This is a genomic window from Halalkalibacter urbisdiaboli, from assembly GCF_002156385.1.
Classification (GTDB): Bacteria; Bacillota; Bacilli; order Bacillales; family Bacillaceae_D; genus Halalkalibacter_A; species Halalkalibacter_A urbisdiaboli.
In genome coordinates this window covers 451,254-566,596 of record NZ_MVJM01000001.1, presented here as the reverse complement: position 1 = coordinate 566,596, position 115,343 = coordinate 451,254, and the positions used below count along the sequence as shown (strand labels likewise).

Genomic DNA, 115,343 nt, shown 5'->3' with positions numbered 1-115,343 from the left:
GGTAACCTACTCGACCTGTTTATAGGCCAGTTTGATACGTATACACCACTACAACTTGCTCAGTATATTTCAACTGTCGCAAATGATGGCTATCGGATGCAACCACGTCTTGTTAAAGAAATAAGGGAACCGACAATTAATAAAGAAAAGCCAGGGGCAGTTATTCAACGTTTTGAGCCGACCGTTCTTAACCGTATTGATATGAGTGATACGTATATTAACCGCGTGCAAGAGGGATTGCGTGGAGTAATGACAAATGGTACTGCAAGCGGTACCTTTGCAAATGCGCCTTATCAACCTGCTGGAAAAACGGGGACAGCTCAAGTGAAAGTAGCTGTTGGCGAAGGAGATAACCGTCGTTTGGTAGATGGAAACACACAAACACTTATAGGTTATGCTCCGTATAATAATCCGGAGGTATCCTTTGTTGTTGTTGTACCATATGCAAAACGAGATTCAGCATCTGGTGCAAATGGTTCTTTTTCAAGAAATGTTAGTAAGGCAATGCTTGATGCATATTTTGATTTAAAGGAACAACGAAACGGTCCAATAAGCGAAGACCAACCGATTCTTGAAGATATTACGGAATAAAAAAGCAGCGTGCTTCAATAGAGGCACGCTGTTTTTTTGCATGTAAAAATGTTTATGAGATGATGTCTGCAATTTCTTCAACAGACATATTACTGCGAATCTCGTATTCGCCTGTACGAATTATTTTATTTCGATTGGTGGATTGCATGTAGTTTAGAAAAGCTTGTTCATCCTCTATAATTTGACCTCGAACTAGTTGTTTTGCAACATCCCTACTAGTCATTCCAGATGTTATCCGAAGAACAGTTGTATAAACAGTAACGCTCTCTGGGCTAGCATGATTTGGACGTTCATCAACGGTCTCTTCTGTTGGAGGGTTGGCTATTGGAGCTTCGACAGATACGTAATATCCCTCTTTTTCTAATTCGACAATCATTTCATCAACGGTTAAGGGATCTTCAGAGACTTGTAGAGATGTATCTATAAAAGTGCCAGATACGTACAAATAACCGAAAAGGACAGTTGTTAGGAGGATGCCGCTAGCAAGCCCTCTTAAGACATATCGATTCATCAGATAGATCCCCTTCCACTTTCACCGTTTAAATAAGGTCTTAGTATTCGCTCAACTTCCATAGGTGTCAGTGTAGTTGCGTCTGAAATTTCCTCAATTGAGTATCCTTCTTCGTAAAATTGAATCACATCTTGGGAAAGTTTATTCTGTGGTGAATTCTGAGAAACTGGCTCAGGCCCGAGAAGTAGCTCTTCTTCTAAAATTCGGATTTTCTTTTTTAATTGATAAATTTCTTGCATAAGTGTAATTGAAAAATTCTCCATCTGCCGTTCGACTTCCTTGGATTTGTCCTTTTGAAAAAAAGACAAGATAAAAAGAAGAATAGAGACAGATAGAAGAATTATGAGAGTCCATTCTAGCATGTTAACCCTTCTCCTTCTATCGAACTAATGATTATTCTATTATACACGCCAGACGCCCCGAAACGAAATGGAAATCTATTTCAGTCATTCGACAGCATTTGAATTTAGCAATCGAGTCGTTTAAAAAATCTTCAATTCCTGATATTCCGACACAAATGTTTGACATCAACTGCTAGCGAAATAAGGCGAAAGATTTTTTTAGGTATCGTTTGCTCTGTTCTTGTGCGCTCCTGACAAATTGAGACAATTTCACCTTCTTGTTCCTTCATTTTTAGGAAGGTATGATAAAACTATCAAAAAAATGATTGATAGATAGACGCTATAAAAATAGAAAACTCTTGAAGAAAGAAATATGGGGAGGTACTTAATGATCGAACAAATAATTGCTCTGCGAGAAGAAGGTTTCTCCTTCCGAAAGATAGCTAAGGAGTTAAACACAACCGTCGGCAAAGTTCAATATCGGTATCAAAAATATCAAGAAGAACAGCATGTTGAACACGAAGAATTAACAGTTGTAACAGAGGAATGTGACAATGAATGTAGTCTTCCCCTCAGCTATGAACACGATGAATTAACATTGTTATCGAAAGGACCAACTAGTGTTTTTGCCTTTTGGGACACTAAAACGTCGACAAGAAATATGCTAGAGCATCATTGCCGGAAAGCATGGTCAGAATTACCAAAATGTTTACGTATTTATGATGTAACGTTGATTGAGTTTAATGGTCATAACGCGCATCGTTATCTGGATGTTAATATCCCAGAAATGACAAATAATTGGTATTTTCATGGACTTGAGGCAAACCGCACATATATTGTGGATTTTGGGATTTATACAAATGACCAAACCTTTTTAAGTATACTTCGCTCTAATCCGATAGATACGCCTAGGATGAGAAGTGAAGATGGAGGGAGTCGTATAGAGGCTGTATATCAATGGCGTGAAGGAAATCAACATGAGCCTCAGTGGCTAGAGCATTTCAGTACGTATTCATACTATGAATCAGTTAAGTAGGAGGGAAGCTATTTTGAAGGAAGGCTACTATTCATTAGTCCTACATGCACACTTACCTTTTGTGCGCCATGAGGAGGAAAACCGATTAGAAGAACGCTGGTTGTTTGAGGCTATAACAGAAACATATATTCCGCTCCTTTGGTCATTAGAATCGGCTTCTGTTAAAGGAGCCGTAACAATTTCGTTTTCTCCTCCATTGATGGAAATGTTGGCAGATAGGATTTTACAAGAGAGATATGTAGATTACTTGTTAAAAACGGAAGAGTTAATTGGTAAGGAAGAAACACTTGCTAAAGATGAGTCAATGAGTGAACTGGTTTCTTTTTACAAAGAGCGTTATCAGAAGATTAAAAAAACTTTTCTTGAATGGGATAAAAATATACTACAAGCTTTTCGGCACTTAGCAGAACAAGGTTTAGTAACGCTAATGACATCAGCTGCTACTCACGCATTTTTGCCTTATGTCAAAACGAAAGCAGCCATTCGTTCACAGGTTGTTGAAGGGATCCGAACATTTGAAAAACACTTCGGCTGGAGACCGCTCGGCTTTTGGTTACCTGAGTGTGCGATTGCACCTGGAATTGACCGTATTTTAATCGAGGAAGGGATTCGGTACACGTTTGTAGATGAACATTCTGTATTGCATGCAGAGCCAACACCATCTAAAAAAAGTGGGGCCCCTATTTACTCCCCACATGGACTTTTGCTATTTCCACGACATACTGATTTATCAAGTCATGTATGGAGTTCAACACTAGGTTATCCAGGTGATGTCGATTATCGTGAATTTTACCGAGATATCGCTTATGAGCGAGAATGGGATTATATTAAGCCTTACGTCCACCCAGAAGGGATTCGGATTGATACAGGTTTAAAGCATAAGCGTATTACGGGGAATGTAGAGGAGAAAGAGATCTATGTCCGTAATTGGGCGCTAAATAAGGTTCACGCTCATGCCACACATTTTATTGAATCTATTCATAAAGAAATTGAGAAACACGGAGAGCAATGCTTCCCTCCATACATAATGGTAACCCCTTTTGATGCTGAATTATTTGGACATTGGTGGTATGAAGGACCGGAATGGATTGAAGCAATTTTGTTAAAAGGAAAGGATTCGATTTCATTTATAAGTCCTGAAGAGTATCTGCGCCGTCATTATCAAGATTTTGATACTTGTCATGTCTCTTTTTCAACTTGGGGACGGGATGGATATGGTGACGTCTGGTTAAACGAGCGCAATGCATACATTTATAGTCATCTTCATCGGATGGAGCAAGATTTGGCTGTTGCCACAGCTGTTCATTGTGCACCTAGTCCAATTGAAAAACGAATGTTGAAACAAATGGTTCGCGAATGGATGCTAGCTGTGAGTAGTGATTGGGCCTTTATTTTAGATAACCAAAGTGCTGCACAGTATGCTGATGAACGATTTCGTTCTCATGTAACACGCTTTGATCATTTAAAGGAAAAACTTTTAGAAAAGAATTGCCACGAAGACGATATTGCTTATATGGAAAGGACGTACCCATTTTTAGAGGATGTAGACGAAACCTTGTTTATTTCTCCTCATGACCGATATGTCCAAGAAATGTATCATGCAGAGAAACCTCCTCAACGAAACATTCTAATGCTTAGTTGGGAGTATCCTCCAATGGTTGTCGGTGGGTTATCACGACATGTCTTCGATCTCTCTCGGACAATGGTGAGCAAAGGGGACGAGGTTCATGTTATTACTTCCTTTGTTGATGGATATCCAGAATATGAGGTGAATCAAGGGGTTCATGTTCACCGAATTCGTGGTCTCCAACCAGAAGCCGCTTCATTTTATGATTGGGTTGCAAGCTTGAATGTAGCCATGGCTAAGTATGTTGAAAAATTAGCAAGAAAGCATACATTTGATTTAATACATGCTCATGATTGGCTTGTAAGTGTCGCCGCAAAATCATTAAAGGCGTATTTAGAACTTCCGTTAATTGCGACGATTCATGCCACCGAACATGGCCGTAACGATGGGATCCATTCAAGTTTACAACATGAGATTCATCAAAAAGAATGGGAACTTATGTATGAGGCGAAACGTGTCATCGTTTGCAGTGATTATATGAAAGAAGAAGTCCAAACCCTTTTCGATTTACCAGAAGAGAAAATAACGATTATCGCTAATGGTGTCGATGAGGAACTAATTCGGCCGAAGCAAATAAACCAATTCGACTTACCGCTAAATAATAAATTCACAGTCTTTTCAGTTGGACGTATTGTGAAGGAAAAAGGGTATCAAACAGTCATTGAAGCAGCAGAAATTATTCGTGAGCGAGAAAGACAAATTCAATTTGTTATAGCTGGGAAGGGACCTATGCTCGAAGAATACCGCCTGCAAGTACAGGAACGCGGATTAGAAGAGTATATTCAGTTTCTCGGTTATATATCAGATGATGAACGAAATGAATGGTTTCAACGTTGTGACGCAACTGTATTTCCAAGTTTATATGAGCCGTTTGGAATTGTTGCTTTAGAAGGAATGGCTGCTGGTAAAGCAACAATCGTTTCAGATACCGGTGGATTACGAGGAATTATTGAGCACGGTGAAAATGGACTAAGAATGATTCCGGGAGATGCTCAGAGCCTCGCTTCACAGGTGCTTTACTTATACAATCATCCAATTTTAAGGGAAGGTCTTGCTACACAAGGCTTTCGTGATTTAAAGACCAAGTTTAATTGGAATACGATTGCTGAGCAAACACAACGCGTTATTGATAGATGTTTAGATAAAAAACTACTAGTAGTAAGTGAATAAGAAATGGAGGCTAATAGATGAAAGGTGTCATTATGGCTGGGGGAAAGGGTACACGCCTGCGCCCACTAACTTGTCAATTACCAAAACCAATGGTTCCGCTTGTTCAAAAACCTGTAATGGAGTACAGTATTGAATTATTAAAAAAGTATGGAATTACCGATATTGCTGTAACGGTTCAATACTTGCCTGATGCTATTCGAGATTATTTTGGAGATGGTCAAGAGTTTGGAGTAAATCTCCACTACTTTGAAGAAGAAACACCGCTAGGTACGGCTGGCAGTGTGAAACAAGCACAAGATTTTCTCGATGAACCATTTGTGGTCGTTAGTGGCGATGCATTAACTGATTTTGATTTATCAAAAGGAATTGCCTTTCACGAACAAAAGAACAGCGTAGTGACGATTTTCATGAAAAAGGTTCCGTGTCCGTTAGAGTTTGGAGTCATTATGACGAATGAACAGGACGAAATTGTTCGTTTTCTAGAAAAACCAAGCTGGAGCGAAGTATTTAGTGACACGGTTAATACAGGAATTTATATTATGGATCCATCCGTTTTTTCCTTTATCGATGAAAATAAGGTGACAGATTTTAGTAAAGATGTCTTCCCTAAATTATTAGAATCTCGTAGTGGTTTGTTTGGTTATGCGGCAGAGGGGTATTGGTCCGATATTGGTAATCTTTCGCAGTACCGCCAAGCACAAATCGATATTTTAAATAGAGATGTACAAGTAGCGATTGCTGGTGAGGAAATAGAGCCAGGAATATGGGTAGGTAAGGATGTTGTTATCGAAGACGGGGTCAAACTTGAAGCACCTTTATCAATTGGGAATCAAACCATTGTTCGTAAAGATGCGGTATTAGGAGCACATACTGTATTAGGAAATGATTCAACCGTTTCTAACCGGGCATCCACAAAAAGAACAATTATATGGGATGGTGTTTATGTAGGGGATGATAGTGAATTAAGAGGTTCGACAGTATGCCAAGGAGTAACGTTTGGGATGAAATCGGTTGTATATGAAGAGGCTGTCATTGGACATCATTGCATCATCGGTGAAGAAGCAAAAATTCAGCCAGGCATAAAGCTTTGGCCACATAAAACAATCAAATCTGAAACGACTATTCATCAATCTATTGTTTGGAATGATAGTAATAGTGCGCAACCTGTTTTACAAGGACATCAAGCAGTTGGAGTTGCAAATATCGAAATGACACCGGAGCAGGTTGCAAAGCTTGGTGCCGCCTTTGGCTCATTATTGAAACGAGAAGATACAGTTTATGTAGGTGGAGATAAACATCCATATACACAATTATTAAAAACAACATTAGTTCAAAGCTTACAAGCAACAGGGGTAAATATCATTGATGTTGGCGAAACAATGCTTCCGGTGTTGCGCTATGCATTGGAGAAACATCAAGTCCAAGGTGGAATTTTCGTAAGAATGTCAAACCGAAAACAACAACAGCAAGCAATAGTTGAGTTTTTTGAAGGAAATGGATTGCCGATTTCTTCAAATATTCAAAGAGAGTTAGAACAGAAAGTAGTATTTCAAAATTATCGTAGAGTTGCGTTCGATTATGTAGGAAGCTTTGAGAAAAACGAGACAGTTGAATTTATTTATAAAAATGAATTAATACGTTCGATTAATGAAAGTCGAATTCGTGCTCGTTCCTTTAAAATCTCTGTACTTGATGAAAGAAGCGAAGATCATCAGCTCCTTTTCTCGGTGTTATCCGATTTGAATTGTGAGGTAGAGAACGTTTACAGTCATATGGAGGTTGAACAATTTCGACAGCTTATACAATGTCAAGGAGCTGACTTTGGTGTCATTATTGGTGAAAGTGGAGAATTTATGTCACTAGTTTCAGAAGAAGGGGATATTGTTTCCGAAGAAGAACAGCTTGCGTTATTTGTTTCAATGCAGCTATGTAATGGAAATAAGCAACAAATTGCGATTCCGCTACACGGTGGGAATGCTTTAGAAGAAATAGCTGCTGGCTATGAAATCGAGTTGATTCGGACGAAGGGAACAGCGAGAGCAATGATGGAGGTAGAGCGGTCGGTACAATTATATTTATATGATACGGTATTTGCATTGACTCATTTACTTCATGATTTGTCGAAGGGTCAAGTGACGTTATCAGAACGGTTACATGTACTACCTACCGATGTAATGTATAAGGAGAGTGTTTCTTGTCATACAGAGCAAAAAGGAACGGTTATGCGTAAGTTGATGGAAAGTTTCATAGGCAAAGAAGTTGAATTGAATGATGGAATGAAAATTCGACATCAAGAAGGGAGTTGGACATTCATTGTACCCAATCAAGATGAACCAACATTTACAATCTATGCACAGGCTGGAGAAGAATTACTTGCAAAGGAACTCGCCGATGAATACATTGAAAAAATTAACCAATATAAGCAATTATGATCGTCATTTACCATCGTCACTCGGGATCCAGCTAAGTATTAGCTCTTCGAAAACAGGAAAAATTTTTTCGGAGATTGGTGTTTGGATGGATGGACATCTTTCATGGTTAACTGAAAAGGAATGGGACTTATTTCCGTCTTACTATGAAAAGGGTGACTTGACAATTAGTTTGGCCTATCATCTAAAGAGCAATCTTCACATCACCTTGTTAGACCAAGCTGATGAATCGGGTAAAGGAATTTTACGAAAAATTCTTATTAAAAATCAATCTAATTCTGAGCGCGAGGTTCGTATTGTTTTTTATCAGAAATCAGGAATGGAAAGCGGTTCAGAGAAAGTTACTTTTTATTCACCGATATCAAAAGCGTTAATTCATCATTTTGATGGTGAATATACAATGGTATCAGGCTCGTTTGGTTCAAAGAGCAAACAACAATTTGCTGCAGGTGATCCAAAGTCCACGTGGAATGAAGCAAAAGGAACGCTTCATTTATTACCAATAAGTCATCAATCAACTGAAAGTATGTTTACAGCTAGACTCCGTTTAGCCCCATGGGGGGAAAAGCATGGATGCATGTGGATGCTGCACGACCAATCAATTGAGCAATTACACAAGGAGCATGAGCGGTTACTTTATGACTTGGAAAGTTATTCATTATAGCTGTAAAGAAAAAACACTTGATTCGTCTCGAAAGATTTGCTATCATATTCAAGTATGAGAAAGCATAGTCTGGAGGGATAATGAATGCGTGTAAACGTCACACTTGCTTGCACTGAGACAGGTGATCGTAACTATATTACAACAAAAAATAAGCGTACAAATCCTGAGCGTATTGAACTTAAAAAATACAGCCCAAGATTAAAGCGCCACACTCTTCACCGTGAGACAAAATAAGCAGCTGGATTTTCCACTGCTTATTTTTTATTTAAAAATTTAAAAAGTATAATATATCAGAGTCACGTTACGCCGTTGATTAAAACTTATACATAAAGTTTTGAAAAGCTGGGAGAGAGGGGTTATGGACGAAAAGAAATCGTTACGAATGAAAACAATCGCTCGTTTAAATGCATTATCTAATGATGTTTACTTAACACAATCAGCTAATATTGCAGAACAACTTTTTAAGCAAGATTACTGGAAAGAAGCTCATGTAATTGGGATTACGCTATCGAGAAAAAAAGAGGTTTCAACCGAAGCAATAATAAAGAATGCATGGAATAGTAACAAGCGAGTAGCCGTACCTCGAGTAAATGTGGAAACTCATGAGATGGATTTTTATTTCATTACTAGCTATGATGAGGTAGAGGAAACTTTTTTTCAATTAAGAGAACCTAAAGTTGAAGAATGTCCGTTCGTTTCACCGGATCAAATTGACACTTTAATTGTTCCTGGACTTGCCTTTGACCTAAAAGGGTCTCGCTTAGGGTTCGGTGGAGGGTACTATGATCGTTATTTACCTAGCTTCAAAGGAACGACCGTTGCCCTTGCATTTGATTGTCAAATTGTCCCTAGTATTCCTACTGAAAAACACGATATTCCGATTGAGCATTTAATTACACCACAAGGAGCTCTTCGATGACAATCATGTCTTATATAGCTGTTATTCTATTTGCTCTATTAGCCTACCTATTTAAGAAGTTAACAAAGTCAGGATTGATAATGGCTAGTTTTGTTGGTGCTTCGACTCTATTCGGCTTTGGAATTCAAGGTCTTTTCCTTTTAGCTGTTTTTTTTATAAGCTCAACAATGTGGAGTTCCTTTCAAAAGGAAAAGAAGGGTAATGGGATTGTTGAGAAGGGACAACAGCGAGATGGGGGACAAGTGTTGGCAAACGGTGGAATTGCAGCTTGTATGGCCATCCTATACGGTTTATTTCCGTCACCATATTTAATTTTTGGGTTTGTTACGAGTTTGGCTGCTGCAAATGCAGATACTTGGGCGTCAGAAATAGGAACGTTAAGCAAGCAACGTCCCTTGCACATTATTACATGGAAACGAGTAGTTGCCGGTACTTCTGGTGCAGTAACCGCAATCGGTTCAGCAGCCGCATTTGCGGGCAGTTTTCTAATTGTCGTCTGTTCGATTTTCTTTTGGTGGAGCAACACCTCTCATAGCCATGTTCTTCTATTAGTATTAACGATTGCTGGCTTTGCGGGGAATTTGATTGATACAGTAGCAGGTGCTTCTATTCAAGTTGTTTATAGATGTAAAGAGTGCTCAGTCGAAACAGAACAATTAGAACATTGTCAGGAAAAAACGGAAAGAATTTCTGGAGTTTCTTGGATTAATAATGATGTTGTTAATTTAATTTGTACAGCCTCTGGTGCCTTAATTGGAATCGGGTTAGGCATTGTATTCGTCTAAGGGGGGATTACATGAGTTTCGAGCGGTATTCGCGCCAAATGCTTTTTAGTCCAATAGGAGAAGAGGGACAGGAAAAGCTTTCAAAGCGTAAGGTCTTAATTGTTGGAATTGGAGCATTAGGGACAGTGATAGCCAATCATTTAGTTCGTGCAGGTGTTGGCTATGTTAGGCTAATTGATCGGGATTATGTAGAAGCAAGTAACTTGCAGCGTCAAATGTTATTTGACGAGCAAGATGTAAAACAAAGCACACCAAAAGCAGTAGCAGCTGAACGTAAACTGCGGATGATTAATTCGGATATTACAATAGAGGGCATAGTTGGTGATGTGACTGTTGAGAATCTGGACCGGCTTCTTGAAGGTGTCGATCTAGTATTGGACGGAACTGATAATTTCAAGACTCGTTTTTTATTAAATGATGCTTGCTTTAAAAAAGGAATTCCCTTTGCATATGGAGGGGCTGTAAGTGCTAGAGGGATGTCTGCTCTTTTTATTCCAGGTAAAACCCCATGTTTGCGTTGTTTTATACAACATGGTGATGGACAGGGGCAAACCTGTGATACAATTGGGGTCATTAGCCCAGTTGTAGATATTGTTTCATCTTATCAAGTAATTGAAGTGCTGAAATATTTAGTTGGAGATATCGACTCGTTAAGAGGAACACTGCGAACGTTTGATGTATGGAATAATCATCAATTTGATATGAAGTTTAAACTACCGAAGAAAGACTGTCCGACATGTCAATTAAAAGAATATCCATCATTGCATTCTGAACAGGATGAGGTAACGACATTATGTGGACGGGAAACGGTTCAAATTAACCGAGGTCAGAAAAATGATTTAAAATTGTGGAGTGAACGGTTAAAGCGAGTAGCGCAGGTAAAGGAAACACCTTTTCTCTTAAGAGTGCAATTAGATGAAGGAGAGCGTCTCGTTATTTTTCCAGATGGACGTATCCTCGTTCAAGGAACAGAAGACTTAACAAGAGCAAGAAGTTTGTATAGCAAATATATTGGCGATTAACCTAATATGAGTAGAGCCATTGCAAAAGTGTTGATTTTGTAATGGTTTCTTTTTTTATAAGAAAGCAATCGCTTGCCTATTTATAGCTATAATTGCATAAATGATTGTATTATATATGAAAATTCATACTAGACTAGCGAAATAAATTACTTTATAATAAAACGAAGTGTAAGCGTTAACATGCGCTTGCATAATAAATAAATAGGAGGATAAGTATGAACAGATTTCTTTCTTTAATAACGGCGTTTGTTCTTATTTTTTTACCATTTATGCAAACGTTTGCATGCGTCGTGCAAGCTGAAGCAAATGAGCAAACATATGAAACTGTTGTTTTGCGTGGTAGTGGATCAGCTGCTCTTGATTGGGGAAGCAATGATAACCCATTAACCTATGATAATACGGAGAACAAATGGGTTAGTGAAGGTATTCCACTAACAGGTGGTCAAAAAGTAGAATATAAGTTTGTGATGGATGATAATTGGATGGAAGGGAGTAATTTAGTATTTACACCACCACAATCAGGTCATTATTTCTTCGTTTTTCATCCGGAAAACGAACGTACAGTAGATGTTCGATTAAATCTAGATGACTTTACAGGTAGTTTGACTTTGGAAGTCGAGCTCCCACCTGAAACTCCTGACTGGATTACACCGACAGTTGCTTCAAGCTTAAATCATTTCAACTATACGGTCACGCCAATGCAAAAAGGAGAAGGTGGAAAATGGCGTGTGGAACTAGCTGGCGATGTAGGAGAAGAAATTACATACCGCTATGCTTTAGGTGATAAAAAGTATGCAGAATTGATTCCTGAAAATCGAAAAGCCAGTTTTGAAGAGAATGGTAAACTGTACGAAGACGTTGTTTCGAAATGGGAGGCAATCCCAGTAGCAAAAAATGTGTCGCATGATTTTGACTTTAAACCTCATATTCCATCTAGTACTGATGATGTAACGATTACGACTACAGTCGAACACTATGGTCCGATAACAGATGGAGGAATTTATTTTACAGTAGATGGTTCCTCTCCTCATGGTAACCGGGGAGTAGCAACAAATGGTGAATTTGTACCGATGGAAGTCGTGTCTACAAATGAAGAAAATGGGCTGTTCACATCAATGTTAACAGGGGTGATTCCTAAGCAAACCAATCAAACTCCTGTGAAGTATAAAGTAGATGTCTGGGACACAAATGGTGAAAAATCTCAATTTGCGGATACAAATAGTCAAACAGCTGAAGAGGCAACAGAGTTTGCTTATTATGTTGATGAATTTACAACACCTATTTGGGCAAAGGATGCAACGATCTATCATATTTTTGTTGATAGATTTAAAGATGGGAATGAAAGTATTAACTACGATGTAGATGAAAGTCAACCTACTGAAGAACGTTTAAAAGGTTGGATGGGAGGAGATTTAGAAGGAGTTATTCAAGAGCTACCTTACTTGCAGGAATTAGGTGTAAATACGTTATGGATTTCACCTGTTTTCGAAGGGCCATACTCACATGGTTATCACCCAGCAGATTTTAAAGCAATAGACCGCAACTTTGGGACGGTTGAGATTATGAAAGAGCTTATTACTGAGGCTCATGCAATAGGTATGAAAGTTGTCTATGATTTTGTACCAAATCATACATCGAATCAACATCCATATTTTCAAGATGCCTATGAAAAAGGAACGGAAAGTCCTTATTATAATTGGTACACATTTACTAATTGGCCAAGTGATTATGAAACATTTTATGGAATTGGCGAGTTACCACAATTAAATAATGATAACAGAGGAACACGTGATTATATTTTGGAGGATGTTGTTCCTTTCTGGTTAGAAGAGCTTAACTTTGATGGGTTCCGTCTTGACTATGCCAAGGGACCTAGCTACAGCTATTGGGTTGATTTTCGTCACGCTGTAAAACAAGCAGATCCTGAGGCTTATATCTTTGGAGAAGTTTGGGATAGTAGAGAAAAAATTAATTCATATTCAGGTAAACTTGATGGAGCCGTTGATTTTGGCTTCCATGATACGTTTAAGGATGTGTTTGCTAAAAATAGCTCATTTACTAACTTACAGTCAATGATTGAAGCAAATCTTGAAACATATCACCCTGAATATATTATGACTTCATTTCTAGATAATCATGATGTATCACGTTTTTTACATGAAGCAGGCAATGACGTGAATAAATTAAAGCTAGCATCAGCTGCTCAGTTCACATTACCTGGGTCACCAGTCATTTACTACGGGACAGAGGTAGGTCTGTCGCAAAGTAAAGATCATACGCAATATACAGAATGGCAGGATCGTTGGTATCGTGAAATGATGCCGTGGGACGAGTCAGAGCAAAACCTTGATATACTTCAACACTACAAAGAGATTATAAAAATGCGAAGTGAGCACAGTGCTCTTCGTGATGGTGCGTATCGGGATATTCATGTAGAACGTGATGTGATGGCATATGAACGTTCAGATGATAACGGAACATATCTAGTTTTAATCAATAAGTCGGCAGAAGATAAACAATTTGGGTTAGCTGATTTATATGGACGCAGCTCGGCAAAAAGTGCAACGCTTACCAATGTTTTAAACAGTGAAGAATTAACCCCAAATGAACATGGGGAAATCGATATCACAATAGCAGCAAGCGACTTTTCTGTTTATCAATTAAAAGGTGAATTAGGTGAGCCAGTAGTAAATGAGCCTACTGAAATCCCTGATAATCATATACGTATCCATTATGAACGAACAGATAATAACTTTAAAAATCTTAGTTTGTGGATGTGGGATGATGTTGCGAATCCTCCAACGACTTGGCCTAGTGGGGTTCCGTTTATTGAGCAACAAGTTGATAGTTACGGGGCGTACCTTGATATCGAATTAACAGAGAATGCACAAAAAATTGGATTTCTCGTAGTAAATAGTCAGACTGGGGAAAAAGATGGTGGTGATAAAGTCTTTACGATTACTTCACCAGACATGAATGAAATTTGGATAAGACAAGGTTCGGATGATGTTTTTACGTATGAACCGGTTGACCTTCCAGAGAATACAGTTCGAATTCATTATGATAGAGCTGATCATAATTTTGCTAACCTTGGTGTATGGGTGTGGGGGGATGATGTTGTTTCTCCTTCAGATGATTGGCCAAGTGGTGCAATTCCATTTACTGATCAACAAATGGACCGTTACGGTGCTTATGTTGATATAAAGGTAAAGGAAGGGGCAAAAAATATTCATTTCCTTATCGTGAATAGAGAAACGGAGGCGAAAGATGGTGATAATAAAACATTTTCATTAGTGGACCGTTATAAACGACTTTGGATTAAAAATAACGACGATACGGTATACACTTCTCCTTACTGGGAAGTTCCGATTGCGTTAAGAAATGCAGAACTACTTTCTAATAGTAAAATGCTTTTAGACTTTACAATGACAGAAGGTCTAACGGAAGATGAACTGCTTGATGGTTTAAAGATTGAAAATAAGGACGCAACTATTGTTCAAGTTGATAGTGTGGAAATTACTGGATCGACGACAGTTGAAGTAATCGGAGCATTCGATACTGAAAAAACCCCATATAGTGTGACCTATTCTAATAAAACCGTTTCAGCAAAGGCTGGCTGGAGAATGTTAGATGAAATGTATCACTATGAGGAAAATGACCTTGGAGCGACCTATCACGAAAATGGGAATGTTACTCTTAAGCTTTGGGCCCCATTAGCTAGTGAAGTAGTTGTTAATTTCTTTGATAAAGATTTTGCTACTCAAGAGATCGGTTCATTAAGCTTAACAAAAGGTGAAAAAGGTGTATGGTCTTTACAGTTAACGGCAGCTGACTTAGGTGTTGCCGATCTTAATGGCTACTATTATCAATACGAGGTAACAAATAACGGCGTGACAAAACAAGTTCTCGATCCGTATGCAAAATCAATGGCTCCATTTATGGTAAGTTCATCCGGAGAAGTAGGAGCAGATGGTGACAAAGTAGGTAAAGCAGCAATTGTTGATTTAACTGGAACAAATCCAGAGGGCTTTGGTTTTGCTAATATTGAAGGGTATGAAAAGAGAGAAGATGCGATTATCTGGGAAGTTCATGTAAGAGATTTCACTTCTGATCCATCCATTGAAGGAGATTTAAACGGAAGATGGGGGACGTATACATCTTTTGTTGACAAGCTTGAATATATTAAGTCACTAGGTGTTACTCATGTTCAGTTGTTACCGGTGATGGCTTGGTACTACGGTGATGAAACAAACATGAATGAAAGAGAACTTGATTATTCAGCTGCAAATAATCAATATAACTGGGGCTATGATCCGCACAGTTATTTCACACCAGACGGTGCATACTCAGAAGATGCTGGGAATCCTGAATTAAGAATCGTTGAGTTAAAAGAGTTAATTCATGAGATTCACGAAGCTGGTATGGGGGTTATCCTTGATAATGTCTATACTCACATGGCATCTGCAAGTTTACTCGAAGATATTGTACCTGACTATTATTTCTGGAAAAATTCTAACGGACAATTTGTAGGGGGCTTTGGAAGTAACTTAGCAACAAATCATAAAATGGCTGAAAAGCTCATGATTGATTCTGTTAAGTATTGGTTTGAGGAATATAAAATCGACGGTATGAGATGGGATATGATGGGTGATGCAACGTATGAATCCGTTCAAAAGGCATACGATGCTGCGGCAGAAATTAACGAGAATGCTTTATTCATCGGAGAAGGCTGGAGGACTTTTGCGGGTGATCAAGCTGATCCTGAACTACAAGGTAAGGGTGCAGACCAAGATTGGATGGATAAAACAGATAGTGTAGGGGTATTCTCAGATGAGTTCCGAAATGAATTGAAATCTGGCTTTGGTTCGGAAGGTGAAGCTCGATTTATTACAGGTGGAGTTAGAGATATCGATGTGATTTTTAATAATATTAAGGCACAGCCAGGAAATACACCAGCTGATGATCCTGGGGATATGGTTCCATACATTGAGGCACATGACAATTTACCATTATACGATGTGATTGCACAATCAATTAAAAAGGACCCAGCAATTCAAGAGAATAACGAAGAAATTCATAAAAGAATTCGCATTGGAAATACAATGGTATTAACGTCCCAAGGTACTGCATTTATTCATGCTGGCCAAGAGTATGGTAGAACGAAGCAATGGAAGGCAGAAGGTGTCCCTCAACAAAAGTACCATGCTTTAGAGGACGAAAATGGAAAGACTTTTGGCTACTTTATTCATGATTCTTATGATTCATCAGATGCTATAAATATGTTTGATTGGGAAAAGGCAACGAATAAAGATGTCTATCCAATTAACAATACAACGAGAGAATATACTGAAGGGTTAATTAAGCTCAGAAGATCGACAGACGCATTTAGATTAGGAACTAAGGAGTTAATTGACGCTAATGTGACGTTGATTAATGCCCCTGAAATCCAAGAGCAAGATTTGGTTATTGGGTATAAAAATGTATCAAGTGATCATACAGGCTACTATGTATTTGTCAATGCAGACAATGAAGAAAGAGTTCTTTCCCTAGAGGAAGATTTGACAGATGGAAAAGTGCTGGTTGATAACGATGAGGCAGGGGTAACGGAGGTTTCGACTAAATCAGGCTTTGTTTTAACTAGAAATAGTATTACGATTGAGCCATTATCTACAGTTATAATTAAAGTAGATAAAGATAGTAATATTAAACCAAAACCGATTCCTTTACCAACACCAGAACCACCAGCGCCTTCACCTGTTGATGGACGTATCCTTGTTGATAATGATGTTGTAAACGTGGTCAAGGAAGGGGATAAAGTAAAAATAACTGTAAAAGCTGAAAAAATGATTGAGCGAATTAATCTGTCAAACGGTATTAAAATACTTACCTTTGAAGTAGAGGATGCTCAAAATAGGGAGGTAGACATTCCTTTACAGGTGGTAAAAACTTTAAAAGCAAAGAATCCAAATGGAATTTTAGAGGTTAGGAGTAACAATGGTGTTGCCTATCGCCTACCGGTACAGCAATTGGATGTTGATAAATTGGCACAGCAATTGGAGGAAAGTATTGATAACGTTCATATTTCGATTCAGGTGAATGAAGGAAAGGATCAGAATAAGGTTATCACAAATAATCAGTTACAATTAGTGTCGCCAATTGTTGAATTTACGGTTAACGCTTTAGTAGGTGATAAGAAACTTAATATTAATCAATTTTCACAATATGTTGAACGCGATATTGTCGGTGAAATAGAATTCAATCCTAAACGTTCGACTGCAGTAAAATTAAATAATGATGGAACATTTACACCAGTGCCGACAAAGTTTAATGAAAACAAAGCAACAATCAAGAGTGTGAAAAACAGTGAGTACGTAGTCGTTGAAAATGAAAAACACTTTGTAGATGTTCCGGAAGCACACTGGGCAAAAGCTCACTTTGATGAGTTAGGTTCTAAGTACATTTTCAAAGGGAATGAAGCTGGATTTGTACATCCACAGAAAGCAACGACAAGAATTCAGATGGTTGCTCTAATTACAAGGAGTTTAGGATTAGTACCATCAACGGAGACTGAGATAACATTTAAAGATGTCAAAGGCAATGAATGGTTTATTAATGAACTAAATGCTGCAGTGTCAGTGGGAATCGTCAAGGGTAAGGGGGATGGGCGTTTTGCACCGAATGAACCTGTTACACGTGAGCAGGCTGCAACGATGATTGCCCGGGCAATGAATTTTGTCACATATAATCACGAAATGCTCGAACAACAAAAGGAATTACAATTATTTAAAGATCATCACATTATTAGTGATTATGCGAAAAATAATGTAGAATTACTTCTGCAAGCAGGTATTATTAATGAAAATGATCAATTTAATCCTAAAAAGCCTACAACCCGTGCACAAATGGCTAAGATGGTTAACAAATATTTATCCTTTGTTTTAGATTGAAAAATTTAATGAAGTAGTAAAGGTTGCCCCATCGGTCATTGCTGACAGGTTGGGGCAGCTTTTTAGTTATGGATGGATAAAATGTCCTCTCAATTCACAAAATAAAAAGAAGGAGGGATTTAGTTGATTAATCGATTATTTTCTATGATATCACTTGCTGTATCATTTTATTTTGCTTATCGGTATCGTTACAGAGTAATCAATGCTATGCTTGGCCGCAAATGGCTACGTAAATTAGCTGTCGGTCTAGCCATGCAGATTCCGATGGTCCGCGATAAAATGATGGGTTCTGTTTTTCAATTTAATCGTTCCAATCAAATGTCATAGTAATGATTGAGCAACCTACTCATAGTGGTGTTGCTCTTTTTTTCTAATGCTAATCATTGTTCTAAAGCGCTAGTTGATTGATATAATAAAACGATAACGGAGGCATTTCTAATGAATTGGAAAGTCATTTGTTTTGATTTGGATAACACATTATATAGCCATGAGATGGCTTTTAAGAATGCAATTGAATATTGCTATAGTCATGAAGTGGTTCCTTACCTAAAAGAAAAAGGTATTGAAGAAGTCCCCTTTGAGATATGGTTTACCGCTTTTAAAAAGAATTGTGACCGTTTTTGGAATGTTTATGAGGAAGGAAACGTAGACGCAGTAACATACCGTAGATTAAGGTATGAAGAAACGATGCACAGTTTCTCATTACCAAGTGAGGATATTGAGGCCGATCGCTTTCACAAACGGTATGACCAAATTGTTGATACGTTTAGCGAACCTGATGAAGCGTTACTCCCATTACTGACCTGGCTAAAACAGCACAATATCAAAACTGGAGTCATTTCTAATGGGGCAGTTGAGACTCAAATGCGTAAAATGAAAAAACTAGGATTAACTGAAAACATTATAGATGGAGTTGTAATTTCAGCAGAGGTTGGATTCTCAAAACCAGATCCAAATATTTTTAAAATTATGGAACAGGAATTAGGGGAAAAAGCAGCAGAGTGTCTATTTATAGGTGATACGTGGGAGCAGGACGTTATTGGAGCGTGCAATGCTGGTTGGGATGTCGTTTATTTAAATTCGAGAAAGAAGTCACCAACAACGAATGACAAGCCTATTAAGATATGTGATAGCTTGGGTGAGGTTTTTGATTGGTTATTGGATCAAAGTTAGAAAGGATGAGTTCATGGACACATTACGACATGACCATTACTTTTGGCAGCTTGTTCATTATTTCGTATTTGAACGAGAATGTCGTGTTTTAGAGTTAAAGGGGAGAGAAGTTTGGTTAGAGGAAGAGAACACGAAACCTCGTAAAATTATTCGTTTAGTACGAGCGGATATTGATTGGGCAAACTGGTTAAAAAGAGATATTGTCGATTCTGTTAAAAAGTTCGAATTAATAAGAAGACATCTACGTGTAGGTTCAATCGAAGGTGAAAATATATATGTAACGCTATGGCCCCCAGTTGATTCTTGGGAGCATCTTCAAGATACGATGACTGTTGGTAAGCGTCAAAAGACAAGAGTGCATACAACGTTGCTTCTCCAAAATCAACATTCTAAGGAGGAAATGATTTCACAAAGGCTATCATCTTTACAAATACCACGATTTCTTAATGAGCTTCTCTTAGAAAAAGTAGAACTCGATATATTGGCAATTCAACATAGAATCAAACAAAGAGTGGAACAACAACATCAGTATGAGCGGTCCTTATTTCTGTATGGAAAGCCTTTTGCTACCTATGTACTTTTAGCTGCCATTGTTATGATGTACCTTCTCCTAGAGAGGAATGGAGGGAGTACTTCAATATTGACACTTATTGAATTCGGAGCAAAATATAACCCTCTTATCTTAGAGGGGGAGTGGTGGCGCTTTTTTTCATCTATGTTTTTACATATTGGCTTCCTTCATCTTTTTATGAATTCTCTTGCCCTTTTTTATTTAGGGGCTGCGGTAGAACGAATTTATGGTACTTGGCGATTTATAGTCATTTATTCGATTGCAGGACTGTTTGGCTCGATTGCAAGTTTTGCTTTTAATGAACAGGTCGCAGCCGGTGCCTCTGGGGCGATTTTTGGTTGTTTTGGCGCGCTATTATACTTTGGAACCGTTCATAAAAAATTGTTTTTCCGGACAATGGGAAAAAACCTTATTGTTATTTTAGTTTTAAACTTAATGATAGGATTTGCTATTCCGATGATTGATAACGGAGCTCATTTAGGAGGTTTAGTCGCTGGCTTTTTAGCATCTGCTTTTGTCCATTTGCCAAAACATCGTAAGAATTCTCGCCAATTTATTGCGTTCGCTTTAACGTGTTTAATTGGGGGATCATTATTTATCTTTGGTTTAACCAATGATAATAAAGCTGTATCAGAATTAATGGCTTTGAAAATCGGGCAAGAGTACTTACAGCAGGAAGAGATTAGGAAGGCGTACCCGTACTTAAAAAAGGTCGTTGATCATGGTACGGAATTACCTGAAGCGTATTTTTTGCTCGCTTATGCTGAGGCTAGTCTTGAAAATTATGAAGAAGCTAAGCAGCTTTTATTGAAAACGATTGAGCTTCGGCCAACCTTTCATGAAGCCTATTATAATCTTTCGCTCGTCTTCTTGGAATTTGGTGAAGAAGAGGAGGCATTAGCCTCCATATCCAAAGCAGTTGAGCTTAATCCTGATGAAGAATCATATAAAGAGGTAAAAGAGCGGATTGAAGCTCAATAGCTAATTGTTTGTAATAGCTGAATCGGTTCACCATCTGCTGTACGAAAGATAATAATAAAATGGTCTGGATTTTCTGGTATTAATATGAGCGGAGTCGTTGTTCCGATTGGGCTTACAATAGATCCGTCCTTTTTCTGAATACTCAGCACATAATTTTTATAGATCCCTTCCCAGAGGCCGCCGAGAAATTTCGCGGTCTCTTCTTGATTGAGCCCAGGTATAGGTTTATCTTTAAAACGGTCAAGCTGAGTAAGTGGGACTCGTAAATACTTATCTTCAGGAATATTATAATAAGCAAATAGGTCGTCCCAATCATGTTTTTGTTGCTGCTCTAAAATATGATCAAGAATTCGTTTACTTTCCTTATCTTCATCAGTTTCAGGAGTCCGGAACGCGCGTAGAGGGCTTAAGGGTGAGTCAATTACATATAATTCATCAAAACTTAACGTTTGTGCACTTTTAATTATATCATTTGGATAGTGCAATTCAGCATGATGAAAGGTTACAACCTTGTAATGACCACTGTCCTCACCTTCTACCAGTTTCTTTTGTTTAATAGTATCAGTATCTTCCTTCCAAAATGAAAGAGTATCCTTTAGGTTGCCATCCTCAAATAATAATGAAACATCCTGTCTTAAGTATGCTTTTTGATTTAACTTTGATTCGGTCCCCCATCTAAGAATGTATTCATCGTCGTCCTCCATTGATTGAAGTTCAATTAAGGAAAAGGCTACATCAAAGGATGCGTTTGGATCCAAAGGGAAAAAGGTTAACGCTTCCTTTAAAGGTTCTGATTTTAATGTGTTCGTTAATAATAAACCGACGGCAAATGATAAAGCTAAAAATGCAGTAATATAAATGTTTTTCCGCATCGAAGTCCCTCCATTGGACAAACGTTATGCCACATGTATATGTAATCGATTTATTAAATATGATGTTCATTTATGCATGGGATTCTTCCCTAAAGTAAATAATGACAGATAGGCGGGGGGTGAATATGAGTGAGTAAAGAGAAGATAAAACATAAAGTATCGAAAAGCTTTAATGAGAATGTGGCTTTTTTAAAGAAAGAATTAGGTGTTGATAAAAGCTTTGATTTAATATTTCTTGAATTAAAGCATGGCGGACGTAGAATGGGATTGTTTTTAGTTGATGGCTTTGGCAAGGATCAAGCTCTTACGCAAATTCAAAGGCAATTTGCCTCTTTAACGGACGAGGAGCTAGATCAAGAGCCTCTTGACACATTAATTAAATCAAAAATTCCATATGTAGAGATTGCAACTGAAAGGGATTTGGACGCTGTTGTTGATCAAGTTCTAGCGGGACCAACTGCATTAGTAGTTGAAGGCGTTGATTCGATCATTTTATTGGACACTCGTGAATATCCTGTGCGAGGTCCAGAAGAGCCTGATACAGAACAAGTTATTCGCGGTTCAAAAGATGGTTTTGTGGAAACTATCGTCATGAATGCAGCATTAATCCGTCGCAGAGTCCGTGATCGTACGACAAGAGTAGAGTTTGTTAATGTAGGAAGACGTTCTAAAACAGATTTGGCAATCACATATATTGAGGACATCGCCGATCCAGCTTATGTTAATCATATCCGTAAAGCGTTGGAGAGAATCGATACCGATGGTCTGCCAATGGCTGATAAAACAATTGAAGAATATGTTTTTGGTCATCATTATAATCCATATCCGATGGTAAGGTATACAGAACGACCTGATGTAGCGTCAAGTCATCTATTTGAGGGCCATATCATTATTATTGTTGATGGCTCACCAAGTGTTATAATTGCTCCAACAACATTTTGGCATCATCTTCAGCATGCAGAGGAATATCGCCAAAAGCCGATTGTTGGCGCAGCGCTACGATTTGTTAGGTTTGTTGCTGTGTTTGCCTCGCTATTTTTACTTCCGCTATGGTATTTATTAGCGACAAATGATACGTACGTACCAGAAGCATTATCTTATCTCGGTGAACGTGAAAAAGGGAGCGTCCCTTTAATTTCGCAATTTATCATTGCTGAAATTGGGATAGAGATGCTAAGAATGGCTGCGATCCATACACCAAATGCGCTAGCGACAGCACTCGGTCTCGTATCGGCGTTGTTAATTGGTGATGTAGCAATAAACGTTGGCCTATTTTCACCGGAGGTCGTCCTTTATCTTGCGATTGCAGCAGTCGGCTCTTTTGCTACACCAAGTTATGAAATGGGGCTAGCAAATCGATTGGTTCGTGTTATATTTCTATTGAGTACTGCTTTTTTCGGTTTGGTCGGCTTTATTATTAGTATTGCTGTTTGGTTAATTTTACTTGTTCGAATTAAAGTATTTGAAACACCATATATGTGGCCGTTTATACCATTTGATGCACGTGCCTTTCGCGATATTTTAATCCGTGCACCGATGCCACTAAAATCAAAACGTCCCTCATCAGTTCATCCTCAGGACCCTGACCGGTAGGTGGATTCGAGTTAGGATTTAGAAACATTAACTTGACGAGGCCCTTAAAAAGGTTTTACCTTTTTAGGGGCCTCTATGCGGTTTACGTAACCGCTCTCATCGTTGAGCGAGCAATCTGAAACAACTGCAACATTCTTGAGGTATTTAAAGCAAATTATTGTCCTTAATTACATGGTGTCCACATACGTTATAGAAAACAAGCATGACAAAGGGGTTGATGTTATGTGGTCGATCATGATTATTCTGTTGTTTGTGTTTACAGTTGGTATGACGGTTGGGGGCTTACTTGCTGCACCTCGTATTCCTCCTCGCCCGTTTCAAATCATGTTAGTCGGTATTTTTTTCATGTTTTTGGCTTATATTGGAATGATTTTAGGAATGTTTTTAAGTGGATGGTTTGGGTTCCGTTTTATTGAAATTATGCTTTCTATCCTAGCATTATTGCTAATTGTAGCAGCGATCTCAAGGTTCCACCCCACATTTGGTTTTTTTCATCGTGATGATAAAATTGTCCTTGCTATTCTTGGCTGCCTGTTTTTGCTTATGGGATTTGAATGGGGAATCTTAGATTGGCGTGCATTTTTCACGTTGTTTGCAGCAGCTATATTTTTTCTAGCTCTGTTTGTCGGAATGTACATTCAGCAACAAGTAAGGGCCACTTTATGGCGTTACCCTTATCATGCGTTTACACCTCTTATTTGGCTACTTTTCGTAACGATCCTAAAGCTGTTATAATAGAGGTGAGGTGAGTAGGTTGAACACATTTTATGAGGTTTTGCAGTTACTAAAAAAACACGGAACGATCATTTATACAGGTGACAGGCAGCTTGATTTAGAATTGATAGAGGAAGAGCTGCGGGAATTACACAGTTGGAAAATGATTGAAACAAATGTGTTCCAACAAGCGATACTCATTTTGCGAAAAGAACGGCAAGGACAAATGTAGAGGGTGTGGGTTATGGAAAACAAGTGGTTAGTAGGTGTTGATATTGGTGGAACGACAATTAAGATGGCTTTTGTTACGAATAACGGGGATATTGTTGACAAGTGGGAAATTCCGACGAATACCGAAAATGGTGGCATAAACATCACTTCGGACATCGCAAAGGCAATTAATGAAAAGCTTCAGAATCTAGGTGAATCAAGGCAAATGCTTGGTGCTATTGGACTTGGTGCACCCGCGTTTATTGAGATGGATACAGGCTTCGTGTATGAAGCTGTAAATATAGGCTGGAAGAACTTTGCATTAAAGGAAATTCTCGAAAAAGAAACAGGTCTTCCAGTAAAGCTTGATAATGATGCAAATATTGCCGCGCTAGGTGAAATGTGGCGAGGTGCTGGTGATGGAGCAAAGAATTTACTCTGCATCACTCTTGGAACTGGTGTTGGAGGCGGAATCATCGCAAATGGGCAAATTTTACATGGTATTAATGGAATGGCTGGAGAAGTTGGGCATATTACGTCCGTTCCAGAAGGTGGGGCTCCATGTAATTGCGGAAAGACTGGTTGCTTAGAAACGATCGCTTCGGCAACAGGGATGGTTCGTCTAGCTATGGAACAATTATCAAGTCATCCTCAAAGTGCATTATTTACAATCTATAAAGAGAACGGAAAGCTAACGACAAAAGATATCTTTGCCTCTTTAGAAAAAGGTGATACATATGCAAACGAAGTTGTTGAAACGACTGCTTATCATTTAGGTTTGGCTTTGGCTAATTTAGCTAATGCATTTAATCCTCATAAAATCGTCATTGGTGGAGGAGTATCTAAGGCAGGGAATTTAATTCTTGATCCATTAGAACGCCATTTCAAGAAGTTTGCTCTTAAAAGAGTGGCTGAAGGGGCAGAGTTTAAAATTGCTACGTTAGGGAATGATGCAGGAGTAATTGGGGGAGCCTGGATTGCTAAACAAATTCAGTAATATCTCACATGTCCTACTACGTAGTCATATACTATAGTAAGCCTTTTTCGTTCTTTACATGATAGTTTGTTTGAAAGGAAACCATAATAATGAAATGACAGAAAGAAGGGGAACTGCAAACATGGAAGACTATCGAATAGAACGTGATTTACTCGGTGAGAAACATGTTCCAAAAGATGCCTATTATGGTATTCAAACGATGCGAGCAAAAGAAAATTTTCCGATTACCGGATATCCGCCTCACCCAGAATTGATTCGTGCCTTTGGTTATGTGAAAAAGGCTGCAGCTATGGCGAATCGAGATGTGGGGGTTTTACAAACGAATATTGCTGATGCGATTATCGAGGCTGCAGAAGAAGTAATTGATGGAAAACTAAATGACCAATTTATTGTCGATGCGATTCAGGGTGGTGCCGGAACGTCTTTTAATATGAATGCAAACGAAGTTATTGCCAATCGTGCAATTGAATTTCTTGGCGGTGAAAAAGGAGAGTACATGAGAGTGAGTCCCAATACTCATGTTAATATGGCTCAATCAACAAATGATGCTTTTCCGACGGCTATTCATATTGCGAGTCTCCGATTAGCTAGCGGGTTAACGGATACATTAACTAAGCTAATCAAAGCTTTACAAGACAAAGAAAAGGAATTTGATAATGTCTTAAAAATGGGAAGAACACATTTACAGGATGCGGTTCCCATTAGACTTGGGCAGGAGTTCGGTGCATACCGTCGTGTCCTTTCGCGCGACTTAGAACGTATCAAGCGATCTGTTAATCATTTATACGAAATCAATATGGGGGCAACTGCAGTAGGGACTGGATTAAATGCGAAACCAGAGTATATTAAAAAAGTTGCTGAATACTTAGCTGATATAACAGGTTTTCCGTTCAAAACTGCAGATGACTTAGTTGATGCAACCCAAAATACGGATGCTTATACAGAAGTCTCAAGTGCATTAAAAATTATGGCAATTAATCTTTCGAAAATTGCTAATGATTTACGATTAATGAGTTCTGGACCACGAACAGGTTTGAATGAAATTAACTTACCAGCACGTCAGCCTGGTTCTTCCATCATGCCTGGAAAGGTAAACCCTGTTATGGCGGAGGTTATTAATCAAATCTCTTTCCAAGTTATCGGAAATGATCAAACGATTAGTTTAGCATCTGAAGCAGGACAACTTGAATTAAATGTTATGGAACCAGTTCTTGTCTTTAACTTACTTCAGTCGCTATCGATCCTTCAAAATGGTCTTGAAGTATTTAGAAAATACACGATTGAAGGAATTACGGCAAATATTGAGAGATGTAAAGAAATGGTTGAACATAGTGTTGGAATTATTACTGCTATTAATCCGCATGTCGGCTATGAGGTTGCGTCTAGAATTGCGAAAGAAGCTATTCAAACTGGACGGTCGGTTCGTGAAATTTGTTTAGAAAGAGGGATACTGTCTGAGGAAGAGTTGAATGAGATACTTGATCCGAAAGAGATGACAAACCCTGGAATAGCAGGTGCACGGTTTATTTACGGATAAGAATAGTAGGGTAGTTGCAAATTCAGCTATCCTCTAAGCAATGAGTAAAGCCACTTTATGATTACAACGAAGTAGGCTTTGCCATTGCTTTTTTCGTCTTAATTTTTTTAAAAAGTGAAACATTTTGTCATTGAATACGTTTAATAAGAAGACTGTTCTTTTGTTTAAAAAGAATTCAGTTTTCTAAAAGGATGTAATGACATTTTAGGGGATTAGATTGTAGAATTAACGGTTATTATTCATTTATTATAGTGAAGGGGGGGAGTGGGAATGATGAGGTTGATATACATTGCATTAATAATCGTACTTTGTACAGGCTGTATTCATGAAAAGAAGAATAGTCATCCTTCTCCGGGAAGTCAATTAGATGTCCATCCAAAGCGTGACGCCCCCCCTACTTTTCTTTCGGAGGCATCTATCGTTCCGCTTTCACCCGAACATTCCACTGCGCCAGAAATCAGTGAGTGGTTCAATGAACGGTCTGTCCTGTATTTATATGAGAAAGACGAGAAATCATCACTTTTTATCCATGATCTATTTACAGGAGAATCAACACTCTTTTTTAAAACGGACGGCTGGATTATTAATGTTACAGCTAATCATAATCATTCTATTTTTGCAATTCAAATTGTTACTAGTGAAAATAAAACGAAATTAATCTTCACTGACAAAGAAGGACAGACAATGATGAAAGTGGAGGGATTTGGTGAAGAGTACTCGGTGATTTGGAGTCCATTTGAAGAAGACAAATTAATTGTTGTTGCTTATTTACCTAATTGGGAATTAGAGGTTTTATATGTAGATATTGAAGAACGTAAATTACAACAGTTAGAAATAAGCGAGTCTTATGTACAATGGATATCGGAAAACACCGTTGCCTATTTAAAATGGGATCCATTAGAACCGAATTTTCAAGCGCCTTTATATACTTTTAATCTGAATACAGAGGAGGAGGAGCTCTGGAAAGAGGACACGATAGCATTTGTAGAATTATCAGATGAACGGTCCTTCGCTGTAAGTGTGGAAAGCGCTTATGATTTATATTCAGTCTATACGTTTTTTAACCTTAAAGATAGGACCGTGTTAAATATGCTTGAAATCCCAATTTTAAATACGTATTCAGATCAATGGTGGATTCCCTTTCATGCCTATGGAAAAAAGGACGATATCTTTTATTATTTACGACCAAAGTATAGTGGCGATTATTTTAGCTATGAGGATGGTTATGAATTGATGGCGTTTAAAATAGAGGCTAATGCTGAAAGTAAGCTCATTGAATTAGAGGAACATGTACCGCTCCTTCTTTCACCTGATGAAAAATATCTGTTGTTAGGGGCACGGTATGAACGAATTCTTGATCTCGAAACGAAAACAATTTTCTCCTTGTATAACAATTGAGGTTCTTGCAATTCTTCTCCGTTCTGTCATAATAATAGATAGTTCACTATAAGTAGTAGAAGGCTAGGGGTGTTTGCAAAAAGCAGACTGAGAAAAAGGTGGTTTTCCTTTTACCCTCGTACCTGATCTGGTTAAAACCAGCGTAGGGAAGTCGACTACCAATGACTTTATCATTGTAGCCGTATTCTGTTCGTTGGAATGCGGTTTTTATATTTTAAAAAGAGAAAGGGTTTTCGGCATGCGTGAATTTAATCTGTATACTATCACTGGTGAGGAATTTCACCCTGGTCGTGATTTAGTTGATGTAATAGAAGAAGCGATACTCGGTGGATCTGATATTATTCAATTACGTGATAAAAAGGGAACAAAGCTTGAAGTATTAAAAAAAGCAAAAGCATTACGTGAATTAACAAAAAAATATAATGTAACCTTTATTGTGAATGATCATATTGATGTTGCATTAGCTGTTGATGCAGATGGGGTACATGTTGGTCAAGATGATTTACCACTCGAAGATGTACGAAAGATTGTTGGACCAAACAAAATTATTGGGATATCTACACATAAAATAGAAGAGGCCCGACAGGCGGAAGCTGGAGGAGCTGATTATATTGGAGTCGGTCCTATTTTCGAAACAAAAAGTAAAGAGGATGTCGTGGACCCAGTAACAACAGCTTACATCAAACAGGTTGTTGAGGAAATTAAGATCCCATTTGTTGCAATAGGTGGGATCAAGCTTCATAACGTGGAACAAGTATTAGAAGCCGGGGCAACACGAATTTGTATGATTAGTGAGATTGTAGGGGCGAAAGATGTAAAAGGTGTTTGTGAAACATTCAAAAAAATCCTTGCAAATAAAGGGGCGGTTACGAAGTGATTTTAGTTATAAATGGTGAAGAGCATAATCTAAGTGCAAACTCGCTTGCAGAAGTAGTTGCTCATTTTAATTTAGAAGAGCATTTAGTTGTTACGGAAGTTAATGGAGAGATTATTGATCGAGATAAATGGGAACAAACAGAAGTGGAACCAGGAATGAAAATTGAGCTTGTTCATTTTGTAGGAGGCGGTTAATGATGAAACGGAAAAAGCTAATTATTGGGGGGAAAGAATTATCATCACGATTTTTTATCGGGACTGGACGATATCCGAACCCTTTTGTTCAAAATGAGGCAATTAAGGCTTCAGGATCAGAAGTTTTAACGTTTGCGATCCGGCGTGTGAACCTAAATGAACCGAATGAAGATGCTATTTTACAGCATTTGGATGGAAAGGAATTTACGTATTTACCTAATACATCAGGGGCAACAAATGCCGAAGAAGCGATTAGGATTGCTAGATTAGCAAAAGCTTCGGGGTTGAGTGATTGGATAAAAATTGAAATCAGTGCAGATGAACGTACATTATTACCTGATCCGATTGAAACGTTAAAGGCGACAGAGGCTCTTGTTAAAGAAGGATTTACTGTTTTGCCGTATACATCTGATGACCCGATTCTTTGTAGGCGATTAGAGGAAGCTGGTGCAGCAGCTGTAATGCCAGGAGGTTCACCAATTGGGACCGGATTAGGAATCTTAAATCCTTATAATATTGGGTTGATTGCTGAACAATCGAATGTTCCAATTATCGTCGATGCTGGATTAGGCTCTGCTCAAGATGTAGTAAAAGCGATGGAGCTAGGGGTCGATGGAGTATTAATGAACACACCTGTTGCAAAAGCAAAGGATCCTGTCAAAATGGCGTTAGCGATGAAATATGCAATCGAAGCAGGTCGCTTGTCATATGAAGCAGGTCGTATTCAAAAAAAGAAATATGCAACAGCAAGTAGTGGATTAACATCGTTGATATCGACCTAACATAGAGGAAGTGAATGAGTATGGGAGAGAGAATTCTTATTCTTGGTGGCGGGGTTATTGGACTTGCAAGTGCATTTGAACTTGGTAAACGCGGTCATCAAGTAACAGTAATAGAGAAAAACAAATGCGGGGGACAAGCCTCAGGTGCTGCAGCTGGTATGCTAGCCCCTTTTTCAGAAATTGGTGAAGATCCTGATGATTTTTTTCAGCTATGCTTAGCAAGCTTGCGTTTATATCCAACGTGGCAGAAAGAAGTTAAATCCTTATCAAAATGTGAGTTTGAGTACACAAATAGTGGAAGTTTACACGCGGTCTATCACGAAGCTGATTTATTAGCTCTTGAAACCCGACAGGCTTGGCAACGAGAATGGGGGGCGGAGACAGAGGTTCTCAGTGCAAACCAGCTTCATCAATTTGAACCGGAGCTTTCAACTGATATTATTGCGGCGATGCACTATCCTGAAGAAAGTCATGTTTTTGCACCAGACTATGTAAAAGCACTTGAACAGGCTTGCCGTAATCTTGGAGTTTTAATAGAAGATGAATTAGAAGAGGTTGCAATTATTGAGTGGAAAGATGAAATTAAGCTCGAAGCAAAGTACGGGAAAACCTTTACTGGGCAGCGTCTAATTGTTTCTTCAGGTGCATGGTCACATGAATTAGAAGAAATATTTTCAATTCGAATACCGGTCTATCCCATTCGAGGACAGATATGTGCCTACGACAATCTTCATGGGAGAGTGAAGCATATTGTTTATACAAGTCAAGGATATCTCGTTCCTAAAGGAAATGGAACACTTGTAAACGGTGCTTCAGAGGATATTGCCGGATTCGCTACAGATGTGACTGAGAAGGGAATCATGAGATTAACCAATTGGAATTATCAAATTTTCCCTTTTTTGAAGCAGAGAATTCCCTTTCATAAGTGGGCTGGATTGCGACCTGCAACACAGGACGGTTATCCGTTAATAGGTAAGCTGGAAGAGGCGCCTCATATTATTTTTGCAACAGGACATTACCGAAATGGAATTTTGCTTAGTCCGGTTACAGCTGTCTCTGTCGCTAACCTAGTTGACGGTATGGCTAACCATGTTCCTTTACATCTCTTTAAACCTGAACGATTTACATAATGAAAGGAAGGAAGGCTATGACAATCGCCAAGACGTTAAGTATTGCAGGATCTGATAGTGGTGGGGGAGCTGGAATTCAGGCAGATTTAAAAACATTTCAAGAGTTAGATACGTTTGGGATGACAGTAATCACGGCACTCACCGCACAAAATACGTTAGGTGTACATGGAGTGTTTCCACAGTCAATTGAAGCGATTGAAGCACAACTAGATGCCGTTCTTTCGGATATTGGTGCAGACGCTGTAAAAACAGGTATGCTATTTTCTGCAGAGATTATTTCTTTAGTGGCAAAAAAATTAAAGCAATATGATGTGAAAAATATTGTTGTTGACCCAGTGATGGTTGCTAAAGGAGGAGCTTCCTTACTACAGGAAGAAGCAACACAAGCTTTACTAGAAGAATTGTTACCGATTGCCACCGTAATCACTCCAAATTTACCTGAAGCGGCAAAGATTTTAGGTAAAGATGAAATTCAAACAGCTGATGAAATGGAAGAAGTTGCTAAGCAACTGCATAAGCTAGGGCCAAAGTATGTCGTATTAAAAGGCGGTCACTTACAAGTCGGACCAGCAGTTGATCTATTATATGATGGCACAACAGTTTATACACTTCATACTGAACGGATTAACACAAAACATACACATGGCACGGGGTGTACATTTGCAGCGGCTATTGCGGCTGAGCTTGCAAAGGGTGTTGAAATAAAAGAAGCTGTTGAAACAGCCAAGACTTTTATTACAGCTGCAATTAGTGAATCACTAGAAATAGGCGGTGGAATCGGTCCAACTAATCATAGTGCATTCAAAAAGAGAAACATTTAGTGAAAAACACCAACAAGGCTTTGCTCTTGTTGGTGTTTTCGCTTACTATATTTATAAGAATTAAAAAGAAGGTGCAAAAATGTTTCATAGTAATAAACTTGTATTAATACTACCAGGAATACTAGTAGGTTTGATGGTATTCGGAGGCTATTATTTTTTAAATCATACTGAGACTGTAACAAATGAAGAGATGAAAGAGTTTGTTGAACTTAGTCTTGATGCCCATCCTGTTAAGGAAGGATTAAAAGTCGTTTCAGAATGGGACTGGACCGTCATGCCGGAAGACGGAATCTATGGTGAAGATTATTTAGGATTCGCGATAGAAGGTGGTACTCTTCAGACCAATGCTGAATTTATCGAGGCACATTTAGAGGTATACCATGCATCTGAAATTGTTTATGAAAGCACAGGAACGGTTATAGAAAACGGTGTGATTTTTGCTTTTCCAAATGAAATAGCAGAAAATACAGTAGTAGGGAATAGAGGTAGGGCTGAAATCACGATTAAAGGGGAAGGACATATCAGTCTTGAAGATATTTCAGTTCAGCTTCTTCACACATGGGTTGCTCACAGTCCCCTTACAATGACAGATGCTACTTTCAGAACTCCAGAATTTGAGCATGCACGCAATGTACCTTATTGGATAATTTCAAAGGATGGTCAATGAAGAACAGAAGGAGCTGAAGGAAGTGATCCGGGGTCTCTCTTATCAAGCGGGTGTATTCTTTATCGGAAAGCAGTATATAGCATGTGGTTATCATGAGAAAGGTCGATTGAAAACATGGATAAGGCCGATTAGTCCTTCTGGCTTGTTTGCGATGCTAAACCAAGTAATTGTGTCGATGCCACTATGGTTTAAGGGGCTAATGATGGGTTATTTTGCCCTGCTTATTGTACCAAAACTAATGAACAGTGAATGGGGAGGTCTGCCGTATTATACCGTTTTTTATGTGATGTTTGGAACGCATTTTATTTTTCCAAAACAACTTCGACAATATCATGGAGCCGAGCATAAGGTTTTTAGTGATCGTGGCATAAAAAGCCGTTCTCGAATTTATCGAATTAAGAAAGCAGCTATTACCAATCGACATTGTTCAACTAATATGGTTGTAATCTACTTTTTAGGCGTTTTTATTGGAACGATCATTTTGTCGTTTACATTACCGCTTCATTTAGCACTTGCGGTTGCTTCATACGGGTCTGTTATTTTCGTTCCGATAGTGCAAAGACTAATGAAACTGATAGGATTTTCCTGGATTCGTGAACTAATTTTATCTATTTCGTACTGGCTCCAAACCCACATAACAACAACGGAGCCGGAGCGATTACACTTAGTTGCAGCGATTGAATCGTATCGAAAGCTTGCGGCGAAGGAATTTCCGGATCATCTTATCGTGAAAAAGAAGGAGGAGAAAAAGATGGCTATTGTTGATATTACTATTATTCCAATTGGAACAGAGACTGCAAGTGTAAGTAAACATGTTGCAGCTATTCAAAGCGTTCTCAAAACGTATGAAGGAAAAGTGAAATACCAGCTAACCCCAATGAGTACCATAATCGAAGGAGAACTACCTGTTTTATTTGAGGTTATTCAAGAAATTCATGAAGTACCTTTTAAACACGGAATCAATCGAGTGGCAACGAATATTCGTATAGATGATCGACGTGACAAAGCAACGACAATGGCTGGTAAGCTAGAAGCTGTTAATAAACATTTGATTGAAGCTGAAAAAGAAATATAAGTTAACTTTAAATGTGTCTGAGTAGGGAATCCTATTCAGACTTTTTTTATTTTATTCAGATAACTATAATAAATTATAATATTATGTAAATAGAAGAAATCAATCGATTATGGATGATTTTTATTTAAATATAGCGGTAAAAATATTATACTAAAAAATGTTATAGTAATTTTACAGGAGGAAAAAAAGACTATGAAAAATTGGACACTTAAGACCCGGCTAATTGTTTCTTTTGCTATTATTTTGATAATTCCTAGTATATCAATTGGTTTAATATCTTATAATGAAGCACAGGAGCAGTTAGGAGAAGAGATATTACATTCAGCTCATAATAATGTGAAACAAGTAGATCGTGAAATAAATCGGATGCTTAGTCCGAAATTAAATGATTTGGATGTGCTAGGCAAGGCGGTCACCCAAGCGGATTATGAGGAAACGACCGAACTCGACAAATCATTTACACAATATCTTGATATGAATACAGATACAAAGGCGATTTATGTTGGGACAACGACTGGAGAGATCTTCATTTATCCGAAGCAAGACTTACCGGAGGGGTTAGACGCTAGAGATCGCCCATGGTATCAAGCTGCAATGAATAAAAAAGGACAGAGTATTATAACGGAGCCTTATTTTGATGCCTTGTCAGATTCTCCGATGGTGACCATTGCAAAAGCGACAGATGATGGTTCAGGAGTCATTGGTATTGATGTAACAATCGATGAAATCGAAGCAATGACCAGCGATATTAAAGTAGGAGAAGAAGGCTATGTTGTTATCATTGATGCTCAAGGTAAATTTCTAGTCCATCCTACAAGTGAAAGTGAAAGTGAAAGTGAAAGTGGAAGTGAAGCGACAGGAGATTGGTTATCGAAGTTATTCGCTTCAAACGAAGGACAGTTTTCTTATTTGTTTGAAGGTAGTGAGAAGAAAATCGACTTTGTGACAAATGAGCTCACTGGCTGGAAGATTGCAGGGACCATGTATTCAAGTGAACTAAAAGATGCAGCATCTAGTATTCTTATGACTACTATCATTGTTATTGCCGCATCATTAATTATCGGAGGGATTATCATTTTCTTTATTATTTCTTCAATCATTCGTCCTTTAAAACGCTTGATTACAAGTGCGAAACGAATTGAAGAAGGAGATTTAACACAAAATATTGATATTCTATCAAAGGATGAAATTGGTCAAGTAGGTCAAAGCTTTAATGCAATGATTCATGCTTTAAGATCGATTATTACAAATCTCAATTCTTCTGTCGAAAAGGTTGCCTCTTCTTCGGAAGAACTATTAGCAAGTGCGAATCAAACAACGGTTGCATCCGAACATGTGTCTGAATCTATTCAACAAATTGCAAGTGGAACAGAGCATTCTACGAATCGAATTGAGCATAACACGAAAGCTCTTCAAGACATATCAAAAGGACTTCAACAAATCTCCGATCGGGCATTATCCGTATCTAGTCTATCGAAGGACTCTACAAAGCAAGCGGAAGATGGCGGGAAAGCAGTTGAAGACAATGTTAATCAAATGGAATCTATTCATCATTCTGTAAAAGAATCGAACCGGGTCATTCAAACCTTATCAGATCGTTCACAAGAAATTGGTGAAATGTTGAGCGTAGTCCATTCAATTGCTGACCAAACGAATTTATTGGCATTAAATGCAGCGATAGAGGCAGCAAGAGCAGGGGAACATGGAAAGGGTTTTGCAGTTGTTGCAGACGAAGTTCGAAAATTAGCTGAACAATCACAAGGGTCTACCAAACAAATTGCTGAGTTAATAGAAAGTATTAAGCATGATACTGAACAATCGGTTCAGCTAATGAATGAGGTGTCTCGTAACGCTGAAGAGGGTGTAGCGATTTCTAAGGATACAGCAGAGAAATTTTCACTTATTATTAAAAGTACAAAAGACATGAACCCTCAAATCGAAGAGGTTTCCGCGACGGTGCAACATATAACTGCTAGTGTCCAAGAGGTAACTGCTTCTGCAGACGAGATTTCTTCTATTGCGCAAGAGAACTTAACTAGTTCGGAAACTGTAGCAGCAACTACACAAGAACAACTTGCGTCAATGGAGGAGATTACATCCGCTTCAAAATCATTGACATCTATGGCAGAAGAATTACAGGAAATGGTTAAAAAGTTTAAACTATAACCCGCTCATTGCTGCAGTACTGACTTCACACGCTAAAAAGCCTTACGATGAGTTATCATCGTAAGGCTTTTAAAACTAGTAGCAGACATTGTACAGTGTTTTATTGTAACTTTTTTTTCATCGTAACATGAGGAATACCTGCATCTAAAAATTCTTCGGATATCGTTTGGTAATCAAGCTGTGTGTAAAAAGCTTCAGCTTGACGCTGTGCATTTAATTTTGCCATTGTATACCCATTTCGTATAATTTCTGATTCAATGGCGTTCATCAATTTTTGACCGATGCCCTTTCCACGAGCTGTTTTGGCAAGGCAAATGCGTTCAATTTTTCCGAATCCGTTAACATAGCGTACTCTTCCGGCACCAATTACTTGATTGTCAGCATATACAACAAAATGAGTGGCTTCTTGTTCATATTGGTCAATCTCTTCTTCTTCCGGTACTTGTTGCTCTTCTACAAAGACAAGCTTCCGAATTTCATAAGCGTCTTCTAGCTGTTTTGCTGTATCAACTTTTTTAATTTGTATCACGAAAAAATCCCTCCACTATCTAATAAGGAATTAAGGTTGTAAGTCCTCTTTTTAAATCTTTTTGCCAATACGTCCAAGTATGGTTTCCATCAAATTCATCATATGTATAAGTAAAAGCCATCCTTTCCATTAACGATTGCAATTCACGGTTAGGAGTTAAAAAATCAAGAATGTGCCCATCGGTTGTTTTAACAGCTGTTTCCTCTTTTCCGATAACATGATAAATGGACAGGCTTTCTTGTTTTGAACATTGTTTAACCTCATCAAGGACAGTTTCATTTACGAATGGAGAATGCATCATCACTTGACCGAACAATTCAGGATTCCTTACTGCAGCAAATAGTGAAACGGTAGCGGCTAGCGAGTCACCTGCAAGTGTTCTACCTGAAGCGAGCTGATGTGTCGAAAATGTAGCATCTAGATATGGAACAAGTTCATCACAAAGAAAGCGAAGATAAGCTTCAACCTTTTCTCCATTTGGGTGATAACGTTTTCGTCTTTCATTAACATTAGGATAAGGAACACCGACAACGATAACGTCACGTATCTCTGCTTCCTCGATCAGTTCTTCTACTTGTCGCGGGATACGTCCAAGTTGAAAATAGTCATTCCCATCCTGGCAAATTAGTAAATCATACGTTGAAAGTGGAGTATAATTTGGTGGGGTATAAATAAGTAGTTTTTGGTCCTCACCCAGATGTTTACTAGTGATCGTCCTATCTGATAAAGTACCTTCATAACGTTTTACCATTTTTCAAGTCCTTTCTAGCCAAACTGTTTCTTTATTTTAACATAGGTAGGTAGAAAAGCACGACTATCGCAAATTATGGTAAAATATAGGGTGAGGAGGGGGCAGTTATGAAAAAACCAGTTCCGTGTAAAATTGTTGAACAAGCCGCTCGAAAAAAGCTTGAAGAGCGTGGCGTAACAATCAAGGATATCGCAAGTATTGTTTTTGATTTACAGCGTCCATATTATCCAAGTATCCAAATGGAAGAGTGTATTGAAAGTACGGATGCGGTCTTATGTAAGCGAGAAATTCAGCATGCTATACTAGTTGGAATTGAATTAGATGAACTAGCGGAGAAAAAGCAACTATCTGAACCACTTCAATCTCTAGTTGAATCAGATGAAGGATTATTTGGAGTTGATGAAACAATTGCCCTAGGATCGGTATTTGGATTTGGAAGCATTGCTGTAACGACGTTTGGTTATTTAGATAAACAAAAAGTTGGGATTATTAAAGAATTGGATGAACGAAAACCACAAATTCATACATTCTTAGATGATTTAGTATCAAGTATTGCTGCTAGTGCTGCGGCTAGGATTGCTCATCGGCTTCGTGATCGAGATGAAAACAGACGGTTAGATGAGATAAAAAAAAGAGAAACGGAAGATTTAATTGGATAAAAGAGAGAATGACATTCTTCTGTGGAGATGAACATCTTCAGCAGGGGAATGTCATTGTTTTTTGAATGTTAATTTGAGATTTGGTAAAAATATCGTACAATAAAAACAGGTGGAAACTAGTAGAAAGGTTAGGAAAAACGATGAAACAATTGCCGCGCTGGATCTATTATAAGCAAACATTTCGTTCGAAGTTTCAAGCTGGATGTATAAAAGCAAAACTTGAAGACAACTGGCACAACGGTTATGAAATTGGTCCACTTGTCGAAATCAAAAAGTTAAAAACAGATAAGTATGTAGTTCGCTATACGTTTGATGAGTCTATATAAGAGGGGCGTCGAAAAGATTATGGAATACCTTTTCGACGCCCATTTAAGGTTAATTTATTTTAAAGGACTGATCATATTTTGAGGTATTACAAGTGTATCAAATTGTTCTGCAGATAAAATCCCCAATTTTTCAGCAGCTTCTTTTAATGTAGTGTTTTCAGCGTAGGCTGTTTTAGCAATTAGTGCAGCCTTTTCATACCCGATATGTGGATTTAACGCTGTAACGAGCATTAACGAGTCATGTAGATGTTTTGTCATCGTTTCCTCAATGGCTTCAAGTCCTTCAAGACAGTTGTCGTTAAAACTCACTAAACCATCAGAAAGGAGTTGTAACGATTGAAGGACATTATAAATAATCACGGGTTTAAATACATTTAATTGGAAGTGACCTTGACTAGCAGCAAAACCAATCGTTGCATCATTACCGAAAATTTGTGAGGCAACCATTGTAAGTGCTTCGCTTTGTGTTGGATTTACTTTACCAGGCATTATAGAACTACCAGGTTCGTTGGTAGGAATCCGTAATTCTCCAATCCCAGAGCGAGGACCGCTTGCTAGTAATCTAATATCATTCGCGATTTTGAACAAATCTCCAGCTAATGCTTTTAAAGACCCATGGAAGTGGACAAGTGGACTGTGACTTGTCAAGGCATGAAAATAGTTTTCTGCTGTATGCATAGTGGTTCCAGTTAATCTTGTCAGTTCTTGAGCAACTTTTTCCCCGAAGGCTTCTGGGGCATTTAAGCCCGTTCCAACAGCCGTCCCTCCGATGGCCAATTGTCGGACGGGTTCTAAACTATCTTTAATCATCGTTGTGCAAAGCTCAATCATATGAACCCAACCACTAATTTCCTGCCCAAATGTTAATGGAGTGGCATCTTGAAGATGAGTCCGACCTATTTTGATAACGTCCTTATATTGATTTTCCTTTTTCTTCAACGTTTTGTGTACTTTATTCAGTGCCGGAAGGAGATGTTTCTCTACGTGGAGCAAAACAGCAATATGCATCGCTGTTGGGAACGTATCATTAGAGCTTTGTGAGCGATTGACATCGTCGTTTGGATGAACCTGAATAGTGGTCATACCATGTTGTTTTAAGTAGTCATTCGCAATATAAGCTAACACTTCATTCACATTCATATTTGATTGTGTACCGCTCCCTGTTTGCCAAACAACTAGTGGAAAGTGCTCACTTAAATTTTCCTGCAATACTCGGTTAGTTGCATATGTAATTGCCTCTACTTTTTTTTGTTCCAAATTAGATAAAGAACCATTTACATTGGCTGCGGCTTTTTTTAAATAAGCGAATGCTTCAATGACTTCAATTGGCATTTTTTCCTTTCCAATTTTGAAGTTTTCTAAGCTCCTTTGGGTTTGAGCTCCCCAAAACTTATTAGCTGGCACATGAATTTCTCCAATCGTATCTTTTTCAACTCTTATTTCCACAATAACATCCCCTTCTAATGGATTTTGTATCGTTATTATTAGAATTACACGTCTTCTTCATCCTTTAAACCCTATAAAAGAAAAAAGATTGACAATTAGGATAAAAATGGATAATCTAATCTTGTGCCAAGTGTACTATGTTATATAGTACATAATACAGTAAGGTGGTGAAGCCGTGTTCATAACAATTCAAGCAAAAAGTCAGCTTCCGCTTTATGAACAAGTTGTTCAACAAGTCAAGGAACTTGTAGCTAAAGGTATTTTAAAGGAAGGAGAACAATTACCTTCTGTACGTGAACTTGCGGGTCAAATTGTTTTAAATCCAAACACTGTTAGTAAAGCGTATAAGGAGCTTGAGCGCCAAGGGGTGATTATGACATTGAGGGGAAAAGGGACATTTATAGCGGAATCTTCTAACCGATTGGTGGACCCTGGAAAACGAGACTTAATTAAAGAGCAGCTTCTGCGACTAGTAATTGAAGCAAACTACGCATCGATAACAAAAAATGAATTTCTAACTTGGGTCGAGGCCGAATATAGAGCATTGGAGGGGCAAAAAGATGAGAATTGATCAATTAACGAAAACAATTCATGGCGAAACGATTATTGAAAAGATTGATTTTTCAATTGAGCCTGGTAAAGTTACCGGTTTAATAGGCCGTAATGGGGCAGGTAAAACGACGTTATTACGACTTATGGTTGGGATTCTAAAACCGAGCGCGGGTGATGTTAAGCTTGATGGTAAAAGCATCTACCAATACCCTCAATTAAAAGCAGATATCGTTTTTGTCCCAGATTCATCAGAGGCTCTAAAAACGTATACGATAAAAGAAATTGTCAACTTGTACAAAGCTATCTATCCAAAATTTGACCAAGAGTTGTTTTATCAATTAATTGAACAGTTTAATCTTCCTCAAAACGGAAAGATTAACTCATTCTCAAAAGGAATGAAAGCTCTCTTTGCATTAGTCTTAGCATTTTCAACAAGAGCAAAATACGTCTTACTCGATGAGCCAACAGACGGTTTGGACGTTATCGTAAAAAAACAGATGTTGCAGTTTATTGTTGAGGCAGTCGCAGACTATAACGTTGCTGTTGTTATATCATCTCATCGACTGGATGAATTAGAGTATTTAGCAGATTCCATTGTAATGATAAAGGAAGGAAAAGTGGCCTCATCTTATTCGTTAGATTCTTTAAAGGTTTCTTATAAGAAAGTTCAGGCCGTTTTTCCCGCAGGCTTACCAAGTTCCATTCAAGAAAAAACAACCATTCTTCAGCAAACAGGCAAAGTATTTATCCTTGTATTAGAAGGTGATTTACAAGAAGGGATGGAGATGATAAGGCAGGCACGCCCCATTTTTTATGAGGAATTGCCAATTACTTTAGAAGATTTATTTGTTGCCAAGCTTGGAGGGGATCAATATGCATGCTAACGCATTACTACAAAAGGAATGGAAGCAAGGTAAAATAATGCTTCTCATGGTGGGTCTATTACTTTTGTTTCATTATCCAATTAGAGCGATTATCGCTATTGAGGATTGGCGCGAAGCTATAAAACAAGACTATTTTATGCCACATTCTGTACCTGAATTTTTTGGACCGAGCATGCCTGGAATGCTTGCGATTATTTTTATCGTATTATTAGCGGTTCAATTTATTGGAACAGAGCGAAATACACGTAAACATGATTTTTCGTTTGCTCTACCCTTTTCAAGAAGATCAATGTTATTTACAAAATGGGCGCTCGGTGCGGGCTTTATTACAGTTTTCATGTTTGTTTTTAGTTTTATAGCGTTTTGGTTAATTCGTAGTTCTGAATTTTCTGCGCACTTAGAAGGTTATAACTTACTCTCTTTTGTATTACTTCCGTGGTTAGGATACCTTGCAACTTATACTTTTGCGTTGTTTATTGGAACGATTACTGGGGAAATGATTTCACAGATAGCGTTGACCTTTATTTTTATAGTTTTTCCGTTTGGTATTTTTGTCTTAATTAATCACTTTACTGACCTTCACTTTAGAAGCTACATCCATCCTCCAAACATCTTTGAACTTCTAATATGGCCATTATATGTGATAAAGCCCTACACCGAACAAGATTTAGCTACGTGGTGGATTCCAGCACTAGCGATAATTATATTAATTTTACTAAGTCAATGGCTTTATGAACGCAATGATAGTGAATACAATGGTGAATTTCTTATTTTTAAACAACTACAAGCATTCTTTCGTTTCGGAATATTAACATGCTTTGCTTTATTAGGAGGGATGATTGTTTCAGGTCTAGTACCCTATACATTAAGCGATACAACAAAAATCATTTTTTATTGGAGTGGAGCGTTTCTCTTCATGTTTCTTAGCTATTTAATGACTCGTCGATTATTTACGATGAATATTATGTTTAAAGGCAAATAATAGCGGTGCCTCAAAAGGTTAGTAAACCTTTGAGGCACCTTTTTGTTATGAATAAGCTGGTTCCGGTGTTCCTTGATGAAGTGGTGGGACAATCAACCAGCCTTTTTCTTTATTCAAACGAAGAGTTGAAGCGGCTAGCTGTGCTTTTTGAACATGGAATTGACCATACATCATTGCGATATCTTCTCTTGTACATTGTCCCATAGCCATACTACAAGCAGTAAGTCCTTGTGCAAGATCACGACTGACTGCTGCCGCAATCTCAGGATCGGTAAAACGTGCACCTGCAGGGATTGATTCGACTTGAGCTTTTGGTCGCTCAGGTGGTGCGGATGGTAATGCAACACCATTTTCCTTTAACAAAGTTTCAACCTCTTGGATTTCTGTACGTAATTGGTCAATGCAATTTTGTAACAGCTTATCTAAATCTCCATCCCCAGCGTGATTTTGGAATGTTTGGTACCCAGAAATCATTCCATTTGCACTTTGAAGAAAAGTCCAAGCTGAGAAAACTTCTCCATAATGCATTGGTTGTTGTTTTTGGTCGCCGCTTAAGATTCCCATGATAATCCCCCTAATTGAATTCATAATTGTTGGTCTCCTTTTTTCTTTACAGAAGGAATGCTTCTGTATCTCATTGACCATTAACTATTGTGTGTAAGCGAATATAAGACTTACGCGGTAAATGGTGTTAAAAACATTCAAAAAAATGGAATATGGCCGAGCGATAAAAGAATACGTTAAAGAGTCAATGGTTAAGTCAATAACTAAGGAGGAAGGATATGTTTTATCATTTAAATCAACTTCAATATAAAGCAAAACCTGAGCGTCCGGATCCAGTTTATGCTAAGAAGCTTCAAGAGATTCTAGGTGGACAATTTGGTGAGATTTCTGTGGCACTTCAGTATTTATTTCAAGGTTGGAATGTTCGGGGGGATGAAAAATATCGAGATTTGTTAATGGCTACAGGCGCGGAGGAGCTTGCCCATGTTGAGATGTTAGCAACGATGATTGCACGCTTACTAGAAAATGCACCAGTTGGTGATCAAGAGGTTGCTGCAAAAGATCCGGTAATTGGTGCAGTTCTTGGGGGGATGAATCCACAACATGCTATTGTATCCGGTTTAGGAGCCATGCCAGTAGATAGTGTGGGAAATCCATGGAATGCTGGATATATTAATGCTAGCGGAAACTTGTTAGCTGATTTTAGGATGAACTTAACGTATGAATCACAAGGCCGTCTTCAAGCTGTAAGGTTATATGAAATGACTACAGACGCTGGTGTTAAAGATATGCTCTCGTGGCTTATCGCACGTGACACAATGCACCAAAATCAATGGTATGCTGCAATTTGTGAATTAGAGGAAAAAGAAAACATCGTTGTGCCGAGTACATTCCCTCGCGAATTAGAAAAATCTGAGGTTGCTTATACTTATTATGACTTATCTGGAGGAAATGAAAGTCAAGCAGGAAGATGGGCTCAAGGTAGAAGTATGGATGGTTTAGGTGAATTTGTTTATGTTTCACAACCAGTAGCGTATGGAAAAAAACCTCGTCTTCGTCCCGCTCCCCTTTACACTCACAACACGGTATTACCGAATCCTCCACATCAGCCACCAAGTACGTTGTAAACCATCACAATTAAAGGGGCACCAAAAGATGATCTAAACAGATCCCTTTGGAACCCCCTTTTTATAAGAGTGGCTAAGCTTATTGCACCAATAAGGCTGAGTCACTCTTAGATTATTTATTGGTTAACATAGCGGCCATAATCCGGAATTGCAATTTGGTCGAATTTATTAGCTAGATTTTCCAAATTGTTTGTTAATTCTTGACCGTACATAGGTAAACCGTGTCCAGTTATGGCCAGTGATGGTGAGAGTTCTTGTAATGTTTTAACCGAATCCCAAGCGGCCTTCCAGTCTGTTGTTAAATAACGAGGAGGCCCACTAATTTCTTGCTCTTGAGTTAAAACTTTATACAAAGATTCCTGCTTAACAGTAACAAAAGCATCTCCAGCAATTAGAACATGATCCTTCTCGCGGTAAAAGGAAACATGACCAGGAGTATGACCTGGTGTATGAATCCATCTCCATCCCTTCATTCCTGGTATTTCATGATTATCCGGTAAGGCCTTCACTCGTTCCCCAAGTTGAATAGGTTCATTAGGAAAAAGGGACGACATTTTAGCAATAAGCCCCCCCTCTACGCTAGGATCTGGCTCTGGATAGCTTTTCCTGTTCGTTAAATAAGGGATCTCTAATTCATGTGCATAAATTGGAACATTCCACTTATCTGCTAACTCTTTCACAGCACCTACATGATCAAAATGGCCATGAGTGAGAATAATAGCACTTGGTGGTTGAACGGTACCAAATTCATTCTTCAATGCATCGATAATCATTTCTGTTGATTTTGGCATTCCGGCGTCTACTAAAACCCAGCCCTTCTCTTTAACTGGATTACCGACAAAACATACATTTACAATTTGAACATTTAAACAATAAACTTCGTTTGTAACCTTTTGACAAAGACCACTTGTGAGTGAAGTCATAGGAATAAAAGGTTGTTCAGTTTGAGCTTGCTTATGCTTTTCCAAAGAAAGCATCCTCCTTGATGGTTAGTTTTTGGGTGCGTACATAGTTTTGAACTCATGAATGAAAATATGTAAGAGGTTTATATTCAAATTAAAAAAATGTGGCTATAAATAGTGTGAAAATAATAATGCCCTTAAGCTAAAATTAGACATAAGGGCATTATAGAGAAAGGTTACTGACTTATAGAATATCTAGGTGAACAAGTAAAGCTAGTAAAATTTGTAAAAGAATTTGGATGTTTACACCAATTTGAGTGTCAGTTGTTGAGACATCTACGTTACGAGAGTTTTCGATGACGGTTTTCTGATAATTAACTTGCTTCACTTTAGAGTGTTGTAATAATTCTTGTGTGATTTTCTCTGCCTCTTGGCTTGAAGCAACGGCAATGCTAATTACAAGTGCGATTACAACTTGTAATGAAGCTTGAAGGTTAACAGCAGCTTTTGTGTCTGTTGTTGTTACAGTCACATCACAAGAGTCTTTAATAAGGATATACTCTTCGGAAAGCTGAAGTGTTTTATTTAACTGTTCTGCGTTTTGCACGACATCATCTCCTTCTTCGCAAACTTCTCCACATAAAGGGTGTTTTGAATTGGTATCAAGAGCTGACCACTTTGATTCTGCATTTCCATTTGAATAATAAACTTCTTGATTCATGCTAAATGCCTCCTTTCGGGTTATACTTCAACCTATGTTAGTTTAGGAATTTTGGAATGGACAAATGTCTTAGGGCGTTCACATATATTTATAAACGAAGTTCATTTACTAAAAAAAACCACCTTTATCAGGTGGTTTCAAACTACTATACACGGCGGTTCTTAGTAAAAGTTTTTGCATATTGAACGTTATTCGGATCTTGGAAAAACTTTTTCTTCTTTGGTCGTGTTACCGGACGTGAGTGTGGCTGTTCTTGAAGTTTGACAGATGCCTCACTTGGTCTTTCTGCATTTGTTTGTTGTTTTGGAAAGTCTCGTTCACTTACTTGTTTTTGTTGATTCTCTAAAAAACGTTCAACCTCTGACTGAATATTACCAACAACCTCTTTAATTTTTTCTTTTTGCTCTCTTGATAACTCTTCTGAAGGCTTAACATCATGTTTATTTAAAACTTTTCCAACAACCATGTCAATCAAATGCTTCTGGTGTTGTTCCACTCGGATCACATTCCTTTCTTATACAAACTTACAATGTGTGGCATTAATATGCTATGTGTACGAGTAAGAACAGGTGATAGGTGAAATGCTGAATTCTCGTAAAGAATAAAAGGCTGAGCTGAGGGCATTGAAAAAGGGTGCTTTTCCTTTTTCGATGCCCTTTGGTTTTTCCCTTTTTCAGTCGCTTCGCTGAGCTCAGCTTTTTTGATCTTATTCAAATAGTTTAAGAAACGCACCGTATCCTTCGTTTTCTAAGTTTTCCTTTGGAATAAACTTTAGGGAGGCTGAGTTAATACAATATCTTAATCCAGTCGGTGCGGGACCATCATTAAAGACATGACCTAAATGAGAATCGGCTTCCTTACTTCGTACTTCAGTTCTTATCATAAAATGACTTCGATCTTCTTTTTCAACAATCTCATCTTCATAAATCGGCTTTGTGAAGCTAGGCCACCCACATCCGGCATCATATTTATCTTTGGAACTAAATAAAGGCTTACCTGAAACGATATCGACGTAAATCCCCTCATCCTCGAGGGCGTAATATTCGTTTTTAAAAGGTGGCTCGGTTGCATTATTTTGTGTCACTTCATATTGAAGAGGCGTTAATTTAACACGTAGGTTATCATTTTCTTTACTCATCGGCTACCTCCAAAATTTTTGAATAAAGGTGTCCCTACCTGAACCTTTGCGGTACATCTCATAGCGTAAGGGGTTTTTTTGATAATAATCTTGATGATAATTTTCAGCTGGATAAAATGTTTTAGCTGGTAGGATGGCTGTGACAATTGGCTTGGAGAATCGTTTGCTTTCTGCTAATTTTTCTTTTGATAATTCTGCAGCAGCCTTTTGTCGGCCTGTGTGATAAAAAATCGCAGTACGATAAGATTCCCCGCGGTCAAAAAATTGACCACCCGGATCAGTAGGATCAATTTGTTGCCAGAAAATATCGAGCAATTTTTCAAATGGAAAAATATCGGGGTTATACGTAATTTGTACAGCTTCATAATGACCAGTTGTCTCGGAGCATACTTTTTCATAGGTTGGGTTCTCAACATGCCCACCGGTATAACCAGATACAACACGCTCTATTCCCTCATATTGATCAAAAGGTTTAACCATACACCAAAAACATCCACCTGCAAACGTTGCATTTTCTAAATTAGACAAATTTTTTTCACCCTTTCATAACATAGAAGGAGATGTATCCGTATTATAGCATGTTCATCATTAACAGCAAAAAAATAAAGAAAAGGGTGTTCAATAAGGGATAACCCTTATTTGAACACCCTTCTCTCTTATAAACGATTCATTTTATTCATATGTGGTCGGTAGGATTCTGATAGATTTTCAACGGCTTCTGTCACGCGGTCTAGTTTCTTTTCTAAGCGATGAAGTAGATATAGAGTGACCATAATGGGAAAACCATATTCACCTATCAGTGGAATCCAAAGTTCAATGGGATTCATTACGGTAGATTGATGTCTTCAACATTTCTTTCGACAATTCTCGCTCCACGAATAGTTTCAATTTCGCCTCCGCTAGAAAGAAAGGCAGCATTTTCAATAATCGTGGACATGACCGTTTGAACCTCACTCCCATTGACAGGTTCTACGGGATCATCAAGTGAAATCGTAACAAGACGTCCTTCCGTGTTCTCAAAAAGAAGTTCAAGTTTTTTGCTCATTTTGCATCACCTTGTCCTTTAGTTTAATGAATAGCTATTGGTACGAGTAACAGAATCGAGTGAATGTACTTGAAGAGATTGAAGAGCATTTACTACTGCGACTAGTGATTCATCTGTCGCATCACCCTTCACATTAGTAAAGCTTTTAGAGCGAATAATATTTTCGCCATTTTCATTGACACCAGTTATAAAATTTAAGGTTAAGCGTGTTTGTTGTCCGTTCATGTTCTCACCTCCTTCGTTATATATATAGATATGAGGAGTAATAAACGAGGAGAAAGATGAGAAAAAAGTTTGAAAAAAAGTTACTAGGGTGAAGATGTAAAGAAAGGAATAGCAAACAGTATAGTGTGTTGTCCACATTGATAAAAGACATTGAAGTTTCATAAAAGGGGAAGTGGGAGTATGATATACTAGCAAATAGAAAAAGTTAGAAACAGGTGGAGAAGAATGACAATCCAAACAATTAAACAAGTTGCGCTGGCCTTATTTGCTGAAAAGGGCTATGAAGGTACCTCACTTTCTGAAATTGCAGCAGGAGTAGGGATTAAGAAGCCTTCAATTTATGCTCATTTTTCGAGCAAAGATCATTTGTACATATCAGTGTTTGAAGATGTTTTCTACCGGTACATAAGTCTATTAGAAGATGCATATAAGCAAATGGGGCACTTGCCCCCTGAGCAAAAACTCTATACTTATTTATTAACAACTTGTAAACATATAGCTCGTCATAAAATGGAATTGACCTTGTTTAAACGAACCATTTTTTTCCGCCTACTCATTTAAAAGAACAGATAGTAAAGAAAACGCTTGAATTTGAACAATTTCAATATTCAATGCTCGAACGAATTTTTGAGGAAGCGATTGAAGCAGGACTAATTCAAAAAAGACCAATTGAAGAACTCATTGCTAGCTTTTATTGCATTTTAGATGGGAACGTGTTTCAAATGTTTTTTTATCATGATCAGGGTTACGAAAAAAGGTTGAAAATAGTCTGGAATACGTTTTGGTTAGGTTTAATCAATGAAAAGCTAAAGTCAACAGTTTAAGAGGTGTTTAAGATGAAAGGATTAAAGTTAGGATGTCTATTACTTATAATCATCATTATTTCTGCGTGTGGAAGTAATGAAAAGAATAGTGGGGGACAGATGGAACTTGTTCAGCCAATTGAGGTGGAAGTTGACTCAGTAGAAAAGGCTGAAGTTGGTGAGAATATTACGATTACAAGTGTAATTAGCCAAGGTGAGGAAGTAGTCGAGGATGCAAATGAAGTCATGTATGAAGTTTGGAAGGAAGAAGATAAGGGTAGTAGCGTTATGCTAGAGCCAAGTGAGATAGAAGGCCATATCTATCGTTTGCATCATACCTTTGATGAAGCTGGTTTATATCACATTCAAGTTCATGTGACAGCAAGAGAGATGCACCGGATGCCAACTATAAAAATCCAAGTTGGGGAGAAAGAAGAAGTGGAAACAAAGAATCCACACGAGCATGAACATTCCCACCAACACCATAATCAGGTTAAGATTCTTATTGAATTAGTTGAAGATTTACGGCTTTCAGTACAGGTTGAGGACGAGCCATTTCTAGCGAATCATATCACACTTGAATTATGGAAAGAAGGGCAAGAGCAACACCAATGGATTGATGTTAAGATGACTGAACCCGGAATCTATATATTAAAGGATGTAGAAACGTTTTCTGGCACATATAACGTCATTGTCCATGCTCAAGATGAGAACGTACACGAACATCATGAAACAATTATAGAATTTTAATTTTGTGAAGGAGGCTGTGCCAAAAGGTTGTTTTTTAACCTTTTGGCACAGCCTTCATGCAATGAGCGTAGTCGCTATCTTTTAAAAGCCTTACAGATACAGATAGTGATAAGAACAAGGAAAGTCGTGGTTCCACGTATTAATGCGGCTGTTATGGTCGTCACTGTTGTTGTCACTCATAACCTAGCAATTGGTGTATTTGCAGGTGTAATCTTAAGTGGGATATTCTTTGCATCTATTAGTGAGTTAATTTATCAATTTGATTATAAGACAGATGCTAATCAAGTTATTATTGATTTACGTGAAGCTCATCTTGGGATGATTCAGCAGTTGGTGCAATTGAAAAAATCAAAGTCAAATTTGAGCAAAAATAATATCGATGTAACAATTGATGGTATAAATTCAGACAGCTCTCGTTTAATGAAAAAATGAGCGGAGTCAGCTCTGGACATTAATATTATGACTGATAAGGGTGTTGCAGGTTTGTTCATTGCAGCACCCTCTTTTCATTTCTTATGTAGCTAGTCATTAGTTGTAAAGCATATAGATCGACAATAAAATTCGTTGAAAATGAAGGATTTTCACGAAAGCTAGGGAATAGTAACTGGAAAGCGATTTTTTTAGGGAAGAGGAGAGTAGGATGGAGCCAAACTTATTATATTCAAGTATGGAAGCTTCTCTTTTGGGACAGGCTTTTTTAAATGAGAATGGAGAGTTTATCTATGTAAATCAATCGTTTTGTGAATCTATTGGTTATGCTCGGGATTATCTTCTTACTCTTAATTTACAATCGCTCGTTATATTAGGAGAGGAAGAAGGATATGAGCAAACAGGTAGTTTTCTAAAAAAAGGGATTAAAGGGTTTCAGATCGAAAAAATGATATTACATGGGGAAGGGTATTTACAATCAATTACATTTACAATTGATGACATCTCTCCCGATCAATCCTTATTTTTAGTTCAATTGGACCGTCTATCATTACCAGCTGAGTCTGAGGATAATTCGCCTCTTTTAGCTAGTATTCGTGGTCGTGATGAGGTTAGACTTCCGAAAAAGATATTAGATGGTATTAAAGATGCGATTATTACGATTTCTCTTGATGGACAATTTCTCTACGTAAATGATGAAGCTGAACGAATGTTTGACCTTTCCTGGGAAGAGATTCAAAGGTTGGATTTCTGGACCTTTTTGCAAGGAGATAAGCATGAGTTATCAAAGAGAATTTATCCACTTCTAGCTGGTGAGGAATACGTAGAAGTTGAATATTTTAAAGAGAATAAACAAACCTGGTATGATGTCAGAGCCTATAGAGCTGATGACCAAGTGACTCTTTATTTTATTAATATTACGAATCGAAAACAAATGGAGCAAGAATTACGTGATAGTGAATTACGTTATAAAAGTCTAGTTGAACACACGCCAGAAACAATATCAGTGCATGACGGTCAAAAGCTTATCTATATAAATCCTGCTGGTGAAAAGTTATTTCGTGCCCAAGGGCAGGTAGAGTTGATTGGAAAAAGGTTATCCGAGTTATTTTTGTTGGACGATGCTAAACGTATTGAAGAGGAGGGACGGTTGCTTCTTGATGAAAAGAATAGAGTCTTATCTTCCATATTTACATTACGGTGTTTGACAGGACAATTACTTGAGGTGGAAGCAACGACAACGCTTATTCATTTCAGAGGGAAACGTGCATTTCGGACCATTCTCAAGAATATTTCAGAACGAAAGCATATGGATGATTTAATTAGAAAATCAGATAAATTATCTGTTGTTGCGCAGCTAGCAGCCGGTGTTGCCCATGAGATTAGAAATCCTCTTACTTCTATAAAGGGCTTTCTGCAATTATTTGAAAGAGAAAAGGAGTATAATGGGAAATACCTTAGTCTCGTAATGGAAGAACTGGCACGCGTAGAATCAATTATTTATGAATATTTAACTCTGGCTAAACCAAACCATGATACAAGATTCGAACAGGTACATTTAGACAATTTAGCTAAACAAGTTATGACGCTATTAGAGACACAAACCATTATGAAAAATGTAAGTGTAGAGCTTGAATCTGAAAATATACCTTCCGTTTATGGCTCTGAGAAGCAATTAAAGCAAGTGTTAATTAATCTTATTCGAAATGCTCTAGATGCTGTTGAGCCAAAAGGAGAAATAAAAATTCGATTATTAAAACATTCTGAAAACAAAGTCTGTATACAGGTTGAAGATAATGGGTGTGGTATTTCAAAAGAACGAATGGAACGTTTAGGTGAACCTTTTTATTCTACAAAAGAGAAAGGGACAGGTTTAGGATTAATGGTTTGTTATAAAATCTTACAACATCATGGTGGAGCCATCAAGGTTCATAGTGAAGTTGGTACAGGTACTAGGATGGATGTTATCCTACCTGTATATGAGGCTAGTAAACTTACCGAAAAAGTATTACAGTAAATAGCATCATTGTGCGTTATAGTTGCTTCCTAAAATTCCTTTTTGCAAAGTCTTTTAGGAAACCAATAAGTTCATCTTTATCATGGTCTGATTGATTAAAAATAAGGCCGTACTGGTATCGATTTGCTAATATTTTTTTCCACACAATTTCTCCTTTGCGTTCGATTTCTTCTTCGTTTAAGTAAAATGAAAGATTAAGGATAATCTTTTGTTTTTTGGGGTCAGGAAAATTTAGCGTCGTTTCAATTTTTAATCCGCCAGGGCTAATATTATACAACTGCATTGTACCTATTGAACTAGTTACTTTCTTATCAGCTATTTGAAGCAATTGAAGCTTCCCAGTAAGTTGTTCATTAAACTCATAACGAAAAGAGTCCTGACGTCGATATAACATTAGCCTCATCCCTTTTTATTATTATCGATAATCTATATATTAAAAATAGTATAATTGAGTAAAATAGTCTATCTTATTTTTTTCAATATATGATAGAAGCAGATAATATGTGAATTCCTCAAAGTGTTTGTGAAAAAATGTAAAAATAGGAAATCAGCTTATAATTCAAAGGAAGCTTTAGTATGATTAGTTTAGTTGGATTTAGCATTTTAACTTTAAACCAACGATACTAAAGGAGGAGTTTACAATGAGTAAAAAACTACTTTATACTGTATTGGCTGGAGCTTTATCAATGAGTGTTTTAGCAGCCTGTGGTGAACCAGTTGATGAACCTGCACCAGAAGAAGACCCAGCATTAGAGATTGAAGAAGAACCTGTAGCTGAATAATGCCTTCTAAAAGGGTGACTACTTATATAAAGTAGTCACCCTTTATTTTATGATAAGTTAATATGGAGGTCTTTAGAAAGGATTCACTCGAATAGAAAAGCAGCCTTGGTACAGTTGTTTCATTAGTATGGTAAAATAAAGGCAAATATCAGCATGAATGAGGGATTACATGAATCTGAAAATTGGTTATCGAACGCTAAAAACGGCTCTAGGTGCTGCGATTTCAATTTCTATTGCGAATGCATTACAGCTTGAATTTTACTCATCAGCTGCTATTATTACGATTTTATGCATTTCGATTACACGTCGAAAGTCACTACTTATTTCATGGGAACGGATAGCTGCCAGTATGATTGCACTTACGATGAGTGTCATTTTATTTGAAACATTAGGTTATAATCCATTTACTTTAGCATTACTGCTTCTTTTGTTTATCCCAGCTACGGTCAAACTAAAGGTGACTGAAGGAATCGTGACAAGCTGCGTTATATTATTACATATATATATACTTGGTTATGTTTCTGTTTCAATCATTATAAACGAACTTTTGCTTATTGTAATTGGGGTTGGTGTCGCTTTATTAATGAATTTATATATGCCAAGCCATGAAAAGACTCTTCGTCTTTTTCGGAAAGATATCGAAGAACATTTTAAGACCATTTTACATGAAATGGGTTCTTACTTACGAAATGGGGAAAGTCATTGGGATGGAAAAGAAATCCCGGAAACAGTGGAACTATTGTCGAAAGGAAAAGACTTAGCTTTAACAAACATACATAATCATATTGTTCGTTATGAAGATCAATATTACCATTACTTTGAAATGCGCGAAAAACAATTTGAGATTATTGAAAGAGTTATGCCCTTTGTTTCAGCAATCCATCGCTCTGTTCCACAGGGGATTGTTATTGCTGATTTTTTAGAGGAGTTAAGTAAGTCCGTTAGTCCAACGAATCATGTACCCTATTTTCTTGAACGTCTTCGTTTAATGAAGAAGGATTTTAAGGAGATGCCTTTACCTGAAACTAGAGAAGAGTTTGAATTACGGTCGTCCCTATCTTATATTATGCATGAATTGGAGCAATATTTGATTATTAAGGACCGTTTGTGGAATCACGTGGATAAGAGGAAAGTATAAGGGTAAACTACAGGAAAAAGGGAAGGATGAAAAAAATGGTATTAAAGCTTCTTTTCTCTTTTTTCTTTCTTGTATCTTCACCAATTTGGCCTCTTGGTGATAATCCGACCATCGGCGATCCCTTTATTATTGTAAATGTTAAAGATAATCAGTTGGCTTTTTTTCAAAATGGTGAAGTTTTGCATCATTCGGTTGCAACGGGGAAAGAAGGAGATGAAACACCGATTGGTTTATACACAGTAACTGTAAAAGCCGAGAATCCTTATTACCGAAAACGTGATATACGAGGTGGCGATCCGAAAAATCCATTAGGGAGTAGGTGGATTGGGTTTGACGCAAACGACACCGATGGACGCACGTATGGAATACATGGAACGAATCGACCTAACTCAATCGGCTACTCTGTAACTGCAGGATGTATTCGTTTACCGAACAGAGTGGTTGAGGCATTATTTGACAAGGTCCCTTTAGGAACAAAGATTCTAATTACTGATGGTGAAGAGAGTTTTGAGCAATTAGCTCGGAAATATGGCGCCATTGACTAGCAGAAAGAGCCGACACGTTTACATTGTCGGCTCTTTATATGTCATGTTACATACGGAGCTATTAGAAAATGGAAACACCCATTAAAACAGTCCCAAGAACCATTGTAATAATCATAAGATAAATAATTGCTTTTTGAAATTTACGTGGCATGATGAAACCTCCTCTTTATCACTACTATTTATTTTACTTTGATTTTAAGTTAGGGACAAGTGGTAACAATGTTCAATTTTTGAAAAAGGAAAATTAGGATGGACTATCGAATTCAATATTGACATGTTAGAGGAGAGATCAGTATGAAAGATAACATATCTCAAAAAGTAGATCATATTGGAATTGCTGTTACGTCAATAAATAAAGTACTTCCTTTTTATATAGGGAGTTTAAAACTTTCTTTAGAAAAAATAGAAGAGGTACCAACACAAGAAGTTCGTGTTGCTTTTTTATCAATTGGGGATGTAAAGATTGAACTATTAGAGCCTCTTTCTAACACGAGTCCAATTGCTAGGTTTATAAGAAAAAGAGGTGAAGGCCTACATCATATTGCTATCGGAGTAACAAGCATAGAGACTAGAATAAATGACATGATCGAAAATGGAGTTCAGATGATAAACAAAGAGCCGATCCAGGGAGCTGATGATGCGCTAATTGCCTTTCTTCATCCTAAATCAACAGCTGGTGTATTATATGAATTATGTGAAAAGCAAAAATAAAAAAGGAGGAACAGTTAGATGCTCCAAATAAACGAACAACGATTGGTAGACGAATTTTTGGAACTTGTTCAAATTGATTCAGAAACAAAACATGAGGATAAAATTGCCCCGATATTAAAAGAAAAATTTCTCTCGCTTGGGTTAGAGGTTTATGAGGATAATGCAGCAGAAAAAACAGAACATGCAGCAGGAAATTTAATATGTACACTAGCTGGAACGAAAGAAATTGCTGAGCCTATCTATTTTACATCGCATATGGATACAGTCGTTCCTGGTAAAGAGATTAAGCCAAGCATAAAGGAAGGGTATGTAGTAACTGATGGGACAACGATCCTTGGAGCTGATGATAAAGCTGGAATTGCGGCAATGCTTGAAGCAATTAAAGTGCTTCAAGAATCAAAATTAGATCATGGCACAGTACAATTTATCATAACAGTCGGCGAAGAATCTGGATTAGTTGGTGCAAAAGTGCTCGATCCATCTTTAATAAAGGCGAAATATGGGTTTGCCCTAGATAGTGATGGACCAGTTGGTAATGTTATCGTTGCTGCACCAACTCAAGCGAAAATAAAAGCAACTGTTTATGGGAAAACTGCGCATGCTGGAGTTGCACCAGAGAAAGGCATTTCAGCAATCACCGTTGCCGCAAAGGCGATTGCAAAAATGCCACTCGGACGGATTGATGAGGAAACAACAGCAAACATTGGACGTTTTGAAGGAGGAACCCAAACGAATATCGTTTGTGATTATGTTGAAATTTTAGCTGAAGCACGGTCTCTGATGAGTGAAAAAATGGAAAAGCAAGTTGCGAAGATGAAGGAAGCTTTTGAAACCACTGCTAAAGACATGGGAACGACTGTTGATGTTGAGGTAGATGTGATGTACCCGGGTTATAAGCTTCAAGATGGTGACCAAGTGGTGGAGGTTGCTAAGAAAGCACTCAAATCAGTTGGACGTAACCCAAAGCTCCTAAAAAGTGGTGGTGGCAGTGACGCAAACATCATTGCAGGGTTTGGAATTCCGACGGTTAATTTAGCTGTTGGCTATGAAGACATTCATACAAAGAATGAGAAGATGCCGATTTCAGAATTAGTTAAATTATCAGAAGCTGTTGTCGCTGTTATTAAAGAAGCAGCACAATCATGATTTAAAAAACCGATTGTTCTGTGACAATCGGTTTTTTTACTGCAAAAATAGCGTAGTGTTTAGAGCTAAGTGAATCCCTTATAACACACTATTGTAATAATGAATAAGGTTGTATCGACTGAACGTCAAATTCCATACTTTCTAAAATCAATTCTTCTGAATTGCCAAGTATTATAGATAATTCAGGAATCGTTAATGATTGATTTTTATGTTTGCGATACCAATTAGCTGTATTAAGAATTTTAGATAATATATCTGAATATAGACCAATATTTTTTTCGGAATCAATATACATCATCTTACCTCCTAGTTTAGGAAATGGTAATCCTAGGTCCCTTTACAATATCGTAAATTTTAGACCCGTGCAATAACTAGAATCTTTTATTTACGAACGTATTTTCGTATAATGGAGTTGAGGTGATTAAATGGCAAAGGGACGAGTGATTTTTCATATTGATATGAATTCATTTTATGCCTCTGTGGAAATGTCCTATAATCCGGAATTAAAGGGAAAACCGATTGCGATTGCCGGGAACGTTGAAGAACGTCGAGGGATTATTGTTACGAGCAGTTATGAAGCAAGGGCGAACGGTGTGAAGACGGCTATGCCTATTTGGCAAGCAAAAAAACTGTGCCCACATTTACTTATTCTCCCTCCTAATTTTGAACGATATCGAGCTGCATCAAGAGCACTGTTCGCATTACTACAAAGCTATACCCCCCTAGTTCAGCCCGTTTCAATAGACGAGGGTTACCTTGATGTAACCTCTTACTTAAAAGAGGTGCATCCTGTTACACTTGCTTTGGAAATCCAAAGAAGAGTTCTAGAGGAACTAAATTTATCATGTAGCATAGGGATTGCTCCAAATAAATTTCTGGCTAAAATGGCAAGTGATATGCAGAAGCCTAATGGGCTGACGATATTAAGAAAGCGAGATGTAAAATCAAAGCTATGGCCACTTCCGATAGGGGAGATGCATGGAATTGGAAAAAGAACAGTTGATAAATGGAAAAACTATGGTTACCACACTATTGGTGACCTTGCAAAAGGTAACATCGCTACAATTGAGAAGCGGTTTGGGGTTAATGGTGTAAGGTTGCATGAACGTGCAAATGGTATAGATCAAAGTGAAGTAAATCCGGATGCTATTTATGAATTTAAAAGCATTGGGAATTCAACAACATTACGTGAAGATACGAAAAATGAAAAAAAAATATTGGCTACCTTTCAACAGCTAGCAAAATCAGTTAGTCAACGTCTACGTAAGAAAAAGGTTTGTGCAAATGGTGTTCAAATTACGATTAAATATCATGATTGGAAAACTGTAACGAGAAGCCAAAAGACGCTTAATCCTTTGCAGTATGACGAAGATTTATTTAAGGTGGCACTGGAACTTTGGAAGAAATCATGGAACGGCGAAGCTATTCGCCTAGTAGGTATTAGTACCTATGATTTAATTGAACAGCAGCATGCGTACAAACAATTAGATCTATTTTCATATAAAGAAGATGAAAAAAATGAAACTTTATTAAAGACAATTGAGGACATTCATCTACGCTTTGGGCAAAATAGTCTTTTAAAAGGTTATCAGATTCATGAAGCACATGATGATTTTACGGATCGGAACAAAAGAGGGACCAGTCTTGAACGTGATTTTCTTGATGAAAGCTAAACAATGTCCCTTTGAGCCGACGTAGTTAATGAAATATGAAAAAATATGGTATTGACTTATTTTTAGAAAGGATTAATATATTATCAGTATAGAGAAGGAATGAAAAGAGAGGGGTCTTTTTAGAATGGGCACGTTAAAGGCCGTATTTAGTAGGTTTAAATTTTTTGGGCTAGTAGTCTTTTTTTTATGGATAAAAACGTATCTTTTATACAAAGTAGCCTTTAAAATTGACACGGTGAATATACTACAAGAAATTATTTTAATGATTAATCCGTTAAGTTCAGCAGTATTCATCATTGGTATTAGTTTATTTTTTAGTGAAAAACGAAGACAAGTGATAATGATCGTGTTAAGTTTCTTAGCAACACTGGTTCTTTACTTTAATATGATTTATTTTCGCTTTTTCTCAGATTTTATTACTTGGCCAGTCTTATTCCAAACAAGTAATGCAAAGGATGTTGGGGGAAGTATCACAGAGTTAATGAATGTAGCAGATTTAGTACTAGTTGCGGATTTGTTGATCCTCATCATCTTGTATGTCAAAAAGAAATTTCCATTACATCAAAAAAGTAAGAAAGAGACGGGGATTATTTTCTCATTGGCTTTGCTCTTATTTATTGTAAATTTAGGAATTGCTCAAGCGGAGCGTCCGCAATTGTTAACGAGGTCATTTGATCGAGATTTACTTGTAAAGAATATTGGCTTATTGAACTATCATATATATGATGCTTATATTCAATCTCAATCTAAGGCTCAGCGTGTTTTTGCAGATAGTTCTGATATCATTGATGTAAAAAATTATACGGCTGCAAAGTATAAAAAGCCGAATCCTGAATTATTTGGAATTGCTGAAGGGAAAAATATTATTGTCATTTCATTAGAATCATTGCAAAGCTTTGTCATTAACAGTGAAGTAAATGGGCAAGAAATTACGCCGTTCTTAAATCAATTAATAAATGAAAGCTACTATTTTGATAATTTCTATCACCAAACAGAGCAGGGGAAAACGTCTGACTCAGAATTTTTAGTAGCAAACTCGATGTTTGGAAGAGATAGCGGAGCTGTTTTTTTCACACATGCAGGGAATGAGTATCATGCTTTACCTGAAATTTTAAATGGTAATGGATATTTTACATCTGTGATGCATCCAAACAATAAAAGCTTTTGGAACCGCGATATGATGTATCAATCATTAGGTTATAATCAATTCTTTGATATCACGTCGTTTGATGTGAATGAAGAAAACTCTGTTGGCTGGGGATTGAAGGATGTAGATTTCTTTCAACAATCGATTGATTTATTAAAATCACAACCTGAACCATACTACACAAAATTTATAACTCTAACAAACCATTTTCCTTTTGAATTAGAAGAAGAGGATCGCATGATTGAAGAGTACAACTCGAATAGTCGAACGTTGAACCGTTACTTTCCAACAGTTCGTTACATGGATCATGCAGTAGAATTATTTTTTGAACAGTTAAAAGAAGAAGGTCTATATGAAGATTCAATCTTTATATTATATGGTGACCATTATGGCATTTCTGAAAACCATAACAAAGCAATGAGTATGTACCTTAACAAGACAGAAATTACACCGTTTGATTCAGTTCAGCTGCAACGAGTTCCGATGATCATTCATATCCCAGGTCAGACAAATCACAAAGTATTTGATACCGTATCGGGACAGATAGATGTTAAGCCGACGATAATGCATCTATTAGGAATAGAAGCAAAACAGGATATTCAATTTGGAACGGATTTATTCTCACCGGATCGCCGATCATTCGTCGTGCTTCGCGATGGAAGCTTTGTAACCGATAAGTACGTGTTTACGAATAACACATGTTATGATAAGAGTACGGGATCTGAAATAGAGAGTAATCATTGTGAGCCTTATATATCAAAGGCAACACAGGATCTAGAATACTCTGATAAAGTCCTTTATGGCGATTTGTTACGTTATTATCCGACTGAATAACAGAAAGGCATCTTTAGCAAGCGCTGCTAAAGATGCCTTTTCGATTTTATCGTTTCTAGCGGCTACTATTGCTTTACCAAAAAATGAGCAAAAATTGAATCCTCTCAACCATTAAGATTAGTAGCAAGCCGGTCGATATAAAAGATAATGAAAATGATCGGGAGCGTGAATGGCATGCAGATACAAAACCTACTACAAACACAATCACAACAAGCCGAACGTCCGATGCGCGAAGGAGAAGTATATCGTGCAACGATAAAAGAGCGAACAGGGGAAAACGAGGCAATACTATCGATTCGTGGACGTGAGGTTCGTGCAACCTTTGATGGACGAGTACCAGAAGGGGAGCGTACAACAATAGAGGTTACATCCACGAAAGGTGATTCTATCCAGGTTCGAGCGATAAGTGAGGAATCCTCAGCTGCAAAAACGCGGCATGAAACGCAGCGTGACATGAGTCAAACTCTTCGACAACTAGGTGTGACTCAGTCTTCAACAGAGCTGCGGCAAGCAGTTCAAACGTTAATGGATAAAGGTTTGCCCCTTACAAAAGAGTCCGTACAGGATTTACAACGATTTCTAGGAGAAGGTAAGCTAGAACAGCGATTGCAAACCGTTCAAGCTTTAGCCAATAAACGGCTAGACGTAACTTCGAGTCATTTACATTCTGTACATGAAGCGTTACATGGTCGTCCACTTAATCGTGTTTTAGAAGATTTAGCACGTGAGTTAAATCAGGCATCTAAATCTGAGTTAAGTCAAATCGGACAATCTAATCGTTTTGAACGAAGTGGACAGACATCTAATGAGGTGAGAGTACCTGAAGCGAACATCCAACGAGCCGTCGAACATGTTCGGCAGCAAGTTGTTAATAATCCACAAGTTAATCGCGATGCAGGCCAATTTGTGGATCGAGCTTTGAACGAAGCGAGTCATTTAGAGCAGGTTGGAAGAGATAGGATCCAACAAGCTATCGAACATTTAGCTCGACAAGCAACATCACCTGCTGAGCAAGAAACAAGTGAGGATTTAAGAGCAGTACTTAAAACAGAATCACTTTCTCAAATCGTAAAAGAGGGCAGAACGGTTCTTCAACAAAGTTCAATCGACGATTCTGCTAAAAGGGCATTTGAAAAAGTATTTTCACAGGCTCAGCAGCTAGAACAGGTTGGGAGAGAGAGAGTAAATCAAGCGTTACAAAAAGTTGAGAATCAAGTGACCGAGAACGCAATTCAGGGGCCTCCTGAAGGAAACAAGTCAGGTTCAAGTACATTAGCGGAAGTGATAAAGCATGCCCAAAGCCAATTGCAACGGGAGGCTAGCTTTGAACGTGCAATCCAGCAACTTCAGTCACAATTGCTTAATCACCCAGCGGTTACGGGAGAAATACAAAGTGAGTTACTTCAGTCACTAGAGCAAGCTACCGAAAGAATGAACCAAGGGAGAGAATTGGCTGGTAGAGAACAGATCATGAACACGCTCCAAAAAATTGAACAGTCCATAAACGCAACCGAATTAATCCGAGTTTCTTCTGATGCGTCGGCATATGTCCAGAATGAGGAGTTCCAAACGAGTATTGAACTGGCAAGTAAAAACATTGCAGTAACGACGATTACTGAAAAGCTAGCCAAAGCAGCAGCCGATTTTAAATCACTGCAGCGTGATATATCCCGGACATTAGATCAAGTGGTAAGACAAGTAGACCAGTTTCGCTCTCAAGCCCAAGTTCAAGCTAAACCGTTATTAGAAACGACCATTAAAAAGCTTGATAACGCAATTTTACGGAGTGAAATGATGCTCCTAACTGATATGAAAACGGAACGTAGCTTAATGCAAGCGAGTAGTCAACTTGCCGAAGCAAAGAAATTACTTGCAAAAGGACAGCATCAAGCAGCTAATCAAATTGTTAAAGACGTAAAAGGGCTTGTTGAACGATTAAATTTTCAGCCTTCTGAAACAAAGGTGAAACATTACGTTGCTATGAATGAACAGCAGCCTGCTAAAACTTATAGCCAGCAGTATACGGAAACAGTTAAAGTAAATACTCAGGACGGCGGGCCTCGTGCGATGTTTGAGACGCTAAGAGGGATTGGGCTTAATCGGGACAGTGAGCTTGCGCAACAATTGGCATTAGGTCGTGACCAACAACAGCAAGAAAACAGTCAACGAAACTTAAAATCTGCTTTAATGCAAATAGTTAGAGAGGAAGAAGGGGCACGAGCAAGCCATTTAGCTCAACAAGCGTTAAATAATATTACCGGACAGCAATTATTAAGTCGGTCGGACCAGCAAGCAAATTTACAAAGTATGTTTTTTAACCTACCATTTCTATTGCAGGAAAAGGTCGAGAATCTACAAGTATATGTTAATTCACGTAATGAAGGACAAAAAGTAGATTGGGAAAATTGTAGTCTATACTTTTTAATGGAAACGCAAAAAATGGGTGAAATTGGAATTATGGTTAATGCAACCGAGAGGCAACTTTCTGTAACTTTAAAAAATGATCAACTTGATTTTCAAATGAGGATGGAGCCTCTTGTTCAGAAAGCGGTCGAACGATTGTCGGAAATTGGTTATTCCATTAATGGCATAAAATATGCAACCTTATCAATGGAAGATAAACAAACAACATCAACTTCCACTACAGAAAAACAGCAGCCTATTTTCTCTGAGAAAGGATTTGATTTTAAAGTATGATGGTTACTAAGCATTTTAATCAAAAGCAACGTCGCCAAATGAATGGACCGACAGCAGCTGTAATACGTTACGATGAAGAAAATGGACATGCACCTAAAATTGTTGCTCAAGGTAAAGGCCAGGTGGCAAATCAAATTATTGAACTAGCAAAAAAGAATAATGTGGCCATGCAAGAGGATGCCATGCTTGTTGAAAATTTACTCGATATGGACTTAGGAGATAATATTCCACCCCAGTTGTATTCTGTCATGGCTGAAATTTTATTGCTAATTGAGGAAATGGAGAAAAACTATTAAACAATCTTAGACAAAGTCCGATATAAAATTTAGGAGATAAGGAGACGGAGGTGGAAACCATGACAACGTTCCTAACAAATGAAGCTCTTCACCAAAAAACACCACAGGAGTTAACAACACTCCTTTATGAAGCGTGTTATAACAATTTAGAAAAAGCGATTATCCAAATAGATGAAAAAAACTTCGTTCAAGCAAATGATCACTTGCAAAAAGCAAGTGACATCCTACATAGACTTGGTGCAGGCATCAACTATGAAGCTGGTATTGTCGCTGATCAGCTTGAACAAGTATATAACTACATTGCGGATAAAATTGTTGAAGCGAACTTTAAAAAGGACAAAACAATTATAGAAGAAGTATTAAAGCTCTTAGAACCCATTATTTCAGCATGGAATGAAGCGATGAAAACGAAACGTGATGTTCAGCCGAAAAGCATCAAGCAAAAGGTGAATGTATACGAAAATACTTCAGTGTATGGAGATTAACCAAAAAGGGGTATCAAAATGAAAATTAATAACAATATTCAAGCACTAAATTCATATCGAAATTTGTATCAAAATCAATCTGCTACATCTAAAAACTTAGAAAAGCTTTCTTCTGGTCTTAGAATTAATCGAGCTGCTGATGATGCAGCAGGATTAGCAATTTCAGAAAAAATGCGTTCGCAAATTCGTGGCTTGAAGATGGCTGAAAGAAATGCCTTAGACGGTATTTCCCTTATGCAAACATCTGAAGGCGCTATGCAAGAGGTACACACGATGCTTCAGCGTATGCGTGAACTAGCAGTGCAAGCTGCAAATGACACAAATACCGAATACGACAGAGATCAAATTCAAAAAGAAATTGATCAATTAAAGCTAGAAATCGACGATATTTCTGAAAAGACGGAGTTTAATACACGAAAGTTGCTAAACGGATTTAGTGCTGTGTTAACGACACATGATGGAACAAACCCTATTAATCTAGTTGGTTACCCTACTGTTACTGACGCTAACTTGAAGTCTGGAGAGTACCAAGTTAAGGTATCGGAGGCGAAGCCAGCTTACAATGTTGTTCAACCATCAGCAGGATTAGGTTCGGCAAACCCACCAACTGATATAAGATTTACTGATGAACCACCTAATGCCACCGATGAAATGAAATTAGGAGAATATACAATTAGAGTAAGAGATGTGAATACTACGAATCAGGATGCTGAAATTGAAATTCTTGATCCGGATGGACTATCAATCGGTTCGAAAGTAGTTAACATTGGAACCCATGCTTCTGCTGGTGATACTGATGTTGCAGGGATTACAATTGATACAACGAATATTGTTTCAGCAGGTACTGTTAAAGTGAAAATGGAAGCTGAAGCAAAAATTGAATTGCTAGATAATTCTACCGGAACTCCTGTTGCCATAAAAGCTGAGCGTAGCTTAACCTCTGTAAATGGTTTATTTAAACATGGTGGAGTTGAATATCAGTTCCTTACAAATATAAATAATGAGACTCTAGATTTCACAATTACAAATAATGCTTTATCTTTCCAAATTGGACCAAATACAAAACAGAACGTGATGATTGATATTCCAAGAATGGATGTAGTAACTCTTGGCATTGAAGAAATTAGTGTCCTTTCAAATGCTGATGCAAATAGAGCGATTTTTTCACTTGATCAAGCAATTAATAAAGTGTCATCTGCTCGTTCTAAGCTTGGAGCTGTTCAAAACCGTATGGAACACACCATTAATAACTTGCAAGTCACGCATGAGAACTTAACCGCATCAGAATCACGTATTCGTGATGCAGATATGGCTCTTGAAATGACGGAGTTTACTCGTAACAATATCTTAAATCAATCCGCTACTGCAATGCTTGCACAAGCGAACCAATTACCACAAGGAGTTTTACAACTTCTTCAATAAATGATAAAAGCGAAAAGGCTTCGGTCTTTTCGTTTTTTTTTGCAAGATAGAGGGAGCTAATTTCCAATTTATAGATGGATGATGACTGGACCGGAATATGCTAAAATAAATTATCGAATCATGGATGTTCAAAAGAACAGTTTCCATTAAGAAAGAAGGCGGATGTAAGATGGATGTTCAAAGAATCGGAAAGATAGGGTTAGGGAAAGTTGATTCAAAGAAGCAGGAACCGACTGCACGAGTCTCTTTTTCCGAAGTGATTGGGCAGAAGCGGGATGAAAAAGCGTATGAACGACTTTCTCTATTAATGGAAAAGATTGACGACCAGGGGAAAGTGTTATCTGAGACACGTACAGTAGATGAGCTTCGTAAGTATAAACAATTAGTCAAGGAATTTATGGAGGATGCGGTTCAATTTGGATTGAGTCTTGAGGAGCGAAGAGGATTCAACCGTCGTGGTCGAACAAAAATCTATAAGATTGTTCAAGAGGTGGATCGGAAATTACTTGACTTAACTGATGCCGTTCTTGAAAAACAGAAAAAGGGTTTGGATATCTTGAATATGGTTGGTGAGATTAAAGGCTTACTTGTAAATATTTATGCTTAGTAAGAAGAGGTGTGTCATGAAGATTGACACACCTCATTTCTAAATAAGCGGAAAAATAATTAATAGGAATAAGTCAAAAATAAGATGAGAAACTATGACGACCGCTAGATTACGTGTTTTTACATATAGATAAGACCAACATAGACCTGCTAGAAAAGCTGCGATAACGAGTAAAGCACTGCCTGAAAATAGATGGATTCCAGCGTAAAGGAGTGTGCCAATGAAGGCCGCTTGTAAGTTTGTCCATTTCGCTAGTAAACGTTTGACTACAAACCCTCTCCAAAACCACTCTTCTCCAGGGATTACGATTAAAAATAACAGTACGTATTGAAAAAAGCCTTCTGGTTGTACGGTGTGATATAACCTCACTAGGGAATCTATAAGTGGGAGGTTGAGGAAGGTGATGAGCCACTTGCCACATGCAAATAGTAAATATAGTATCAAACCACTTGACAAGCTATATAACCATTCCTTTTTCGAAAACATTCTAAGCTCAAAGGTTACAAAAAGCTTAGCGTAAAATGTTAAGATGAGAAGGGATATCGGAAACAGGAGCCAAAAATCTAATGGCTGCCAAATGAAACTAGTTGCAAGTAATAAAGCCGCTAAAAAAATTCCTGCCCAAAGAGAAACATCATCGATCATTAATCTCTTTCCTTATTATTTTGTCATATCGTCTATTATAATATAAGAAAGTGAAGGAGAGAAGGCACATAAAATGAGCAGAGCCAATGCAAATACGATGTATAAAAGTCGTGTACATGCTTTATATTTTGAATTAATGATGAAAAGCGTCCAAAAGCAGTGAATTAACGGTTTTTGGACGCTTTTATATTAATACCAGCCACGCTGATATGAATCGTTTGGTGCTTCGATTCGATAGTTAAGATCATCTGCCGCTGTCACTGGCCAATATGGATTACGTAGTAGTCCACGCGCAATAAAAATTAAGTCTGCTCGTTCATTTTGTAATATTTCTTCCGCCTGAATACCTGTAGTAATTAAACCAACTGCTCCAGTAGGGATATTTACTTGGTTTCGAATGGCTTCTGCTCGACGCACTTGATAGCCTGGATAGGTAGGAATATGTGCAGGAATGACTCCCCCGGAACTGCAATCGATTAATGTAATTCCTTGTTCCTTTAACCAAGTAGCCATTTGGATAAAGTCATCAAGTGTATTTCCCTCTTTTGCATATTCATCTGTTGAGAGACGTACGAATAAAGGGCCATTAAAGACTGCTTGAACGGCCTCAATAATTTCATGTAGAATACGATAACGCCCTTGTAAATTCCCGCCATAGGCATCTGTTCGGAGGTTTGTAAGTGGTGAAAGAAATTCATTAATTAAATAACCGTGTGCAGCATGGATTTCAATAATGTCAAAACCAGCTTCTTTGGCACGTTGAGCTCCTAATGCAAACGCCTTAATCGTTTTTGTGATATCTGCTTCACTCATTGCAACTGGTGTCTTCATATTATCAAATGGTACAGCGGATGGAGCGAAAATAGGGCCGTCTACGGTTGCCTTTCTACCAGCATGTGCGAGTTGAATCGCTGCTTTAGCACCGTGTACTTTTATCCGTTCCACTGTCTTCTTCAATCCTTCAATGTGTCCATCTTGCCAAATTCCTAAATCGAAATCTGAAATTCGTCCTTCGGGTTGGACGGCTGTAGCTTCTAGCATGACTAATCCTACTTGACCGATGGCCCTTGATTCATAATGAGTAATATGGAATGGACGAATCTTTCCGTCCTTTGTGTCACAGGAATACATACACATAGGCGACATAACTATCCGATTTTTTAGTGCGACATCTCCAAAGGTGAGAGGAGAAAAAAGCATAGGATTCAACGGACTTCACTCCTTTTTTCTGTTGTACCAAAAGTGTACCACGTGAAGTACGCGATTAAGAAATCCTATGCCTATTGGTGCATGTATTTACTAATTAATTTAAGGATTGAACTTCTTATGATAATACCTAAAAAAGAACCATCGTCGTCTAATACACAAATAAATGGATGATTGATTGAGAGAGTCAATGCCTTAGCAAATGTTTCTTCTTTATGGATGGTCGGTAATGAAGGCTGCATAACATCCTCTACCTTTAGCCCGGCTAAACGCTCAACTTCGATTTGCTCTAAACCTAGTAAGGAATCAAGAATAAGCGATTTACTAATTAATCCGTGTAATTTAAAAGTGGGGTCTAAAACGGGGATTGCTGTGTAACCTGACTTGATTAGGACAAGTAAGGCATGTTCCAGAGGGTTAGCAAGCTGCACATGAGCTACTTTCTCTACAGGAATAATGATTGATTGAATCTCTTTGTCCATTAATGATTGATTCTTTAAGTGTTGGATCAAGGTTATCACTTCTTTATAGAAAATTTTTAAACATCTTTTCTATTTCATCGTACAAGTGGACGAATTGTTTTGTCAAGTAAAATGGAATCGCTTTCAAACTAATAAAATGAAAAAGAACTGGGTAGACTTTTTAGCGAAATGAGGTGATTTTTATGCATTCAAAGGTAACAGTAAAATATATATGCGAAGTCTATCCATCGGGAAATTGTTATTATTATAAACAAGAACTTATTACACATGATTCATGGGATAATCCAGGATCAATTTGTTGGTCTACGCCTCGTCCGATATCAAAGCGAACATATCTTTTGAGAAAAAAAGAAGGCTATAAAATCGAAGAACGAGTACTTACAAAACAACCAGCAAAGATTATTCCATTTAAAAGAGGCACGGTTGAACAGCAGCTAAATATGAACAAAACGTGAACGAACAAAAGGATTGGATAAGCTTATTGGCTTCTTGAAGAAGATTAGGTAAACTTAGAGGATGAATTTAAATAGGTAGAAAAGACAGGAGCATTAAAATGAAAAAACGATTGTGGGCTGCAGTTCCACTGACGGTTGCTATTCTAACTGGTTGTAATTTAGTTACATATGAGGAGGAAGAAGTATTAGCACTTCCAAGTGAAGGGATCACAACATTCGAAATTCAACATGAAGAAGGGGATGTTACGATCTTGGGGGAGCCAGGGTTAGAAGAAATCGAGGTTCAAGTCATATATAGTGTAGTTGGGGAAGAAATGGCTGATGCGGAGGCTTTTAAACAAAATAATACGAACCTTGATTTTAAGACAGAAGGTGAAAAGGCAGTTTTAAATTCTAAAATTAAACGAGGTACACAAGAAGAACAAGGAAGCATTCATTTAAATATTCGTGTTCCTGATCATTTAATTGTTAACCACCAGCAGAAAGAAGGTAAGCTCATCGTTCAAAGCTTATCAAATGACATAACGATTCAACATGGCAGAGGCGATATAGAAATAGCTAATTTAACAGGTTCGCTTCACATAACAGATGGTTCAGGTACAATCACGATTGAACGAGCAACAGGGTTGATGTCGATTCATAATAGTGCAGGAACGTTAAATATGACAGAAAGTACAGGGGAATTGAGTATTGTTGCGGGCTCGGGGCATGCTCAAGTTACTCATTTTGAAGGGCCTGTTTCGATTCGAAGTGGTTCTGGTGATATTGAGATTAAGGAAATTACAGGAGATGTTTTGGTTTTGGGAAATACTTCAGGAAAATTAAATATAGAAAATGTTTCTGGGACAATTACGAAACCATAGGTGTATGCGTAATATGTAATTGGTGATTCATCTATCAGCTAGCTGTAGAAGGATGTGCTAGCTGATTTTTTTGTACCCGGTTTTTGGAATAAAATCTTCTTAAAACGTTGACATAATTGAGTTTCATGGATAGAATACTATTAAACTAATAAATCATATCAAATTACAAGGAATTAACGGTTTTTAGGGTAAAAAAATAAAAACGATGGAAATAAAGGGAGGGTGAATCAGTGGATTATACATTTAAGACGATGCGCGAAGAGGATTATGAAATATTGAACCAGCAATTGGAACGAAAAGATAGCATCGAGGTGTTAAAGTGGGCTTATCAAACGTTTGGAGATAAGTTGGTTTATTCCTGTAGCTTCGGTGCCGAGGGAATGGTGTTGATCGATCTTATTAGTAAGGTTAAGAAAGATGCCACGATTATTTTTCTCGACACCGACTTTCACTTTAAAGAAACGTATGAATTAATTAATAAGGTGAAAGCTCGTTACCCAATGATGAACATACAGTTAATCAAACCTGATTTAACACCTGAAGAACAGGCAAAAGAGCATGGAGAGGAATTGTGGCTTTTTAATCCAGATAAATGCTGTGATTTACGTAAACTAATTCCGCTTCAACGTGAACTTGATAAGTATACAGCTTGGATTTCAGGCTTACGTCGAGAGCAGTCGCCAACTCGAGCAAATACACAATTTGTAAATAAAGATAATCGCTTTAAGTCAATAAAGGTTTGTCCACTCATTCATTGGACAGAGGAAGAAATTTGGATGTATATCAATCTTCATAAACTTCCTTATAATGAGCTTCATGACAAAAATTATCCAAGTATTGGATGTGAGAATTGTACGAAGCCTGTTAAAGAAGGTGATGACCCAAGAAGTGGAAGATGGGCAAATTCTGAAAAGACAGAGTGTGGTTTACACTTAAGCTTTAGCAATGGTAGTGGTATTTAAGTATTGATTAGTATGAATAACAGTGCAATGTGCACGTAAAAATAGGAGGATATTATAATGACAACGATTCAGCCACATGGAGGAACACTTATTCAACGTTTTGAACCAAATTATGATGTAGCAGGAATTACGACAGAAATTGAATTAGATTCGTTTGCTTTATCAGATTTAGAGTTAATTGGAATTGGTGCATTTAGCCCGTTAACAGGTTTCTTAGGAAAAAGTGATTATGAGTCAGTTGTTAAGAATATGCGTCTTGCAGATGGAACCATTTGGAGTATTCCAATTACGTTACCTGTTACCGCTGAAGTGGCAAACTCATTAAAAACTGGAGAAAAAGCTAAATTAGTTCAAAATGGTGACGTATACGGTGTTATCGAAGTGACAGAAGTTTATGAGCCGAATAAAAAAGAAGAAGCTGAAAATGTATACAGAACGGATGATTTAGCTCATCCAGGTGTAAAGAAGTTATTCGAACGTCCTGATTTTTATGTGGCAGGACCAATTACGTTAACGAAGCGTTTACAGCGTGACCGTTTCCAAGAATATCATTTAGACCCAGTTGAAACACGTGCAAAGTTTGCAGAGCTTGGTTGGAAGCGTGTTGTTGGGTTCCAAACACGTAACCCTGTTCACCGTGCTCATGAGTATATTCAAAAGTCTGCACTAGAAATCGTTGATGGTTTGTTTTTAAACCCATTAGTTGGTGAAACAAAGTCAGATGATATCCCAGCTGATGTTCGTATGGAAAGCTACGAAGTGTTATTAGAAAAGTATTATCCACAGGATCGTGTGTTTTTAGCTGTATTCCCAGCGGCAATGCGTTATGCTGGTCCTCGTGAAGCTGTGTTTCATGCAACTGTTCGAAAAAATTATGGTTGTACGCATTTTATCGTTGGTCGTGACCATGCAGGTGTTGGCGATTATTACGGAACATATGATGCTCAACTTATTTTCTCGGAATTTGAAGAGGGAGAGCTTGGTATTCAACCGTTATTCTTTGAACATAGTTTCTACTGCAAAGCATGCGGAAATATGGCATCAACAAAGACATGTCCTCATGGCGTAGAGGATCGTGTGATTTTATCAGGAACAAAAGTGCGTGAAATGCTTTCAAACGGTGTAACACCACCACCTGAATTTAGTCGTAAAGAGGTAGTAGAAGTGTTGATTCGTGGGATGAAGCAGAAGGTTGAAGCTTAAAGCTTTACTGTGAGGAAAGGATGAAATGACATGCTAACAATTGCAGCCTTTACCATTGCTTTATTTTTTGCAATGAATATTGGAGCAAGTGGAACGGCTGCAGCAATGGGACCTGCTTATGGGAGCGGAGCCGTTCCGAATAAGCGGGTTGCGATGCTACTTGTTGGGGTGTTTGCCTTTCTTGGTGCCCTCGCTGGTGGTGAGGTTGTTAAAACGATAGGGAGCGGGATTATTCCGAGTCATATCGTTGATGTTGAAATCGTGATAATTATTTTAGCAGCAGCATGCTTAACATTATTTATTGCAAATTTAATTGGGATTCCATTATCAACAAGTGAAGTTGTAGTCGGGGCGATTGTTGGGGCGGGAATTGCCTTTCAAGCATTATATTTGGAAAAGGTCCTTCTCATCGTCTCGTTTTGGGTCATTGTCCCGATTATAGCATTTGGTCTTTCTTTACTCGTAGGAAAACTTGTTCGCAAAGCAGAGGGCAGATGGTCGTCTTTAACCGGTAAGGGTAAATGGCGACGCCCTCTGATTCTTTTGTTAATTATAAGTGGTTGCTTGGAAGCTTATGCTGCAGGTATGAATAATGTTGCGAATGCTGTTGGCCCATTAGTGGGAGCAGGACTCATTAACTTAACAACAGCGGTACTCGTAGGCGGACTATTTGTAGGTCTAGGTGCATTTCTCCTAGGAGGACGTGTTATTGAAACAAATGGGAAGAAAATTACTCGTCTTTCACTCTTACAGGGAAGTGCTGTTTCTGTTACTGGTGGTTCTCTCGTTATTGTTGCTTCTCTATTCGGCTTTCCGATTCCGTTAACACAAGTAACGACATCGGCAATTGTTGGAATAGGAACGGCAGATAATGGGTTTCGTCTTTGGCAAAAAAGTATAATGAAACAAATTATGAAAGTTTGGATCGTATCACCGGTTTTTTCACTTGTGATGTCATATGGATTAATTCTGCTATTTATAAAAGCAGACTATTATACATTTGTTGTGATTGTTAGTGTGTTTATTGCAACAATTGGTTCATATAGCTTATATCAGTCAACACGTCAGGAACGAAGAACGACCTATGATGACGGTGGCGGGATATGATAGAATAGTAGAGAACTAATTTTTCAGAAAAAAGATTGGGTGGGGGGAACCTATTTTGTCTAATAAAGATCAAAATATTGTTTGGCATGAGACAACAGTTAAAAAAGAGGAGCGTCAAGCTCGAAATAAACATAAAAGCTGTATTCTTTGGTTTACAGGGTTATCGGGAGCTGGCAAGTCAACACTAGCAAATGCGCTTGAGTATACATTATTTAATCGTGGACTTCAAAGTTACGTATTAGATGGTGACAATGTTCGTCATGGTCTTAATAAAGGTTTAGGCTTTAGTGATGAAGACCGTAAAGAAAATATCCGCCGTATTGGTGAAGTTGCCAAATTATTTGTTGATGCAGGAACGATTGTATGTACTGCTTTTATTTCACCTTTTAAAGAGGACCGCGATCGTGTTCGTGAGCTGGTTGAAGAAGGTGAATTTATTGAAGTTTATGTTCGTTGTTCACTTGAAGCCTGTGAAAGTCGTGATCCAAAAGGGCTTTACAAAAAAGCACGTGCTGGTGAAATCCCATCTTTTACAGGAATTAGTTCTCCTTATGAAGAACCAGAAAACCCTGAACTAATTATCGACTCAGATAAATTATCAATTGAAGAATCTGTTGAAAAAATCATTCAATACTTAGTAGAACAAAATATCCTTGTAAAGGAGGCTTAAATTTCAATGGCCTACGAGAAAATTTGGGCAAATGAGCCTGATAAATTAAATAAAGATGAACTTCGTAAATTAGAAAAAGACGGACTTGAAATTTTAAATGATATTGAGAAATACGCAAAAGAAGGGTTTGAATCGATTCCAAAGGAGGATTGGAGTCTTTTCAAATGGGCTGGTCTTTATTTGCAAAAACCAAAAGAAGATGGCTACTTTATGATGCGTGTTAATATTCCTTCAGGGATTATTACAAATGAGCAAGCAGAAGTGCTGGCAGGTATTGGCAAAGATTATGGACGTGATGTCATTGATATTACAACACGTCAAGCCATTCAATATCATTGGTTAACAATCGAGCAATTACCGGATATTTATAAGCGTCTTGAGAGCGTAAACCTGTCTTCCGTTGGGGCCTGTGGTGATATTCCTCGTACAATCGTTGGAAATCCATTAGCAGGTGTTGATCCGAATGAACTAATGGATACTCGCGAAATTGTCGAGGATGTGTATCGCTTTTTCCAACGTAACCCAGACTTCTCTAACCTTCCTAGAAAGTTTAAGATGTCTATTTCTGCTAATATTCATAATGCTGGTCATGATCGCATTAACTGTGTTGCATTTACACCAGCTGTAAAGGAAATTGATGGTGAAGAAGTGATTGGCTTCCATGTAAAAGTAGGTGGAGGACTTTCGGCAAAACCTTATTTAGCAGAAGAACTTGATGTTTTTGTTCAGCCAGAGCGTGTAAAGGATGTAGCGATTGCGATTACGACGATTTATCGTGATTTTGGTTATCGTGAAAAACGTCACCGTGCCCGTCTTAAGTTCCTTATTGCTGACTGGGGTGTAGAAAAGTTTAAAGAAAAATTATTAGAATATACTGGCGAATTACCTTCAAAAGGAACTTGTAAGCTAGAAAAATGGAATGGCGGCTACTTTTATGGAGTTCATCCACAAAAGCAAGAAGGATTAAGCTATGTTGGATTCAACGTACCAGTTGGTCGAATGAATTCTGAAGAGTGGTTTGACCTAGCTCGTATCGCAAGGGAATATGGAAATGGTGAAATCCGTACGTCCAATTCTCAGAATTTACTCATTCCTAATGTACCGAATGAAAAAGTCGATGCGTTACTACAAGAAAAATTATTTGAAAGAATTAAGCTAGAGCCTAAAAACTTTATTGGATATTCTGTTTCCTGTACGGGAATTGAATATTGTAATCTAGCACTTGTTGAAACGAAGGAAAGAATGCGTCGTGTTGCAGAATATTTAGACGAGCATGTATCAATTGACGTCCCTGTAAGAATTCATATGATTGGCTGTCCGAATGCCTGTGGTCAGCGTCAAATTGCTGATATTGGCCTTCAAGGTGTCAAGATGAAAACGAAGGATAAAGGTATGGTTGAGGCCTTTGAACTTTATGTTGGGGGCACACTTGAAAAGGATATTGCTCAATTTAATGAGAAATTAAAAGGGAAAATTGATGCTGAAGAATTAGCTCCTGCATTAGCAGCCTTTTTACGTTATTACGAGGAGAACAAAGAAGCCAATGAAGTATTCTTTGATTTTGCTAAGCGTGTAGGGTTAGAAGCACTTCAATCAGCATTAGACGAAATTCTTGAAACGGCTTAATAAATGATGATATTATATCGTTTTGAAGTAGAAACAACAGAGAAGAACTTACATGTTGTTGTAGCTGCGGTTGATGAAGAGACCGCTTTTACATTAGCTGAAACTGAAGTTGAGCGTAGCTTTCTTAAGTTTCCAGACATTAAGAATGTAACGCTTTTAGAAAAAAAACCAATTCGTAAAGCAGCTGGTTTTGTAATTGACCAATAATGAAAAGACCTTGGATAGGTTTCCAAGGTCTTTTTTTGACGTTAAGAATCGCATGTGTAGAAATCTCTTCGTTCCCTAAAAATAGTTAAGTAGAATTTCTAATTAATTATTGAAGGAACAATAAGTTTCATATATAGTAATACTACAACTACCATACTAGTATACAAATGTAAGAAAGGATTACTTACTGAAGATGTAGTAAAAAATGTTAGACAAGGAGAGAAAAAAGATGAAGATGACGTTCCGCTGGTTTGGTCGACATGATGATAGTGTTAAATTAGAACAAATTAAACAAATACCCGGTATGGATGGAATCGTTGGCTCTTTATTTGACGTCCCTGTTGGTGAAGTTTGGCCAAGGGATAAAATCGAGCAGTTAAAGAGAGAAGTAACGGAGCAAGGGTTAAAGCTTGAAGTGATTGAAAGCGTAAACATTCATGAGGATATTAAACTTGGGCTGCCTTCAAGAGAAGAATATATTGAAAATTACCAAGAAACGATTCGACGCCTTGCACAAGTAGGAGTAAAAGTGATTTGCTATAATTTTATGCCGATTTTTGATTGGACCCGTTCGGATTTAGCAAAGGAGTTACCAGATGGTTCGACTGTTCTAGCTTACGAAAAAGTAAAAATTGACCAGGCTAATCCAAATACGTTAGCAGAACAAATCGAGCAGAATTCCAACGGTTTTTCTTTACCTGGGTGGGAGCCTGAACGATTGAAAACAATAAAGAAGCTATTTGAACAATATCAAGGAGTAACAGAAGAAGACCTCTTTAATCATTTGCAATATTTTCTCGAACGGGTAATTCCAGTTGCAGAAGAATGTGACATTAAAATGGCTATACATCCAGATGATCCACCATGGTCTGTCTTTGGCTTACCGCGAATTGTTATAAATAAAGAAAATTTAGAGAGAATTGTTAAAATGGTCGACAGTCCTTCAAATGGATTAACTTTATGCTCAGGTTCGTTGGGTGCCAATCCAAATAATAACATCCCAGAAATTTTTAGATATTTTTCGGCAATGGGCAAGGTCCCTTTTGCGCATGTTCGAAACATAAAGTTCGGGGAAAATGGTGACTTTGCTGAATCTTCTCATCGAAGCAGTGATGGCTCTCTTGATCTATATGAAATTGTGAAAGCGTTGCATGACACGGATTTCACAGGATATCTTCGACCTGACCATGGTCGAATGATTTGGGGTGAAAATGCCCGACCGGGGTATGGCTTATATGATCGTGCATTAGGTATCATGTACATTTGGGGAATATGGGATAGCTTAGAAAAAAACAAATAAGTAAGGAGAGAGTACGACATGACCGTAAATCATTCAGGATTAAAAGACAAAGTAGCAGTTGTTACAGGCGGCGGTGGAGTTCTTTGTGGTTGTATGGCAAAAGAGTTAGGAAGACAGGGAATGAAAGTAGCTGTTTTAAATCGTACGTATGAAAAAGCGGTCTCTGTTGTTGAAGAAATTAAACTAGCTGGAGGTACTGCAATGGCAGTACAATGCGACGTAACGAACGTCGCGAGTGTGAAGGAAGCAGAACAGCAAGTATTTGATACGTATGGTCGTGTCGATGTTTTAATTAATGGAGCTGGTGGGAATCACCCAAAAGGTAGTACGACAAATGAGACATTAATTTTGAAAGACATCGATCGTGATGACATGGTGAGTTTTTTTGATTTAACAGCAGAAGGCTTTGAATTTGTATTTAATTTAAATGTGATCGGTACACTGATTCCAACTCAAATATTCTCGAAAAGAATGCTTCATACTAAAGGAACCGTCATTAATATTTCTTCAATGAGTGCTCCATCTCCAATGACGAAGGTCCCAGCTTATAGTGCAGCAAAAGCAGCAATTGATAATTTTACCCAATGGCTTGCTGTTCATATGGCCGAAGCTGGTATTCGAGTCAATGCGATTGCGCCCGGCTTTTTCTTAACAGAGCAGAACCGAAAATTATTAACGAATCCAGATGGAAGTTATACGGAGCGAACGGAAAAGATTATTGCCCATACACCGATGAGGAGACTTGGAAAGGCTGAAGATTTGTTAGGAACATTATTATGGCTAATTGACGAGGACTCAAGTCAGTTTGTAACAGGTATAACTGTTCCAGTTGACGGTGGGTTTATGGCATATGCAGGGGTATAAAGAATGAAACGTGTGTGTCTCAAAAGGTTATTTCTCTTTTGAGACACACACTCTTTATTCGGAAATGGATTCAAGTGCCTTTGCAACATCAACTTCACCGAATCCATAATATTGATCGTGGCCTTTAGTACCAAGATCCTTTGCTGTCGAACGTATAACATGGTAGACGTCCTCAACGTTTAAATCAGGTCTTAATGCACGAATTAACCCAGCTAGGCCAGCTACATGCGGTGAAGCCATTGATGTCCCAGACATGACAACATAATTATTATCAGGGAATAGACTCGGAATATGGGCACCTGGTGCTGTAACATCGACATGTGGGCCATAGTTTGAAAAGAATGCCCGATTTCTCGTATCATCAACAGCAGCGACAGTAAGGACTTCTTCATAATTTGCTGGATACATCGGGTCAGATACATTGTCATTACCAGAAGCAGCAATTAGGACCACATCATGGTCATAAGCATATTTAATGGCTTCGTGTAGGACATCAGCATGATAATAGTCACCTAAGCTCATGTTGATAACCTGTGCGCCATGATCTACTGCCCAATAGATCCCCTTTGCTACTTCATAGGATGTTCCGGCACCGTCCTTGTCGAGTACTTTTACAGGTAAAATCGTACTGTTCCAGGAAACACCTGCAATGCCTGTTACATTGTTTGTAAGTGCTGCAGCTACCCCTGCAACATGTGTCCCGTGACCATGTTCATCGGTGAACTCAGATGAATCATCAAATGCATTGTATCCATGTTTAATTTTATTTTTTAAGTCAAGATGATCAGGATCGACACCTGTATCAAGGATGGCAATATTTACATTTGCTCCATTAGAGAAATTCCAGCCTCTGCCTGCCTCAATTTGTGTCAGGTTCCATTGATAAGGTTCAAAAAATTCATCATTTGGGATCGTTTGCATCTCAAGACCTTGTTTTGTAAAAACATAATTTGGTTCGACAAAGGATAGATCATAATCACGCTGAAGCCGCTCAATTAGCGTTTCTGTTGAATCGACCTTAGATTTTACGACATAAAATGGAGCAGTATGGTCGATAAGAGTGAGTTCGGGATGATCTGCAAACCAAGCATCCGCTGTTTCTGGATGCTTAAACTTAATAACAGCCTGTTGTTCTTCATAATGGACTTGATTTTTTTCTGGTTTTTGCTCTTTAGAATGCACAACAATTTGCCAGCCTAACTCTGGTACGGTTTGTGCTTGAAGATGTTCCGGCATATCTTTCGTTGTTTCCCATTGAACTTTCGGATCTTGTCCCGAGACGAAGAAATTACCATTAGCATCTGCAACTGAAGCCATATCTTTTACGAACTCTTTTACAAATGATAAGTTAATTTCTCCAATCATTTTTTTATGATCATTAATCTGTTCACCCATTAACATATATTGCTCACCATCTACTTCATATGGATCGGAGAATTCGCTCTCCATATGATGATGGCTTAGTAATGAGGCATCTTGCTGAGACATTTCACCGACTTCTAATACTTTTTCGTTATTTTCAAGGATAGCAAATCCGTGAAAATGTGAATGTTCCCCTAGTTCTTCTTCAAAACGTTGCTTTAATTGCTGCTCTGATAAATCAGCCTCAGCCCAGCGGTTCATTTGAGCTGACAGTTGCTTAATAAACATCGATGTGGTCATAGATAAATCTTCTGCTGTTAATTTATCCATTGCGGAGGCTTCCAATGTTTGCGGAATATCTTTGTGTTGGATTGTAATCTGCTGATCTTCAATTAAAATGTTAGCGATAAACGTAAGCGCTAGAGCAACACCAGCTAAAATAGTGACAGTCTTTATTATACGCCATGACATGTAAAATCCTCCTTGCTACTAGTTATTCTCTTTAAAAAAATAAGCCATAAAAATTTCATCTACATATTCACCATTAAGAAAAGCTTGCTCCTTTTGAATGCCTTCTACGATAAACCCGTATTTTTCATAAAGCGATTTAGCGATCTGATTTGAAGAGAAGACGGTTAGGCATAATTTACGCAATTGATGAATGCGACACCATTCCAACGTATACTCCATTAATTTTTTACCAATACCTTTACCCTGGGCTTCAGGATGAAGCCATGTACGAAAAAGTCCTGTATGTTCCTTCATTTTTAACTCGCCACGAATCACTCTAGCAATTCCACGAGAACTCCCATCAACATCAACGACAATGTACATGTTATCTTTTTCTTTCATCTCTTCAATAAAAGCGTACTCTTCTTCAAGTGTGCGCGGACGTTCTTTTTGAATAAATGCTCCATTAGATACTATTGAAGAGACGGAATCGGTAATGTCATAGGCATCGCTTTTTTGTACTGGGCGAAGTGTGACAATTGATTCATCCTTTGCAGTAAATGTCATAATAAGTTGATCTTCAGTAGTAATCATCTGTCCATCCCCTCTGCTTCCCAAAAATGTTCAGGGTCTTCTTCAATTTTGGAGTTGATTAGGTGTGAAATAGGAACAAGCTTAACCCCTTTCTCTTCCATGAAGGATAAGCCATTACATATCCCTGCTACGGTTTCCTTTCCTTTTATACCTACATGTCCAATTCCGATTGCTTTACCGTCCTCAGAAGAAATCGTCGAAAGCTTTCTCATTTGTTTGTTTACATGGTGCCTAGAAGAAAAAGTATCGTCTAAAAAAACATTACGAGTGGCATATCGAACTCCTAGCTCCTCGGCAAGTTCTGGAATCACCGATTTTCCACTAGTTCCGCTATCTATGATGTAAAGGGAGTTTTCTTTAAGGACCTTAACAACAGTCCGCATAATGCGTTCATTTTCAACTATTTTAGAGCCCATATGATTATTAAGGCCAACAGCATGCGGGACATTTTCAATTGCATCTTCAATGATTTGGCGAATTTCATTGTCCATTAAGGTTGAAGTAATCGCTTTTGGACCTAACCATGATGCTTTTCCTTTTTTTGGTTCCATTGGTAAGTGAATCATGACTTCATGACCGGCTTTGTGCGCTAGTTCCGCCTGTTCTGTTGATTGTTCCTTAAAAGGCATAATGGCAATCGTAACGGGAATGTCTCCAGTCAGAAATTCATCTACACCGTTTACATCACCACCAAAATCGTCTATTATGATTGAAGCTAACGGCTGATTTTTGGCAAATGTAGAACTATTGAATAGTAGAAGACAAGATATTGTAAGGATGAATAGGATGCTACTTTTTTTAATCATAAAGTCCTCCTTTCATTAGTTGAGAATCGTGTATAATTAGTTTGCCAATCGTTTGTCTTTCTATGACTGAAAAACAAAAAAACACACGGTTAACGAAACTCGTTAGCCGTGTGTTTACTTTCTTATATTAAAGGCTGCATTAATTTGACCACGAAGCATACGTTCGCGAACTTCTTGCTTTTTAATTGCTTTTTGCTCCATTTTCCGAATTTCGAAGGTTTGCATCCCATCCTCCATTTTGTTTGCGATATCGATTAGGCGTTCGATATCTAAAAATGAATATTTACGAGTCCCTCCTTTTGTACGTTCCGGAAAAAGTAATTTTCGTTCCTCATAATAGCGTATTTTTCTCTCCGACAACCCCGTTAATTCACTCACTACTCCTATCGTGATTACCTTTTTATCTTTATAGGACACCCATTCCACCTCACAGATGTTTAAGTTAGAATGTTAAATCTTTTTTTAACTATAACATAAGCTGCTAATGTTCATGATAGATATTGTTAGATAATCTTACGCTTTTTCTTGGTGGATTTTTCAAATAAAAAAGAATCCGTATCTAGTAATCAATAAATTTACGACCTAAAGTAAAACTGCGACAGAAATTTAACTTATTAGACATTGCCTCCTAATAGAAACTTGTATTATACTTTATAAAACTTAGGAATGTGGTCGGATATTGTTGGAAGAGGTGAGAGCATGCAAAATTGGTTAAAGGAAGTTGCGAGAGGAAAGAAAAACTCTCGTGATTTAACATATGAGGAAGCGTACGAAGCGGCTATGGATATAACGGAAGGGAAAGCATCTTCTGCACAAATTGCTGCATTTTTAATTGCAGAAAGGATGAAGGAGGAAGCACCTGAAGAATTATTAGCGTTCATTCATGCGTTTCACGAAAAAACCAATCACCTTAACGCTCCCATAAAAGGAATGCTCGATTGTGCAGGACCTTATGTTGGACGAAACTCATTCGTTGCAACTATCCCCGTCGCTTTACTATTATCAGCTATAGGAATCCCTGTATTCTTACATAGTAGCGATTCACTCCCACCGAAATACGGGAGCACAATTAAAGCGATCCTTGAGCAACTTGGAATTGAGACAATGGCTTCTGTAGAGGGGATAGAACGCTCGTTATCAACGGTACAGCTAGGGTTTGCTGATACGGAATTTCATTGTCGTCCATTGGCAAGCTTACGTGAAATACGGGAGGAAATTGGTGTTCGCTCATTACTAAATACAGTAGAAAAATTAATAAGAGTTGCACAAGGGGAAGCTGTGGTGCTCGGTGTTTTTCATAAAACTGCAATAAATAATCTTATACCGGTTGTACGAAAATTACCTTACAAGCAAATGTTTATTGTTCAAGGTATTGAAGGATCCGAAGATATTCCTGTTCACCGTCATAGTAGCTTTATATACAAGGTTACTGAGGATGGAGAAGAAATGCTAACAGTAAGACCAAAGGATTATCAGCTTGAGCATCAAAAGGACAAAGAAAAAGAGCAACTAACACTCAGGCAGCAAGTTTCGATAATAAATGAAATTATAGTTGGTTCCGAGAATGAGTATCTCCATTATTTTCGTGACCAAGTCATTTTCAATGCAGGGATTCGGTTATGGTTACTGGAGAGGGTCTCTAGTATCGAAGCAGGGATAGAAGAAGCAAGGTATCTGCTTAACCAAGGAGAGGCGAAACAGCAGTTGGAGAAATGGCAGCAACAGGGGAAGGTTGAGGGAAAATCATGAAAAAGCAAGGGTATGTCTATCTCATTGGAGCAGGTCCAGGGGATATTCGATTAATGACATTAAAAGGTTTAGAGTGTATACAGCAAGCCGATGTGATTTTATACGATCGTTTGGTCAATCCTCTCTTATTAGAATGGACGAAGCCAGAGGCTGAACTAGTCTATTGTGGGAAGCTACCGCAGCGACACGTTTTAAGACAAGACGCCATTAATGAATTACTCGTGAAGTATGGACAGGCTGGGAAAATAGTGGTGCGGTTAAAAGGAGGAGACCCTAGTGTATTTGGTCGAGTTGGTGAAGAAGCGGAAGCACTAGAAGCTAATCATGTTCCTTACGAAATTGTTCCAGGTGTAACAGCAGGAATAGGAGCCGCTACATATGCTGGTGTACCTGTTACACATCGCGATTACGGAGCATCTTTCGCTGTTATTACTGGACATGATAAATCAGAATCTGGTCATCCTCTTATTGATTGGAAAGGGTTAGCATCTGCAATTGATACGATTGCTTTTTATATGGGAGTAGGAAATCTACAGTATATTTCTGATCAATTAATTAAACACGGTCGCGATCCGAAAACACCTGTTCTTTTAATACAATGGGGAACAATTGGAAAGCAACAAACGCTAGAGGGGACATTGGATTCCATTGCTCAAAAGGCTATGGAAACAAATTTTAAAAACCCAGCAATAACTTTAGTGGGGGATGTTGTAAAGTTAAGAAAAGGAAAAAGTTGGTTTGAACGACAGCCACTTTTTAATCAGCATATTTTACTCGGGCGAACGGGTGATGAACCTAGCCTCATTGCAAAGAGATTACGAGAATATGGGGCTGACGTATTTGAATTCCCGCGCTGGAGAAGTCAGTCAACATTAATGGATATGAATGTCGAGGAATACGAACAAATTTTGTTCACTTCACCTAAAAGTGTAGAATGTTTTTTTGCGTGGTTAAAGGAGAAACGAATTGATGTAAGGTTTGTGAAAGCAAGGTTTTACGGGGCTTCGGTTAAGTCAATTCGAGCTATCGAGCAATTTGCTTGTATTGCAGAACCAGTACATGCGATGATTGACGATAAAAAGCTCCTTATTCTTGGAGATGATACGTGGGAAGCAGAAAATGCAGGAAGGCATGAAGCTTACGGGCAACATGATTTCGTTATGACTCACTCTTCAACAAAGGTAAGCCAAGCTGAACGCACGTTTCAACGTCTTTTAGATGAGGATCGGATTAAAACAATCATTTTCCCTAGTGCTAAGTCGGTCCGTGTTGTAAGTGAAAGCCTTGAATCATGTGGACAATCTCCCGAACGGTTATCGTCGATAGCGAAAATCATTTGTTTCGGAGAAAAATCTAGAACTGCTGCTATTGAATGTGGTTATCATGTTGATGACACATTGCCTGAACCAAGTGCGGATGCTTTGCTAAAAGCATTATGTAACGAATAAAGGTTGGTGAGAGGAATGCAAGCTATACTATATGTTGGACATGGAAGTAGGGTAAAAGAGGGGAACGAGGAGCTACTTACTTTTGTCGAAAAAGCAAAGAAGAAATTAAGCTCTATCCCTATTCAAGAAAGCTGTTTTATTGAATTATCGGATCCGTCAATTGCAGCCGGAATTGAGGCCTGTATCAATCAAGGGGCAACGGAAGTCGCTGTCGTTCCAGTCCTTCTTTTAACGGCTAATCATGCGAAAATGGATATTCCGATTGAAATAGATAAAGCAAAGAAACGTTATCCACATGTGAACTTTACGTATGGTCGTCCTCTCGGAGTTGAGCTAACCATAATTCGTATTTTAAAGGAACGGCTAGAGTCGGCAGGGCTGTACTCAAGTAAAGGTCGGCCAGAGTATGATGAACGAGAACCTGTTTCAGTGTTACTTGTCGGAAGGGGAAGTAGCGATCCAGATGCAAATAGCGATTTAGTAAAGATTTCACGCTTGCTATGGGAGTACTCACCGATTTCAGATGTAGATGTGTGTTATATTGCAGCAACACGACCGACGGTTAATGAAGGACTTGAGCGAATTAATCGGATTCCGAATAAAAAGGTTTTTGTGCTTCCTTATCTTTTATTTACAGGCGTATTAATGAAGGGGCTACAAGAAATGCTTCATACATGGAATCAAAATACAGAGAAAGAATTTATTCTATGCTCTTACCTTGGGTTTGATGATGAGTTAGTTAATGTTTTAGTAAATCGTATTGAAGAGCTTTTACGAAGTGAGGTCAAGATTAACTGTGATGCCTGTCAATTTCGACTAAACCATTTAGAAGGGCCATTTACATGAAGCGGCTCCCAATGATGGTACAGCTCAATGGTCGTCACGTGGCCGTAATTGGTGGAGGGGGAGTAGCAGCAAGAAGAATTCCACGGTTATATGAGGCAGGCGCCGTGATAACAGTATATTCACCGACTCTGCACCCTACTCTTGAGTCGTATATCCAAATGGAGGGGGTTAGTTGGAAACAAGTCGCAGTAGAAATGACAGACTCTTTTGATGCGGATCTTTTGTTCATTACTACCAATAATTCAACGTTGAATCAGTCTTTATATGAGCATCGACACCGAAACCAGTGGGTTTATATAGCTGATGATCCGGAAAAAAGTGACATCCACTTTCCTGCTGTAATCGAAAAGCAGCGTTTAACGATTGCCTTGGCAACAGCAGGGGCAAGTCCTACCTATGCCAAACGATTAAAGAAAAATCTGGAAAACTGGTTGAGCACGGAGATAGAGGATGATTTACTATTTCTAGAGAATGCAAGAAAAGCTGTACTAGCGTCGGGATTGGCTTCACAAAAAAGAAAGCAACTTCTTCAAGAGATTTCGACGGAGTCCTTTTTACAAGATGACAAGCGTGCTCTCAAGTTTCAGCAGAAATTAAAAAAGCTAATAAGTGAACGATTATAAGAGGTATTTAAAAAAGGTGATTCTTGACCTAATGGGGCACCTCCGAACTTCACATTAGCGAATAAATGAACAGGTTACTCCTTAATTTATGAGATTGGGTGAAAAGGAAAATGACAATACAAGCATTTAATGAAGAAGTTATAACTGAAGCGAGCAATCATCTTAATCAATTAACAAAACCGGTAGGAAGTCTAGGACGGCTTGAGCAGTTGGCTATTCAATTAGCAGGAATAACGGGGGAGATGCGACCAACGATTGAAAAACCAGCCATTATCGTTGCAGCAGCAGATCATGGGATTGTTGAAGAAGGTGTCTCTGCATATCCTCAAGCCGTTACTGCCTTAATGGTTGATAATTTCGTAAAAGGTGGGGCGGCAATTAATGTTTTTGGACGACAAATCGGTGCTCCTGTTTATGTCGTTGATGTCGGCATAAATGCAAATCTCGAACATCAACCAATTGAACATCAGAAAGTCAAATATGGGACAAATAATTTTTATAAAGAAGATGCGATGAGTGAAAAAGATGTAGAAGCCGCCATTGAAGTTGGACGCTTAATTGCCTCAAAACGAATCTCTGAAGGTCACAAAGTGTTAATTACAGGTGAGATGGGGATTGGAAATACAACATCATCGAGTGCGTTAATTGCAGCGTTTACAGGAATTGATGTTGAAAAGGTTGTTGGCACTGGTACAGGTATTGATCAAACTGGGAAGCAGCGGAAAATCACCATTATAAAAGAATCTTTACATAAACGTGGAATTACAAATACGTTATCACCGATTCAAGTTGTAGCAAAGATTGGTGGACTTGAAATAGCAGCATTAACGGGAGTGATTTTAGAAGGTGCCGAGAAGAAAATCCCCGTTATTATTGATGGTCTAATTTCTTCAGCTGCTGCACTTGTTGCGAGTGAACTTGTTCCAGAGGTCCGACCATATTTACTGATAGCACATCAATCGGCTGAACCCGGTCATCACCTGTTATTAAATTACTTGGGAGTTTCACCACTTTTACATCTTAACTTACGACTTGGGGAAGGGACTGGAGCGGCTTTAGCTTATCCTTTGTTAGAAGCAGCGTCGCGAGTAATGAAGGAAATGGCGACGTTTAAGGATATTGGTTTATAAAAGATAGATATGAGTAAAGGGAGTGCCCCAAAAGGTATGTTTGACCTTTGGGGCACTAAGTTATTTTTGGGGAGTAGTCCCTATCTATTAGTCTTGCTTAGTGAAGGCCAATTTCGAAATCGCATCATGCTGGTGAATCGATTCTTCATTCCGGCATTCAATTTCGAAAGCAACGACATTTTCGTTTTCATATAAATCGGCTGCAACGAGTCTAGCTAAGTCCTCGACAAAACGTGGATTTTCATAGGCACGTTCCGTTACAGCCTTTTCGTCTGGGCGCTTTAAGACAGGATATAAAATTGAGCTTGCGTTGCTTTCAGCGGCCTCTAGTAGTATTGCTTTCCAATCAGTTTGATCGCCTTCTACTGGAGTTACGGTCATCGTTACAAATCCACGCTGATTATGGGCACTGTATTCGCTTATTTCCTTAGAGCAAGGACATAATGTAGTAACTGCAGCTGTTAGTATAATTTGAGTTGAATATCCTTGTGCTTCATCAAATGTGACATTATAAGTTACGTCAGCATGAGCCATTCCTTCCTTTCCCATGGCAGGACTTGCTTTTGTGAAAAACCAAGGGAAGCTCACTTGAACATTCGATGATTGTTGTTTCATTTCTCTAGCTAGAATCGCTGCAAATTCTCGTAATGTTTCTACCGAAAGAATATGAGATTGATAAAAGATGTGAAGCTGCTCAGTTAAACGACTCATGTTTATTCCTTTATATTCAGCGGCTAAACTTGTTGTTAACGCAAATTCAGCTGTTGTCGTTTGAACTGTCGGGGCTAGGTCTGATTCAATCATAACCGGGTATTTAACTTTTGAAATCCCGACCTGTTGAATAGGAAAATAATAATCGGCAGGCTTATTTTGTAAATCCGGCATTTTATCCTTTTCTGTTGGTTTTGTCCCTAGTATAGGGTCAACTGATCCAAAATGGCGGTGTCTTTCTGCCTTTGGTGGTAAAGATTTGTTCATCGCTATCACTCCTGTATTTTTTTCATTATCTATTATTGTAGAAATAGATAGAAATAAGATGTAATCACTTGCGGTTATTTGTTGAATCTTTGTTGCAAATCTATATTCTTCATATTACACTACTTAGTGAAAAATAGACAAGGAAGTGAGCGTGAAATGAAGAAAGGAACGCTATTTTTTGTTAGTTTAGCTGTTTTTCTAGTCGTACTTGGTTTTTCTATTCAAACAACGGTTTTTCCAGCAGAGAATTCACGGGTAATCGTTGACCACACACTAGATGTTTATACTTCTCCAAAGTGTTTTGATCAAGCTAATTTAACGAATAATTTAGAAGAAACAACTTGGAAGGCTGCAAAGGAAATGAATTATCCTCCAGAATCTGAATGTACAATGGCAGCGTTTGAAGGAGTAAAAAAGTCTCTCCTTGTCTCTTGGTTTAGCTCTCGATAATATAGTTCGACCGTTTTAGCTTTCGACAGGTGAGTAAGGGAGGCATTCGTTCAAAATAGTGCGTATTTGATGGAACAAATAGGTGACAGGATGTAAGAGTGAGTAGCCAATAAATCCCGCTAATAGTGGGGTTAAACCTCTTTTGCCAAAGTAAGATTCCTATGATATAGTTGGAATGTTCTCATAATAATATTGTGAAATTAGTTGACAGAAAGCAAGAATGATAGGAGCTGGAAAAAAAGATGAAGGTAGCTAAATTTGGAGGAACATCAGTTGCAAGTGCTGAACAAATTCGTAAGGTTGCAGCAATTGTGGCTGAAGATAAAGAGCGTAAATTAATCGTCGTCTCTGCACCGGGTAAGCGAAGCAGTGATGATACGAAAGTTACAGATTTACTAATTAAATTAGGAGAAACATATTTAACTAAAGGAGAAGCGGAGGAGGAGTTACAGGCTGTAGTCTCTAGATATGATTCTATTGCTACTGAATTAGGGTTAGATGGCGAAATTACAGCGACAATTGAGGCTGATTTACGTGAGCGTTTAACGTTCGACCGTAATCGACCAGGTTCTTTTATGGATTTAATTAAAGCGAGTGGAGAGGATAATAACGCAAAATTAATTGCGGCATTTTTACAAAAGGAAGGTATTAACGCTGTCTATGTGAATCCTCAAGATGCAGGTTTACTTGTTAGTGACGAGCCTGGTAATGCACAAGTCCTTTCCGAGGCCTATGATAATTTGAAAAGACTTAGAGACCGAGAAGAAGTGATTGTTTTTCCTGGCTTCTTCGGATACTCAAAGGAAGGGACACTAGTAACGTTTCCGCGCGGTGGTTCTGATATTACTGGCTCTATTTTAGCAGCGGGTACAAAAGCTGATTTATATGAAAACTTTACAGATGTAGATTCAGTATTTGCGGCAAATCCAAATGTGGTTAAAAACCCGGTGAAAATTAAGCGAATGACCTATCGTGAAATGCGTGAATTATCTTATGCAGGCTTCTCGGTATTTCATGATGAAGCGTTAATTCCAGCTTTTAGAAATGATATTCCAGTATGTGTGAAAAATACAAACAATCCTTCCTCAACTGGAACGATGATTATTTCTGAACGCGAATATTTTCTAAATCCTGTTATCGGTATAGCGGCGGATGAAGGTTTCTCAACAATTTACGTTCGAAAGTATTTAATGAACCGAGAGGTTGGATTTGGACGTAAATTACTACAAATTTTAGAGGATGAAGGATTATCGTATGAGCATATCCCTTCTGGAATTGATGATACGTCTGTCATTTTAAGACAAGAGCAGCTTACAGCTGAAATTGAAGAGCGAATTGTTCAGCGTATTCGTGAGGAACTAGCTGTTGATGATGTTTATATCGAACGTGATTTTGCAATGGTTATGATTGTTGGTGAAGGTATGCATAATACTGTTGGGGTTTCTGCGCGAGCAACTCAAGCTCTTGCAAGAGCGAATGTGAATATTGAAATGATTAACCAAGGTTCATCCGAGGTTAGTTTAGTCCTTGGAATTCATTCAGAAGATGCTGATCGCGCCGTCCAAGAGCTTTATCAGGAATTCTTCGGTTCGGCAGATGAAACAGTTCAATAATAGAAAGGATGCTTCGCTGTAGCGAAGCATCCTTTTTGTCTTAAAGATTACTAGTATTCTTGTCAAAGGATAGTGTCGCTAATTTTTGAAGATTATTGAAAAAAATCGAATATTTCTTCATATATTAGCAAAAAGTCCCTTGATTATTTGATGAATTTAGAAAATAATCTAATTAGTATAGTTGGAAGGGACTAAAGGGCGATGAGTATCCAGTTTAAGACACTAGTTGTTCCTAATTTTAAAATCAAAGAAGAACAGATACCGTCTGGTCAAAGCAAAAATAGAAGAGGAAATCCTTATAAAATGGATGTATATGGTGATATCCAAACGAAGGAAAGACAGCTAAGGCTTGAGGAAGAGAAGAAAAAACAAACAGAAGAAGCGAAAAATTTCAAAAAGAAACGGTTAGAAGAGCAACAAGAGGAAAAAAAACAAAACAACATACCAAAGCTTCATGACATTTTAACCTCGTATTACGGCGAGGATGTGTTTAATAGCGATAACTTCTCGATGATCGTATTTAACATTCAAGAGTTAACTAAAAAATTCATTTCCTATCAAATCGATAGTGAAAAACAGGAATGGCAGTCGGTGATTCATCAATTTCGACTTGAGATAAGTTTTGAAGCGTATAAACGCTATTATGAGAGTATGAAAGAAGCGAAATATACGAAATATAATCATTATGAGCTTGAAGGCCATCAGATTCAAAATAAACAGCTGCATTTATCGCACCTTACTACGGATGAAGAGAAGAAAGAAAAGCTAATTGCTTTTTTAGCTTCGGCATTCGTAGTTCAGGCACAAGAAGAGAGAAATAATAAATTCATGAATAAAGCTGCAGGACCTGCTTAATAGAGAATCTATAAATTAAAAAACACCAGTTTCTACTGGCGTTTTTCTTTATATCTTTCCTTGCTGATGAATTTCTTTTAACAGCTTTTTTAAATCTGCTACTTCTTTTCTAAGAGCCTGGATCTCTACTCTTGTCTCGTCCTCATCTGAAGTCCCTTCGGATTCCTTAATGTCATCTTGGTTTGCCTTTTCAACATTGCTGACGATGACACCAATAAATAAGTTGAATACAATGAATGTACCTACTAGGATAAATACCACAAAGTAGGGCCATGACCACCAAGCTTCAGCGAAAATTGGTCTCATTACACCACTAGCCCATGACTCTAATGTTACGACCTGGAATAGTGTAAGTAAAGAAAGCTGAAGATTCCCAAAATACTCAGGAGCAATTTGGGCAAATAACATCGTTCCAATGACGGCAAAAATGTAAAAAATAATACTCATTAAAATAAGAATATTTCCAAGGGCTGGAATGGTCAGTAGTAAGGCATCAACTAAACGTCGCAAAGAAGGAATCACAGAAATCGCACGTAAAACCCTAAGTACACGTAATATTCTTAGTACAGTAATAAAATGGGCGCCAACAAAAAGATGTCCTGCTGCAACAATGATAAAATCGAACCAGTTCCAGCTGCTTTTAAAGAAATTCCTTTTAGGCATTGTTGCAATAAACCGCATTGCAATTTCAATCGTAAAAATCCATAAAAGGATCATATCAGCAATGTGAAACCACTCGTAATAGGATTGAGAAAGAACAGGGTAGGTTTCAAGCCCAACGAGTAAGGCATTGATAAGAATAAAAAAGATTATCGTACTGGAAAACGCTCTGTGAAAGACGATGCGTTGAATAGTACCAATTAATGTATTGGGGGGTAAGAGGTTATTTTGTTTTTCCATTTTTAACTCCTTCGTAGATATAACATTTTCGTCAACATTTACTATTCTACAAGATTCTATGAATAAGGTAAAAGATTTCTTTTTCTAGTTTCAAAAAATGAATTTTCGTATCATATAATTATTGGAGAGAATGGAGGAGCGAGATGTCATATAAATCGGTTTTAATAATTGGAGCAGGGCTAGCTGGAATTCACGCGGCTAAAAAACTAGCCGAGCTTGGCATTAATTATCAAATTATCGAGAAGGGGAAGAAGGTAGGGGGGAGAATGGCAACTGTGTCTAGTAGTCAGGGAGTTGCTGATTATGGGGCACAATTTTTTACAGCACGAAGTGAAAAAATGAAAAAACTAGTAAAACAGTGGGTCCGTGAAGAAAAAGCTCGCTCGTGGACAAGAGGCTTTCATCAACGTAATCATGCAGGAGAGATTACACTTGTACGTGACGGCTATCCTCGGTTTGTTGCATCGAACGGAATGTATGCGCTTACAAAGTGGCTGAGTGTAGATTTGAATATTTCAACAGGCCAGGAAGTCACGTCAGCACGGTATGAAAACGGGTTTTGGTTCGTAGAAATTCTCAATAAGGAAACGTCAGAGAGAATGTTCGTTAAGGCTGATGGATTAATTACAACCGTTCCTATCCCACAAGCTATCGCATTTATAAAAAATGAACAGTTAGAAAGTGATGTTTATTTTGAGCTACAACAACTTAAATATGAGCCTTGTTTAGCAGTGACTATTACGCTTAACCGTTCTAGTAAAATCCCCAAAAAAGGTGGGATTCAGAGCGAGGGAGATATTGCGTTTATTGCTGATAATAAGCAAAAAGGAATTTCGAAAAAACCAATGGTAACGATTCATGCCTCAGGCTCATGGAGTGAAGAGCACATTCACAAGTGTAATGAATGGATTGTGGAGGAGCTAGTTCAGCAGGTAAAGCCTTTATTAGGAAACATAGCCATCATTGATGCAAAAGTGAAGAAGTGGAAATATGCTAAACCGATCACATTACATCCTGACCGTATTTTAGCAACCTTACAGCCTGCGCCCATCGTTTTTGCTGGAGATTGTTTTAAGGAAGGGAAAGTAGAGGGTGCGATATTATCAGGATTAGAGGCTGGTGAATGGATGGGTGAGAGGATACGAAAACAGGGTTAAAAACATGAGAGACACTGCGAGCCCGCTACAAGAAATTTTGTAACGGACTAACTGATAGGCAGTGGCTCCTCAAATTATTAACTTATGATTTTGTTTCTGTTAGAATAGCGCCAAGTTCCTTTGCACGAGCAATGGCTTTCGTAATAGCTTCTTGTACCGCTTCCTGAGTGTGATGCTCGCGTAATACATTAATTCCAGCCTCAGTCGTACCGTTCGGACTCATGACTTCTTCGTAAAGCTCTCGGGAAGTTTTAGTCGTCGTTTGAAGACGTTTACCTACTCCAACGATTGTTTGAGTAATGAAGGCCGAGGCCTCTTCTTTAGTAAGGCCAGCCTCAGCTGCAGCTTTCTCCATCGCTTCAACTAGAAAATAAAAGTACGCTGGACCACTACCAGCAATTCCAGTTACGGCATCGATCTTATCTTCGTGTACAATCGAGACGGTGCCAACTGCTGCAAATAATGTAGCTGCTTCTTCTACATGAATGTCGCTAGCATGTTCTCCCCTACAAATGGCTGTGGCGGAGGCTCCAACCTTGGCAGATGTGTTTGGCATTGTGCGAATGACAGGTGCTTGATGACCGAGTAAATCTTCAATGTACGCTGTTGTAATACCCGCTAGAACAGAAATGAATAATTGATTTACTGAAGTTCTTTCCCTTACTTCACTAATCGCATCATTAACAGATTTAGGTTTCATTGCAAGGATAACGATATCGGCTTTTTCAACGGCTTCCTTACGGTTTGAAGTTGTTTGGATACCGTAACGTTGTTGTAATTCCTCGAGCTTTTGTTTATCAGCTAGATTTGTTGCAATGATTTGACTTGGCTTTACAATGTTATGAGAAACGAGGCCAGCAATTATGGCCTCGGCCATAGATCCTGCCCCTAAAAAGGTAATAATTTTATTCGCAATCATAGGATCACCTATCCTTTAATTTGTCCTTCACCGTGAATTAAGTATTTCGTCGAAGTTAACGCCTCAAGCCCCATAGGTCCACGAGCATGTAGCTTTTGTGTACTGATACCAATTTCTGCACCAAATCCAAATTCAAAGCCATCTGTGAACCGTGTTGATGCATTATGATAAACAGCAGCGGCATCAATTTCATTTAAAAATTTAACAACATTTGTTTCCGTTTCACTAATAATTGCTTCGGAATGCTTAGTGCCATATTGATGAATATGTTCAATCGCATCCTCAACTGAAGAAACAACTTTTAATGCAACTTTAAGATCTAAATATTCATCTGCCCAGTCTGTTTCCTGTGCTTGCTTAAAACGTGCATCCTTCTCACAAAGCTGTTCATCCCCAAATAGCTCTACGTTTTTAGCTGTTAATTCTTCAAGCAGCTTGTTTAAATGCTCATTTGCCCATTTTTCATGAACAAGGATCGTTTCAGCTGCATTGCATACGGAAGGACGCTGTGTTTTTGCATTAATAGCAATTGCAATCGCCATATCCTCTCTAGCAGACTCATCAATATAAACGTGACAGTTGCCAACACCAGTTTCTAATACAGGTACAGATGCATTTTTGACTACTGATTGAATGAGTGTAGCCCCACCGCGTGGAATAAGGACATCTAAATACTCATTAAGTGTAAACATTTCAGTAGCAGTTTCGCGACTAGTATCTTCAATAAGTTGAATTGCTTCAAAAGGTATGGTTGTTTTTTGTAAAGCACGATGTAACACTTGGACAATAGCCTTATTAGAATGAATCGCAGTTGAGCTGCCACGTAATAAAACGGCATTTCCAGTCTTTAAGCAAAGACTCGATGCGTCCACCGTTACATTTGGACGTGCTTCGTAAATCATTCCGATCACACCTAAAGGAACACGAACTTTTTCAATCTTTAACCCATTAGGACGTTCAAAAGAAGTCATGACCTCCCGAACTGGATCATGTAAATCAACTACTTGCTTTAAGCCTTCAGCCATATCTTTAATTCTTGCAGATGTTAAAGTTAAGCGGTCAAGTAAGCTTTCACTCATTCCATTTTGCTTACCAGCTTCAATATCTTTATTGTTTTCTTGAATAATAAAGGCTTCTTCCTCTACAAGTTGGGACGCCATTGCAAGCAAGGCGTTGTTTTTTTCTTCCGTCGTTTTGGCTGCAAGTTCATACGTTAATTGTTGTGCACGTTTTGCTTTTGTACGTAATTCATTCATCGATTAATCCTCTCCTTTTTTAAAGATACCCAGTTATCGCGGTGAATGACTTCGGGTTTCGGTCGTCCGGTTTGTTGCTTTGCTACGCTACTAGAAAGACCCTTAATTTGCTCGAGTTCCTGGGAAGAAACATTACACTTTCCTTTTCCAATAATAAGTCCATTTCTGTTGAACACCTCGATAACATCGTGTTCCGAAAAGCTCCCCTCTACTGCGACGACACCTGCTGGGAGAAGACTTTTCCCTAACACAGTAATTGCCTTTTCTGCGCCATCGTCGATAATAATTCGCCCAGCGCTTGTTGAATGAAGAGCGATCCATTGCTTCGTTGTTGGCATCACAGGGTCATGTTGAAACGAACCTAAATAAGTGCCGTCCCCTTTTCCTGAAAGGATGTCAACTAATTTCTGTGGACCATTTCCTGTTCCAATGAAAACATTAACACCTAGTGAAAGAGCGGTTTTTGCAGCACTAACCTTTGATTTCATTCCACCAGTCCCAACCTTCGTCCCAGATTCACCAGCAAGATCTATTAGCTCATCGGTCACTTCAGGTAAATAGTGGAATTTTTTTGCGTTTGGGTTGTTTGTCGGATTCGCATCATAGAGCCCATTAACATCAGTTAAAATACATAAGGTTTGTGCATGGATAAAACCACTTACGAGAGCAGAAAGCATGTCATTGTCCCCAAAGGTTAACTCTTCAATCGATGTGGAATCGTTTTCGTTAATAATAGGTAAGGCCCTACGCTTTAGCAATTCGCTAATCGTAGAATAAGCATTACTAAAGCGAGATTCATCGGCGAAGTCCTGTCTCGTTAAAAGTAGCTGAGCAGGGGTAATGTCATAACGATTAAATTGGTCAATATAGCCTTGCATTAACAAACCCTGTCCTACTGCAGCTGCGGCCTGTTTACCAGCAATTGTTACAGGTCTAGATGGATAACCGAGTGCAGAAAATCCCGCTGCTACAGCTCCAGATGAAATTAACAGTACTTCATGTCCCTGCTTTTTCAATTCGGCTAAAGCTTGCACGTGTTCAGCAAGCTTTTCCATACTTAATGCTCCGTTTTTTGTCGTTAAGGAGCTACTACCAATCTTTACGACAATTCGTTGTCGTCCCATTGTACCTCAAGCCTTCTTTCTAAAAGATTATCTGAAAAAGTCTTAAAAAATAAAAAAACCTTTCACATCCTCAATTAAAAGGACGGAAAAGTTAATCCGCGGTACCACCTTCATTGGCATAAGCATATGCCCAACTCATTCCCGTATCGTAGGAAACCCGACCAGATATTGTTCTGGTTGCTCTAGGGCAGGTTCAACAAAATTAGAGGCGGTGGCCCTTTCAGCCGGTGGGTGCCACTCTCTATGCACATAATGTTTGTTTACTAATCCCTTTCATCACATTTCATTATAATTTCTATTATTATATAGGTCGAATTAGCACTACGTCAAGAGCAAGACATAAGAGAGAAGCTTTCCTTTTTGCTAGCAATAAAAGCAATCGTGTATGATAAATAGGAATGGAATAGGGGGAGTATAAAAATCATGATAGCAAAAAAAATCTGGATTACAGGTGCTTCAAGTGGGTTAGGACGTCAGCTTGCAATCGATTTAGCTAAACGAGGGGATATTCCGGTAGTATTTGCTCGAAATGAAGCGAAATTAAAGGAGCTTTATGATGAGATTATAGCCTTTGGAGGAAAAGCATTTTATGCAAAGTTAGATGTAAGTAAGTTTGAGACAATTGAACCTGTGTTGAAACAAATGTTAACTAAAGTGGGTGGAGTTGACGTACTAATCAATAATGCTGGTTTTGCTGTCTTTCAACATTTAAAAGAAGCTTCCTTCCTAGAGGCAAAAGAGATGTTCGATGTTAATGTTCTAGGTTTAATAAAAGTGACCCAACTTATGCTCCCGTCTATGCTTGAAAAAGAGTCCGGACATATCATTAATATTGCATCACAAGCAGGAAAATTTCCGACTCCAAAAGCCAGTGTTTATGCAGCAACAAAACATGCCGTTCTAGGGTTTACGAATAGTTTAAGAATGGAATTAAAACACTCAAATATAAAGGTTAGCTCGGTGAACCCTGGACCAATTCGGACTCCTTTTTTTACACGGGCTGATGAGGGTGGGAGTTACGCTAAAAATGTAGAAAAGTGGATGTTATCTCCAGACTATGTTTCACAGCAGATGATTAAATTAATTGACGAGCCAAGAAGAGAATTAAACCTACCACGCTGGATGGATATGGGTTCAAGACTATATCAATTGATGCCTTCAGTTGTGGAAAAAATAGCCGGAAAAAAACTTCATCAAAAATAGCAGCCCTTTCGTTTATTAATCAGGTTGGTCTGTGAAAAAACGGTAAACAACATCATGGATAATATCAATTAAATCACTAGTAGGTTCTGCTCGTTGCTGCTCACGTATCGTATGAATTAGCTGTTGTTCTTCTTCATTTGTTAAAGGAAGAGTCTCTCCGTGCGTGTATGATTTACTAACTTGAGCAATAAGTTTAGCGAGAAATGTATGATCCATGTTATCCACCTCTAGTATAATGTAACTGTAACATTATCACATCAACCTAAACTAGTCGAATAAGAGGTGTCCATCTACAAGTCAAATCGATTGTAGATGGACTAAACAGGAGTAGGTTACACTTTAGGAATGGTTTGGATGTTCTTCATTACCTTTCTCATCGCCACTATAGGCAATTAAAACGACACCAAGTTGCTGTTCTAATAAGCGTAACTTTTCTAATTCTTGATTATCAAGTTCTGCTACATGATAGTCCATGGTTATCACCTCTAAAGTTAAAATTCCCTAACAAAAAAAAGAATATGTATGAAATAGGAAGGAGTAGCATGATGCAGGCTCAAAAAATTGAAGTTGTAAAAGCCCATAAGGAACAGACGATGTATCGAATATTGCTCATTATCGGGTTTGTTCATCTTTTAAATGATGCGATCCAAGCGCTTGTACCAGCAATGTTTCCAGTATTAGAACAGTCAATGGGACTTACCTTTACGCAATTGGGCTTTATCGCCTTTGCGTTGAACGCCACTTCTTCACTTATTCAGCCACTTGTGGGGCTTTATACAGATAAGCACTCTTCCCCCTATGCTCTACCTGTTGGCCTTTGCTTTACATTTATTGGAGTATTAGGGATTGCATTTGCTCCATCCTTCTTGTTTGTCATTATTGCTGTTATTTTTATTGGACTAGGTTCCGCTACGTTTCATCCAGAAGGTTCCCGAGTTGCTTATATGGCATCTGGAGGGAGGAGAGGACTTGCTCAATCGATTTACCAAGTAGGGGGAAACGCAGGGCAGGCACTCGCCCCACTAATTACTGCATTAATTTTAGTTCCATTTGGTCAATTTGGGGCAATTTGGTTTACATTCGTGGCAGCTTTAGCTGTTGGTTTATTGATTTACATCGCAAAGTGGTATGCTGCCAAAGAACGACATACGAATATTAAAATGAAGCAAGTGAAGAAAGAGGAGAAAGAGGAGAAAGAATTTCCGAAACTCATTTTATTTGCTATCTGTCTTCTAGTCTTTTTAGTTTTTGCTCGCTCGTGGTTTCATGCTGGGCTCACAAATTTTTATGCCTTTTACATTATAAAAGAATATGGGTTATCAATTTCGCAAGCGCAAATTTATATATTTTTGTTTTTAGCTGCTGGTGCTGTTGGAACCTTTTGTGGAGGACCATTAGCTGATCGCTTTGGTAAACGAAACATTATTATGTTATCAATGCTCGCTTCCGCACCATTAGCTATTATTCTTCCTCATGTTGGCCCTTTTTTAGCATATCCAATTATTACAATGATCGGCTTTATTATTTTATCGAGTTTCTCTGTTTCAGTCGTTTACGCTCAAGAACTAGTTCCAGGGAGAATTGGAATGGTTTCCGGACTAATTGTTGGCTTAGCCTTCGGAATGGGGGCAGTTGGATCAGTCGTATTAGGATGGTTTGCTGATTTATATGGATTAACGAATACGATACTTTTAACTGCGTCTCTTCCTTTTATTGGTATATTGACATTATTTCTCCCATCTGATCAGCGGTTAAGAGAGATGAATCGTTAGAATGAACGAGGGTGTCTTAGTAGGTTTTCTAGCCTATAAGACACTCTTTTATTTAGGTTAAGAGAAAAAAGGACAACGGTAATCAGAAAAAAATAGCACATCTGCCTAGGCTAATGAATACGATAGGTTATAAGTGTTGACCCTTCCGTGGGGTGAGTAGAGATAAAAACTTCCCAAAAGGGGCTGATAATGCATGTGTGGAATTACTGGGTGGATAGATTGGCGAAACGATTTACGAAAAGAAGGGACACAAATTAGAAAAATGGCTGAGACGTTAAATCGCCGTGGTCCTGACGACTTAAACGTTTGGACTTCACAGCACGTCGGTTTTGGTCACGCACGACTAGTTGTAGTCGATCCAGAGAATGGGATTCAGCCAATGAGTCGAACCTATAAGGATAAAACATATACTATTGTTTACAACGGAGAGCTCTATAACACGGAGGACATTCGAAGGGAGCTTTTAGTTCGTGGACACGATTTTAAAGGACATTCTGATACAGAGGTTCTATTAAAATCATACATCGAGTGGGGGCAGGAATGCCTTGAAAAGCTTAATGGAATTTTTGCTTTTGCGGTTTGGAATGATAAGGATGAAAGTCTTTTTATGGCGAGGGATCGCCTTGGTGTGAAGCCATTGTTTTACACGGTTCGAGATGGACGTTTATTGTTCGGTTCAGAAATTAAGGCGTTGCTTGCTCATCGCGACATTGATCCTGTTGTCGGTGAATCAGGGTTAGCTGAAATAATGGGCTTAAGCCCTTCAAGAACACCTGGTCATGGCGTCTACGAAGATATTCATGAGTTACGTCCAGCCCATGCGCTCATTTATGATCGAAACGGTGCAAAGGTGACGCGATATTGGCAATTAAAATGTAAGCCGCACGAGCATAATGTTGATGAAACGGCACAATACATTCGTGAGTTAATGGAAGACATCGTAGAGCGTCAATTATTTGCGGATGTACCTGTAGGTATGTTTTTATCTGGTGGTGTTGATTCAAGTGCTTTAACAGCGATAGCAGCGAAAGTTTATGAAAAGCAAGGCAAAGGTCCAATTCGTAGCTATTCAGTAGACTATGATGAGAATGATAAGTATTTTGAAGCAAGCGATTTCCAGCCAAATGAGGATGCCCCTTGGATTAAAAAGATTTCTAAGGACCTTGGTACGAACCACTACGATGCTGTGATTACCATTGACGAACTTGTACATCTTCTTAAAGAAGCTGTATTAGTACGTGATTTACCAGGGATGGCAGATATTGATTCGTCACTTCTTTGGTTTTGTAAAGAAATCAAAAAGGACGTAACAGTTGGTTTATCAGGGGAATGTGCAGATGAAATTTTCGGTGGCTATCCTTGGTTTCATAAACCGGAAGTTATGTATATTGATGGCTTTCCGTGGATGCGTTCAATGGATGAACGTGAAGCTCTTTTAAATGATAAATGGAAGAGTAAATTAAATTTAAAAAGTTATATATATGATCGATACAAAGAAACGATTAATGAAACCCCTCGCTTTGATGGTGATAACCCTGAGGAAGCGAGAAGGCGTGAAATTTCCTACCTAAATATGATTTGGTTTATGACGAACTTGCTTGACCGAAAAGACCGTATGAGTATGGGGGCAAGTTTAGAGGTACGTGTACCTTTCTCTGATCACCGCCTTGTTGAGTATGTTTGGAATATTCCATGGGAAATGAAACGTTTAGAAGGTAGAGAAAAAGGGATTTTGAGAAAGGCATTAGAGGGTCTCCTTCCTCATGATGTACTATATCGCAAGAAAAGTCCGTATCCGAAAACACATAATCCAAAGTATACGGCTGCTGTACAAAAAGGAATGCAGGCAGTGCTTGCTCAGAAGGATGCTCCAATTTTTGAGTTTATTAACAAAGATAAGCTTAAAGAAATCGCTGAAAGTAATGGATTAACAACAGGAAATCCTTACTTTGGTCAACTGATGGCCGGACCGCAGCTTCTCGCTCACTTTATTCAAATGGATTATTGGATGAATGAGTATGATGTCAAAATAAAAGGATAAGGCTTTTATGAGATTAGAGGAGTCGCAAAAGGTAAAAATTTACCTTTTGCGACTCCTCCCTTTACGTTACTTCTATTAAAGCCTTGGATTCTCATCATATCGTAATGATACTACCTTGGTATAGTCACCACGTTCGATCTCTTCGGGTGTAGCCTCTTGACTTAATTCCTCATCATTGTCGATACCAGGTGCTATTGTTGGTTCATTTCTTTTCTGTTTATCTCGTTTCATCATAATTTCCTCCCTTTTGGTCATTCATCATTATTTTGTGAAATAACGTGGAAATGAATGAGTGGGATAATCCGTCGGAAGAACCATTTATTTCATTGTCAGGAAAAAAACACCTACTGAATTAACTCAGTAGGTAAGGCACCTGCTATCCAATAATTACACGCTCTTTCGGATAATGGTACAAATCTTCGGTTGTTTTCCCCCTTATTATAAACAAAAATGAAAAGACACCAATTCTCCCTACAAACATGAGAAAGATGATAATCAATTTACCAGGTGTACTTAAGTCCGGGGTGATACCCATTGATAGGCCTGTGGTTCCAAAGGCAGAACAAACTTCAAAAATAACCGCGATCAATGGGAATGGTTCTATAATTGACAGAGCAATAACAGCAGAACCTGTAATAAAAACAGCAACACTAATGACGACAAAGGATTTTAAAACATCCTCTGGGTCAAGCTCGCGATGAAACACTTTCACCGATTGACGACCACGAGCAAACGAAAATATCGCTAATAATACAATCGCAAAGGTCGTTGTACGAATCCCTCCACCAACACTACTCGGTGATGCGCCAATAAACATTAACGTACTTAACAACAGCTGAGTGGGGACCGTAAAGTCACTAACGTCCATCGTTGCTAGTCCACCGTTTCGAGTCGTGATTGACTGAAAAATGGAATAGAACAACGTCTCATGCCAGACTGTATCAGCAAAGAAATGACTTCGCTCAAATAAGTAAATGAACAGGGCACCAATAACTGTTAATGAGAAAAAGGTGATTGTCGTTATTTTAGTAAACAAAGAAAACTTATAAGGCTCATGAACCTTGCTGCGCTTTTGCAGACTTTCTTTTACTTCAATTAATACAGGAAATCCAATCGCTCCCAATATAAGAAGGACCATATTTACGGTTTGAACATAATAATCATGGGCAAATGGAATAAGGGATTCACCAGTAATATCAAAACCGGCATTAGTCGTGGCACTAACCGAAGCAAAGAAACCTTGGATGAAGGCTTCTTGCCAGCTCGGAAAATACCTTAGGAAGTAAGTACCTAAAATAATAGCCCCAATCGCCTCGATAATAAGGATTAGAGACAGGATTTGCTTCATTAAATGAACCAACCCTGAAAAGGTACCGCGATTTTGATCCGTCATAATTAATTGCCGTTCTCTTAAACCGATTTTTCTACCGAGCATGAGCCAAATGAAAGTCCCGAGCGTCATAATTCCAACCCCGCCAAATTGAAGAATAAAGGCAAGGACAAAGACACCAAATGTACTAAACGTCTCAGCAGTTGACACGACAGTTAAACCAGTTACACTTATGGCACTAACTGCTGTAAAGAGTGCATCAATAAATGTCCATTCTACCCCGGGTTTATGTGTATAAGGAAGACTCAGAAGAATTGTTGATAAAATTGCTGCACCGAGATAATAAAGAACAATTAATTGAACAGATGTTAAATTAATCAAGTTCGTTTTTTTAGGAGCTTTCATCTTATAATCCTTCTTCCTCAAATCGTTTCAAATCGTTTTTATGACCAATCATGATTAAAATATCTTTTTCATAAATTAAATCATGAGGAGAGGGTGAGACCATAACATTTTCTCCGCGTTTTATCGCTAAAATCGTGCAGCCATATTTTGCACGAATATCTAATTCAATAAGGGAGTTATTTGCGACCTTTTCGGTAGCAATTAATTCGACAATGCTGTATTCCTCGGATAGTTCGATATAGTCAATGATTTTTTCCGAAACTAAATGCTGTGCGATTCTAATCCCCATATCGTATTCAGGGTGAATAATCCGATCTGCACCAATTTTATCTAATACTTTATGATGATAATGATTTTGTGCTTTTACCCAGACATTTTTTACATCAAGCTCTTTTAGTAATAACGTACTTAGAATACTCGTTTGAATATTATCGCCGATAGCAACAATGACAAACTCAAAATTACGTATTCCTAAATTTTTAAGGACTCGTTCATCTGTTGCATCTGCTATAACTGCGTGAGTAGCAGAATTGGCAAATTCATTTACTTTGTCCTCACTGTTATCAATCGCCAAAACTTCATGCCCCATTCGATATAACTCGCGACAAACAGAGCCCCCAAAACGACCTAGACCGATAACGGCAAATTGTTTTTTCATGTTGATTCTCTCCTTTTTATACACCAAAAAAAGACCATCACAAAGAATGGCCTAGCTCGCAGACCTTTCTCTCGTATTTTATAACGCTTACGGAGTTAGCTGTCGGATTAGGGACTGAGAGTATCCCTTCTTATTTTGATCATAAGATTCACCCCAAGACATGTTACCATGCCAAAATGGGTCCCCCGTTCTATTAAAGATTCAGCGAATAAAAGGCGTATTTAATTAATTAACAAGATTAATTTACTCCTGAAATGATCAGGAGTCAATCTCTTTTTTTATGGAAGGGTTAAAAAAAGTGCGAGCTTCATTTCTACTTTTTTTAGATAAATATATTACAATAAAACATCTTGATTTTAGTAATAAAGTCTTATACTATAAATATAGTAAGAGAATAAAAATGAATAATATATAATGTTTTTTAAAATGAAAAAGGCAAACTTATTGAAAAATAAGGACGCAAAGCCTAGGGTCTAAGGTAATGGTATTACTACGATCGCCTGGTTACCAAAAAAAAGTGATTTTTGGCTATTCTATTATTAGAATAGTTTTTTTATTTTTTATAGGCATAAAAGAGGTTTTTGATTTCATGAAGGGAGCAATAAAATGATGCGTTTATTCAACATTAAAAGCATTCGGTTAAAAATTATATTAAGTTTTTCCATAGTTATTTTGTTAACACTTTGTTTAGGAGCGTTTAATTACATTTCGGTAAACAAAATTAATAGCGATACCGATGAAATGGTTCATGAGCATTTGCCGTTATTAATTGCACAAGAGCAGCTAGCGTTTAATATATCGGAGCGAATTGCATTAACTCGTGGGTATGTCCTTTATGGTTATGTTGATTATAAAAATAAATTTAATGCATATACCGACCAGAGTATTGTAATCGAGGAGCAGATTCTTGCAGCAACAGACTCTGAAGAAGTAAAAGAGTTAATCATTAAAAGTAGTGAATGGGCAGCTCTTACCCAAGACAAGGTATTCACTGAATACGATAAAGGAAATACCGAGGAAGCGAAAGCGATCTTAATGAATGAAGTCCAGCCTATCGCACATAATATTATGGATGGGTTTGCTGAAATGACTGCTAAGCGTGAACATATGATTAAGCAGGAAGGTGAAAGTTTAATAGAAATTGGTGAATCACTTTTGTTAATTGGCTTTGCTGTTTCAGTTACGGTTGTTATCCTTGGGATTGTAGCTGCGGTAGTTACAGCTAGTACAATTACAAAGCCAATTAATGCTGTTAAGGACCGGATGAATCTAATTGCTAGTGGTGATTTGACTCAAGAGCCATTACATACGAAATTAAAAGATGAAGCTGGTGAATTGATTCGAGCGACAAATAAAATGAGCAATGACATGAAGCTGATATTAGCTGAAGTTCAACAAGTATCTGAATCAGTTTCTTCTCAGAGTGAGGAATTAACTCAATCGGCTAATGAGGTTACCACAGGTTCACAGCAGGTGGCTTCGACGATGGAAGAATTATCACAGGGGGCGGAGTCACAGGCGAACCATTCAAGCGAGCTAGCAAGTGGTATGGAATCATTTACAACGCGTGTACAAGAAACGAATGAGAACGGAGAACAGGTCCAAGAAACGTCCAATCATGTTTTAGAGATGACTGTTAAAGGTAGTACATTAATGGACTCATCAGTAGAGCAAATGGCCATGATTGATCAAATTGTTCAAGATTCCGTTGGGAAAGTTCAGCATCTAAATGTCCAATCAAAAGAAATAACGAAGCTCGTATCTGTGATTAACGATATTGCAGAACAAACGAATTTGTTAGCATTGAATGCAGCCATTGAAGCTGCTCGAGCAGGGGAGCATGGAAAAGGCTTTGCAGTTGTAGCAGATGAGGTAAGAAAGTTAGCTGAGCAAGTTTCATTATCTGTTTTAGACATTACTAGTATTGTAAATAATATTCAAAAAGAGACGGATATTGTGACAGACTCTCTCCAAAATGGTTATGCAGAAGTTGAACGTGGAACAACACAAATTAAATCAACTGGTGAAACCTTTAAGGCGATTCACCAATCCGTTTCAGATATGGTATCAAGCATTCAATTAGTTTCAAGAAATTTAGCAGAGATGACACAGACGAGCCACCATATGAAGCAATCCATTGAAGACATTGCTGCAATATCAGAAGAGGCAGCTGCAGGGGTAGAGGAAACATCAGCCTCAATTCAACAGACAAGTAGCTCTATGCAGGAAGTTTCAAGTAGCTCGGAGCATCTAGCAAAGCTTTCAGAAAATCTAAATCAATTAATAAGACGATTTAAGCTATAGAAATAAAACCATCCTTATTTAAATAAATTAGGGATGGTTTTATTTGTAGTTTAACCGAACGAACTTTCCCAGGAAATGAAGATCTTTTATAATGTGACTCAGAAAGACAAAATGTGTATGTTCGTATTATATAATTGTATTAATCTATATAATTATTATTAAGATGCATTTATACAAATTGAAGGATAAAAACGTGGCTCTAACGTAATGGAGGGAAGACTATGAAAAAACGGGTAGTAATCATAACCGGGGCAGGGCAAGGAATTGGCGAAGCGGTTGCAAAGGCATACGGAAGGCATGGAGATTGTGTTATTGTTGCTGATTTAAATGAACAGGCTGCAAACCAAACTGCAGAAGCAATGATGAATGAAGGTAGTGAGGCACATGCAGTTGTATGTGATGTCAGAAAAGAAGAACATATTATTGAACTGGTTCGTCAGGTGGAATTACAGTTTGAGCGAATTGATGTCCTCGTAAATAACGCTGGAATCGCAAGGGCCTCTTATCCAAACGGCATAACGCTTGAGCAATGGGATAATATTATCAATACAAATTTACGGGGGGCGTTTTTGTGTACAAGAGAGGTTGCTAAAGTTATGAAAAAACACCAAAAGGGTTCAATCGTTAACATTGCATCAACAAGGGCTTTCATGTCAGAACCAGATTCTGAAGCATATGCAGCCTCTAAAGGTGGGCTCATTGCCTTAACTCATGCATCGGCAGCATCCTTACAACAAGACCGTATACAGGTGAATTCAATAAGTCCAGGTTGGATTCATACAGGAGATGAAATGGAATTACGGGCCATCGACCATGACCAACACTTTTCTAAGCGTGTTGGTAAACCTAGTGACATTGCAAGAGCATGCTTGTTTTTAACGAATCCAGATAATGATTTTATTACAGCGGAGAATATTACGATCGACGGGGGAATGACGAAGAAAATGATTTATGAACATTAATAAGAAAAGAAAAAGGTTGTCCAAAAAGTGAGTTTACCTTTTTGGAACAACCTCCTTGCGACGAGGCCACTGAAAAAGGGTGCTTTTCCCTTTTTCAGTGGCCTTCTGGCGACACCTATTTTATTTGCCTAATTAAAAGCGATTGTTATCTTTCTTATGAGGCAGTTTTTTGTTGTTTTAATGAATCCTCTGTCATTGTATTTTGTTGCTGTGATTCTTTTACGAAACAATATATGAAAAACACAGCTACTAAAATGTACCCTATTGTATATTCACCAGCTGCATTAATGGCTAAAGCAGGTGCGTGCATTAAACCAATAAACGAGAAGAATGCTGCAATTAATGAAAAAATAATTGCTTGTTTGAATTGTTTATCGATAATAGCAACTGTCATGGCCCCTAGTAAAATGGCTGTAAACATCGCCCCTTGACCGAGAGGAACTATCCCTTCGGAAATCCCAGCTACAACTTCACCAGCAGCATTATTGAAGCGAGTCATTACATAATTCGCAAAGTAAGGGAGCATCGCAATCGCAACCGCTGGGTAATATTTTTTGTCGTTCGTTAAAAATGGTGTTGCAACCATCGACATTCCGACAAAGACGAGAATTGGGGCGATTGCAGCGAGGGGAATAATCGCTGAGAAAGCAGCAATGATTCCTGTCATAGCAGCGATACCAAAAACAATCGCATTTAAAATACTATATCCACGACCTGCACCCATTTGCTTTGAGCCAACAGTCGCAATATAAACTGTAGTCGGAAACAGTCCACCGAAAATGGCCCCAATCATTGTACCTACTCCATCAACCGCTTGACATTCCCTTACATCATAACTATCACCAGCTGCAGCCATGGCATCGACATTGTTCATCGTTTCAATGGCATTATAAATAGTAATAGGAATAAGAACCCCGAGTAACCCAATAAGTGCACCGAATAGGTAAGTCATGCCTTCGAAAGGTGCTAATGTAGGAAGAAGTGGATAAAAGCCAACATTAGCTAAGCCTTCTGAGATATTAGTTGGAGATTGATAACCAAGAGCAAATGCTAAGATCGTACCAATAATGACTGCAAATAATGAAGCTGGGATGTTAAATGGCATCACGATTTTACCAATGACACCTACTAGAATAATTGCAAGGGAAACAAGACCAACAACTGGAATTGAAAATGTATTAAACAGCATTTCACCAGCAATAAATGTTATCGCGACACCGGCGAGAGCTCCGAGCATGGCTGCACGTGGTAAATGACTGCGCACCCAATTCCCTGTTAAGCTAACTAGTGCCTCAACTAAACCAGATAGAAATGCGGCAGCTACAGCGATTTTCCACGCTAGTTCATGGTCACCTGTTAGAGCATTTGCAGGTGCAAGAACACCAAATAAGAATACAAACATTACAGGTGTACTAATGCCATATGATAGAGCAGTAACATCTGCTCTTCCTTCTTTAAGTGCCAAACGTTTAGCCATATACGCATAGTATAAGTTTCCTACCATTACAGCAACGGCTGCACCAGGAATAACCTTTCCAAAAACAATACTTGCAGGAAAACCCATACCAAGCATCGTTACAGCAATAATCACAAAATTTGCAAGGTTGTTTTGAAATAGCGCAAAAAATGCGTCCGTATCCTCACGTTTATAAAGTGGATAGTGAATAGTGTTTGTTGACATGCTTTTTTCCTCATTTCTTTATTTGATTGAAGCTAATTCATCGACAAAGGTAACGTTTCCGTTCTCAAGTGAATGAATACGAGCTAATGATTCGACTCGGTACCCTAAATCAAGGAGACGTTGTCGGCCATCTTGAAACGATTTTTCAATCACAATCCCAAGTCCTGCTACATTTGCATTTGCTTGCTTAACAATATCGATTAGGCCTAACGCAGCTTGCCCATTCGCAAGGAAGTCATCAATGATTAAGACATTGTCCTTGGCAGAAAGAAAATTCTTTGATACGGTGATATCGTTCGTTTCTTGTTTCGTAAAAGAATAAACCTGAGAAACGTATACATCATCAGTCATCGTTAGTGATTTTTTCTTTCTAGCAAAGATTAATGGGACATCAAGAACCGTTGCTGCTAAAAAGCTTGGAGCAATTCCAGATGATTCGATTGTTAAAACTTTTGTAATCCCATCACTTTGAAATAGACGTGCAAATTCTTTTCCGACTTCGGCCATCAATTTCGTATCAACTTGATGATTTAGAAAAGAGTCAACTTTCAGCACTTGGTTAGAAAGAACGTTTCCTCTGTTGCGTATCGCTTGTTTCAATAGTTCCATGTGCATCCCTCCACAAAAAATAAAAAACGAGCGTTAAGGATCATACAAGTGATCCTTAACGCTCGTAAGAAAATCTAACGAACAAAACAATCACTCATAGTCAAGCCATTTAAGGTGGCTTGGTAGAAACTTGTGGGCCATATCCCCACGATTATATGAGTAAAATATAGTATGTTCTGAATTATAGACGATTCCTTCCTATTTGAGAACCCCTTTTTGCAAAGAAAGCGAACAAAGTGTGATTATTTATTAAATAATATTCGGATATAGGTGGTTGGATATCTATTTTCTGGGGTATTTTTCTATAAAAGTAATAAAATGATTGGTGGTTTTTAAATCAATAATGGGGAATGGTAAGTATGTTTGACAGCGTTATAATTTCGTATTATGATTATCTCATCAATAGGATATGAAGGATTGTCACTGAGTGAACTCAGGCAAGACCTAAAATTGGTGAGATTTTATAATCTTATCTTTTTTAGGTCTTTTTTTTATTATTTAAAAGAGGTGAAACGATATGTTTAAAAAACTATTTGGTCTTGATAAGAAAGTTGAAACTCAAGACATTCCAGAACAGGAAATAATTCTGTCACCGTTAGATGGAAAGGTAGTCTCGATTGAAGACGTACCTGATCCGACATTTTCACAAAAAATGATGGGGGATGGGTTTGCGGTAGAACCAAGTAACGGGAAGGTGATTTCTCCAGCAACTGGTGAAATCATTCAAATCTTTCCTACGAAACATGCAATTGGGATTAAAACACTGGGTGGTCTTGAAGTGCTTATTCATATTGGACTAGAGACAGTTAATATGAAAGGAGAGGGCTTTACTGCTCATGTACAAGAAGGAGACTCTATTAAGGCAGGACAGCCGTTAGTCGATTTTGATTTAGAATTAGTAAAAGAAAAGGCAGCAAGTACGATTACTCCTGTTATCATTACAAACATTGATGAGGCTGTTGCTTCTATTGAAAAAATATCGAAAGAGCAGTTAACCGCTGGAGAAACGGTATTAACAATTAAAGTAAAAAGGTAGTTACAATACTATATGATAAGGGGTGTTCCTGAGGAGTGTCGTTTGGGTACATCCTATTATTATCGTCGAAATCACGTTATTTTAATGCTGTTTAGAGTGTTTATCATGAATGGAGCTTTAACCGATGAAAATTAATAAAATTTTAAATAATAACGTAGTCGTCGTAAAAGAGGGGCATGATGAGATCATTGTCATAGGTCCCGGAATTGCATTTGGGAAACGAAAAAACGATATCATTAACTCTGACAAAATCGAGAAAGTATTTGTCATGAAAGATGAGAAGGAGTATGAGAAATTTACACAAATTATTGATATGCTCCCTGAAGAACATATTTCGTTAGCGGAAGAAATTATTACACACGCTGAAAAGCAATTGCGGACTAAACTAAATGAACATATCCATGTAGGTTTAACTGATCATTTATCGTTTGCGATTGAGCGGGTTAGCCAAGGGTTTGAGTTGCGAAATAAATTGCTACATGAGATAAAGGTTCTGTATGATGCGGAATTTAATATAGGTTTATGGGCGCTTGAACTTGTATCGAAAAAAACAGGTATTACTTTACCGGAGGATGAAGCTGCTCATATTGCTCTTCATCTTCATACAGCGAAAATGAATACGTCAACCATGTCTGAAACTTTGAATACAACCGTAATCATTAATGAACTAATAAAAAGGATTGAAGAGAAATTATCTGTTAAACTTGCGGAAAGTTCGATTTCGTATCAACGCTTGATTACGCATTTAAATTTTGCTTTAAAGCGGGTAATCAAGGGTGAGGCATTCGAGGATATTGATGAGGAGATGTACAAGTTAGTTCGCGAAAGACATGCTGATGCATATAAAATGGCGGTCGAGTTGGCACAGTTTCTCTACGAGAAAGAAGGAATGACTTTACCAAACTCTGAAATCGTTTACTTGACCTTGCATATTCAACGTATCCAACGAAACTAGATAGAGGTGAGCAGATGAAAGGAATTATTAGTTTAGGAGAAGCACTTATTGACTTTATACCATTAGACTCAGAGAACGTAACTTATCAAAAGAGTCCAGGCGGTGCACCAGCAAATGTAGCTGTTGCTACTGCAAAACTGGGGGCAAAATCAACCTTTGTTGGTAAGGTAGGCAATGACGTATTAGGTGAATTTATGCGAAACATTTTACAAAAGCACGGTGTAAATATTCAACAAATGCTGTTAACAGACGAAGCGAGAACGGGGGTAGTGTTTGTTACCCTAGATGAGACCGGTGAACGTCATTTCAGCTTTTATATCGACCCAAGTGCTGATCGCTTTTTGGCAAAAGAAGATCTAGACTTAGATATCTTTAAGCAGCATAATGTTTTTCATTTTGGTTCAATTTCTATGATTAGTGAGCCAAGTCATTCAGCAACAAAGCAAGCAGTCAAGCTGGCAAAGGAGAATGCTTTAATCGTTTCATTTGATCCAAATTTGCGTCTTGGATTATGGCCGAATGCAAAACAGGCAAAAACGACGATTATGTCAATGCTTGGGGAAGCAGATGTTGTTAAAATTTCGGATGAAGAAATGACCTTTTTAACGGGAGAAACTGAAATCGAAAAAGCGGTTGAAAAGCTTTCCACCTTTCAAATACCTGTTTTACTGATTACCTTTGGTGGAAAAGGGAGTTACATTTGTATTGGAAATGAGATTGCTCATGTACCCGCATTAAAGGTGCAGACTATCGATACGACAGGTGCAGGAGATGCATATGTATCAGGAATTCTCTATCAGTTAAGTGAAATAAATACTAAGGTTGAAGAATTGTCAGTAGAGCAATGGAAAAGAGTTGTCCAATTTGCTTCTGTATCAGGTGCTCTTGCAGCGTCAACTCATGGTGCAATGACTGCTTTACCGACACTTGAGGAAGTTCAAAAGCGAATATAATAATCAAGAAAAGTGTGCAAAAAGGGTACTGAAAAAGGGAAACCCACCCTTTTTCAGAGCCCTCCTCATAGCAGGCTTTTAAAAAGATGGCAACGGCTCCGCTCATTGCGCAAAGCCCTCTGATTTTCCCCTTTTCAGTGCGCTCAAACACCGCGCACTCTTTTTTTGGATTTGAAGGTAAATTCATACAAACGACACAGATCTTTAGTTTTAATTTTCTAAAAAGTTAAAGTATTCATTGTTCAGTAAGAAACAGTGTGCTATCGTTTTTAACGAAAACAATTGTGCAATCGATTTCACTAATAATAAAAAGAGAGGTGTTATATTTGGTTATAACGTGAAATTAATTAGTGCAATCGTTTTCCTATAAACAGAAAACTTTGAGTGAATCAAAGCATTTCTTAAGGAGGTTTTTATGTATTTTAAAATTAGTAAACTCATTTCTGTCGGATTAATTTTTCTGTTAGCACTTATCCCTACCACCAGTTGGTGATGAAGCACAAGCCCAAGCGGCCACTTCTGACTTTTCGTGGGATAATGCGAATGTTTATTTTGTGATGACAGACCGCTTTGAAGATGGAGACCCTTCCAATAATCAATCATATGGTCGAGTACAAGAAGATGCTCACGGTCATAATATTGGGACATTTCATGGTGGCGATTTAAAAGGACTAACAAATAAATTGCATGAGGGATATTTTACTGATTTAGGGATTAATGCGATATGGATTACGGCACCTTACGAACAAATTCACGGTTGGGTAGGTGGTGGTGAAGCAGGTGATTTTGCTCACTATGCTTACCATGGATATTATGCTCTTGACTATACGACTGTCGATCAAAATATGGGGACGGTTGAAGAAATGAGAGAATTTGTTGATACAGCTCATGAGAATAACATTCGTGTCGTACTCGATATCGTTATGAATCACCCCGGCTATAATACATTAATGGATATGGAAAATTACAACTTTGGAAATCCGGGACTTGATGCAAACTGGACACCTAGCAATGGAGAAACGTGGCATGAACATCATGATTATATTAATTACGACGATTCATCGGCATGGTCGAATTGGTGGGGAGATTGGGTACGTGCAGATATTGCTGGTTATGAGCAATGTGGTAATAGTGAAAAAGAAATGTGCTTAGCCGGTTTGCCTGATTTCAGAACAGATCTTACAAATAGTGTCGGCCTACCACCATTACTTGAGGAAAAATGGAAGCAAGAACAGAGTGGCTATGATGAGTGGATTGTTCCAGCAGCCGAAGGGTTAAGACAGGATCTTGGTCTTGCACCTGCTGATTATATTATTGAATGGTTATCAGCTTGGGTTGAGGAATTCGGAATTGATGGCTTCCGAATTGATACGGCAAAGCATGTTGAACTTTCACGTTGGGAGCAATTAAAACATTCGGTTAATGAGGCATTATGGACATGGAGAGAGCGTAATCCAAATAAACCAGGTGCAAATTGGTCAGACGATTTTTGGATGGTTGGTGAAGTATGGGGTCATGGTGTTGGCAAAAGTGAGTATTTCGAGCATGGATTCGATTCCGTCATTAATTTTACATTCCAAGGTGAACACGGAAATGGGTCTGCATACGATTTGGATAGAATGGAAGAGGTCTATTCTTCTTATGCTAGTGATATTAATTCAGATCCTGAATTCAATGTGTTGAGCTACCTTTCGCAGCACGATACTGCGCTCTATAATCGCGATAGACTTATAGACGGTGGAACGTATTTACTAATGTTACCTGGTGGTGTTCAAACGTTTTATGGGGATGAAACAGCACGTCCATTTGGTCCGACAGGTTCTGATTCGCATCAAGGAACGCGTTCACCAATGAATTGGGACTCTCCTAATGAACAAGTACTTAATCACTGGAAAAAGCTAGGGCAATTTAGAAATAATCATCTAGCAATCGGTGCCGGTGAACATAGTCAAATTCAATCTGAACCGTATACATTTAGTCGTACATTTGAAGCAAATGGGAGAGAAGATAAGGTTGTTGTCGTCGTTGGAGCATCTGGTACGACAAATATAGATGTATCGTCAGTTTTTGCTAATGGTCAGACCGTTCAAGACTTTTATACGGGGAATTCCTCAGTTGTTGAAGAAGGGACAGTAACATTTGACGCCCATGCCACCGGTGTAATCTTGATTGAGAGAGAAGGTGATTCTGAGCCTAAAGAGCCGGTTAAACCAAGTGCTCCAAACAATTTACAATCCACAAATACGACGGATACTGAAACGACACTAACTTGGGGAACCCCTACACAACAAGTAAATGGATATGAAGTGTTTAGAAATGGTGAAAAAATTGCTGAAACGACATCAACTCGATTTACAGATGGTTATTTAACACCAGAAACAACGTATTCGTATACTGTAACTGCTTTTAATGACGTAGGTACCTCTGAAAAAAGTGAGCCTATTTCAGTAACAACTAGAGCCGAAGGAACTAGTGAAAATCTTGTTACAATCTATTATCAAGGATTTTCAACACCTTATATTCACTATCAACCTGAGGGTGGTGAATGGACGGAAGTGCCAGGTAAGCCGTTAAGCCCCTCTTCAAGCTATGAGGGCTATTATGAAATAACGATTGATTTAGAAGATGCAGAGGGCTTGGTTGCAGCCTTTAATGATGGTAATGGACAATGGGATAATAATAACGGAAACAATTATCACTTTTCAGGTGGAACGTATACATTTAGAGACGGTCAAATTACTGAAGGAGAACCTAACTCAGTAACAACGATTTATTATCAAACATCATGGGAGACACCTCATATCCATTATGCGATAGGAAGTGGTGAATGGACTTCTGTACCTGGTGTAGTAATGGAACGCTCTAGTCGCTATCCCGACTACGCCACCATCACGATTGAGCTTGGTTCTGATTCGGAGTTGGCGGCAGCCTTTAATAATGGAAACGGTCAGTGGGATAACAATAACGGAAATGATTATCGTCTAGGCTCTGCTCCTTTACGATTGAAAATGGCCAAATTAAAAATGGACGTCCATAATTGTTGATAAAAGAAAAGGATGTTGCAAAAGGGGAAAATCGACCTTTTTCAACATCCTAAAATATTAGTAATTAAAGGTAGGGAAAACGTAAGGGTTATCTGGTTCATCCACGATTTCAATTTCTCGAAGCTTAACGGTTGGAATATGAAAATCGTTATATTCTGATTTATCAAGTATTCCCTTTACACGAACCCATGTATCATTTTCAAATTGCTTCGCATCGTCAGCTTCGACCATCGTTCCATAGACTGAGGCATCTGCAACACAGCAGGTCATGCCAAAGCGTGCAACAACTAATTGATTGTCAGCAAATTCAGGTTCCCGATAGACAAAACCTTGAATATCGATTTGTTTCCCAACAAATTGGTCGAGGTGAATATCTAAAACGGTCATGATGTCTAAATAATTCTCTTCATTTACAATAATAACCTCATCTTCAAGTAGTTCATTTGCTAGTTCTTTATAATACGTATTAAAGCCTTCCTCTGTATAAAAGTCTTCAACTGTGAAATGTTCTTCGGGGGTAGAGGATGCCTCTAAATTCTCAAGATATTTATCTGGATCATTTAAATAAGCTTCAGCTCTAGAAATCTCATTTGTCGAATCTGTAACAGCGGTTGGTTTCTTTAAAATTCCTGAACCGTATTGAATTCCCCGATTAGCAGCAACCTGACTATCTAGTACTTTATCTGGTAGGACAAAGCCAAAAATAATGGGTGCAACGAAAATCGAATAAATGAATAGTTTTTTTACTGAATTCCCTTCCATATTATGGTCGGTCCCGCAATCACAAAGCTGTTCTTCCTCTTGTCCTTTTGATGTACTACGTAAAATCTGGATAACCCCGAGGAATAGAAATACCCCGGTTGCAAAATAAATAAAAGGCATCATAGAAGGTGCAATATAGTAGCGGATGTTTCCAGTTATGATAAAAGCAAGCATTAATAATGCAAAGCCAATTAATATAATCCCGCGAATATAGGCATGAAAACCAAGATCCGTTTGTTTATTCATATTCGTCTCCTTCCGTCCTTATTATGATAAGATTGTCCATTGTACAATCATAACTGAGACAAAGACCACACCAGTTACAACAGCGATAAAAGTAAGCACGAATTTCGTCTTGAAAAAGGCAAGAAGCATAATCGTATTTTTTAAATCGAGCATTGGTCCATAAACTAGAAAGGCGATGAGTGAGCCTGTCGAGAATGTACTTCCAAATGAGGCGGCAACAAAAGCGTCCGCTTCAGAACAAAGGGATAGTAAATAGGCAAAGGCCATCATCACCGCAGTAGATGACCACTCATTACTTCCAATGGCAAGCAATACACTTCGATCAAGAAAGGCTTGAAATAAAGAAGCGATAAAAGCCCCTATTATTAAATATTTCCCCATTAAGAAGAACTCATCTGACGCATGATATAGCGTTTGTTTAAGTCGATTCATTTTTTTAGGACCATTCTCATCAATAAT

117 protein-coding genes, 1 pseudogene, 4 riboswitches and 1 other annotated feature (2 of these 123 cut by a window edge) are annotated in these 115,343 nt (G+C 38.2%); of the genes and pseudogenes, 79 read left to right on the top strand and 39 right to left on the bottom strand.

Translation table 11 applies throughout. From position 1 onward, the window contains the following. Positions 1–591: the end of a peptidoglycan D,D-transpeptidase FtsI family protein gene (locus B1R93_RS02900; RefSeq protein WP_088102471.1), read on the top strand. 1,503 nt of this gene lie to the left of the window's left edge; 591 of the gene's 2,094 nt are visible here — the last part of the coding sequence; its start codon lies off the left edge, out of view; the stop codon is at positions 589–591. A gap of 52 nt (positions 592–643) precedes the next feature. Here the strand turns inward: B1R93_RS02900 and B1R93_RS02895 are convergent, their stop codons facing one another. After that, a complete protein-coding gene (locus B1R93_RS02895) occupies positions 644–1,102 on the bottom strand; it encodes an endolytic transglycosylase MltG (protein WP_088102470.1) in 459 nt (152 codons plus the stop codon). Next, complete coding sequence (locus B1R93_RS02890) at positions 1,102–1,464, bottom strand: hypothetical protein (protein ID WP_088102469.1); 363 nt, start codon at positions 1,462–1,464, stop codon at positions 1,102–1,104. Before B1R93_RS02890 ends, B1R93_RS02895 begins: the two co-directional genes overlap by 1 nt. A gap of 367 nt (positions 1,465–1,831) precedes the next feature. Between B1R93_RS02890 and B1R93_RS02885 the strand changes: the two genes are divergently transcribed. The 12 genes from B1R93_RS02885 to B1R93_RS02815 all read left to right on the top strand — a co-directional run bounded on the left by B1R93_RS02885 (position 1,832) and on the right by B1R93_RS02815 (position 20,767). Then, the gene (locus B1R93_RS02885) at positions 1,832–2,479 is read left to right on the top strand and encodes a DUF4912 domain-containing protein (protein ID WP_088102468.1); all 648 of its coding nucleotides are present in this window, start codon (positions 1,832–1,834) and stop codon (positions 2,477–2,479) included. 13 nt (positions 2,480–2,492) lie between these two features. Then, entirely contained in the window at positions 2,493–5,276 is a 2,784-nt protein-coding gene (locus tag B1R93_RS02880) for a 1,4-alpha-glucan branching protein domain-containing protein (protein ID WP_088102467.1), read from the top strand. Positions 5,277–5,293: 17 nt separating this feature from the next. Then, complete coding sequence (locus tag B1R93_RS02875; protein WP_088102466.1) at positions 5,294–7,708, top strand: sugar phosphate nucleotidyltransferase; 2,415 nt, start codon at positions 5,294–5,296, stop codon at positions 7,706–7,708. After that, complete coding sequence (locus B1R93_RS02870; RefSeq protein WP_088102465.1) at positions 7,668–8,369, top strand: hypothetical protein; 702 nt, start codon at positions 7,668–7,670, stop codon at positions 8,367–8,369. The genes B1R93_RS02875 and B1R93_RS02870 overlap by 41 nt, the downstream gene beginning before the upstream one ends. Positions 8,370–8,453: 84 nt before the next feature. Continuing rightward, positions 8,454–8,603: a 50S ribosomal protein L33 gene (gene rpmG / locus B1R93_RS02865; protein ID WP_088102464.1), complete on the top strand. Its 150-nt coding sequence runs from the start codon at positions 8,454–8,456 to the stop codon at positions 8,601–8,603. Between the two features lie 124 nt (positions 8,604–8,727). Continuing rightward, entirely contained in the window at positions 8,728–9,288 is a 561-nt protein-coding gene (locus B1R93_RS02860; protein WP_088102463.1) for a 5-formyltetrahydrofolate cyclo-ligase, read from the top strand. Continuing rightward, positions 9,285–10,073 carry a DUF92 domain-containing protein gene (locus B1R93_RS02855; RefSeq protein WP_245308175.1) on the top strand — a complete coding sequence of 263 codons (789 nt, stop codon included), beginning with the start codon at positions 9,285–9,287 and terminating at the stop codon, positions 10,071–10,073. Before B1R93_RS02860 ends, B1R93_RS02855 begins: the two co-directional genes overlap by 4 nt. A gap of 11 nt (positions 10,074–10,084) precedes the next feature. Continuing rightward, positions 10,085–11,095 (top strand): thiazole biosynthesis adenylyltransferase ThiF, encoded by a 1,011-nt coding sequence (locus B1R93_RS02850; RefSeq protein ID WP_088102462.1) that lies wholly within the window; start codon positions 10,085–10,087, stop codon positions 11,093–11,095. Positions 11,096–11,310: 215 nt separating this feature from the next. Then, positions 11,311–18,042, top strand: a complete 6,732-nt coding sequence (locus B1R93_RS23285) for a pullulanase (protein WP_245308174.1) — start codon at positions 11,311–11,313, stop codon at positions 18,040–18,042. A gap of 123 nt (positions 18,043–18,165) precedes the next feature. After that, positions 18,166–18,369 carry a sodium:proton antiporter gene (locus B1R93_RS02825; protein WP_245308173.1) on the top strand — a complete coding sequence of 68 codons (204 nt, stop codon included), beginning with the start codon at positions 18,166–18,168 and terminating at the stop codon, positions 18,367–18,369. 111 nt (positions 18,370–18,480) lie between these two features. Next, the gene (locus B1R93_RS02820) at positions 18,481–19,215 is read left to right on the top strand and encodes an HAD family hydrolase (protein WP_088102461.1); all 735 of its coding nucleotides are present in this window, start codon (positions 18,481–18,483) and stop codon (positions 19,213–19,215) included. A gap of 13 nt (positions 19,216–19,228) precedes the next feature. Beyond that, complete coding sequence (locus B1R93_RS02815) at positions 19,229–20,767, top strand: rhomboid family intramembrane serine protease (protein ID WP_088103382.1); 1,539 nt, start codon at positions 19,229–19,231, stop codon at positions 20,765–20,767. Here B1R93_RS02815 and B1R93_RS02810 read toward each other — a convergent pair. Next, entirely contained in the window at positions 20,761–21,639 is an 879-nt protein-coding gene (locus tag B1R93_RS02810) for a hypothetical protein (protein WP_207634111.1), read from the bottom strand. The genes B1R93_RS02815 and B1R93_RS02810 overlap by 7 nt on opposite strands. A 129-nt stretch (positions 21,640–21,768) precedes the next feature. Between B1R93_RS02810 and B1R93_RS02805 the strand changes: the two genes are divergently transcribed. The 15 genes and pseudogenes from B1R93_RS02805 (at position 21,769) to B1R93_RS02740 (ending at position 35,800) form a co-directional block, all read left to right on the top strand. Further along, on the top strand, positions 21,769–23,232 hold the full coding sequence (locus B1R93_RS02805) for a spore germination protein (RefSeq protein WP_088102460.1): 1,464 nt from the start codon (positions 21,769–21,771) through the stop codon (positions 23,230–23,232). A 222-nt stretch (positions 23,233–23,454) separates the two neighbouring features. Beyond that, positions 23,455–23,967 carry a hypothetical protein gene (locus tag B1R93_RS02800; RefSeq protein WP_088102459.1) on the top strand — a complete coding sequence of 171 codons (513 nt, stop codon included), beginning with the start codon at positions 23,455–23,457 and terminating at the stop codon, positions 23,965–23,967. Positions 23,968–23,986: 19 nt separating this feature from the next. After that, the gene (locus B1R93_RS02795) at positions 23,987–24,178 is read left to right on the top strand and encodes a YqgQ family protein (RefSeq protein WP_088102458.1); all 192 of its coding nucleotides are present in this window, start codon (positions 23,987–23,989) and stop codon (positions 24,176–24,178) included. Positions 24,179–24,190: 12 nt separating this feature from the next. Continuing rightward, positions 24,191–25,153 (top strand): ROK family glucokinase, encoded by a 963-nt coding sequence (locus B1R93_RS02790; RefSeq protein ID WP_088102457.1) that lies wholly within the window; start codon positions 24,191–24,193, stop codon positions 25,151–25,153. 121 nt (positions 25,154–25,274) lie between these two features. After that, on the top strand, positions 25,275–26,690 hold the full coding sequence (aspA, locus tag B1R93_RS02785; RefSeq protein WP_088102456.1) for an aspartate ammonia-lyase: 1,416 nt from the start codon (positions 25,275–25,277) through the stop codon (positions 26,688–26,690). A gap of 270 nt (positions 26,691–26,960) precedes the next feature. Beyond that, positions 26,961–28,088 (top strand): YqgU-like beta propeller domain-containing protein, encoded by a 1,128-nt coding sequence (locus tag B1R93_RS02780; RefSeq protein WP_088102455.1) that lies wholly within the window; start codon positions 26,961–26,963, stop codon positions 28,086–28,088. Between the two features lie 55 nt (positions 28,089–28,143). Beyond that, positions 28,144–28,254: riboswitch (TPP riboswitch) on the top strand. A gap of 72 nt (positions 28,255–28,326) precedes the next feature. Beyond that, positions 28,327–28,965, top strand: coding sequence for a thiamine phosphate synthase (thiE, locus tag B1R93_RS02775; protein WP_088102454.1), 639 nt, complete (start codon positions 28,327–28,329; stop codon positions 28,963–28,965). Then, positions 28,962–29,159 carry a sulfur carrier protein ThiS gene (gene thiS / locus B1R93_RS02770; protein WP_088102453.1) on the top strand — a complete coding sequence of 66 codons (198 nt, stop codon included), beginning with the start codon at positions 28,962–28,964 and terminating at the stop codon, positions 29,157–29,159. Before thiE ends, thiS begins: the two co-directional genes overlap by 4 nt. A gap of 2 nt (positions 29,160–29,161) precedes the next feature. Then, positions 29,162–29,941, top strand: a complete 780-nt coding sequence (locus tag B1R93_RS02765; RefSeq protein ID WP_088103381.1) for a thiazole synthase — start codon at positions 29,162–29,164, stop codon at positions 29,939–29,941. Between the two features lie 20 nt (positions 29,942–29,961). Then, positions 29,962–31,071 (top strand): glycine oxidase ThiO, encoded by a 1,110-nt coding sequence (thiO, locus tag B1R93_RS02760; RefSeq protein WP_088102452.1) that lies wholly within the window; start codon positions 29,962–29,964, stop codon positions 31,069–31,071. Between the two features lie 17 nt (positions 31,072–31,088). Continuing rightward, positions 31,089–31,892 (top strand): bifunctional hydroxymethylpyrimidine kinase/phosphomethylpyrimidine kinase, encoded by an 804-nt coding sequence (thiD, locus tag B1R93_RS02755; RefSeq protein WP_088102451.1) that lies wholly within the window; start codon positions 31,089–31,091, stop codon positions 31,890–31,892. Between the two features lie 79 nt (positions 31,893–31,971). Continuing rightward, the gene (locus B1R93_RS02750) at positions 31,972–32,559 is read left to right on the top strand and encodes a hypothetical protein (RefSeq protein ID WP_088102450.1); all 588 of its coding nucleotides are present in this window, start codon (positions 31,972–31,974) and stop codon (positions 32,557–32,559) included. Continuing rightward, positions 32,549–33,244: pseudogene (locus B1R93_RS23765) on the top strand (DUF1385 domain-containing protein); the annotation flags it as partial. The gene B1R93_RS02750 and the pseudogene B1R93_RS23765, both read left to right, overlap by 11 nt. Before the next feature lie 66 nt (positions 33,245–33,310). Continuing rightward, positions 33,311–33,634, top strand: coding sequence for an MTH1187 family thiamine-binding protein (locus tag B1R93_RS23760; RefSeq protein ID WP_342587514.1), 324 nt, complete (start codon positions 33,311–33,313; stop codon positions 33,632–33,634). 192 nt (positions 33,635–33,826) lie between these two features. Beyond that, a complete protein-coding gene (locus B1R93_RS02740) occupies positions 33,827–35,800 on the top strand; it encodes a methyl-accepting chemotaxis protein (protein WP_088102448.1) in 1,974 nt (657 codons plus the stop codon). A 100-nt stretch (positions 35,801–35,900) separates the two neighbouring features. On the opposite strand, the gene B1R93_RS02735 is transcribed toward B1R93_RS02740, so the two are convergent. Together B1R93_RS02735 and B1R93_RS02730 are read right to left on the bottom strand one after the other, a co-directional pair. Then, a complete protein-coding gene (locus B1R93_RS02735; protein WP_342587494.1) occupies positions 35,901–36,329 on the bottom strand; it encodes a GNAT family N-acetyltransferase in 429 nt (142 codons plus the stop codon). A 19-nt stretch (positions 36,330–36,348) separates the two neighbouring features. Continuing rightward, positions 36,349–37,080 (bottom strand): esterase family protein, encoded by a 732-nt coding sequence (locus B1R93_RS02730; RefSeq protein WP_088102447.1) that lies wholly within the window; start codon positions 37,078–37,080, stop codon positions 36,349–36,351. Positions 37,081–37,187: 107 nt separating this feature from the next. Here B1R93_RS02730 and B1R93_RS02725 point away from each other — a divergent pair, with 107 nt between their 5' ends. Both B1R93_RS02725 and B1R93_RS02720 read left to right on the top strand, forming a co-directional pair. Next, positions 37,188–37,739: a phosphatidylglycerophosphatase A family protein gene (locus tag B1R93_RS02725; protein ID WP_088102446.1), complete on the top strand. Its 552-nt coding sequence runs from the start codon at positions 37,188–37,190 to the stop codon at positions 37,737–37,739. Positions 37,740–37,879: 140 nt separating this feature from the next. Then, on the top strand, positions 37,880–38,065 hold the full coding sequence (locus tag B1R93_RS02720; protein ID WP_088102445.1) for a hypothetical protein: 186 nt from the start codon (positions 37,880–37,882) through the stop codon (positions 38,063–38,065). A gap of 54 nt (positions 38,066–38,119) precedes the next feature. On the opposite strand, the gene fumC is transcribed toward B1R93_RS02720, so the two are convergent. Beyond that, the gene (gene fumC, locus B1R93_RS02715; RefSeq protein WP_207634110.1) at positions 38,120–39,511 is read right to left on the bottom strand and encodes a class II fumarate hydratase; all 1,392 of its coding nucleotides are present in this window, start codon (positions 39,509–39,511) and stop codon (positions 38,120–38,122) included. A 175-nt stretch (positions 39,512–39,686) separates the two neighbouring features. Between fumC and B1R93_RS02710 the strand changes: the two genes are divergently transcribed. From B1R93_RS02710 to B1R93_RS02700, 3 genes are read left to right on the top strand one after another with little or no spacing between them, the layout of a single operon-like run. Beyond that, the gene (locus B1R93_RS02710) at positions 39,687–40,082 is read left to right on the top strand and encodes a GntR family transcriptional regulator (protein WP_088102443.1); all 396 of its coding nucleotides are present in this window, start codon (positions 39,687–39,689) and stop codon (positions 40,080–40,082) included. Continuing rightward, on the top strand, positions 40,072–40,947 hold the full coding sequence (locus B1R93_RS02705) for an ABC transporter ATP-binding protein (protein WP_088102442.1): 876 nt from the start codon (positions 40,072–40,074) through the stop codon (positions 40,945–40,947). The genes B1R93_RS02710 and B1R93_RS02705 overlap by 11 nt, the downstream gene beginning before the upstream one ends. Further along, positions 40,937–41,929 (top strand): ABC transporter permease, encoded by a 993-nt coding sequence (locus tag B1R93_RS02700; RefSeq protein ID WP_088102441.1) that lies wholly within the window; start codon positions 40,937–40,939, stop codon positions 41,927–41,929. The genes B1R93_RS02705 and B1R93_RS02700 overlap by 11 nt, the downstream gene beginning before the upstream one ends. Before the next feature lie 45 nt (positions 41,930–41,974). Here B1R93_RS02700 and B1R93_RS02695 read toward each other — a convergent pair whose 3' ends face one another. Further along, a complete protein-coding gene (locus tag B1R93_RS02695; RefSeq protein WP_088102440.1) occupies positions 41,975–42,493 on the bottom strand; it encodes a DUF3231 family protein in 519 nt (172 codons plus the stop codon). A gap of 218 nt (positions 42,494–42,711) precedes the next feature. On the opposite strand from B1R93_RS02695, the gene B1R93_RS02690 reads away from it, so the two are divergent. Further along, the gene (locus B1R93_RS02690; RefSeq protein ID WP_088102439.1) at positions 42,712–43,560 is read left to right on the top strand and encodes a manganese catalase; all 849 of its coding nucleotides are present in this window, start codon (positions 42,712–42,714) and stop codon (positions 43,558–43,560) included. 116 nt (positions 43,561–43,676) lie between these two features. On the opposite strand, the gene B1R93_RS02685 is transcribed toward B1R93_RS02690, so the two are convergent. The 8 genes from B1R93_RS02685 to B1R93_RS22885 all read right to left on the bottom strand — a co-directional run bounded on the left by B1R93_RS02685 (position 43,677) and on the right by B1R93_RS22885 (position 47,591). Beyond that, positions 43,677–44,528, bottom strand: coding sequence for an MBL fold metallo-hydrolase (locus tag B1R93_RS02685; RefSeq protein WP_425348916.1), 852 nt, complete (start codon positions 44,526–44,528; stop codon positions 43,677–43,679). Between the two features lie 178 nt (positions 44,529–44,706). After that, complete coding sequence (locus tag B1R93_RS02680) at positions 44,707–45,183, bottom strand: spore coat protein (RefSeq protein ID WP_088102437.1); 477 nt, start codon at positions 45,181–45,183, stop codon at positions 44,707–44,709. A gap of 145 nt (positions 45,184–45,328) precedes the next feature. Further along, positions 45,329–45,679: a hypothetical protein gene (locus B1R93_RS02675; RefSeq protein WP_088102436.1), complete on the bottom strand. Its 351-nt coding sequence runs from the start codon at positions 45,677–45,679 to the stop codon at positions 45,329–45,331. Positions 45,680–45,889: 210 nt separating this feature from the next. Further along, a complete protein-coding gene (msrB, locus tag B1R93_RS02665) occupies positions 45,890–46,321 on the bottom strand; it encodes a peptide-methionine (R)-S-oxide reductase MsrB (protein ID WP_088102434.1) in 432 nt (143 codons plus the stop codon). A gap of 3 nt (positions 46,322–46,324) precedes the next feature. Beyond that, entirely contained in the window at positions 46,325–46,849 is a 525-nt protein-coding gene (gene msrA / locus B1R93_RS02660; protein ID WP_245308172.1) for a peptide-methionine (S)-S-oxide reductase MsrA, read from the bottom strand. Positions 46,850–46,977: 128 nt separating this feature from the next. Next, on the bottom strand, positions 46,978–47,139 hold the full coding sequence (locus tag B1R93_RS02655) for a YvrJ family protein (protein WP_088103378.1): 162 nt from the start codon (positions 47,137–47,139) through the stop codon (positions 46,978–46,980). 8 nt (positions 47,140–47,147) lie between these two features. Then, the gene (locus B1R93_RS02650; protein ID WP_088102433.1) at positions 47,148–47,366 is read right to left on the bottom strand and encodes a DUF2922 domain-containing protein; all 219 of its coding nucleotides are present in this window, start codon (positions 47,364–47,366) and stop codon (positions 47,148–47,150) included. An 18-nt stretch (positions 47,367–47,384) separates the two neighbouring features. Then, complete coding sequence (locus B1R93_RS22885) at positions 47,385–47,591, bottom strand: DUF1659 domain-containing protein (protein WP_165763710.1); 207 nt, start codon at positions 47,589–47,591, stop codon at positions 47,385–47,387. A 225-nt stretch (positions 47,592–47,816) separates the two neighbouring features. Here B1R93_RS22885 and B1R93_RS02640 point away from each other — a divergent pair, with 225 nt between their 5' ends. From B1R93_RS02640 to B1R93_RS02620, 5 genes are all read left to right on the top strand, one after another. Beyond that, positions 47,817–48,152 carry a TetR/AcrR family transcriptional regulator gene (locus B1R93_RS02640; protein WP_088102431.1) on the top strand — a complete coding sequence of 112 codons (336 nt, stop codon included), beginning with the start codon at positions 47,817–47,819 and terminating at the stop codon, positions 48,150–48,152. 50 nt (positions 48,153–48,202) lie between these two features. Continuing rightward, a complete protein-coding gene (locus B1R93_RS02635) occupies positions 48,203–48,415 on the top strand; it encodes a hypothetical protein (protein WP_088102430.1) in 213 nt (70 codons plus the stop codon). Positions 48,416–48,427: 12 nt separating this feature from the next. Beyond that, positions 48,428–49,144, top strand: coding sequence for a FixH family protein (locus tag B1R93_RS02630; protein ID WP_088102429.1), 717 nt, complete (start codon positions 48,428–48,430; stop codon positions 49,142–49,144). Positions 49,145–49,270: 126 nt separating this feature from the next. Next, on the top strand, positions 49,271–49,576 hold the full coding sequence (locus B1R93_RS02625; protein ID WP_133058595.1) for a hypothetical protein: 306 nt from the start codon (positions 49,271–49,273) through the stop codon (positions 49,574–49,576). A 208-nt stretch (positions 49,577–49,784) separates the two neighbouring features. Continuing rightward, entirely contained in the window at positions 49,785–51,590 is a 1,806-nt protein-coding gene (locus tag B1R93_RS02620) for a PAS domain S-box protein (protein WP_088102427.1), read from the top strand. A gap of 16 nt (positions 51,591–51,606) precedes the next feature. Here B1R93_RS02620 and B1R93_RS02615 read toward each other — a convergent pair whose 3' ends face one another. Beyond that, on the bottom strand, positions 51,607–51,984 hold the full coding sequence (locus tag B1R93_RS02615) for a PilZ domain-containing protein (protein WP_165763709.1): 378 nt from the start codon (positions 51,982–51,984) through the stop codon (positions 51,607–51,609). 247 nt (positions 51,985–52,231) lie between these two features. Between B1R93_RS02615 and B1R93_RS22880 the strand changes: the two genes are divergently transcribed. The 3 genes from B1R93_RS22880 (at position 52,232) to B1R93_RS02605 (ending at position 54,055) form a co-directional block, all read left to right on the top strand. After that, positions 52,232–52,372 carry a hypothetical protein gene (locus B1R93_RS22880; RefSeq protein WP_165763708.1) on the top strand — a complete coding sequence of 47 codons (141 nt, stop codon included), beginning with the start codon at positions 52,232–52,234 and terminating at the stop codon, positions 52,370–52,372. Positions 52,373–52,541: 169 nt separating this feature from the next. Further along, positions 52,542–53,510 (top strand): aromatic acid exporter family protein, encoded by a 969-nt coding sequence (locus B1R93_RS02610; protein WP_088102425.1) that lies wholly within the window; start codon positions 52,542–52,544, stop codon positions 53,508–53,510. Between the two features lie 35 nt (positions 53,511–53,545). Next, a complete protein-coding gene (locus B1R93_RS02605) occupies positions 53,546–54,055 on the top strand; it encodes a L,D-transpeptidase (RefSeq protein WP_425348915.1) in 510 nt (169 codons plus the stop codon). 61 nt (positions 54,056–54,116) lie between these two features. On the opposite strand, the gene prli42 is transcribed toward B1R93_RS02605, so the two are convergent. Further along, the gene (gene prli42, locus B1R93_RS22875; protein WP_165763707.1) at positions 54,117–54,206 is read right to left on the bottom strand and encodes a stressosome-associated protein Prli42; all 90 of its coding nucleotides are present in this window, start codon (positions 54,204–54,206) and stop codon (positions 54,117–54,119) included. A 143-nt stretch (positions 54,207–54,349) separates the two neighbouring features. Here prli42 and mce point away from each other — a divergent pair, with 143 nt between their 5' ends. Both mce and B1R93_RS02595 read left to right on the top strand, forming a co-directional pair. Further along, positions 54,350–54,766 (top strand): methylmalonyl-CoA epimerase, encoded by a 417-nt coding sequence (gene mce, locus B1R93_RS02600; protein WP_088102423.1) that lies wholly within the window; start codon positions 54,350–54,352, stop codon positions 54,764–54,766. Between the two features lie 18 nt (positions 54,767–54,784). Next, positions 54,785–55,912 carry a M20/M25/M40 family metallo-hydrolase gene (locus B1R93_RS02595; RefSeq protein ID WP_088102422.1) on the top strand — a complete coding sequence of 376 codons (1,128 nt, stop codon included), beginning with the start codon at positions 54,785–54,787 and terminating at the stop codon, positions 55,910–55,912. A gap of 88 nt (positions 55,913–56,000) precedes the next feature. Here B1R93_RS02595 and B1R93_RS02590 read toward each other — a convergent pair whose 3' ends face one another. Then, a complete protein-coding gene (locus B1R93_RS02590; protein WP_133058594.1) occupies positions 56,001–56,210 on the bottom strand; it encodes a hypothetical protein in 210 nt (69 codons plus the stop codon). A 127-nt stretch (positions 56,211–56,337) separates the two neighbouring features. On the opposite strand from B1R93_RS02590, the gene B1R93_RS02585 reads away from it, so the two are divergent. The 7 genes from B1R93_RS02585 (at position 56,338) to B1R93_RS02555 (ending at position 65,073) form a co-directional block, all read left to right on the top strand. Beyond that, the gene (locus B1R93_RS02585) at positions 56,338–57,585 is read left to right on the top strand and encodes a DNA polymerase IV (protein ID WP_088102420.1); all 1,248 of its coding nucleotides are present in this window, start codon (positions 56,338–56,340) and stop codon (positions 57,583–57,585) included. Between the two features lie 124 nt (positions 57,586–57,709). Beyond that, on the top strand, positions 57,710–59,566 hold the full coding sequence (locus B1R93_RS02580; protein ID WP_088102419.1) for an LTA synthase family protein: 1,857 nt from the start codon (positions 57,710–57,712) through the stop codon (positions 59,564–59,566). A 174-nt stretch (positions 59,567–59,740) separates the two neighbouring features. Beyond that, positions 59,741–62,263 carry a coiled-coil domain-containing protein gene (locus tag B1R93_RS02575; RefSeq protein ID WP_088102418.1) on the top strand — a complete coding sequence of 841 codons (2,523 nt, stop codon included), beginning with the start codon at positions 59,741–59,743 and terminating at the stop codon, positions 62,261–62,263. Continuing rightward, a complete protein-coding gene (locus B1R93_RS02570) occupies positions 62,260–62,559 on the top strand; it encodes an EscU/YscU/HrcU family type III secretion system export apparatus switch protein (protein ID WP_207634109.1) in 300 nt (99 codons plus the stop codon). Before B1R93_RS02575 ends, B1R93_RS02570 begins: the two co-directional genes overlap by 4 nt. A gap of 59 nt (positions 62,560–62,618) precedes the next feature. Next, entirely contained in the window at positions 62,619–63,044 is a 426-nt protein-coding gene (fliS, locus tag B1R93_RS02565) for a flagellar export chaperone FliS (protein WP_088102417.1), read from the top strand. Positions 63,045–63,062: 18 nt separating this feature from the next. Next, complete coding sequence (locus B1R93_RS02560; RefSeq protein WP_088102416.1) at positions 63,063–64,466, top strand: flagellin N-terminal helical domain-containing protein; 1,404 nt, start codon at positions 63,063–63,065, stop codon at positions 64,464–64,466. Positions 64,467–64,635: 169 nt separating this feature from the next. Continuing rightward, complete coding sequence (locus B1R93_RS02555) at positions 64,636–65,073, top strand: YaaR family protein (RefSeq protein ID WP_088102415.1); 438 nt, start codon at positions 64,636–64,638, stop codon at positions 65,071–65,073. 39 nt (positions 65,074–65,112) lie between these two features. On the opposite strand, the gene B1R93_RS02550 is transcribed toward B1R93_RS02555, so the two are convergent. From B1R93_RS02550 to cbpB, 3 genes are all read right to left on the bottom strand, one after another. Next, positions 65,113–65,718 carry a CPBP family intramembrane glutamic endopeptidase gene (locus B1R93_RS02550; RefSeq protein WP_088102414.1) on the bottom strand — a complete coding sequence of 202 codons (606 nt, stop codon included), beginning with the start codon at positions 65,716–65,718 and terminating at the stop codon, positions 65,113–65,115. A gap of 189 nt (positions 65,719–65,907) precedes the next feature. Then, positions 65,908–66,927, bottom strand: a complete 1,020-nt coding sequence (gene namA / locus B1R93_RS02545) for an NADPH dehydrogenase NamA (protein WP_425348914.1) — start codon at positions 66,925–66,927, stop codon at positions 65,908–65,910. Between the two features lie 71 nt (positions 66,928–66,998). Continuing rightward, a complete protein-coding gene (cbpB, locus tag B1R93_RS02540; protein WP_133058621.1) occupies positions 66,999–67,406 on the bottom strand; it encodes a cyclic-di-AMP-binding protein CbpB in 408 nt (135 codons plus the stop codon). Between the two features lie 182 nt (positions 67,407–67,588). Between cbpB and B1R93_RS02535 the strand changes: the two genes are divergently transcribed. The 10 genes from B1R93_RS02535 to B1R93_RS02490 all read left to right on the top strand — a co-directional run bounded on the left by B1R93_RS02535 (position 67,589) and on the right by B1R93_RS02490 (position 76,663). Then, positions 67,589–67,861 (top strand): hypothetical protein, encoded by a 273-nt coding sequence (locus B1R93_RS02535; RefSeq protein WP_088102412.1) that lies wholly within the window; start codon positions 67,589–67,591, stop codon positions 67,859–67,861. 98 nt (positions 67,862–67,959) lie between these two features. Further along, entirely contained in the window at positions 67,960–68,724 is a 765-nt protein-coding gene (locus B1R93_RS02530; RefSeq protein ID WP_088102411.1) for a DUF4097 family beta strand repeat-containing protein, read from the top strand. 251 nt (positions 68,725–68,975) lie between these two features. Further along, complete coding sequence (locus B1R93_RS02525) at positions 68,976–69,686, top strand: phosphoadenylyl-sulfate reductase (RefSeq protein WP_088103375.1); 711 nt, start codon at positions 68,976–68,978, stop codon at positions 69,684–69,686. A 57-nt stretch (positions 69,687–69,743) separates the two neighbouring features. After that, entirely contained in the window at positions 69,744–70,889 is a 1,146-nt protein-coding gene (gene sat, locus B1R93_RS02520) for a sulfate adenylyltransferase (RefSeq protein WP_088102410.1), read from the top strand. A gap of 30 nt (positions 70,890–70,919) precedes the next feature. Then, positions 70,920–71,996, top strand: coding sequence for a sulfate permease (locus B1R93_RS02515; RefSeq protein WP_088102409.1), 1,077 nt, complete (start codon positions 70,920–70,922; stop codon positions 71,994–71,996). A 55-nt stretch (positions 71,997–72,051) separates the two neighbouring features. Beyond that, complete coding sequence (cysC, locus tag B1R93_RS02510) at positions 72,052–72,666, top strand: adenylyl-sulfate kinase (RefSeq protein ID WP_088102408.1); 615 nt, start codon at positions 72,052–72,054, stop codon at positions 72,664–72,666. A gap of 6 nt (positions 72,667–72,672) precedes the next feature. Next, a complete protein-coding gene (locus B1R93_RS02505) occupies positions 72,673–74,292 on the top strand; it encodes a nitrite/sulfite reductase (RefSeq protein ID WP_088102407.1) in 1,620 nt (539 codons plus the stop codon). A 3-nt stretch (positions 74,293–74,295) separates the two neighbouring features. Beyond that, complete coding sequence (locus B1R93_RS02500; protein WP_342587492.1) at positions 74,296–74,499, top strand: DUF3906 family protein; 204 nt, start codon at positions 74,296–74,298, stop codon at positions 74,497–74,499. Positions 74,500–74,728: 229 nt separating this feature from the next. Then, entirely contained in the window at positions 74,729–75,799 is a 1,071-nt protein-coding gene (uxuA, locus tag B1R93_RS02495) for a mannonate dehydratase (RefSeq protein ID WP_088102406.1), read from the top strand. Positions 75,800–75,817: 18 nt separating this feature from the next. Continuing rightward, the gene (locus tag B1R93_RS02490; protein WP_088102405.1) at positions 75,818–76,663 is read left to right on the top strand and encodes an SDR family oxidoreductase; all 846 of its coding nucleotides are present in this window, start codon (positions 75,818–75,820) and stop codon (positions 76,661–76,663) included. Positions 76,664–76,717: 54 nt separating this feature from the next. Here the strand turns inward: B1R93_RS02490 and B1R93_RS02485 are convergent, their stop codons facing one another. The 4 genes from B1R93_RS02485 to B1R93_RS02470 form a co-directional block, all read right to left on the bottom strand. Then, positions 76,718–78,496: a S8 family peptidase gene (locus B1R93_RS02485; RefSeq protein ID WP_088102404.1), complete on the bottom strand. Its 1,779-nt coding sequence runs from the start codon at positions 78,494–78,496 to the stop codon at positions 76,718–76,720. Positions 78,497–78,514: 18 nt separating this feature from the next. After that, positions 78,515–79,069: a GNAT family N-acetyltransferase gene (locus tag B1R93_RS02480; RefSeq protein ID WP_088102403.1), complete on the bottom strand. Its 555-nt coding sequence runs from the start codon at positions 79,067–79,069 to the stop codon at positions 78,515–78,517. Next, a complete protein-coding gene (locus B1R93_RS02475; RefSeq protein WP_088102402.1) occupies positions 79,066–79,875 on the bottom strand; it encodes a divergent polysaccharide deacetylase family protein in 810 nt (269 codons plus the stop codon). Before B1R93_RS02475 ends, B1R93_RS02480 begins: the two co-directional genes overlap by 4 nt. 114 nt (positions 79,876–79,989) lie before the next feature. Continuing rightward, complete coding sequence (locus B1R93_RS02470) at positions 79,990–80,292, bottom strand: MerR family transcriptional regulator (RefSeq protein ID WP_088102401.1); 303 nt, start codon at positions 80,290–80,292, stop codon at positions 79,990–79,992. Positions 80,293–80,574: 282 nt separating this feature from the next. On the opposite strand from B1R93_RS02470, the gene B1R93_RS02465 reads away from it, so the two are divergent. The 5 genes from B1R93_RS02465 to cobT all read left to right on the top strand — a co-directional run bounded on the left by B1R93_RS02465 (position 80,575) and on the right by cobT (position 85,671). Beyond that, positions 80,575–81,624, top strand: a complete 1,050-nt coding sequence (locus B1R93_RS02465; RefSeq protein WP_165763706.1) for an anthranilate phosphoribosyltransferase — start codon at positions 80,575–80,577, stop codon at positions 81,622–81,624. Continuing rightward, on the top strand, positions 81,621–83,072 hold the full coding sequence (gene cobA, locus B1R93_RS02460; RefSeq protein ID WP_088102399.1) for a uroporphyrinogen-III C-methyltransferase: 1,452 nt from the start codon (positions 81,621–81,623) through the stop codon (positions 83,070–83,072). Before B1R93_RS02465 ends, cobA begins: the two co-directional genes overlap by 4 nt. A 15-nt stretch (positions 83,073–83,087) precedes the next feature. Continuing rightward, entirely contained in the window at positions 83,088–83,918 is an 831-nt protein-coding gene (locus tag B1R93_RS02455) for a sirohydrochlorin chelatase (RefSeq protein WP_088102398.1), read from the top strand. After that, positions 83,915–84,541 (top strand): precorrin-2 dehydrogenase/sirohydrochlorin ferrochelatase family protein, encoded by a 627-nt coding sequence (locus tag B1R93_RS02450; RefSeq protein WP_088102397.1) that lies wholly within the window; start codon positions 83,915–83,917, stop codon positions 84,539–84,541. The genes B1R93_RS02455 and B1R93_RS02450 overlap by 4 nt, the downstream gene beginning before the upstream one ends. A gap of 110 nt (positions 84,542–84,651) precedes the next feature. Then, positions 84,652–85,671, top strand: coding sequence for a nicotinate-nucleotide--dimethylbenzimidazole phosphoribosyltransferase (cobT, locus tag B1R93_RS02445; RefSeq protein ID WP_088102396.1), 1,020 nt, complete (start codon positions 84,652–84,654; stop codon positions 85,669–85,671). An 87-nt stretch (positions 85,672–85,758) separates the two neighbouring features. Here cobT and folE2 read toward each other — a convergent pair whose 3' ends face one another. Next, positions 85,759–86,655, bottom strand: coding sequence for a GTP cyclohydrolase FolE2 (folE2, locus tag B1R93_RS02440; RefSeq protein WP_425348932.1), 897 nt, complete (start codon positions 86,653–86,655; stop codon positions 85,759–85,761). Positions 86,656–86,805: 150 nt separating this feature from the next. Here folE2 and B1R93_RS02435 point away from each other — a divergent pair, with 150 nt between their 5' ends. From B1R93_RS02435 to B1R93_RS02425, 3 genes are all read left to right on the top strand, one after another. After that, on the top strand, positions 86,806–87,099 hold the full coding sequence (locus tag B1R93_RS02435; protein WP_088102394.1) for a hypothetical protein: 294 nt from the start codon (positions 86,806–86,808) through the stop codon (positions 87,097–87,099). A gap of 242 nt (positions 87,100–87,341) precedes the next feature. Further along, a complete protein-coding gene (locus B1R93_RS02430) occupies positions 87,342–88,712 on the top strand; it encodes an aspartate kinase (RefSeq protein ID WP_088102393.1) in 1,371 nt (456 codons plus the stop codon). A gap of 201 nt (positions 88,713–88,913) precedes the next feature. Next, the gene (locus B1R93_RS02425; protein WP_088102392.1) at positions 88,914–89,567 is read left to right on the top strand and encodes a hypothetical protein; all 654 of its coding nucleotides are present in this window, start codon (positions 88,914–88,916) and stop codon (positions 89,565–89,567) included. Positions 89,568–89,615: 48 nt separating this feature from the next. Here B1R93_RS02425 and B1R93_RS02420 read toward each other — a convergent pair whose 3' ends face one another. Further along, on the bottom strand, positions 89,616–90,467 hold the full coding sequence (locus B1R93_RS02420) for an ion transporter (protein WP_088102391.1): 852 nt from the start codon (positions 90,465–90,467) through the stop codon (positions 89,616–89,618). Positions 90,468–90,610: 143 nt separating this feature from the next. Between B1R93_RS02420 and B1R93_RS02415 the strand changes: the two genes are divergently transcribed. Continuing rightward, a complete protein-coding gene (locus B1R93_RS02415) occupies positions 90,611–91,624 on the top strand; it encodes an NAD(P)/FAD-dependent oxidoreductase (RefSeq protein WP_088102390.1) in 1,014 nt (337 codons plus the stop codon). An 82-nt stretch (positions 91,625–91,706) separates the two neighbouring features. Here B1R93_RS02415 and proC read toward each other — a convergent pair whose 3' ends face one another. Genes proC through proB form a run of 3 tightly spaced genes read right to left on the bottom strand, consistent with a single transcriptional unit; the run spans position 91,707 to position 94,923 of the window. Further along, entirely contained in the window at positions 91,707–92,543 is an 837-nt protein-coding gene (proC, locus tag B1R93_RS02410) for a pyrroline-5-carboxylate reductase (protein ID WP_088102389.1), read from the bottom strand. A gap of 8 nt (positions 92,544–92,551) precedes the next feature. Continuing rightward, positions 92,552–93,799, bottom strand: coding sequence for a glutamate-5-semialdehyde dehydrogenase (locus B1R93_RS02405; protein ID WP_088102388.1), 1,248 nt, complete (start codon positions 93,797–93,799; stop codon positions 92,552–92,554). Next, positions 93,796–94,923: a glutamate 5-kinase gene (gene proB, locus B1R93_RS02400; protein WP_088102387.1), complete on the bottom strand. Its 1,128-nt coding sequence runs from the start codon at positions 94,921–94,923 to the stop codon at positions 93,796–93,798. The genes B1R93_RS02405 and proB overlap by 4 nt, the downstream gene beginning before the upstream one ends. Before the next feature lie 75 nt (positions 94,924–94,998). Continuing rightward, positions 94,999–95,209 (bottom strand) — a binding site (T-box leader). 137 nt (positions 95,210–95,346) lie between these two features. Between proB and B1R93_RS02395 the strand changes: the two genes are divergently transcribed. Further along, positions 95,347–96,126 carry an SDR family NAD(P)-dependent oxidoreductase gene (locus B1R93_RS02395; RefSeq protein WP_088102386.1) on the top strand — a complete coding sequence of 260 codons (780 nt, stop codon included), beginning with the start codon at positions 95,347–95,349 and terminating at the stop codon, positions 96,124–96,126. Positions 96,127–96,141: 15 nt separating this feature from the next. Here B1R93_RS02395 and B1R93_RS02390 read toward each other — a convergent pair whose 3' ends face one another. Both B1R93_RS02390 and B1R93_RS23590 read right to left on the bottom strand, forming a co-directional pair. After that, positions 96,142–96,342: a YqzH family protein gene (locus tag B1R93_RS02390; protein ID WP_088102385.1), complete on the bottom strand. Its 201-nt coding sequence runs from the start codon at positions 96,340–96,342 to the stop codon at positions 96,142–96,144. Between the two features lie 123 nt (positions 96,343–96,465). Continuing rightward, the gene (locus tag B1R93_RS23590) at positions 96,466–96,600 is read right to left on the bottom strand and encodes a hypothetical protein (protein WP_280949452.1); all 135 of its coding nucleotides are present in this window, start codon (positions 96,598–96,600) and stop codon (positions 96,466–96,468) included. Between the two features lie 71 nt (positions 96,601–96,671). Between B1R93_RS23590 and B1R93_RS02385 the strand changes: the two genes are divergently transcribed. Both B1R93_RS02385 and asnB read left to right on the top strand, forming a co-directional pair. Continuing rightward, positions 96,672–97,898 carry an MFS transporter gene (locus tag B1R93_RS02385; protein ID WP_088102384.1) on the top strand — a complete coding sequence of 409 codons (1,227 nt, stop codon included), beginning with the start codon at positions 96,672–96,674 and terminating at the stop codon, positions 97,896–97,898. Positions 97,899–98,091: 193 nt separating this feature from the next. Further along, positions 98,092–99,939: an asparagine synthase (glutamine-hydrolyzing) gene (gene asnB / locus B1R93_RS02380; RefSeq protein WP_088102383.1), complete on the top strand. Its 1,848-nt coding sequence runs from the start codon at positions 98,092–98,094 to the stop codon at positions 99,937–99,939. 75 nt (positions 99,940–100,014) lie between these two features. Here asnB and B1R93_RS22870 read toward each other — a convergent pair whose 3' ends face one another. From B1R93_RS22870 to B1R93_RS02370, 3 genes are all read right to left on the bottom strand, one after another. Further along, complete coding sequence (locus B1R93_RS22870; RefSeq protein WP_165763683.1) at positions 100,015–100,173, bottom strand: hypothetical protein; 159 nt, start codon at positions 100,171–100,173, stop codon at positions 100,015–100,017. A gap of 142 nt (positions 100,174–100,315) precedes the next feature. Further along, on the bottom strand, positions 100,316–101,674 hold the full coding sequence (locus B1R93_RS02375) for a TrkH family potassium uptake protein (protein WP_088102382.1): 1,359 nt from the start codon (positions 101,672–101,674) through the stop codon (positions 100,316–100,318). 1 nt (position 101,675) lies between these two features. Then, the gene (locus B1R93_RS02370) at positions 101,676–102,332 is read right to left on the bottom strand and encodes a potassium channel family protein (RefSeq protein WP_088102381.1); all 657 of its coding nucleotides are present in this window, start codon (positions 102,330–102,332) and stop codon (positions 101,676–101,678) included. 69 nt (positions 102,333–102,401) lie between these two features. Continuing rightward, a riboswitch (cyclic di-AMP (ydaO/yuaA leader) is annotated at positions 102,402–102,549 on the bottom strand. A 207-nt stretch (positions 102,550–102,756) separates the two neighbouring features. After that, positions 102,757–102,844: riboswitch (cyclic di-GMP riboswitch) on the top strand. 94 nt (positions 102,845–102,938) lie between these two features. Here B1R93_RS02370 and B1R93_RS02365 point away from each other — a divergent pair. Both B1R93_RS02365 and B1R93_RS02360 read left to right on the top strand, forming a co-directional pair. After that, positions 102,939–104,636, top strand: a complete 1,698-nt coding sequence (locus B1R93_RS02365; RefSeq protein ID WP_088102380.1) for a methyl-accepting chemotaxis protein — start codon at positions 102,939–102,941, stop codon at positions 104,634–104,636. Between the two features lie 221 nt (positions 104,637–104,857). Then, positions 104,858–105,598 (top strand): SDR family NAD(P)-dependent oxidoreductase, encoded by a 741-nt coding sequence (locus B1R93_RS02360; protein WP_088102379.1) that lies wholly within the window; start codon positions 104,858–104,860, stop codon positions 105,596–105,598. Between the two features lie 154 nt (positions 105,599–105,752). Here B1R93_RS02360 and B1R93_RS02355 read toward each other — a convergent pair whose 3' ends face one another. Together B1R93_RS02355 and B1R93_RS02350 are read right to left on the bottom strand one after the other, a co-directional pair. Further along, complete coding sequence (locus B1R93_RS02355; RefSeq protein WP_088102378.1) at positions 105,753–107,279, bottom strand: SulP family inorganic anion transporter; 1,527 nt, start codon at positions 107,277–107,279, stop codon at positions 105,753–105,755. An 18-nt stretch (positions 107,280–107,297) separates the two neighbouring features. Beyond that, positions 107,298–107,888 (bottom strand): xanthine phosphoribosyltransferase, encoded by a 591-nt coding sequence (locus B1R93_RS02350; protein WP_088102377.1) that lies wholly within the window; start codon positions 107,886–107,888, stop codon positions 107,298–107,300. 77 nt (positions 107,889–107,965) lie between these two features. Continuing rightward, positions 107,966–108,067: riboswitch (purine riboswitch) on the bottom strand. Positions 108,068–108,405: 338 nt separating this feature from the next. On the opposite strand from B1R93_RS02350, the gene B1R93_RS02345 reads away from it, so the two are divergent. The 4 genes from B1R93_RS02345 to B1R93_RS02330 all read left to right on the top strand — a co-directional run bounded on the left by B1R93_RS02345 (position 108,406) and on the right by B1R93_RS02330 (position 113,876). Then, a complete protein-coding gene (locus B1R93_RS02345; protein WP_088102376.1) occupies positions 108,406–108,924 on the top strand; it encodes a PTS sugar transporter subunit IIA in 519 nt (172 codons plus the stop codon). 124 nt (positions 108,925–109,048) lie between these two features. Next, positions 109,049–109,879 (top strand): PRD domain-containing protein, encoded by an 831-nt coding sequence (locus tag B1R93_RS02340; RefSeq protein ID WP_088102375.1) that lies wholly within the window; start codon positions 109,049–109,051, stop codon positions 109,877–109,879. Positions 109,880–109,893: 14 nt separating this feature from the next. Further along, positions 109,894–110,832 (top strand): aminoimidazole riboside kinase, encoded by a 939-nt coding sequence (locus B1R93_RS02335; RefSeq protein WP_088102374.1) that lies wholly within the window; start codon positions 109,894–109,896, stop codon positions 110,830–110,832. Between the two features lie 557 nt (positions 110,833–111,389). Next, complete coding sequence (locus tag B1R93_RS02330) at positions 111,390–113,876, top strand: carbohydrate binding domain-containing protein (protein ID WP_207634108.1); 2,487 nt, start codon at positions 111,390–111,392, stop codon at positions 113,874–113,876. A 57-nt stretch (positions 113,877–113,933) separates the two neighbouring features. Here the strand turns inward: B1R93_RS02330 and B1R93_RS02320 are convergent, their stop codons facing one another. Further along, positions 113,934–114,884 carry a TIGR03943 family putative permease subunit gene (locus tag B1R93_RS02320; protein WP_088102373.1) on the bottom strand — a complete coding sequence of 317 codons (951 nt, stop codon included), beginning with the start codon at positions 114,882–114,884 and terminating at the stop codon, positions 113,934–113,936. A 21-nt stretch (positions 114,885–114,905) separates the two neighbouring features. Further along, positions 114,906–115,343, bottom strand: the 3' portion of a protein-coding gene (locus B1R93_RS02315; protein WP_088102372.1) for a permease. Its footprint extends 588 nt past the window's final position; 438 of the gene's 1,026 nt are visible here — the last part of the coding sequence; its start codon lies off the right edge, out of view — the gene reads right to left on this strand; the stop codon is at positions 114,906–114,908.

Bases quoted from the DNA above. Each gene is read 5' to 3' on its own strand.
- B1R93_RS02885 (WP_088102468.1), top strand. From the start codon at position 1,832: ATGATCGAACAAATAATTGCTCTGCGAGAAGAAGGTTTCTCCTTCCGA.
- B1R93_RS02340 (WP_088102375.1), top strand. From the start codon at position 109,049: ATGAAAATTAATAAAATTTTAAATAATAACGTAGTCGTCGTAAAAGAG.
- B1R93_RS22870 (WP_165763683.1), bottom strand. From the start codon at position 100,173: ATGATGAAACGAGATAAACAGAAAAGAAATGAACCAACAATAGCACCT.
- B1R93_RS02345 (WP_088102376.1), top strand. From the start codon at position 108,406: ATGTTTAAAAAACTATTTGGTCTTGATAAGAAAGTTGAAACTCAAGAC.
- B1R93_RS02570 (WP_207634109.1), top strand. From the start codon at position 62,260: ATGATGGTTACTAAGCATTTTAATCAAAAGCAACGTCGCCAAATGAAT.
- B1R93_RS02700 (WP_088102441.1), top strand. From the start codon at position 40,937: ATGCATGCTAACGCATTACTACAAAAGGAATGGAAGCAAGGTAAAATA.
- B1R93_RS02555 (WP_088102415.1), top strand. From the start codon at position 64,636: ATGGATGTTCAAAGAATCGGAAAGATAGGGTTAGGGAAAGTTGATTCA.
- B1R93_RS02360 (WP_088102379.1), top strand. From the start codon at position 104,858: ATGAAAAAACGGGTAGTAATCATAACCGGGGCAGGGCAAGGAATTGGC.
- B1R93_RS02590 (WP_133058594.1), bottom strand. From the start codon at position 56,210: ATGATGTATATTGATTCCGAAAAAAATATTGGTCTATATTCAGATATA.
- prli42 (WP_165763707.1), bottom strand. From the start codon at position 54,206: ATGCCACGTAAATTTCAAAAAGCAATTATTTATCTTATGATTATTACA.
- B1R93_RS02870 (WP_088102465.1), top strand. From the start codon at position 7,668: ATGAATACATTGAAAAAATTAACCAATATAAGCAATTATGATCGTCAT.
- B1R93_RS02485 (WP_088102404.1), bottom strand. From the start codon at position 78,496: ATGTCATGGCGTATAATAAAGACTGTCACTATTTTAGCTGGTGTTGCT.
- B1R93_RS02720 (WP_088102445.1), top strand. From the start codon at position 37,880: ATGAAACAATTGCCGCGCTGGATCTATTATAAGCAAACATTTCGTTCG.
- uxuA (WP_088102406.1), top strand. From the start codon at position 74,729: ATGAAGATGACGTTCCGCTGGTTTGGTCGACATGATGATAGTGTTAAA.
- B1R93_RS02610 (WP_088102425.1), top strand. From the start codon at position 52,542: ATGAATCTGAAAATTGGTTATCGAACGCTAAAAACGGCTCTAGGTGCT.
- B1R93_RS02475 (WP_088102402.1), bottom strand. From the start codon at position 79,875: ATGATTAAAAAAAGTAGCATCCTATTCATCCTTACAATATCTTGTCTT.
- B1R93_RS02385 (WP_088102384.1), top strand. From the start codon at position 96,672: ATGCAGGCTCAAAAAATTGAAGTTGTAAAAGCCCATAAGGAACAGACG.
- B1R93_RS23760 (WP_342587514.1), top strand. From the start codon at position 33,311: ATGGCTATTGTTGATATTACTATTATTCCAATTGGAACAGAGACTGCA.
- B1R93_RS02620 (WP_088102427.1), top strand. From the start codon at position 49,785: ATGGAGCCAAACTTATTATATTCAAGTATGGAAGCTTCTCTTTTGGGA.
- B1R93_RS02680 (WP_088102437.1), bottom strand. From the start codon at position 45,183: ATGAATCAAGAAGTTTATTATTCAAATGGAAATGCAGAATCAAAGTGG.
- proB (WP_088102387.1), bottom strand. From the start codon at position 94,923: ATGGGACGACAACGAATTGTCGTAAAGATTGGTAGTAGCTCCTTAACG.
- B1R93_RS02780 (WP_088102455.1), top strand. From the start codon at position 26,961: ATGATGAGGTTGATATACATTGCATTAATAATCGTACTTTGTACAGGC.
- B1R93_RS02330 (WP_207634108.1), top strand. From the start codon at position 111,390: ATGACAGACCGCTTTGAAGATGGAGACCCTTCCAATAATCAATCATAT.
- B1R93_RS02730 (WP_088102447.1), bottom strand. From the start codon at position 37,080: ATGGTAAAACGTTATGAAGGTACTTTATCAGATAGGACGATCACTAGT.
- B1R93_RS02810 (WP_207634111.1), bottom strand. From the start codon at position 21,639: ATGCGGAAAAACATTTATATTACTGCATTTTTAGCTTTATCATTTGCC.
- B1R93_RS02525 (WP_088103375.1), top strand. From the start codon at position 68,976: ATGCGCGAAGAGGATTATGAAATATTGAACCAGCAATTGGAACGAAAA.
- B1R93_RS02550 (WP_088102414.1), bottom strand. From the start codon at position 65,718: ATGATCGATGATGTTTCTCTTTGGGCAGGAATTTTTTTAGCGGCTTTA.
- aspA (WP_088102456.1), top strand. From the start codon at position 25,275: ATGGAAGACTATCGAATAGAACGTGATTTACTCGGTGAGAAACATGTT.
- B1R93_RS22885 (WP_165763710.1), bottom strand. From the start codon at position 47,591: ATGAACGGACAACAAACACGCTTAACCTTAAATTTTATAACTGGTGTC.
- B1R93_RS02515 (WP_088102409.1), top strand. From the start codon at position 70,920: ATGCTAACAATTGCAGCCTTTACCATTGCTTTATTTTTTGCAATGAAT.
- B1R93_RS02395 (WP_088102386.1), top strand. From the start codon at position 95,347: ATGATAGCAAAAAAAATCTGGATTACAGGTGCTTCAAGTGGGTTAGGA.
- rpmG (WP_088102464.1), top strand. From the start codon at position 8,454: ATGCGTGTAAACGTCACACTTGCTTGCACTGAGACAGGTGATCGTAAC.
- B1R93_RS02815 (WP_088103382.1), top strand. From the start codon at position 19,229: ATGGACACATTACGACATGACCATTACTTTTGGCAGCTTGTTCATTAT.
- B1R93_RS02390 (WP_088102385.1), bottom strand. From the start codon at position 96,342: ATGGATCATACATTTCTCGCTAAACTTATTGCTCAAGTTAGTAAATCA.
- B1R93_RS02790 (WP_088102457.1), top strand. From the start codon at position 24,191: ATGGAAAACAAGTGGTTAGTAGGTGTTGATATTGGTGGAACGACAATT.
- B1R93_RS02370 (WP_088102381.1), bottom strand. From the start codon at position 102,332: ATGAAAAAACAATTTGCCGTTATCGGTCTAGGTCGTTTTGGGGGCTCT.
- B1R93_RS02430 (WP_088102393.1), top strand. From the start codon at position 87,342: ATGAAGGTAGCTAAATTTGGAGGAACATCAGTTGCAAGTGCTGAACAA.
- B1R93_RS02630 (WP_088102429.1), top strand. From the start codon at position 48,428: ATGAAAGGATTAAAGTTAGGATGTCTATTACTTATAATCATCATTATT.
- mce (WP_088102423.1), top strand. From the start codon at position 54,350: ATGAAAGATAACATATCTCAAAAAGTAGATCATATTGGAATTGCTGTT.
- B1R93_RS02320 (WP_088102373.1), bottom strand. From the start codon at position 114,884: ATGAATAAACAAACGGATCTTGGTTTTCATGCCTATATTCGCGGGATT.
- B1R93_RS02490 (WP_088102405.1), top strand. From the start codon at position 75,818: ATGACCGTAAATCATTCAGGATTAAAAGACAAAGTAGCAGTTGTTACA.
- B1R93_RS23590 (WP_280949452.1), bottom strand. From the start codon at position 96,600: ATGGACTATCATGTAGCAGAACTTGATAATCAAGAATTAGAAAAGTTA.
- cbpB (WP_133058621.1), bottom strand. From the start codon at position 67,406: ATGGACAAAGAGATTCAATCAATCATTATTCCTGTAGAGAAAGTAGCT.
- B1R93_RS02585 (WP_088102420.1), top strand. From the start codon at position 56,338: ATGGCAAAGGGACGAGTGATTTTTCATATTGATATGAATTCATTTTAT.
- B1R93_RS02595 (WP_088102422.1), top strand. From the start codon at position 54,785: ATGCTCCAAATAAACGAACAACGATTGGTAGACGAATTTTTGGAACTT.
- B1R93_RS22880 (WP_165763708.1), top strand. From the start codon at position 52,232: ATGAGTAAAAAACTACTTTATACTGTATTGGCTGGAGCTTTATCAATG.
- msrB (WP_088102434.1), bottom strand. From the start codon at position 46,321: ATGAGTAAAGAAAATGATAACCTACGTGTTAAATTAACGCCTCTTCAA.
- B1R93_RS02560 (WP_088102416.1), top strand. From the start codon at position 63,063: ATGAAAATTAATAACAATATTCAAGCACTAAATTCATATCGAAATTTG.
- asnB (WP_088102383.1), top strand. From the start codon at position 98,092: ATGTGTGGAATTACTGGGTGGATAGATTGGCGAAACGATTTACGAAAA.
- B1R93_RS02415 (WP_088102390.1), top strand. From the start codon at position 90,611: ATGTCATATAAATCGGTTTTAATAATTGGAGCAGGGCTAGCTGGAATT.
- B1R93_RS02375 (WP_088102382.1), bottom strand. From the start codon at position 101,674: ATGAAAGCTCCTAAAAAAACGAACTTGATTAATTTAACATCTGTTCAA.
- B1R93_RS02750 (WP_088102450.1), top strand. From the start codon at position 31,972: ATGTTTCATAGTAATAAACTTGTATTAATACTACCAGGAATACTAGTA.
- B1R93_RS02455 (WP_088102398.1), top strand. From the start codon at position 83,088: ATGCAAGCTATACTATATGTTGGACATGGAAGTAGGGTAAAAGAGGGG.
- B1R93_RS02575 (WP_088102418.1), top strand. From the start codon at position 59,741: ATGCAGATACAAAACCTACTACAAACACAATCACAACAAGCCGAACGT.
- B1R93_RS02650 (WP_088102433.1), bottom strand. From the start codon at position 47,366: ATGAGCAAAAAACTTGAACTTCTTTTTGAGAACACGGAAGGACGTCTT.
- B1R93_RS02350 (WP_088102377.1), bottom strand. From the start codon at position 107,888: ATGGAACTATTGAAACAAGCGATACGCAACAGAGGAAACGTTCTTTCT.
- B1R93_RS02465 (WP_165763706.1), top strand. From the start codon at position 80,575: ATGCAAAATTGGTTAAAGGAAGTTGCGAGAGGAAAGAAAAACTCTCGT.
- B1R93_RS02860 (WP_088102463.1), top strand. From the start codon at position 8,728: ATGGACGAAAAGAAATCGTTACGAATGAAAACAATCGCTCGTTTAAAT.
- B1R93_RS02740 (WP_088102448.1), top strand. From the start codon at position 33,827: ATGAAAAATTGGACACTTAAGACCCGGCTAATTGTTTCTTTTGCTATT.
- thiO (WP_088102452.1), top strand. From the start codon at position 29,962: ATGGGAGAGAGAATTCTTATTCTTGGTGGCGGGGTTATTGGACTTGCA.
- proC (WP_088102389.1), bottom strand. From the start codon at position 92,543: ATGATTGCGAATAAAATTATTACCTTTTTAGGGGCAGGATCTATGGCC.
- B1R93_RS02335 (WP_088102374.1), top strand. From the start codon at position 109,894: ATGAAAGGAATTATTAGTTTAGGAGAAGCACTTATTGACTTTATACCA.
- B1R93_RS02405 (WP_088102388.1), bottom strand. From the start codon at position 93,799: ATGAATGAATTACGTACAAAAGCAAAACGTGCACAACAATTAACGTAT.
- B1R93_RS02850 (WP_088102462.1), top strand. From the start codon at position 10,085: ATGAGTTTCGAGCGGTATTCGCGCCAAATGCTTTTTAGTCCAATAGGA.
- B1R93_RS02450 (WP_088102397.1), top strand. From the start codon at position 83,915: ATGAAGCGGCTCCCAATGATGGTACAGCTCAATGGTCGTCACGTGGCC.
- cobT (WP_088102396.1), top strand. From the start codon at position 84,652: ATGACAATACAAGCATTTAATGAAGAAGTTATAACTGAAGCGAGCAAT.
- B1R93_RS02420 (WP_088102391.1), bottom strand. From the start codon at position 90,467: ATGGAAAAACAAAATAACCTCTTACCCCCCAATACATTAATTGGTACT.
- B1R93_RS02580 (WP_088102419.1), top strand. From the start codon at position 57,710: ATGGGCACGTTAAAGGCCGTATTTAGTAGGTTTAAATTTTTTGGGCTA.
- B1R93_RS02765 (WP_088103381.1), top strand. From the start codon at position 29,162: ATGAAACGGAAAAAGCTAATTATTGGGGGGAAAGAATTATCATCACGA.
- B1R93_RS02425 (WP_088102392.1), top strand. From the start codon at position 88,914: ATGAGTATCCAGTTTAAGACACTAGTTGTTCCTAATTTTAAAATCAAA.
- fliS (WP_088102417.1), top strand. From the start codon at position 62,619: ATGACAACGTTCCTAACAAATGAAGCTCTTCACCAAAAAACACCACAG.
- B1R93_RS02875 (WP_088102466.1), top strand. From the start codon at position 5,294: ATGAAAGGTGTCATTATGGCTGGGGGAAAGGGTACACGCCTGCGCCCA.
- B1R93_RS02895 (WP_088102470.1), bottom strand. From the start codon at position 1,102: ATGAATCGATATGTCTTAAGAGGGCTTGCTAGCGGCATCCTCCTAACA.
- B1R93_RS02705 (WP_088102442.1), top strand. From the start codon at position 40,072: ATGAGAATTGATCAATTAACGAAAACAATTCATGGCGAAACGATTATT.
- B1R93_RS02640 (WP_088102431.1), top strand. From the start codon at position 47,817: ATGACAATCCAAACAATTAAACAAGTTGCGCTGGCCTTATTTGCTGAA.
- B1R93_RS02530 (WP_088102411.1), top strand. From the start codon at position 67,960: ATGAAAAAACGATTGTGGGCTGCAGTTCCACTGACGGTTGCTATTCTA.
- B1R93_RS02890 (WP_088102469.1), bottom strand. From the start codon at position 1,464: ATGCTAGAATGGACTCTCATAATTCTTCTATCTGTCTCTATTCTTCTT.
- B1R93_RS02855 (WP_245308175.1), top strand. From the start codon at position 9,285: ATGACAATCATGTCTTATATAGCTGTTATTCTATTTGCTCTATTAGCC.
- B1R93_RS02500 (WP_342587492.1), top strand. From the start codon at position 74,296: ATGATGATATTATATCGTTTTGAAGTAGAAACAACAGAGAAGAACTTA.
- B1R93_RS02615 (WP_165763709.1), bottom strand. From the start codon at position 51,984: ATGTTATATCGACGTCAGGACTCTTTTCGTTATGAGTTTAATGAACAA.
- B1R93_RS02800 (WP_088102459.1), top strand. From the start codon at position 23,455: ATGTGGTCGATCATGATTATTCTGTTGTTTGTGTTTACAGTTGGTATG.
- B1R93_RS02355 (WP_088102378.1), bottom strand. From the start codon at position 107,279: ATGTCAACAAACACTATTCACTATCCACTTTATAAACGTGAGGATACG.
- B1R93_RS02635 (WP_088102430.1), top strand. From the start codon at position 48,203: ATGCTCGAACGAATTTTTGAGGAAGCGATTGAAGCAGGACTAATTCAA.
- B1R93_RS02690 (WP_088102439.1), top strand. From the start codon at position 42,712: ATGTTTTATCATTTAAATCAACTTCAATATAAAGCAAAACCTGAGCGT.
- B1R93_RS02365 (WP_088102380.1), top strand. From the start codon at position 102,939: ATGATGCGTTTATTCAACATTAAAAGCATTCGGTTAAAAATTATATTA.
- B1R93_RS02820 (WP_088102461.1), top strand. From the start codon at position 18,481: ATGAATTGGAAAGTCATTTGTTTTGATTTGGATAACACATTATATAGC.
- thiE (WP_088102454.1), top strand. From the start codon at position 28,327: ATGCGTGAATTTAATCTGTATACTATCACTGGTGAGGAATTTCACCCT.
- cobA (WP_088102399.1), top strand. From the start codon at position 81,621: ATGAAAAAGCAAGGGTATGTCTATCTCATTGGAGCAGGTCCAGGGGAT.
- B1R93_RS02480 (WP_088102403.1), bottom strand. From the start codon at position 79,069: ATGATTACTACTGAAGATCAACTTATTATGACATTTACTGCAAAGGAT.
- B1R93_RS02725 (WP_088102446.1), top strand. From the start codon at position 37,188: ATGAAAAAACCAGTTCCGTGTAAAATTGTTGAACAAGCCGCTCGAAAA.
- B1R93_RS02535 (WP_088102412.1), top strand. From the start codon at position 67,589: ATGCATTCAAAGGTAACAGTAAAATATATATGCGAAGTCTATCCATCG.
- B1R93_RS02435 (WP_088102394.1), top strand. From the start codon at position 86,806: ATGAAGAAAGGAACGCTATTTTTTGTTAGTTTAGCTGTTTTTCTAGTC.
- B1R93_RS02505 (WP_088102407.1), top strand. From the start codon at position 72,673: ATGGCCTACGAGAAAATTTGGGCAAATGAGCCTGATAAATTAAATAAA.
- B1R93_RS02605 (WP_425348915.1), top strand. From the start codon at position 53,546: ATGGTATTAAAGCTTCTTTTCTCTTTTTTCTTTCTTGTATCTTCACCA.
- sat (WP_088102410.1), top strand. From the start codon at position 69,744: ATGACAACGATTCAGCCACATGGAGGAACACTTATTCAACGTTTTGAA.
- B1R93_RS02695 (WP_088102440.1), bottom strand. From the start codon at position 42,493: ATGGGAATCTTAAGCGGCGACCAAAAACAACAACCAATGCATTATGGA.
- B1R93_RS23285 (WP_245308174.1), top strand. From the start codon at position 11,311: ATGAACAGATTTCTTTCTTTAATAACGGCGTTTGTTCTTATTTTTTTA.
- thiD (WP_088102451.1), top strand. From the start codon at position 31,089: ATGACAATCGCCAAGACGTTAAGTATTGCAGGATCTGATAGTGGTGGG.